Raw genomic sequence first — 115,343 nt, 5'->3', positions numbered from 1 at the left:
TTGCACGATATACATTTAAGAAAATAGTGGCGGAGCCGACGAGATTTGAACTCGCGACCTCTGGCTTGACAGGCCAGCGTTCTAACCAAGCTGAACTACGGCTCCGCAGGTAGAATTTCGGGTGGTGGGCGGTACAGGATTTGAACCTATGACATCCTGCTTGTAAGGCAGGCGCTCTCCCAGGCTGAGCTAACCGCCCACTTGTTACCGCTGTATTTCAGCCAATCAATACAGACGGTAATGAGGGGAAAATATATAACTGAATTTTAAGCATTTGTCCACACACACAACGTGTGATTTTACGATACTCGTGTAAATCCGTGCTTGATTCGACTATTCATAAAAAAAGGGGCGGAAAAGATTACCGCCCCTCGTGAAATTTATAGTTATTTGATTGTTTTTTAATTTACGTTGGCCCCGATCTCATCGCCCATAGGCATTGCAGGGGGTATCACAACATTTTTAATTACCGGCTCGTCGGACTCGATAGCCGCCTCGAGAACTTCATCCATATGATCTACGAGCTCTATCTTTATGTCCTTCAGGATGTTCTCACGGATGTCCTTCAGGTCCTTCTCGTTCTCCTGAGGAATAATCACGGTCTTCACCTTTCCTCTGTGGGCAGCTAGGATTTTCTCCTTGAGCCCTCCGATCGGAAGCACTCTTCCTCTGAGAGTTATCTCGCCGGTCATGGCGACATCGTGCTTAACAGGTTTCTTGACAAGCGCGGAAACGATAGCCGTCGAAATCGCTATACCAGCGGAAGGCCCGTCCTTGGGCGTGGCACCCTCGGGGACGTGAATATGAATGTCCACCTTCTGATGGAAGTTTCTCTCGAGCCCCAGCCTCTCGGCCCTTGACCTGACGTAGCTCATCGCCGCCTGTGTGGACTCCTGCATAACCTCGCCAAGTTTACCGGTAACCGTGAAGTTCCCTTTACCAGGCACTACCGATACCTCGATAGTTAGGAGCTCTCCGCCAACTTCGGTCCAGGCAAGCCCCGTGGACATACCTACCTGAGGCTTCTCCTCGATCTCACCGTATTTATACTTCGGAATGCCGAGGTATTTCTGGCTGGTTATCTGAGACGGGGTCAGCTTGACCACATGGTCGGATCCCTTTTTCACTATATCCCTTGCCGCTTTCCTGCAGAGGCTCGCAAGCTCGCGCTCGAGAGTCCTCACGCCCGCCTCCCTCGTGAAACGCCTTATGATTGTGTATATGGCGGCGTCAGAAAGCTTAAGGTTCTCGTCCTTAAGGCCGTGGGCTTCAAGCTGTTTGGGAATAAGGAATTTCTTCGCAATCTCGAGCTTCTCGTCTTCGGTGTACCCGGAAATACGAATGATTTCCATTCTATCCTGGAGCGCCCAGGGTATACTGTGCAGAACGTTCGCCGTGGTTATGAACATTACATTCGAGAGATCGTAATCGACCTCGATGTAGTGGTCATTGAAAGCGTTGTTCTGCTCCGGGTCGAGGGCCTCAAGCAATGCAGAAGCCGGGTCGCCCCTGAAGTCCATTCCCAGTTTATCTATTTCGTCCAGCAGGAACACCGGGTTGGCGGTTCCCGCCTTCCTGAGTCCCTGGATTATTTTTCCGGGAAGCGCGCCGATATACGTCCGGCGGTGTCCTCTGATCTCGGCCTCGTCCCTTACGCCGCCCAGCGATACCCTGACGAATTTCCTGCCCATGGAGCGCGCTATAGACTTCGCAAGCGATGTCTTACCCACTCCGGGGGGTCCTACGAAACAGAGTATCGGGCCCTTTATCTTGCTGGTAAGAGCCTGAACCGCAAGGTATTCGAGTATTCTCTCCTTGGGTTTTTCTAGACCGAAATGGTCTTCATCCAGTATCTTCTGCGCCTCGTCTATATCGATCCTGTCTTCTGTTACCTCTCCCTCCCAGGGAACCGAGAGAAGCCAGTCTATGTAGTTTCTGACTACAGTAGCCTCAGCCGACATAGGAGACATCTGTTTCAATTTTTTTATCTCTTTCTTTACCTTCTGCTCAGCCTCTTCAGGCATGTTTTTCTTCTTAAGCCTGTCTTCGAACTCCTGAATCTCCGATTTGAGGTCATCTTTCTCTCCGAGCTCTTTCTGAATGGCCCGCATCTGCTCGGTGAGATAGTACTCCTTCTGGGCCTTTTCCATTTGTTTCTTGACCCGTGATCTGATCTTCTTTTCTATCTGGAGTATCTCAACCTCGGCCTGGATCTTCTCGTAGAGTTTTTCCAGCCTCTCCGCGGGGTCAAGTGTTTCGAGAATTTCCTGTTTGTCCTCGAGCTTGAACCCGAGGTGGGACGAAATCGTATCCGACAGGCGTCCCGCTTCGTCGATCGAGGAAACTGTAACAAGCACCTCCGACGGTATCTTTTTATTAAGCTTCACATAGTTTTCAAAAGCTGTTATAAGAGTACGGATGAGGGCTTCGGTTTCTACGCCGACTTCGTCAGGCTCCGGTATCTGCTCTACCTCCACCATAAAATAAGACTTGTTCGGCAGGTAGTTGTGAATTTTTGCCCTTTTCTTCCCCTCTACCAGCACCTTCACGGTCCCGTCAGGGAGTCTCAGCATCTGTACTATCGTTCCTATCGTTCCTATTTCGTAAATGTCCGTTTCCTGAGGATCGTTGGTCTTCGCGTCCTTCTGAGCGACCAGGAAAATCTCCTTAGACTTCTTCATCGCCTCTTCCAGCGCCCGTATGGATTTTTCACGCCCCACAAAAAGCGGCGCGACCATATATGGGAAAATAACAACGTCTCTCAGTGGTAATAACGGTAATGTTTCCATTTGCCCCTTCCCTTCTTCGTTTTTAAAGAACATTGGCATTGTTCATCTCCTTAACTACCGGGATTCACATCCTATGTACCCAGACGGGCTTCTTCTTCGTAAATGAAAAGAGGATCTCCCGTTCCGTTTATCACTTCCTCCGTGATCACGCATCGTGTGAGTCCCTTTAGGGACGGAACCTCATATGATATCTCGAGCATTACGGTCTCGATAATCGCCCTCAGGCCTCTCGCCCCGGTCTTTCTCGCTATACCTTCGCGGGCTATTGCGGCAAGGGCTCCATCCGTAACCTCGAGATCCACTCCTTCGAGCTCCATCAGCTTCTGGAACTGCTTGATAATAGCGTTCTTGGGCTTCGTAAGAATCTCCACAAAAGATTCCTCACTGAGTTCTTCGAGCGTAGCCACGACCGGTATTCTGCCTACAAACTCCGGTATAAGACCGAACTGTATCTGATCCTCAGGCTGAACTTCTTTAAGAATCGCCCCGAGGTCTTTCTCGTTGACTTTGCCGAGATTCGCTTCAAACCCGATCGATTTCTCTCCAATTCTCTGCTTAATCAGGTCCTCAAGCCCGCAGAAAGCACCGCCGCAGATAAACAGAATGTTCGTAGTGTCTATCTGCAGAAACTCCTGCTGGGGATGTTTTCTTCCGCCCTTGGGCGGCACATTTGCCTTGGTTCCTTCCATTATTTTAAGTAGAGCCTGCTGTACACCTTCTCCGGAAACATCCCTTGTGATAGAAGGGCTGTCACCGGTTTTCCTCGCAAGCTTATCTATCTCATCTATATATATAATACCCTTTGAGGCCCTTTCAAGGTCGTAATCGGCGGCCTGGAGAAGACTTACTATCATATTCTCCACATCCTCTCCGACGTACCCCGCCTCCGTGTAGCATGTAGCGTCCACAATCGTGAACGGCACGTCCAGCAATTTGGCGAGTGTCTGCGCGAGAAGCGTCTTACCGCTTCCGGTAGGACCGATCATAAGGATATTACTCTTCTGAACCTCCACATCAGCGTTTCTTTTTCCACCGCTGTATGCGTTAAGCTCAACCCTTTTATAGTGGTTGTAAACCGCTACTGAAAGTATTTTTTTAGCCCTTATCTGCCCGATCACGTATTCGTCCAGAAATTTTTTGATCTGTGAGGGTGTGGGCAGGGTTGAATATCTTTTTTTGAGAACGCCTTCCTTGGCGTCCTCATCAGCTATAATCTCGTTACAGAGCTCTATACATTCGTTACATATGTATACTGTCGGCCCCGCTATTAGCTTCCTAACTTCCTTCTGGCTTTTTCCGCAGAAGGAACAGTAAAGTTTTCCCTCTTTAGCATCTCGTCTAGAAGTCACTTGGGCGCCTCCTCTCTCTTAGTAATTATAGCATCCACGAGCCCGTATTCTAAGGCATCATTTGGTCTCAGGAAAAAATCCCTCTCCGTGTCCTTAGCAATTCTGTCTATGGGCTGGTTAGTATGCTTGGCAAGAATACGGTTTAACTCCTCGCGAATCCTCAAAATTTCCTTTGCGTGAATTTCTATATCCGTAGCTTGCCCCTCCACTCCTCCAAGCACCTGATGGAGCATGACCCTGGCATGAGGAAGAGCGTATCTTTTCCCCTTGGCCCCTGCCGCGAGCAGGACTGCCGCCATACTGGCCGCTTGCCCCAGGCACATTGTAGCGATATCGCACTTTACGTACTGCATCGTATCGTAAATCGCGAGCCCCGCAGTCACGTGTCCGCCGGGCGAATTCACATACACATAAATGTCCTTCTCGGGGTTCTCCGACTCCAAAAAAAGCATCTGAGCAATCACCGTGTCCGCCACTGTATCGTTAATCGGGGAGCCGATAAAAACTATCCTGTCTTTGAGTAAACGGGAAAAAATGTCATATGCCCTCTCGCCTCTGCTGGTCTGTTCAATTACAATCGGTACATAGCTGGACATTATTCTTCAGTATACTGATTCTCCTCTTTATTGTCAACGTGATTTTCCGTTGCTGGAACCTCTTCAATTTCTGCATTTTCTATAATAAAATCAATGACTTTTTGCTCGGCGAGATTAGCTTCAAGCGCGTCCAGAAGGTTGTTCTGCTGGTAGATTTCCCGCACCTGTTCGGGGGGCACATTGTAGCTGGCGGCGATGGCAGAGAGGTTCTCGTTTACGTCCTCCTCAGTGACCGTGATTCCCTCTATTTTCGCAATTTCGCCAAGCACAATCGACGCTTTAACGTTTCTGAGCGCCTGCTCGCCGATCATCTTTTTTGTCCCATCGTCCATAGCTTCCGGAGGGAGACCCTGTTGCTGCATTCTCTGAGCGATATTGCGGGCGAGCCTTGCGGCTTCTTCCTTAACGAGGCTCTCGGGCGACTCAACCGTATTCCTCTCCACAATCAGATCGACAAGCTGCTGCCTCATCTTTCCTTGCCCCTGATCTTCCGACTGTTTTTTTAAATCCTCTTTTATCTGATCTTTGAGCGCTGCGACATCGTCCTTTCCAAGCTCCTTGGCAATCTCGTCGTTTAATTCGGGGATTATTCTCTCCGCAAGCTCGGCAAGCTTGAATTTAAAGCGCACGGTCTTTCCGGCCGCTTCCTTTATCTGAAAATCCTCACCATACGCGACATCAAACTCCTTCTCCTCCCCCTTCTTCATTCCAATTACGTTCTGCTCAAATTCCGGTATCACCTTTTCCTCGCCGATAACGAATTGAAGGCCTTCCCTTTTCAAATCCTTTACCGGCCCGCCGTCTAGAAATCCTTCGAAGTCAACGGTGGCAACGTCATCCTTTTCGGCCGATTTTTCCTCCTGATAAGGCTTTATTTCGGCCTTGTGCTCGAGAAAATGTTTTATCGTGTGCTCGACGTCCTCGTCGCTTACTTCACGAACTTCCTTTTTAAGAGGAAGATTCTTATATTCCGCAAGGTCGAACTCGGGAAGCACCTCGAAAACCGCGGAGTACTCAAAATCCTTGTCCGTAGTGAACTCTTCGGGAGGATTGATCTGGGGCCTCGTAATGGGGGCGGCCGATACCTCTTTCAATGCACTTTCGAGAGACCCTGTAACCAGCCTTGTCGCGACTTCGCTTAGTATTTCATTTTTATACGCTGACTCAATCACATTCGCGGGCGCCTTACCCGGACGGAAGCCCTTTATCTTCGCGCTCTTACTGATCTCGTTAAACACCTCGGCGCGGGCCTGCTTGACTTCATCCACGGGGATTACAACATCCACTTTCCTTTGCGTACCGCTTAAATTTTCCATGTTTACCTTCATATAACGGGTCCTCTCATATTCGCTAAATTTTTACAATATTCACAAGCTCTTATCTCTGAAATTAAAGTTTGAGAATTAAAGTTTGATAGTATACCAGACAATACAAGTCATGGACAGAATCGGGGGAACACCTTTTTCGATGAATTTTGTCAGGTTAAAGATTCCGGGCAGTGGACTTATTTGAATCCAGCTAACATTCAATCAGAATTTCAGGCAGTGACGCAAAGAAAGCCGGGTCTCAACTTTCCGTTAATAACCAATCATACTGAAGCCGGTAAATAGAATAAGCTGTGAAAGATTAATAACAGAGGGTCTTTGGGGAGAAGTACGGGCGCCTGATGCATGAATTCTTTTCACGGCGGACCCTAAATCAACCACACTTTAAGCAGCCGGCAATTCATGCTCACGGCATATTTTCATGCTCTCGCCTTCAGTAAGAGGCTCAAGCGTAAGCCCGCACTGATGCGTTTCCCCAAGTCCGTCACGTTTGAAATGGCGGCACGTATGGCAGACGCCGAACATTCTCGACCGGTTATTTCTCTGTAGCCTTACCAGAAGCTCCGTGAGTAAACGGGAAAGCTCTCCTCTTTCCCTGGTCTTTATCCCCCCGAGCGCGGCCACGAAGTCAGGCGGCGGAAAGCCGGTTTCGACAAAACGCTTTCCCCTGGCCGTCAACTCAAGGCGTACGACGCGCCTGTCTCTTTTGTCACTCTTCTTCCGTATATAGCCCTTTCGCTCAAGCACGCCCAGGCTCTGAGATGTAGTCCCTTTTGTGGCGCCCACGAAATCGGTCACACCGGCGGGAGTGTCACTGTAGCGGTTACAGATCGAAAGGTATCCGAGCATCTGAATATGGACCGGTTGCAGTCCGTCTATGATCCCTTGAGAGCGCTCCCCCGCCCTCAGGAGGTTTCCGAGCCTCTCAATCAAATAAGCGATTTTTACCCTGTCTTCCATATAATCATTGTATCGAATCGAAACCAGCTTGACAATGCCTTTTGAAAACCGGATAATATATATCGAGTCGATACTATAATTTATAAGGAGGTAGTAATCATGAGTAAAGCAACTTTCTATCACGCAGGATGCCCGGTGTGCGTTAGCGCCGAAAGGGGTCTTGCCGAGGCGCTTGACCCTGGAAAATACGAGGTCGAGAGCGTGCACCTCGGAGAGGAAAGAGATAGGATATCAGAAGCCGAAGCCGCCGGGGTAGAATCTGTGCCCGCCTTGGTCATAGACGGCCAGACTTTCCACATCAACTTCGGCGCGTCTATTGATGAGCTAAGGTAATCAACAGATTAAATGCCGGAATATAAGGGCCGCCGGGATAATCCGCGCGGCTCTTGCCCTTCAAACATTAATACTCTGCTACACGGCTAATAAGATCAGATACATTCCTTTAAATTAGAGAGTGAGATTTAGCTCATTCAAGATGAATTAAAGGGTGAGCATATGGTGCGAGAGGGGGGAGTCGAACCCCCACACGGTTAAGTACTGGATCCTAAATCCAGCGCGTCTGCCAATTCCGCCACTCTCGCAAGTGGTGGGCTGTGAGGGAATCGAACCCCCGGCCCGATGATTAAGAGTCATCTGCTCTACCTAGCTGAGCTAACAGCCCACTTAAAGGGTGTAATTACAATACCTGAATTTGAGTTTATATAGGAAATAACCGGCAAGCTTCCAGGCTCTCATTGTTGCTTGAAAAAGTTATTATAATTGCGATCTTCTCCAAAATCAACGCCCTCACTCTATACTTATCACTTTTGCGCGGTTTTTTCAGATGTACTGTATAGAGAGATGCTTTTAGCCAGCACCAAATCTGTTAGACTCACAACGAAATTGATTAAAGAAGCAATGCAGCATATACCTGTAATTTTCATTGCCCGGTTTTTCTATAGTACATTTCTAGACATTCGGAGAGAACTTTTATAGTATAATGATTGTAAACGTATTCTATGTAGCAGGGGTATAACCGAATGGCTGAAAACAATAAAGCTCAATCGAAAGCGTTATCGTTAGCTATTGATAACTATAGAGAAATATTCTACAAACTAAATATCATTGTACTCCTACATGACCGTGAAGGAAATATCTATGAAGTAAATGATAAATTCATTGAGGTATTCGGTTATTCTGCGAATGAAATAGATTCTTTAAACATCACCGCTCTACAAACCTCTGAAACACTTAACGCACACGGCAAAATAATTGAAGAGACATTGAAAAACGGCTCGACAAACTGTGAGCTCATCCTTAAGAAGAAAAACCGTGAGACCTTCCCCGCATGTGTTCACACTAAACTTCTCGAATTCGATGACGAGCGCCTGATACTGTGCGTCATAGACGATATTTCGGAGCTGAAAAAAGCTGAAACGGAGTTCTACGAAAACAAATTGTTTTTCGACTCCATCATAGAAAACATTGCCGACATGATTTTTTTGAAGGAGGCGGAAAATCTCCGTTTTGTCAGATTAAACAGGGCGGGCGAGGAACTGATCGGCTATACGAGCAACGATCTCCTCGGTAAAAATGATTACGATATCTTTCATAAAGAACAAGCCGATTTCTTTATGGCAAAGGACAGGGAAGTGCTTCGGTCAGGAAAAGTCCTTGAAATCGAGGAAGAGCCTATACACACAAAAGATAAAGGTCTGCGAATACTCCATACTAAGAAAATAGCTATAAAAGATGAGAACAACAAATCCAAATACCTTCTGGGCATTTCAGAAGACATAACCGGGAGAAAAGAACTGGAAGGAATAAAAAGGATTAGGGACCTCGCTTTCGAAACCATAACTAACGGCATCATAGTTACCGGCACAGATGAAGACGACTATCCAGTTAATAATTGCAATGCCGCCTTTTTGAAAATGACCGGCTATGCACGCGAAGAGGTTATCGGCAAAAACTGCCGGTTTCTTCAGGGAACCGACACAGATCAGGAAGCCCTTACGGAACTGAGAGCCGCTCTCGAAAAGGGGAAACCATTTAACGGCTTGCTCAGAAATTACAAAAAAGACGGAACGCTCTTCTGGAACGAACTTATAGTCGCTCCGGTCAGAGATGATTCCGGCTCTCTTACTCACTTTGTGGGGATTCTGAATGATATTACCGAGCGCAAAAAAGCGAAGGACGAGCTTAAAAAAACCTATAACGAGCTTGAAATCAAGATCGCGGAAAGAACCGCCGAACTCGTAGAGCTCAACAAAAAGCTTAAATCCGAAATCGAGGTACGTAAGAAAGCCGAAGACGCCCTGAGGTCGAACGTTGAGCAATTATCCAGAAAAAACCGTTATGAGGAAATTATAAGTACGGTTACAAGAATAGTTCACCAATCTCTAGACCTGAACGAAGTACTGGAGAATGCAGTGGATGTTATTAGTAAAAATGTTGAAAACGCCAGCGTTGTCATGACATATTTTGTGGAACATGACACCGCCGTTCTACAAACAAATAGGGGTCTGACCGAGGAGTATATTAGAAAAGCAGGCAGAATTCCCTTCGGCAAAGGAGCAGTCTGGCACACGATTCTGGAAGGAAAATGCAGATATGTTTCTAATATCGACGAAGATAAAATCATCGGTAATGCCGGAAGGACCCTTGGGCAGAAAAGTTATTTGGCCGTTCCGCTGATTTCATCGAATGAAACTGTAGGCGTGATTGCTATTGCATCCACCGAAGAAGATTCTTTTGATGATGAAGAAATCAGACTTTTAAAAATTGTTTCTAACCAGATTGAAACCGCCATCAATAATGCGAAACAGGCCGAGTCCCTCAAGGAGAATCTCGAACGGCTCTCTAGGAAAAACCGTTATGAGGAAATTGTATGTACGGTTACGCAGAGTGTAAACCAATCGACGGAATTACAGGAAGTTCTTGAAAACGCTGTCGAATCGATGTGCTCGAATATCGAGGTGGCGGACCATGTGTCAATTTATTTTGTCGAGGGCGAACATGCAGTCATGAAAGCTCACAGAGGATATCCCGAATGGTTCCTGGAAAGAATCATGAGAATACCGAAACCCGTGGGGTTTACCTGGGCTTGTATAAACGAGGACAAAGTAGTTCATTGCCCCGATGCGGAGAATGACAGTGTGATAGGCCCCGCCGGGAAAGAAGTCGGGACGAAGAGTTATGTAGCCATACCGCTTACGGCGCAAGGCAACACAATCGGATGCATTGATGTGCATTCATTAAACAAAAACGCGTTCGATAAGGACGATATCAATCTCCTGGAAGTCGTCGGAGAACAAATTGAAATTGCCATAAATAAAAGCAGGGACGCGGAAGCACTCAGAAATAGCGAGGAACGCTACCGCACATTGTATCAGGAAAACCCTTCTATGTATTTCACCATTAATGAAGATGGAAATGTTCTTTCCGTGAATAGGAATGGAGTAGAGAAGCTGGGCTACACCGAGGAGGAATTGATAGGGTGCTCAGTAGTCTCGGTATTTCACGAAGAAGACAAACCAAAAATAAAAGAGCAGCTCATTAATTGTTTTGAAAACCCCGACCAGATTTTCAGATGGAAGCTTCGCAAGGTCTGTAAGAACGGAAGCGTTATATGGGTTAACGAGCTTGCACGCTGCGTTATTGATGCAGGCGGGAGCAAAGTCGCTCTAGTAGCTTGTGAAGACGTCACAGAGCAAAAAAAAGCCGAAGATGACAAGCGCGAGGCGGAAGAACGGTACCGTACTATCGTTGAAAACACTTATAATCTGATCATCGAAACGGACATTCTGGGCAATATCTCATATGCCAATCCCCGCCATAAAGAACTATTAGGTTACGGGCCTGAAGAAATGATCGGAATGAATTGCCTGGATCTGGTTTACGAGGATGACCGTATGAATATTGCCGCCGCATTCCGGAGAGCCGCCTCCACAGGGGAAGCTATTCAAACAGCCCGCTACAGGTGCAAACGTAAAGACGGCAATTTACGCTGGCTTGAAAGTACCGGAAGAGCTTACCGGGATGCGAATGGGGAAATTCGAGGAGTTATATCCTCCCGAGACATAACCGAGCGCAAACTGGCGGAAGACAGGAGGAAAGAGGTGGAAGAAAGGTATCGAGCGCTCGTGGAAAACACATATGATTTAATAATCGAAATCAGTCCCGATTGCAAATTCCTATATGTCAGTCCAAATCATACAACAGCGTTAGGTTATGAGCAGGAAGAGCTCATAGGTAACAGTATTTTTGAGAATATCCACCCTGATGACACTCAGGAAGTTTTATCGAATTTCCGGAGAATAGCTTTAAACATAATAAACTCGCTGGGACTCAATGTTGACGATATTCTTACAGACAATAATTTTGCCAATGTCGATCACCAGAAAATCCGTGAATTATGGATAAAAGGCGAGAGAGCGATTGAAAAGTATCTGGAATCCGAGCACTCTCTCATTTACAGATATAAAACTAAAAACGGGAAGTGGGTATGGCTGGAGAGCACCGGCAGGCCGTTTTGGACCTCAAGCGGCGAACTGAGAATAGTCATTTCCTCCAGGGACGTAACCGAGCGTAAACTTTCTGAGGACAAGCTTCAGAAAGCCTTCTCGGAGATAGAACAATTAAAGAACCAGCTTGAGCAGGAAAATATATACCTCCAGGAGGAGGTAAAGTTACGATACCACTACGGAGAGATTTACGGTGAGAGCAAAGCCCTTAAATCGGCTCTCAGTCTTGCCGAGCAGGTCGCGAATACAGAGTCCACAGTACTTATTCTCGGTGAGACCGGGACCGGCAAAGAACTCCTGGCGCACGCTATTCACAATATGAGTCCGCGCAAAGGGCGCCCGATGGTAATGGTAAACTGCGCAACTCTCCCTGCGACCCTTGTGGAAACGGAGCTTTTCGGTCATGAAAAGGGGGCTTTTACCGGAGCTACCTACCGGCGTGCGGGGCGGTTCGAGGTAGCTGACGGATCAACTATTTTTCTCGATGAAGTCGGCGAGCTTCCCCTCGAGCTCCAGAGCAAGCTGCTGAGGGTATTGCAAACAGGTCAGTTCGAACGTATCGGCGGAAGCTCGACAATCAGCGTGGACGCGAGGGTCATCGCCGCCACTAACCGCGATATGCTACAGGCAGTCGAGGAGGGCAGCTTTAGGCAAGACCTGTATTACAGGCTTAATGTCTTTCCAATAAAACTCCCTCCGCTCAGGGAAAGAAAGGAGGATACCCAGATTCTGGTTAAGGCCTTTGTCAAGGAATTTTCAAACAAAATGGGCAAAAAAATCCACAAGATTCCCAAAAAAGTGATGAATTCACTGGTAAATTACAGGTGGCCGGGAAACGTGAGAGAACTGCGAAATGTCATAGAACGGGCTGTTATTATCACGAAGGACGACAAACTTAATATTGATCTGCCCAGCGTAGAGAGGCAGTCCGCTATTAAGGCAAAATCTCTGAATGAGCTGGAAAAAAATCACATCGTTGAAATTTTGAATACCACAAACTGGCGGATAAGAGGAAAAGCCGGAGCGGCCGAGCTACTGGGCTTGAAACCGACGACGCTTGAATCCAGAATGCGCAGACTGGGTATCGAGCGTTATAAGCTGGACTCTACAATATCTTCTTAGAATCTACTAAAATGATTCTTCCCATATACTTTAGTATATTAGCGGCTCCGGTCACGCAGCAATAAACAATCCCCAACCGAGCATGACCTAAACCTATTATGGAAGAAGCCGCGAAATTATCCAAATGAAAAAACGCCATCTGGCATGAGAACAGCTCATATGCCTCCTCTATTTCGTCAAGCGAGAGGCGGTGCGTGATGAGCTGCTTCGTATTAACCCTTGTGCTCTTCACCAGGTCCATCAGCCGCCTCACTTCATCTAGGTGAATATTCTACGTAAATAAGACACCGTAAATGCTAATAATTTTTGGCAAAAAACGGGTGATAGTTAGAAAATTGGTTGCAGACGGAAATTTTCAGCTATACTATAATGATAGGAATAAAGCTTGGGCCTGGGGGGGGAGACTCTCCATACCTCTTTAATCAAATCCTCCTTTAACGAGACATTTCAGGAGCTGATTAGTCCCCCCGGGCTCTTTAACTCCCCATTATACACTAATCCAATTTAAAATTTCAAGTCGGTACGTTGGACACCTGTTCATCCTGCGCTTTTCATGGATTTAAAGGAGAACAACTTAAAATTATTAACTGCAGACAGGGCGGCAAATAAAACATGATTCGACAATGCGGGATTAGCTGAAATGTACCAATTTCAGGTTGGTAAACCGTGGAATATTGCCAATCACCGATAAACGCAATACGCAGAAATTCGCTTACCCCTGGCTCGGAGCCTCTTCGGGCTTGACTATAACGAGCGTGTACTTATCGAGATCTATATATTTCTTCGCGGCGTTCTGCACGTCTTCTTTGGTGACCGCGTATATCTCTTCCGGGTATTTCTTGTACTCGTCCCAACCGATACCGTAAAGCTCGTCGAAGGTGATCTTCGCCGCCTGCGAGGAGTTCTGCTGAAGCCCTATCTCGAAGTTTCCCACAAGATAGTTCTGGGCTCTTTTCATCTCATCATCGGTCACGCCTTCATCAAGCACGACTTCGAGCTGTTCCTTTATCGCGCTTACCGCCTCCTGTTCCTTTTCAGGAGCGGTCCCTATATATACGCCGAAATATCCGGGTTCGAGTCCGGGAGTGTAGAAAGACGTAACTGTGTATGCGAGACTCTTTTTATCTCGTAATTCGATGAACAGCCTTCCGCCCTGACCCGAGAGTATCGTGTTCAGCACCTCGAATGCGTAATGATCCTTGCCTTTGAGCGTGGGAGCATGAAACCCCATTATAATGTGTGTCTGAGCCTTCTCAGGCTTTGTTTCCACCTTCTCCGTTATTTCTGACGGAGGGTTGACTTCCGGAATTTCAGGAGCGGGTGACCGGCCCCTTTTCAGAGTCCCGAATTTTTCTTTTACCGCCGTAAGCACCTCTTCTTCACCCACGTCCCCGACGACCGAAATGACCATGTTCTCAGGGCGGGCATATTTCCGGTAGAATTCACTCAGGTCGCTCCCGTCGAATTCGCTTACAGTCTCGACCGTGCCGAGCGTATCGTATTTGTAGGGGTGTTCGCTATACAGGGTGGCAAGAAACATGTTCACAGTTGTTCTGAGCAGGTTATCACCCTGTCTGTTAATCTCGGCAAGTATCTCTCTTCGCGCACGGTCGGTCTCCTGCGGGTCGAAGGAAGGGTTAAGGAGGACATCTGAAAAAATGTCCATCGCCTCATCGAAATTATCACTCAGGGATTCAACAGTAACGCCGAAGCTGTTTTTACCTGAAAAACCCTGTACCTCACCTGCTATGGATTCGATCTCCTGTGCTATCTGGGCGGCGCTTCTTGTTTTCGTTCCCCTTGTCAGCATGCGGGATACAAAGTTGGATACGCCGTTTGTCGAGTCTTCCTCATACCTCACACCTCCAAGAAACGCTGCTCTCGCTGCAAAGAGAGGGATATTCCTGTTCTCTTTTATGAGTACCGTAATACCGTTGTCGAGCACGAATTTTTTCACTTCCGCCTTTGAGGCCTGAGCAGGCTTTTTATCCTCACTCTCCGTATTATCCTCAGATACGGAATCGGCGGCCCCGCTACCGGCGTCGACAGGTATTATTTCCTCAACGAGTGTTCCGTCCGATGCGTCCGCCCCTGCCTCTACGGTCCCCTCTTTGCCCCACTCTTTTGCGGCTTCCTCGGAAGCGTGCGCGGCAGTGGTTTTGATATCGTCTTCAGTTACCGTCACCTGGCCCGTGGGCAGCAGAAAGCCCGCAGTAAGATTCTCATCAGTTAAGTACTTCTTAGCGACGCGCATCACGTCCTCAGCGGTTACATTGCGCACCTTGTCCAGGTATTCCTGCTCGTATCTGAAATCGTCGGTTTCAACCTCGAAGAATCCGAGCTTCTGCGCCTGCCCCTGCATCGTCTCTTTTGTGTAGATAGCGTCGCTTTGTATATTCACCTTTACTCTCGACAATTCAACATCGCTTACAGGCTCGTACTTGAGTCTATTAATCTCCTTTATTATCTCCTCAAGCGCTTCTTCAGATCGAGCCGGGTCAAGGCTTCCGCCCACAGCGAGTATTCCTTCTCTCTTGGGGGTAAAAGCGTAAGAATAAATATTGTTAGCAAGCCCTTTTTCCTCTTTAATATTCCTGAAAAGTCTCGAGCTCTCCCCGCCGCCCAAAATATTAGCCATTACGTCAACCGCCGGCGTATCCTCCCCCTTTGCGTTCATGATATGATAGGCGAATGAAAAATAGCCCTCCTGAAGCGGCTTATCTATGACGAATGTCCTCATCCCGCCCTGCTCCGGCTCTCCGGCGATATTGCATTCAGGCAGTTCTCTTCTTTTCAATTTTCCGAATGTCCCCGCTATCTTGGGCTCAATTGTCGCGGGGTCGAAGTCACCCACGACAACCAGTATCATGTTGTTGGGCGCATACCATTTGTGATAAAAATCCGTAACTCTCTTCCTGTCAAAGCTTCTTACGCTCTCAATGCTGCCAATAACAGGTCTCCCGTACGGGTGCTCGGAAAAAGCGGTAGAGAACATCATTTCACTGAGGTTCCTCCCGGGGGAATCCTTCCCCCGCCTTATCTCCTCTACTACGACTTCAAGCTCCTTTTCGAGCTCCGCGGGGTTGAATGCGGAGTTTTCCATGGCGTCTGAGAGAACGTCGAGCGCCGTGTCCAGGAACCTGCTCGCTATCACCACATAATAAACGGTCTCATCGAAGGAGGTAAAGGCGTTTATGTCGCCTCCGCTACTTTCTATTACTCTCGCTATCTCGCCCACATCCCTCTTGTCCGTGCCCTTGAAAACCATGTGCTCGTGCACGTGCGCGAGCCCGTACTCACCTTCGTTCTCGCATGCGCTTCCCGTCTCTACCCATACGTTTACGGCTACGACAGGGGAGGAATGGTTCTCCTCCAGAATTACGGTCATCCCGTTCTCAAGCTGGTACTTCGTTATGCCATTTGTCGTTTCTCTGACCGTACTTGCTTCGTTATCCATTTTTTTCTCCTCTCTGTTGCATGAAACTACAGTCAAGCCCAGGGAAATTATTAAAAGAGCGGCAATAAGCGCAGAACCGCTCCTGAATCCGGGGTATTTTTTCAGGCTTGCCGGGAGCACCCGGCTCATAAGAAATTTGATATTCGTCGTCAACCCTGTCTCCATGTCAGAAAATCCTCATTTGTGAATTTAATAGTCCTGTCCCGGAAATGGCAGAAATACTTTACCCGTAATAAGATAATGAGAATTATGCCCCGTTCAAGCAATTATCCTCAAAATTATGTAAATAGTATATCGGTCAAAAGGGGTTCGATTATTATAAATTTTCATCCGCTTTTTCCGGAATGTACCTCTTCCGAAACTTCGGACTCCTTCTTTAGTTGCCTGTACGCATAGTAAGCAAGCCCCGAGAGCGCATAGAGATAAACCAGAAAAATAAACATTATCTCAGGGTTTGTTATTATGGCAGCTATTATTATCGCGGCAACGACAAGCGCGTTGAAAGGACCTCCCAGCCTGACGGTGGGTCGTTTGGAATATCTTACATTGCTGACCATAAGGAGCCCTATTACCGGGGCTGCTATGAGATAAAACCACATTACCCTCGCATCCGGTTCTATGTTCAGAGAAGAAAGCAGCATAAGTGGGGATACCATAAGCCCCGCGGCCATCGGGCTCGGGAGCCCCGTAAAATTGAACCTTTCCACGTCCCCCGACTGAACATTAAAACGGGCCAGCCTGAGCGCGGCGCAAACAATGTAAAACAGCAATGCCATATGCCCCAACTTTCCAGCGTCAAGGAGCGTCCATACGTATATTAAAACTCCGGGAGCCACACCGAATGAAACGAGATCCGAGAGAGAATCATAGGAAAGGCCGAAATTGCTTTCGTGCTTGATAAACCTTGCAAGCTTTCCGTCAAGGGTATCAAAAAAGAAGGAGATTACGACAAACGCACCCGCCCACCAGAACTTTCGGAAAAGCCATTCAGGCGAAGCGCCGCCCGCTAATCCCTCCATGATCTGAAGCGAGGTCATTATGGATAAGAGTCCGAATGAAAGATTGCCAGTAGTGAAAATATTGGGCAGAACCGGCATCACCCTCTGTCTCCTGGATTTTTTTCTTCTCATTCCCTGCTCCCGTCAAGCCAAGCTATTACGCTCTCTCCCGCTTTCACTCTATCCCCCTGTCCCACTTCGAGAATAGAATCTTCGGGCAGATAAAGGTCCACCCTGGACCCGAACTTAATCATACCGTACCTTTCGCCTTTTTTAAATTTCATTTCGAGATCGGCATAGGACACTAATCTCCTTGCGAGGAATCCTGCGATCTGCGTCACTACGAGTTTTTCACCGTCCCCTGTCTCAATCAAAGTCGAAAGCCTTTCGTTGTCCTCGGACTTTCGCTTCATACCTTCCGAGAAAAGCCACTCGGGCATATTTGCTATGTTGAAGCTACCCGGCGAGTACTTGGTCCCGATGACCTTACCTCCGACAGGCATTCTGTTTATATGACAGTCATAGAGCGCAAGCGATATGCTTACCCTTCTCATCGGCTCCCCGAGGAAATCCCGCTCGTAGACCTCTTCTATCATTATCACCCTGCCGTCGGCGGGCGATACTACGGAGTCCTCCTCATCCGGAATTTTCCTGTCGGGGTCACGGAAGAAAAAGAGTGTTATGACGGTAAGAAGCGCGAATATAAATGAAAGTAAGGTGAAATCGAAGATAGCGGATGCCCACGCAAGGAAGGCAAGGATGCCCAGATAAATGAATCCCTCGGAAGCTATGGGAGACCGCTTTCGTTCCATCAATTTTTAGTCTTGTCGACCAGTTTCTTTTTAAAGAGGGAGCTCATCATCTGACGGAGCTGCCCGCCGATGTCCTCTATAGGGTGATCCTCTCCCTTCTTTAACAGCGCGTTGTAAACGGGACGGCCCGCTCTGTTCTCGAGAATCCATTCCCTTGCGAACTCCCCGTCCTGTATGGAGGCAAGTATCTTCTTCATTTCCTTCTTGGCGTCCTGGTCGACTACCCTGGGGCCCCTTGTGAGGTCCCCGTATTTGGCGGTGTCGCTTATCGAATAACGCATATTCGAAATGCCGCCCTCGTATATCAGGTCCACTATCAGCTTGACCTCATGGCAGCATTCAAAATACGCCATCTCGGGCGGATACCCGGCTTCGATCAAAGTTTCAAAACCGGCCATAATCAGCGCGGTTAGTCCTCCGCAGAGAACCGCCTGCTCTCCGAAGAGGTCGGTTTCAGTCTCATCCTTGAACGTAGTCTCGATAATTCCCGCGCGTCCTCCCCCGATGGCTCCAGCATACGCAAGCGCAATCTCCTTTGCCTCGCCCGTCGCGTCCTGGTGCACCGCCACAAGCATAGGCACTCCCCCGCCCTCCGCGTATTGACCCCTTACGGTGTGGCCCGGGGCTTTTGGGGCTACCATGAATACATCCACATTCGGCGGCGGGACGATCTGTCCGTAATGAATGTTGAACCCGTGGCTGAACGCCACAGCGTCGCCCGCGTCCAGGTTCTCTGAAATACCCTCGTTATATATAGCGGGCTGGCTCGTATCAGGGGCCAGTATCATAACGATGTCCGCCCATTTGGAGGCTTCATCAACCTCCATCGCCTTAAAGCCGGCCTCTTTTGCCTTCTCCCAGCTTCCGCTGCCCTTTCTGAGCCCCACAGCTACATCCATCCCGCTGTCTCTCAGGTTCTGAGCGTGTGCATGGCCCTGGCTTCCGTAACCTACTATTGCTATTTTTCTCTTTTTTAGTTTCTTCTGATTTATATCCTTATCGTAATAGACCTTCATTTCTCCTCTCCTCTCTTTTGAAGTTTTGTCTCGCGCTTCATCGCAACGGTCCCGGTGCGGGCAATCTCCTTAATACCCATCGGCTGAAGCAGCTCTATAAAGGCGGTGATTTTATCCTTGTCACCGGTAAGTTCGAATGTATAGGACTTAAGCCCTACGTCGACCACCTTCGCTCTGAATATATCGGCGGTCCTCAGTATCTCGGCTCTGTTGCCCTCTTTCGCTTCCACCCTGACGAGCACCATTTCCCTCTCTACCCGCACTTCATCAGAGAGATCGCTTACCTTTATAACGTTCACCATATTATTGAATCTTTTGATGATCTGCTGGATTATGAAATCGTCACCGCTCGTAACGAGAGTAATTCGGGATGTTTCAGGATCGAGAGTTTCCGCAACGTTAAGGCTCTCTATGTTGAAACCCCTTGCGCTGAACAGACCGGCTATGCGGGAAAGCACGCCTGACTCATTATCGACAAGAAGCGTAATTGTATGCCTCACTACTTATAAACCTCCGGTTATAATCGAGTAAAAGCCTTCATTATATAGGGGAATGAGACAATTGAGAACCCTAAAATATAAAAAAGTTCACTCAGTATACCCAATTTGTGAAATTAAGCTACATCCGAGGCGCCGAGAATCATTTCATTCATAGCACCCCCGGGGGCTATCATCGGGTACACGAGCTCCTCGCAATCGACGAATATCTCCATCAGAACGACGCCGTCGGTCGAAAGACCTTCCTTAAGCGTAGCCTCAAGGTCTTCGGGCCTCTTCGCTTTCAGCCCCTTCGCCCCGAAGGACTCAGCCAGCTTGACGAAATCGGGCAGGACTTCAAATTTCGAAGCGGAGTAGTTTCTGTCATAAAACATCGTCTGCCACTGCCTTACCATACCGTGATGGCCGTTATTGAGCAGCAAAATCTTGAGATCCATTTTGTTCTCAACAGCGGTCGCGAGTTCCTGGAAGTTCATCTGGAAGCTCCCGTCTCCACAGACGCTCACGACGAGCTTGTCGGGTCGAGCGAATTTGGCCCCCATCGCGGCGGGGAATCCGAATCCCATCGTTCCGAGACCGCCTGACGTAATATGGGTTCTCGGGTATTTGAACTTGTAGTACTGCGCTACCCACATCTGATGCTGTCCTACGTCGGATACGATTATGGCTTCCCCGTCCGTTATCTTGCTCAGAGTATCGATAACGTAGGATGTGAGTATCTTGTCGCCGTTCTGATTGTAGGTCAGCGGGTGTTTTTTCTGCCATTCCTTTATCTGGCCGAGCCATTCCTTGCGGTCCGTTTTAATCTTGGCGGGAAGTAGTTCCAGTATCTGCTTCAGGACTTCTTTGGCGTCTCCCACTATGGGGCAGTGAACCACTATGTTCTTGTCTATTGTGGCCGGGTCTATATCTATATGTACGATTTTCGCGTTCGGAGCGAACTTCTCGAAGTTTCCGCCCGTCGCGCGGTCATCGAACCTGGCTCCGATTGAGATAACGAGGTCAGAGTCGTGTACGGCCATGTTTGCGGCGTAAGACCCGTGCATTCCGAGCATGCTTATAAAGAGAGGATCGTCCGGGGGATAAGCTCCGAGCCCCATCAGAGTAGAAGTAACGGGAACCTGAAGCCTGTGGGCGAATTCTATCAGCTCCGGAGTGGCCTCTGACCAAATCAGGCCGCCGCCGCCGAATATTAGGGGCTTTTTGGCGGCAAGCATCATTTCAACGGCGCGTTTAATCTGACCGGGATGGCCCTTTTTAGGCGGCTTATATCCTCTCAGGCTTACCGATTCCGGGATTACCAGCTCATCCTCCCCAAGAAGCACGTCTTTGGGCATATCGACAAGAACAGGGCTGGGCCTCCCGGTGCCCGCAATGTAGAAGGCCTCTTTCATCGCGCGCGGAAGGTCTATAGTCCTCCTGACGAGATAGTTATGCTTCGTGCACGGCCTTGTAATACCTATGTGGTCCGCTTCCTGAAAGGCATCGCTGCCAAGATAGGGAAGCGGGACTTGCCCGGTAAATACGACGATGGGGGAGGAATCCATCTGAGCGGTCGCAATACCCGTAACGGTGTTTGTGGCTGCGGGTCCTGAAGTGCAAAGCACAACTCCGGGTTTCCCGGATGCCCTCGCGTAGCCGTCGGCCATGTGTGTCGCTCCCTGCTCATGTCTGGCAAGAACGTGTTTAATCCTGTCGGCGTACTTGGGCATTACGTCGTACACTTTAAGGACGTAGCCGCCCGGCAGCCCGAACACTACGTCGATGCCCTCGTGTATAAGAGTTTCAAAAAACATCTCGGCGCCAATCATTCTTGCCATTTTATATTTACCCCCGTTGATTCTGCACTGCCCGATCAGTGAAAACCGCGCGATGCTTTATATTTAGTTAATTTAATCTATTTGTGCTTTAATTCCGTTATCTTGGCTTCCATCTGATCCTTGAGCGAAAGCTTTATCTTTTTAAGCTTTCTCACCTCAACCTCATCGTCCAGAGTCAAAGAGCCCTTATTCTCCAAGCTTTTTACAACCTCGTCAAGCTCTCTGTGCTGGGAATAAATCCTCTTAAATTCCTCATCCCCCTCGAGAAGCTTCTCAATTATGTCCGATTCTGTCATGATATCTCCCCTTTGTGGATAATTCCGCATCAGATTTTCTCAAATAATGCGGCGCAAGACCGAATAAATCCTCCGTGAGTCCTTCTTCAAGTCTCCCCGACCCGTGAAGCGCAAGTGAAGACGCCCTCGGATAGTTCAAATACGGGGGACAGAAGTCGGCCAGCTCCCTTCCCCCCACCTGATTATCTTCCAGAAAATCTTTATAAAGTAAAGCGCCTTCCCCTATAAATATTGTTTTTTCCTTGATTATTTCCGTCAAACCCATGGGTGAATAAGCTCTGTCTTCGGCTATCCTTTCGATCCGTCCGTCATCCGATCTGAAAAGAGCCGCAAAATACTCTCCCTTCCTGGCATCTATAAGCGAACAGATCTGGTAGCGGGAAAAAGGGAGGTTCATCGCCAGAATCTCCAGAGAAGAGGCGCCTGTTACCGGTATTCCCAGCGAGTACGCAATTCCCTTGGCCGTGGAAATACCAACCCTAAGGGCCGTAAAAGAACCCGGACCCAGAGAGACCGCGACGCCGTCCAATTCCGACTTTGCCATTTTCAGCCCGGAGAGCAGCCAGTCGATCGAAGGAACCAGTTTCTCCGAATGGGAGGGACCCATATTGAAGTAAAACTCCCCCAGGATTTCTTCCCCGTTCGAAACCGCTATACTGCCCGAATAAGTGGAAGTCTCGATTGCCAGTATTCTCATATTTTATAAAAGAAGTATATCAGAGTCTATCGAATATTATTAGTGCGCCGGGATAGTATTTTTTAGTGAAACAGCCTGGATGAATTATTAAATAAACCCTGTACAACAAGTTAACCCGATGTTTGTTTGCCGTATTGTTCTTCGGTCACGAGTGAGGAGGAACCGGATGTGATTCCCTCGATCCTCATAGCAAGATCGTTTCGGTTTGTCGCCTGCCTCATAGCCTCATCGTAAGTAATTAAATTGTCCTTAAAAAGATTGTAAAGGCACTGATCGAAACTCTGCATACCATAGTGAAGGCTGCCTTCCTGAATCGCCTGTCTGATTTCATATGTCTTGGCAGGATCTGAAATGAGGTCCTTTATCCTCTCGGTCGCTATAAGTATCTCAGCCGCCGGCACACGTCCCTTGCCGTCAATCGTGGGTACGAGCCTCTGCGAAATAATCGCCTTAAGAACCTGAGCTAGCTGATACCTTACCTGATTATGCTGGTGCGGGGGGAATATCGTGAGCATACGGTTTATCGACTCCATCGCGTCCAGCGTGTGAAGCGTCGTAAGCACGAGGTGCCCCGTCTCCGCAGCCGAAAGACATATCTCCATTGTCTCCAGATCCCTCATCTCACCCACGAGTATTACATCCGGGTCCTCTCTGAGCGCGGCTCTCATCGCGTTAGCGAAGGACATAGTATCAATTCCTACCTCTCTCTGGTTCACATAACTCGTCTTATCCTGATGGGTGTATTCGAGCGGGTCCTCTACGGTGATTATGTGCCTGGGCTTATTCCTGTTTATATAGTCCACAACAGCCGCGAGCGTGGTGGATTTTCCGCTTCCAGTAGTTCCCGTGACTATTACGAGCCCGCGCTCCTCATTGGCAATCTTTTCCATCACGGAAGGGAGGTTAAGCGTTTCGAAATTAAGAATGTTGATAGGTATGGCCCTAATGGCAATCGAAACCGTCCCCCTCTGCTGAAACACGTTCACCCTGAACCTCGAGACACCGTCGATACTGTAGGCAAGGTCCATCTCATAAGATCCTTCGAACTTTTCACGCTGTCCCTCGTTCATCATCGAGTGCGCCATTTCCTTTACTTCGTCTGCCGACAGCCTCGGAGCACCCTTAACGGGCGCAAGCCGCCCCTCGACTCTCAGAAACGGGGGCCTTCCGGTCCCGATGTGTATATCAGAGGCCCCGAGCCTGACTGCGCCACGGAGGATCTCTTCGATGCTTACCGATGCCATTTACTTCTCCCCGGTCTTCTCTTCCTCTGCCCTTTCTTTCTTTGAATGACCGGTTTTCTCCAGGATTTCGCTCTTTAACTTATCCATTATTTCGGGATTTTCCTTGAGAAATGCCCTCGCGTTCTCCCGGCCCTGTCCGAGCCTCTCCCCTCCGTATGAAAACCATGTACCGCTTTTCTCCACTACGTTAAGTTTCGTTCCTATGTCTACCATCTCACCGGTCTGCGAGATACCGTTTCCGAACATAATATCGAACTCGGCGTCGCGGAATGGAGGGGATACCTTGTTCTTGACCACTTTCGCCCTCACCCTGTTTCCGGCAACCTCGTCTCCGTCTTTTATCGAACCTATACGCCTGACGTCTATCCTCACGGAAGAGTAAAATTTAAGCGCTGTTCCGCCGCTCGTAGTCTCGGGGTTCATGTACGGGAGAGTGCCGATCTTCATCCTCGTCTGATTGACGAAAATGACGAGTGTATTGGACCTGCCGACTGTGGCAGTGATTTTCCTCAGGGCCTGCGACATGAGTCTTGCCTGAAGCCCCACATGCGCGTCTCCCATCTCGCCCTCGATCTCAGCCCTCGGAGTGAGCGCGGCGACCGAGTCGAGCACTATGACGTCAACGGCGCCGGACCTGATAAGCGTATCCACAATCTCAAGCGCCTGTTCGCCGAAATCAGGCTGCGATATAAGCAGCTCGTCCACCTTTACTCCGAGCCTCTTGGCGTAATTCGGATCTAGAGCGTGCTCCGCGTCCACGAACGCGGCAATACCTCCCTGTTTATGGGCCTCCGCTATTACGTGGAGGGCAAGAGTGGTTTTTCCCGACGCCTCCGGTCCGTATATCTCCACTATACGCCCCTTGGGAAAACCCCCCACGCCGAGCGCTATATCTAGACCCAGGGAGCCTGAAGGGATTACCGAAAGCTGGGGCAGCGGTGTGCCCGCGCCGAGCCTCATAATAGACCCTTTGCCGTGCTGCTTCTCGATCGAAGATATAGCAAGCTCTATTGTTTTTTCTCTTTCCGATGCGTCCTGCGCGACTGTTTGTTTTGCCATAATATCTCCCAAATTATACATTATTTAATAAAATTTTCATAATAATCTGAAGGGCTTTTTCGGAGCTGATAAGCTTTATATCCTCGCGTGTTCCGTAAAATCGGAATTTCTCCGAAAAAGGAGAGCCCTGCTCGCCGTTATCAACACCTATAAACACCGTACCCACAGGTTTTTCGGCAGATCCCCCGCCCGGCCCTGCGATTCCCGACACCGCAACCCCTATATCCGAGCCCGCAAGATTTCTCACCCCCCGGGCCATCGCTTCCACAACGGGCGCGCTTACGGCTCCCTGCGCTTCGATCATATCCAGCGGCACTCCAAGCACTTTTTCCTTGGCTTCGTTACTGTAAGACACGATTCCTTCCAGAAAATAGTCCGAGCTTCCCGGGACATTCGTTACCCTGTGGGCGATAAGCCCTCCCGTGCACGATTCAGCCGTAGCGAGCGTTTTCCCGCTCTCCCTCAAGAGCTTTCCCACTACCTCCTCGAGCGTCTCGCCCCCGGTCGAGAAAATATACTCGCTCAAACGGCTTTTGATGTCGCTCATGAACTCCGACATTAAAGCGTCCGCATCCTGCTCCGTCTCTCCGTATGAGGACACACGCAGGTGTATTTCGGGGAAATGAGACCTGTATCCAAGCTTGACACCCTCCCTTTGAGCGCCTTCCAGCATACGGGCGACCTCCGATTCGGGTAGCCCGAATGTCTTTACAAGCTTCGACCTGAAGGGCTTTCTTTCGTTATCCCTCCGTAAAAGCTCGGGGATGACGTACTCCCCCATCATAGCGTAAAATTCTTTTGGAACTCCCGGGAGGAAATAAAACACCGTCCGCTCCGATTCAAAGCTGAAACCGGGCGCCGTGCCCCAGTGGTTTATGAGTACTTTAGAGCCTTTGGGCAAATAGGCCTGCTTCTTATTAGTCTCCGTGAGAGACCTCCCTCTCGACCCGAGTCTTTCCTCCATCGTTCTCAGGGTCCCATCGTTTAACTCAAGCGGCGCGCCGATAAGACGGGCCGCGACCTCGGCGGTGAGATCGTCCGGAGTAGGCCCCAACCCTCCCGTCACAATCACCGTATGGGCCCTCTTGCGCGCAATGCCTAACGCTTCTTCGATCCTGTCCCTGTCATCCCCTACGGTGGTATGATAGCCGATTTCAAAACCTAACGAGAAAAGAGAGTGACCCGCCCACGTGAAATTCCCGTCCCGCGTAAGGCCGCTCATCAATTCATCCCCTGTTGTAATGACTTCGATTATCATATTTCGTTTATTTCGATTTTGGAACTGATCGGATATCTAAGCCCTGAAAATGTCTTTCTTGAAACCGCTATCAGGCGTTTTTCAAACGCGCAGGAGGAAAGTTTAACACGAAAAGAAAAAAAGCGCTCACAGCAAATAAAGTATTATTATCTGAAGCACTATATTCGCGAATATTCCGGCCACGACATCGTCCATCACAACCCCCAGGCCTCCCGGCAGACGCTCCGCCTGCCTCGCTGGAGGCGGCTTTACCATATCGAAAAATCTGAACAGGAAAAAACCGATAATTATATTGGTCAGAGTGGGCGGAATGAGTATCATCGTGACAAGGTACCCGCATACCTCATCGGCTACTATCTGACCGGGATCCGCCTTTCCGTAAATTTTCTCGACTTCATCTGAAGCGCGGACGGAGATGATAATAACCACGACCGTTACGGCTATGTAGAAATAATACGGTATTCCCGATATCAGGTAGTAAAACGGTATGGCAGCGGCTGTCGCCCACGTGCCGGGAGCATATGGAAGAAGGCCTACATAAAAAAATGTCGCTATTAGTTTCGCGACCCCCTTATGCACCTACGAGAGCACCCCCTCTATCCTGAGGAGGTCCTTTTTGATTCCAATTCCTCCCGTATAACCGCCGAGCCCGTTTGACGCAAGCACCCTGTGGCACGGGATGACAATCGGCAGAGGATTCGCGCCTACCGCGTTACCGACCGCCCTTGCCGCGCCCGGCCTTCCCACACTCTCGGCAATCTCCCTGTAGGTAGTTACCTCCCCATAGGGAATATCGAGGAGCTTTTTCCAGACCGCTCTCTGAAAAGGTGTACCCTCGGGGACATCTATGCCGGTCTCGAACCTCGAAAGCTTCCCTTCGAAATACTGCGCAAGCTCTTTTGCCATTTTTTCGGCGGCCCCGCCTTCAACAACCCGGGTCCCGTTAAGGCTATCCCGAAAATCCCTGAAAGCCTTCTCGCCGAAGATAATTCTTGACACACAGTCTGCCCCGGCCACTACAAATACCTCGCCGACTCTGGTTAATACGGATGAGTAGTAAATCTGGCTCATGTATCCCTCCGGAATCATTTTTTACGCCGCTGGAGTATTATTGAGAGCAAGATGCGGCAATCAATATTCTGAAAGCTAGATTATAACCGCCCCGGAATCAGTTATAAAGATGTGTCCATGAGGGTTTGTCCAAACATCCATAAGTCCTTGAAATTCCCACTAAACTACGTAGAATCTCTACTGCAATTTTAAGACTTCATACCAGAAAAGGGGGAATCCGGCATGGTACAAGGGTTGGAAAATAACTGGGCACTGATATTGGGCGCGTCAAGCGGCTTCGGTGAAGCCGCGGCGATTGAGCTTGCGTCACACGGCATGAATATATTCGGGATACACCTCGACAGGAAATCAACCATGCCCAAGGTTGAAGAGATAAAAGAGAAAATAAAGCAGAAAGGAAGGGAGGCAAGTTTTTTCAACATCAACGCCGCGGATTCCGGGCAACGGGCCGAGACCCTGGACGAGATCGAGCAAATTCTGGATGAGCACGGGAGTCCTTCCGGAATAAAGGTGCTGATTCATTCTCTGGCTTTCGGCACGCTCAAGCCCTACATCGCCAAGGACGAAAAGCTGCGAGTATCCGATAAAAACATGGATATGACTCTTGACGTTATGGCGCACAGCCTGGTTTACTGGACTCAGGAAGTAGTGAGCAGGAAGATGATGGTCGAAGGCGGAAGGATATTCGCCATGACCAGCTCGGGCGGTCACAGGGTATGGCCTACCTACGGCCCCGTATCCGCTTCCAAAGCGGCTCTGGAGTCACACATACGCCAGCTCGCTGTGGAGCTCGCCAAATATAAGATCACGGCAAACGCGATACAGGCGGGTGTAACGGAGACCCCCGCCTTGAGCAAGATTCCCGGAAATGACAAGATAATAGAGCACGCTCTCGCGGCTAATCCCACGGGCAGACTCACCACTACGGAAGATGTTGCCCGGGCGATAGCAGCGCTCTCAGTCCCTGAGACACACTGGCTTACGGGAAACGTGATAAAAGTCGATGGAGGGGAGGACCTTATTTAGCGGGGTAAAACACCCGGGCATTCGTAATTGCCGCCGCTTTAAACCGATAGCTACTGTCAGCAAATGACATGGTGAATCGTTAATCATAACTGAGAACCACCCAAAGAGATAAAAGACATAAATATGAAAAAAGTAACGCTTTATAATACAATGACCCAGAAGAAGGAAGAGCTCGCCCCTTACGGCATGGACAAGATTAAGATGTATGTCTGCGGCCCTACGGTCTACGACTCGGCCCATCTGGGGCACGCCAGAGCGGCCGTCACATTCGACGTAATCGAACGGTTCCTTTCCCATATAGGCTATGAAGTTACATACGTCAGGAATTTCACCGATATTGACGACAAGATAATAAACAAGGCGAACGAAACGGGTGTCCCGGCGGAAGAGATTTCCGAAAGATATATACAGGAATACAGGGAAGACATGGCGTCCATAGGCGTCAGGAAACCTACGATCGAGCCCAAAGTAACAGATCACGTTCCCGAAATCATTGAGCTTATCGGAAAGATTATGGACAACGGCTACGCATATCAGTCAGGTGACGACGTCTTCTTTTCCGTAAAGAAGTTCAAGGGTTACGGAAAGCTTTCTAAAAGAGACCCGGACGACATGCTCGCCGGCACAAGGATAGACATAAACGAAAAGAAAGAAGACCCGCTCGATTTTGCGCTCTGGAAAGGGGCGAAGCCCGGGGAGCCCTTCTGGGAAAGCCCTTGGGGCAGGGGACGCCCCGGATGGCACATCGAATGCTCGACAATGAGCATGAAATACCTGGGCGAGAGCTTCGACATACACGGAGGAGGGAGGGATTTGATTTTCCCACACCACGAGAACGAGATCGCGCAGTCAGAAGCCGCGACAGGAAGCGAGTTCGCAAAGTACTGGATTCATAACGGCCTCATTCAGATAAACCGCGAAAAGATGTCCAAGTCCGTCGGCAACATATTGAACGTACGAGACGCCGTATCGATATGGAACAGGGAGGTAATAAGGCTCTTTTTCCTCTCGCACCACTATCTGAACCCCGCGGACTTTTCGGACACTACAATGGAAGAATCCGGCGCCGCGCTCGAAAGGCTCTACATTACTCTAAAGCGGGCAAGCGATCTCAGAAAGGAAGGAAGCGCCGATGATCCCGAGCTTGCCGGGGCGGTAACCCGGTTCAGGGAGAAATGGATTGAGACTATGTGCGACGACTTCAACACCGCCGACGCTATAGGCAACCTGTTCGAGCTTACGCGCGCCGTGAACAGGTCGATTGATTCACGAGGCTGGACACCGGCCCTGGGACATGCGCTTGAGGAAATCAGGCATTTCGGGGATGCGCTTGGAATACTCGAATACGAGCCCGCGGAATATCTGCAGGGCATAAAACTCGAGCAGAAATCAACCGGAATAACCGAAGAAGAAATCGAGGAGCTCGTCAGGGAAAGGGAGTTAGCGAGAAAAGAGAAGAACTGGGAGCGCGCCGATGAAATCAGGGACTCCCTGAGCGACCAGGGAATTACGCTTGAAGACAAGGCGGAAGGCACCATCTGGCGGGTTAAAAGTTAATTAACACTCCCCGCGATTAGATGAACCATACTCACCTGTAGGAGCACCCCCCGGTGCTATTAGTTTTAAATCTCGATGACTAGGTTTCATCATTTTTGTGTCTTAAGTTTTAACCTGTTATGCGAGAGCGTCCGGTTCTTTGAGACACTCAGGACCGTTTCCTTTTCCCAAGGAGGGAACTAAAAACAAAGACGAGACCCTGAATCAAGTTCAGGGTGACTGAAAATAGTTTCCGCCACTAACTCCATAGGCAAAAAACGGAAAGTATTCTATGTGTGTGTTAAACCGGAAGGAGGGGATTAATCCTGTAAGCTCAAATCCAGACGCCCATATACTCAAGGGCGCGTTTTACATTGGCGGGGGTCTGCGTCTCTCCCCTGCAGCTGTACCAGCATGCGGTACATTTTGTCTTATCGTAGAGATCGGGCCTGTACTCAGAGTAGTGGGCGGTAACGGGCATCTCCGAGCACCTTTTCAGGTGGCCGCTCGGCGTAACCTGTATATGGCTTATTCCGGCTGTACAGCCCGGAATGCCTCCCTCGGTGAAGTACTTCGGAATCTCACTCAGGTAATATTCGGTCGAAAGTATAGTTCCCTTCCACTCCCTTCTCAGACGTATCAATTCGTCCACGAGGTTTTGAACCTTCTGGATTTCTTCGGGCGGCACGAAATGTGTCTCGTTATTCGTCTTCATTACGGAGTAAGAGCTGAAGGAAATCGCCACGCCCCACTCTTTTGCTTTGTGGGCAAGCTCTGGAATATATTCGAGGTTGTCTTCCATTATGATCGTGTTGAGTGTTACCTGCCTCCTCGGGAATTTTCTTCCCAGCTCCGGAAGCAATTCGGAGAGATAGTCCCAGAGGCCCGGAATTCCTCTATACGTGTCGTGCATCTTGCCCGGAAAGTCGAGCGATATGGCTATCTGGTTAATGCCCGCGTCGAAAAGCTCCTGTGCCTTGTCCACAGTCAGAAGGTCTCCCTTCGTAACCATCGACGTGAAAATAAAGTAGGAGGACTCCTTCACCTGCCTCACAATATCCGGCAGGTCTTTTCTCAGCATGGGCTCCCCGCCCGTGATCACGACGACAAGCGGGTTAATGAGCTCGATAACGGGACGGTAGTCGTAGATTCGCTCCTCGTGCCTGGTCTGCCAGTAGTCGCAGAAGTCGCACTTCGCGTTGCAAAGTTTCGTTATTTCGAGGTTTACCAGCTTGGGGCGTCCGGTGAATCTGGTCTGAAGGTATTTAATTGCCCCTTTGAGGCTGTCCTGTGGAGTTATCATTCTAAAATTTATACATTACCAGGCCAATGTTTTCAAGAAAGCATTTAATTCCGAGATTATTCAGCTGCCAAAGACAATTCCCACGCCCGGATAATAATCCGGATTGAATCGGTTTCATCCTGTGATAATGTATTGACTTATGGGCGCCGATTTATTTTAATAACATAGAGCAGGCAGGCTCCGGCAGGCAGAGAGAGAATCAATGTCCAAAAAAACAGTAAGCAGGGAAATATATCAGTGCGATTATGTGGACGAGGAGGGAGAGCGTTGCGAAAGGGAAGGAGATAAAGAGGCCATTAAAACATGCGGTATCTGCCGGAAAGACCTCTGCATAGCGCACTACGAGCTCACGACCGTTACATTACAGGGCACTAGGGATCACTTCACCTACTATTTTTGCTTAAACCATACAGATGAGTTTATGGAAAACCTTATCAGTAAATTCGGGGACACGAGACCCGTACCCCAGACGGGTTATGGCGTAACGTTGAACTAGCGCTTAGGGAACAGGTGCTAACCACAAAGAATATTGACATATTTCACCGTATTTAGTTTAATAGAATAAAAATAATTCCCGTACTTATTTCAAGACACCCCGAATGTCGAAAAAAGAGATTCAACTAGAAGTATTCCAGTGCGATCACGAGGCTGAAGACGGCGAGCGTTGCGCCAATGAAGGCGACAGAGATTCCGTAAAAAGCTGCCATGTATGTCATAAAGACCTTTGCAAAGCACATTATCACATAACTACTGTCGTGTTCCTGAGAGCCGGGGGCCAATTCACTACGGGCCTTCTACAGGGAACGAGACTGCGCTTCCTCTACTACTTCTGCTCGCACCATTCGGATGAGTTTATGAACACTGTGATAGAAAAATTCGGAGAGGGCGAATATGTGCCCAATATAGGCGATGGCACCAGCCTGGTTTAATTGCAGTTCCAACGAACCGGAGTCGCGCCTCCCCTAAAACAATATTGACTAACCTTTATGAATTTAGTTTAATTGGTAGAGTTAGATAAAATATGAATCCGATATATAGTGCGAATGAAATTGTCCGGCGGCATCTAAATGTTCAATAAAGGGAGGCTGTGAATGTCTAAAAAAACAATAACAGTAGAAATGTACCAATGTGATTATGTACATGATGACGGCACCCGCTGCGAGAGTGAAGGAGAACGGCAAGGGATAAAATCATGCGCCCTTTGCCATAAAGACCTCTGCGGCAGGCATTACGAGCAAATCACCGTCTCCAGCCGCGGCGGAAGGGAGACACTCACTTATCATTTCTGCGACGTACACACACAGGAATTCATGAATACCCTTATTAACGCGTTCGGTGATACAAGACCCGTTTCCTACGGCGGAATGGCAAAGTAGCTACTCACGCACATAGTGCGATCCTACAATTTCTGCACAGAATCTGCACTCATAGACGACTTCTACGGAACCCCCTGCTTCTCAACCACTGTAGGAGCGGCATCCCTGCCGCGAACGCAGAATCTGCGCTCATATCCGATTTCTTCCTAGCTCCCCGGCCTGACCGGTCATCCTCTTCAGTTCCGTTCCTCCCGAATACGAACACATGTTATGTGCCTCTACAATTTCTACCAAACTCCTCCACATATAACCAGCATACACTCAAGCCCCCTCATCCTGAGCGCACACGAAGTGTGCAGTCGAGGGGTGACCCCCCTTCCTGCCTACTCCTCCGCACACCCACCACCCTGTCATTTCGAATGCATATGAGAAATCTCGTCTTTCGCCTTTTCCTTTCCCGACATTCACAGAATTGGCGTTAAAAAAATAGATTATAAAGGCGTAAAAAAATCTTTTAGGGTTGGGGGGGGGAATTAAAAGATTTTAGCCTTGGTAATTTATTTTTTAGCCATATTCTGTGCAGTCTTGATTTTTGCTTCTTTTTATCAAGAAAAAGAAGAAGTACGATTTATCTTTTTCCGTTACTCCCGAACACGAGCACATGTTATGTGCCGCTTCTGTGCCGTATGATCCATCCTCATTAGCCCGGCCCTCCCGAACACGAGCACATGTTATGTGCCTTCCTTTTTTACCCGCCCGAATCTCCCGCTCCTATACAAGCCCCCTTTAATTTGTTATTTTTTTACCAGCAATGATGAAAATAGGCACGCGTGAGATAGTAAGGGAAATTGACAGGAAGACGATTGAGGAATACCGCATACCGAGCCTGATTCTCATGGAGAACGCAGGGCGGGCGACGGCGGACGTCATTATCGAGGAGTTTCCGTACGCTGAGAGGGTTGCGGTGTTCGCGGGAGGCGGCAATAACGGCGGGGACGGTTTCGTTGTTGCGCGCCACCTTATGGGACAGGGAATCGACGTCACAGTATACGCCGCCTCGGACCCGAAGAAATACAGCGGCGACGCGCTAACTAACATGAGAGCCTTCAAAAACACTGGCGGCGAGGTTATAGAGCTCAAGAAAAGCGTCAGGAAATACAAACAGGCCGATTTGATAGTTGATGCGCTTTTCGGTACGGGGCTCGACAGAAAAGTCGAGGGATTTTATAAAAAGGTAATTGATTTTATAAATGCCCAATCCGTCCCCTGCGTAGCCGTTGACATACCTTCGGGCCTGGACGCGAACAAGGGCTTCCCGCTCGGCACAGCGGTAAAAGCCGACGTCACGGTAACATATGTGCTTCCGAAGATAGGGATGATAATATATCCCGGCCTCGACTATTCGGGTGAAATTTACGTAGCGGATATTACGACACCGAAGTTCCTCGAGGCTAATGTACCGTACGAGCTGATAACGGCAGAGTCGGTCGAGAATATTTTAACGACGCGGCACGCCGACAGCCATAAAGGCACTTACGGCCATGTCTTAATTCTCGCGGGCTCGCCCGGCAAATCGGGAGCGGCGACACTCGCTTCATCGGGGGCTTTGAGGGTAGGCACCGGTCTTGTCACGGTGGGGGTTCCCGAAAGTCTGAATCCAATCATGGAACAAAAGACGACCGAGGCCATGACCGAACCTGTTCCCGAGACCGGACTCGGGACCTTCGGAAGCGTTTCCCTCAAGAGAGTGAAGGAAATCATATCCAACAAAATAACCGCTCTGGCCATAGGGCCCGGGATTTCGACAACAGAAGAGACACGCGAATTCCTGTTCGAAATAATAAGAACGACCGACCTGCCTATGGTGATTGACGCCGACGGACTGACGCTCGTCGCGGAAGACATCTCCATACTGAAAAAAGCCAAAGCCCCGGTCGTGCTGACTCCACATCCCGGAGAAATGTCGAGGCTTACGGGGCTCAGCACGGAAGAAATACAGGCGGACAGGATCGGTGTGTCGCTCGACTTCTCAAAACGTCATAACGTCCACCTCGTTCTAAAAGGCGCGCGTACAGTTATATCCACACCGGGTGGACAAGCTTATATAAATACTACGGGCAACGCAGGCATGGCCTCGGGCGGTATGGGCGACGTGCTCACAGGCATCCTGGGCGGCTTCCTCGCTCAGCGCCTTAACACAGACGACGCCTGCAAGCTCGGGGTATTCGTCCACGGCCTGGCGGGAGATCTGGCAGCGGAGGAAAAAGGCCTGGCGGGCATTGTAGCCGGAGATCTGGCCGAAATTCTCCCCACAGCCCTGAGAGAGCTTCCTTACACGGATGATGAGCCGGTAATCCGAATTCGCTGACGATTCCTCTCAAATTCAAGTCAAATACGAAAATGGCATATACAGAGAGTGTTAAAATTCGGGTAACCGACAGGGATCAAACAATAAAACTCGGCGAAATTATTGGAAAATCGCTCGAACCCGGTAGTATTATAGCGCTCAAGGGCGATTTGGGCGCGGGCAAGACAGTGCTTGTAAAGGGCATCGCGAAGGGCCTTGAGATTGAAGACGAACCCGCGAGCCCCACTTTCGTGATAATGAATTCTTACGAGGGGGATATACCGCTTTACCATTTCGACCTGTACAGAATCTCCGATGCGGATGAGCTGCTCGGAATCGGATACGAGGAGTTTTTTTTCGGTAAAGGAGTCGCGGCTGTCGAGTGGGCGGACAGGATTGAAGAAATATTTCCTGAATATACTATATATATTGAGATAAAAATACCGGAAGATGGAAACAGTGGTCTTGAAACCGAGCGGGAAATTAATATAAAAGGTAAAAAAGAATGGGTCTTATCGTTCAAAAATACGGCGGAACAAGCGTTGCCAACCTCGACAAGATAAAATGGGTGGCAGAGCACGTTATAAGGACAAAGCAAAGGGGTAACGGCGTAGTTGTCGTAGTCTCCGCCATGGCGGGGGAGACGGACAGGCTGGTAAAAATATCTCTTCAGATAATGGACCCCCCTGATGAAAGGGAACTTGACGTCATCACATCGAGCGGCGAGCAGGTATCCTCGGGGCTTCTATCCATGACGGTTAAATCGCTCGGGCACGAGGCGCTGTCCTTTCAGGGACATCAGGTGAGGATAGTTACGGACAACGCCCACTCCAAGGCGAAGATAGTCAGAATCGACGCCGAGAAAATAAAAAAAGCGCTCGACGACCGTAAAATAGTTATCGTCGCCGGGTTTCAGGGGGTAGACGAGGAGGGAAATGTCACGACGTTAGGCAGAGGGGGCTCGGACCTCACGGCGGTCGCGCTCGCGGCCGCGCTTAACGCCGATTCCTGCGAGCTTTATAAGGACGATGTGGACGGCATATACACTACTGACCCCGGCGTTGTGCCCGGCGCAAGGAAGCTGGACAGGGTTTCCTACGAAGAGATGCTGGAGCTTGCGAGCCTAGGATCGAAGGTGCTTCAGGCGCGAGCAGTCGAGTTCGCTATGAAATTCGGAGTAAAGCTCAACGTCCGTCCGACGGCAAACCCCGATTCGGAAGGAACATGGGTAGTAGAGGAGGAAGATATGTCTCACATGGAAAACATACTTATATCGGGGGTATCGTACGATAAAAATCAGGCGAAGATCACAATCACTCAGGTTCCCGACAGCCCCGGAATCGCCGCGAAGATATTCACCCCTCTGAGCGAGAACGGAATAATCGTTGACATGATTGTTCAGAATGTGAGCATAGAGGGGCACACCGACATGACGTTCACCGTGCCGAGGACAGACTTTAAAAAATCGATTATACTTACGGAAAAGGTAGCAAAGAAGCTCCGAGCGAGGAATGTTCTGTCCGACGACAAGATTACCAAGGTGTCACTCGTCGGTGTTGGAATGAAGACCCACTCCGGAGTGGCTACGGAAATGTTTACCGCCCTTGCCAAAGAGGGAATCAATATTATGATGATTAGTACGTCCGAGATAAAGATTTCGTGCGTGATAGAGGAGAAGTACACGGAGCTTGCCGTGAGGACGCTTCACGACGCGTTTAAGCTCGGAGAGTCAAAATGAGCGAACATACGGTAAAGATATATGACGTGACACTGAGGGACGGGACCCAGGGGGAAAGCATATCGTTTTCGATCCACGACAAGCTGAGAATCGCTCAGAAGCTGGATGAGCTGGGCGTCCACTATATCGAGGGCGGCTGGCCGGGATCTAACGAACGTGACGAGGGTTTCTTCGATGAGGCCAAGAAGCTGAGATTGAGAAAGGCCAGAATAGCCGCTTTCGGAAGCACCCGCCGCGCCGGAAAGTCCTGCGAGGAGGACGGCAGCATTCAGGCGCTCCTCAAAGCCGAGACGCCTGCCGTAACAATAGTCGGCAAAAGCTGGGATTTTCACGTAAAGGAAGCGCTCAGGATACCGCTTAAGGAAAATATTCAGATAATCCATGACTCTGTTTCCTATCTAAAGAAGAGAGTTGACGAAGTATTTTTCGACGCCGAGCATTTCTTCGACGGTTTCAAGCACAATCCAAAACACGCGATCGATGCCATAAAGGCCGCGGAGGAGGCCGGGGCCGATGTCCTGGTACTCTGCGATACGAACGGCGGCACTCTCCCCTGGGAGATAGAAGGAATCGTAAGGGAAGTTAATTTAAGCCTCGACAACCCCAATCTCGGCATTCATACGCATAACGACGGGGAGGTAGGCGTCGCCAACACGCTCTACGCGGTAAGGGAAGGCGTAGGCCAAATACAGGGGACAATGAACGGATACGGAGAGAGGTGCGGCAACGCGAATCTCTGCTCGATAATCCCCAACCTCAAACTCAAGCTCGGAATTGATTGCCTCGACGAAGATGAGCTCAGGAGGCTATACGATGTGTCTCACTTTATACACGAGCTGACTAACCTGCCGCCGATCAAGCACAGGCCTTTCGTAGGTGAGAGCGCGTTTGCCCACAAGGGCGGGCTTCACGTAAGCGCAGTCATGAAGAAATCCGAGACATACGAGCACGTAAAGCCGGACGTAGTAGGCAACAGGAGAAGGGTCCTGATATCGGATCTTTCGGGCAGGAGCAATATTGTGTATAAGGCAAAGGAGCTTGGAATAGAGCTCGATTCCCACGACAAGCGTGTGAACAACATACTCAAAGAGCTAAAAAAACTCGAAAACGAAGGATACGAATTCGAGGGCGCGGACGCCTCGTTCGAGCTGCTCGTAAGGAAATCCCTCGGGGAGTACAGAAAGCCTTTTCATCTGAAGGGCATACGCACGATTACGGAAAAACGAAGCGACGACGAGGAGCCTATCACGGAGGCTACGCTTATAGTTCAGGTGGACGGCGTAACCGAGCACATGGCCGCTATCGGAAACGGGCCTGTTCACGCTATGGACCAGGGACTGAGAAAGGCCCTGGAAAAGTTCTATCCCAACCTAAAGAACATGAAGCTCAAGGACTACAGGGTGAGGGTGCTCTCTGCCCAGCACGGAACGGACGCAGTAGTAAGGGTTCTTATAGAATCGGGCGACGGCGAGAGCGACTGGAGCACCGTAGGGGTATCGCAGAATATAGTCGAAGCCAGCTGGAAGGCGCTTGTGGACAGCATAGACTACAAGATACTCAAAGACGAAGCCAAGCGCGCGGCAAAAGCCCGGGGCTGACAGGTCTTCCCGGACCGGAATTAGATTTTCCCAACCACATTAACGAATTATTATATTCAGCCTTTATTGAAAGCCATATAAACTCTGCGCTGCTACTGATTATAGACACTTTTACGACAGCTTCTGATAGTATAGGGCTCGCAGTTGTCGCGCATTGTCGAAGAAATGAGATTGCTTCGCCTACGGCTCGCAATGACACCCTCGCTCGTCATTACGAGGCTCCGAAGGGACCGCGGCAATCTCGTCTTTTGCCTTTTCGTTTTCTGACATTCACAGAATTGGCGTTAAGAATATAGATTATTAAGGCGTGAAAATCTTTTAGGGGCCGCGGTGGGATGAAAAGATTTTAGACTTAATAAGATATATTCAGCCATATTCTGTGTAGTCGATGATTTTTGCTTCTTTTTATCAAGAAAAAGAAGCAAAATAATCCGTCAAATAGATATCGTCATTGCGAGCGAAGTGAAACGAAGCGCGGCAATCTCAAGATAAAAAAAGAGATGGCCTCGTCACTCCATTTAGTTTTATCAGTCAAGACCACACAGGCTTGGGTATGTCAAACGCGAACAGCAGAATTATATACACGAGCCAGAAGGCAATAAGTCCCACCACGCAGACCCATATCGCGTTCCACGTGTTCTTGAAATCAAGAGCCTGTCTTACGGCGATTATCATCGCCACGAGAGTCCACACCCATACGACAAGAAATACAATAGGAGTCAAATAAGGAATGAGCGCGAATACTCGGAATATACCGGGGGCGCTTGCGAATCCCAGCACGCGAAGAATCTCTCCCCGGTCGGTCCTGGTCTCGGATTCAGGGAACAGTTTTGTACCGATTAGATATATAAGCATGGCCAGCAGAATCCACAGGACAAAACTCGTAATCGTACCGACTATCAGCCCCCTGTAGTCCCCCAGCTTATAGGTATATACCCCTCTTGCCAGACTCACCAGGAATACGACAAAGAGGGCCTGCCACATTGCGCTCCTGTCTTTCTCGACTTCTTCGTAGAGATCAATGTCGAGAAGCAGCGCTCTTATGATTCTGCTGATAAACACAGGGGCAAGTTACCTCCGCCACATGAAATAAGGAGTAAACACAATAATCCCTGGAGAACGATAAGTCAAAATAAAAACGCACAGCACGGCTTGTACGTACAGCGTTTCCCTGTGTCATCGACCTGATAAAGAGAAAATGACTGAAATAATTATTAATTAAGGCCCTACTTAAAATCTTTGGCTCTGAAATTGATTTTATGCGGCAGCCGGGGGCGCTACACCAAGCGCCGAAAAGATGACAGCGAATATTATAAAGTAAATAATAAACCCTATTAGAGTTACCGCTATGGCTCTCCACGTGCTTTTATAATCCAGCGCCTGCCTCACGGCGATTATCATAGCGACGAGCATCCATACGCTGGCCACTATTGAAATTATCGCTCCCAGGAACGGTATAAAAGCGAGGATACGTATTACGCCGGGCGAGCTCGCAAATCCGATTGTGCGCAGCATCTCTCCCATGTCCGACTTGGTTTGAGGCTCGGGGAGTAATTTAGTTCCTATAACGAAAGCCAGAAAAGCCCAGATGAACCATCCGATCAAGGCGCCGAGGGTTCCGAATATCAATCCCCTTATACCCAGGACGCCCAGCGTTCCGATACCGGCTGCAACACTCGAAATAACCACAACTGCCAGGGCCTGGCCCATCGCTCCCTTATCAGCTTCGACTTCCTCATACAAATTCACATCGAGTTTAGACGCTCTGATCATTCTATCGACTAAGCTTGCCATATTACTACCTCCTTTAAGAAATTCCGGCTATTCAGATAATAAAACCTCAGGCACGATTCGTCAAAGAAAATATTAAAGTTTTATTAGAGAGCCCTGCGGCGCGGTTTGATTACATTCCCAAGGAGACCGAGAAGCGGCATTATGCGTTCTCTAGTGCATTCTCCCATTAGAGCGATCTGAATCCAGTTCCGCTCCCGGAGATATACGCTACGCCAGTTAAGCAAAAAACCCGACCTTTCCAGCCTCAAACCCGTTTCGCTCGAATCGAGCCAGCCGGGAAGCTGTACCGTTATTAGGGAGGGGGATTCATGACCTTTTTTCGCTACAATCAGGAAACCCGTATCCCTGAGCCTTTCCCTCACCCACAAGGCTAATTCGCTAATCCGCGAATACCTTTCACCCGCGTTTAAATTCTCGAGCGCCCCTTTCAAGGCATAGAGCATGTTGGACGAGAAAGTAAAAGGGTTCGAACCCGAGTAAAGTCCCAGGTCCAGATAGCGTGGAAGCTTCCCGTACGCGGGCTCTATAGGGCTGTTGTGCAATACGAAAGAAATTCCCGGATAAGACCTGAGTCCCTTCCCGCTCACGCCTGTCGCCATGTGAACGCCGGACAGGTCAAGCGGCACCGTGCCGATAGAGCTTATGCAGTCAAGGCAAAGCTCCACTCCCCTCTTTATACATATTTCCTTAAGGATTCCCGCATCATTCAGCACGCCGGTGGAAGTCTCGGAGTGAACCGCCCAGAGCCACTTCGTGCCGGTATTACAGTCAAGCGTCCTCTCTATTTCCTCGTAGTCGAACGATTCCCCCCAGTCGGTTTCCACGGTCTTGAACGAAAGACCCCACCTAGAAGCATGGTCTATCAGCCTTTCCCCGAACTCCCCGTTTGAGAGAACGAGCCCCCTATCATTTTTGAGTGATAGCCGGGCCGCGACCGCGTCATTGGCCAGGGTGCCTGACCCCATTAATATTGAAGCAAAGCCGGCCCCGGCAAGCTCGCACAGAAGCCCCTTTACGCGGTTCAGGTCTTCGACGAATTTCCCCGACCGGTGAGAAACAGGAGTACCGTTCATTGCCGCTCTTGCGTGCGGGCTTATATCGACAGGCCCCGGAAGCATGCTTACAGGCTCCTTCGTTCCGGGCGCTGTTTCCTCCATACGGGAGAGCAGTTTCATCCTTTCCTTAATTCCGTAATAGTTTCCCGGAGTGAGGTACATGGGCTGATACATCGCACCCTCCCCGCCCACCCTCGGGCCGAACGGCTTGAACCCCAGGGTATGGTATAGCCTTTGCTGCGCCACATTTCCTGAAATAAGCGCGAGGTCATAGCTCTTCTCCTCGCAATACCGCGCAAGCACGTTGAAAAGCCCCAGTATCACTTTACGGTGACGGCGCTCCTTCCTGACCGAAAGAAGCCTGATCTCGCAAACGGACCGCGCATGAGGGAGATAGCTGTCAAGCCCGGGTATTTTCTGATCAAGCGAGAAAGGCCGTCTGTCCCTCACAGCGAGCATCCCTAAGAGGTGCCCCTCATCGAGGCAAATTATATAAGTATTCTCATCGTGAAATTTATCTACGAGCCTCTTTCTCTCATTCTCGGCGTGCTGGGGTATTTCCTCTACGAAAGTCTCGTAATTAAGCTCGTGTATCTGCTCGAATTCCCCTTCTTCCGTTGCTATCTTGAACTTGTAGCTTCCTGCCATAACCACCCATTTGCCTTAAAGCGTATAAATATTTTACAAAATATGACGTCAGCTAATCAAGGAACCTGTTTTTTATCCCAGGCCCCGGAACCATGCACTCGTCTTTCCTGCCGAACCACCTGTATCTGTTACGGGCTATGAAGTCGTAAACGGCATCCCTCAGCGGAGCAGGTATCACGATAAAGCCGTAGAGGAGTCCCCACAGACCGCCGAGCCGCCTGAGCGCCCTGAGCGCCGCGGTTGACCTCGTATATGCATTCTCCTCTTCGACCAGAACGAAAGTCTCCAGTCCTTCATCTTGAATGTTAAATTTCTCTATCAGACGGGCTCCGGCTTCCGACTGGAGCGGGGCAAACTTAAATACGCCGTCACGGTCGCGTTTTATGATAAAACTCACGGAGCCGCTGCATAGATTACAAACCCCATCAAAAAGTATTACAGGATGTTCACGCACAAATTTATCTGGCTATTGTTTCTGCTCGTTTTCACCGGCCGATTGAAGCACCGGCAGCACAACGTACCAGTTGCCCTTATTCTGGGCTATCGCGTCAATAGTCACGGGCCCCCTCCCCTTTTTTATCTCTTCCTTGCCGTCCTTTTGAATTTTTGCCTCGACGTCCCCGACAAGCACGAGAAAGTCCGTAGGCGGCGTTGGGAAATACATCTTTATTTGTCCGAAAGTCAGTGTTTGAGCGGCCGGGTCATAGTCCGGTATATCTTTTACAGACTGAACAACAAACTCATGGTTGGGAGGAACTTCCGTATTAACCCAGTTCTGAAGAGTTTCATCGAGCTTTTTCGGATTATTCGCCTCCATATACTTGACTACCTGAGGGTGAATTAACGACATAAGGTCGTTCTTGTTTTTGGCCTTGATTGCTGCAACCATTTTGTCCCCCAGGGCCTGAGGAGAGTCAGACACGCTCTGCGCGCGTGAAAATGCCGACGTTGTTATTAAAAGCCCGGCGGCCAGCACAATTATTGAAAAGATTTTTAGTCTCATGATTTTCAAAATATTCCTCCGTTACAAACGATTTCTAATTCTCCGAATATAGTATAAGTATCGGGCAATCATTGCCTGAGCTTTGAAAGAAGCCTGATAAATTCTATATACAGCCAGACAAGCGTGACGATCAGGCCAAACGCGCTGTACCATTCCATATACTTTGGCGCCCCATGCTCCGCCCCCTTCTCGATGAAGTCGAAGTCGAGCACGAGATTAAGGGCAGCTATCACTACGACAAACAGGCTGAACAATATGCCGATTGTCCCTCCAGTATGAATAAACGGAACGCCCACACCAAAAAAGCCGACGACTATCGAAACAAAGTAAACCAGGAATATAGCGCCTGTGGCGGCGACCACACCCATACGGAACTTTTCCGTCACCTTAATCAGGCCCGATCTGTACGCCACGAGGAGGGCAAACAATGTGCCGAACGTGAGCGCTACGGCCTGAAAAACTATCCCCTTGAACTGAGCCTCGGCATAGGCGGATATACCCCCTATTACGAGCCCTTCCAAAAGAGCGTATATGGGCGCGGTGTAAGGGGCCCACGTCTTCTTGAATATGGTAACCACGGCGAATATCAACCCGCCAAATAACCCGCCGATCATCCATACCCCTATGGTTTCAGCGCCTCCCTTGTAAAAGGAATCCCAGAGCCATACGGCCGGTACTATGACAAGGGCAAGGAGTATCAGCGTTTTGTTAATGGTTCCGTTTATCGTCATCCGCCCGGCGGCCTCGATACCGGGCTGATACTGCTCGAACGTCTTTTCTCCGAGGGCAGGGTTAGAGCTTTTAATCATTTAATAGACGCCTCCGATAAAGTTATATCAATACTAACTTATATAACTGGAAAGTATATCATTTCTTTGGGACTTACATCTATAATTGTGTCCCTGTAATTGAGGAATTTAAGACCCGAATCCGGTCAGAAAGGCGCACGCCCGGAAACGGATTTCCTGCTCCGGATTTCAAAATACAAAGACCGCCTGGCTGTAATATGGGGAGCATGTCGGGCACAATGTCACCGCCTGACTATGATTTAATAATTACTATTTACTGACGTAGAAAAAGAGTATTATCAGAGTGGGCCTTAATAGCTATGTCCGGAGCGCTGGGAAGAATAGGACTATTTGCTATCCGCAGGAGAAAAGCGACTGCATAAATATAAGGACAAGCTTATAGATAGTTTATAAAAAGGGGGTTTCGGCTCCCTTTTTTGTTTGATTTGAATAGCCTAGTTTCAATATTCGTTATTCCGATCTGAACAGTTTTTTATAAAAGGGGAGCAATACAGAAGACGAATCATCCGAATACGGTATGTAATCAAAGGGCTAAAGCATTCGATTCAGGTGGCTGACAATTATAGAGCCTCCCCTGCCGTGTGTCCCTCCTCTCAAGCCCGGCCTCTATTCCCTGAAGTATCTGCAGGTGGGATTTATTCAACCGGGGGGCAATCAATAAATCGTGCGGCGTATCGGTAAAAAATCTTTCAATGACCATATCGGGATCGAGCCTCTCCATAAAGCGGACTATGAAATCGACATATTCCTCGTATCCGAAGAGAGGGAAGGGATTTTCCCTGTACATCCTTTCAAGCGGCGTGTTTTTCACTATATGGAGGTTATGGACCTTGAGGCAGTCGATGCCCAGCGACGATACCTCGTCAGCCATCGCGAGCATTTCTTCCTCGGTCTCGGTGGGGAGGCCTGCTATTATATGAGCGCCCAGCTCAAACCCCCTTCCCCGCGACATGGCAATCGCGTCCATGACGGAGCGGTAATCGTGCCCTCTGTTCATGTACTGAAGCGACTTGTCGTAAATGGACTCTATCCCGTATTCAAGCGATACGTAGCACTCTTTCGCGAGCCGCTCGAACATCTCGACCTTTTCATCATCCACGCAGTCAGACCTCGTCCCGACGGCGATACCCACGACACCTTCATATTTAAGCGCCTCCCTGTACATCTCCTCCAGAGTCCGCGCATCCCCGTAGGTGTTTGTATAAGCCTGGAAATAGACGATGAATTTTTGGGCCTTGAATCTCCCTCGAAGATAGTCCATACCGCGTATGAGCTGGTCGTGCATGGAGTAGCGGGCGCGGGCGTAGGGAGGGACGAACGTATCGTTGTTGCAGTAAACACATCCGCCGCGCGCAAGGCTCCCGTCCCTGTTCGGGCAGGTAAAACCCATGTCGAGGGACACCTTGTTGACGCGGCCCCCAAACTTTTCCCTTAAATAGGTGTTGTAGTCGTTATAGCGCTTCTTCATGTTCTCCAGTTTGATATTATACCGATTATATCCGTCATGCTGAACCCAGTCGAAGGGTGTCATTTTAAACCCTTCGATAAAGTCAGGATAAACTTCATGTGGCAATCGTAAGATAAGAGAAGGATCGCCACGGCTGCATGCTCAGCCTCGCGATGACGGAAGAGAGAAAACATTTTCTGCGCGGGGAAGAGACGAAAACCAACTTTACAACATTAAGAAAGCTTTCTGGGGTATAGGGCCCGCACGCATGTCGGAAAGTCAGAAAAAACGAGATTGCTTCGTCACTTTGTTCCTCGCAATGACACCCCTCCCTCGTCATTGCGAGGCTCCGAAGGTGCTACGGCAATCTCGTCTTTTGCCTTTTCGTTTTCCGACATTACAGAATTGGCGTTAGGAAAATGGATTATTAAGACATGAAAAATCTTTTAGGGGCCGTGGTGGGATTAAAAGATTTTAGCCGTAATAATCTATTTTTAGCCATATTCTGTATAGTCTTGATTTTTGTTTCTTTTTATCAAGAAAAAGAAAATATAATATTCGTTTTTTCTTTATAAATACAAGCGTATTACGCGGCAATACTTACTTCCCTCATGTCATTGCGAACGGAGCGTATTAAGCGGAGCGCGGCAATCTCAAGATAAAAGAAGGATCGCCACGGCTGCATGCGCAGCCTCGCTATGACTAAATAGAGAAGACATTCCCCCCTCCTCACACAATCCCCGCAGACGGGCAGAGGTGGCTGACTGCGCACTCTCCGCACCGTGGCTTTCTGGCGAAGCAAACGGTCCTTCCGTGATCGCCGAGTGAGTTTGAAAAGAACGTCCATTTCTCCTCCGGAATCAGTTTCATGATGTCGAATTCTATTTTTGTCGGGTCGGAATTAGACGTGAGCTTGAGTCTCTTGGAGAGCCTCGAAATATGGGTGTCGACGATTATCCCCGGTACGCCGAACCAGTTCCCGAGCACGACGTTGGCGGTCTTTCTCCCGACTCCGGCGAGTTTGGTCAGCTCCTCCATGGAAGCGGGCACTTCCCCGCCGTGCTCCTCGACCAGCGCCTTAGAGCAGTTGATAATCGATTTCGCCTTTGCCCTGTAAAAACCGCAAGTGAAAATCTCGCTCTCAAGTAAGGAAGGGTCGGCATCGGCAAACTCTCTGGGCGACGGGTATTTCTTAAAAAGAGTTTTTGTAACCTCATTCACCCTTTTATCCGTGCACTGCGCCGAAAGAATGCAGCCGATCAGCAGCTCAAATGCGTTGTTGTAATTAAGGTGACACCGCGCCTCGGGATATTCCTCTTCGAGGATGGAGAGGATATGACGGGCCCTTTCACGTTTCGATTTCCGGCTTTCACGCCCCTTCCCCGCGTTCTTTTTATTCACCCCTTTTACCTCCGGAGTATAAAAAAAGGGGATATGCCCTGAGCACATCCCCTGATTCATGTTTATCTTTGTAAAATAGTTTTCGTTTGTCGGTAAGCTTAATCCTTACGGGCGGGTTCAAGCCCCTCTTTTCCTTCAAAGAAATCCGCGTTCTTCGCGGTGTATTCACTCCATTTTTCGGGCAGCTCGTCTTCATGGAAAATCGCGTCAACCGGGCACGGGTCAACACATGCGCCGCAATCTATACATTCTTCAGGGTGTATGAAGAGCTGGTTGTCTCCCTCGTATATGCAATCCACGGGGCACGCTTCTACGCAAGCTTTATCTTTAACATCGATGCACGGCTCCGCAATTATATATGTCATTCTGTAATACCTCCGAATATTTGTAATAGGTAATATACTTAATGCCCCGGAGACCCGCAAGGCATGTGGCCGGGAGTCGTTATTAAGACCCGGCGGCTACAAATTCTCCTGCTATTTATCGGTTAAACCGCTTCAGTTCTACTCGGTAGTCTTTTCTTCTTGAGCCCCTCCGCTGTTCTCCTGCTGAGCGGCTTCTCCCCCTGTTTGATCTGTAGCTGTATCCGCAGTCCCTTCATTCCCCGACGAATCAACCGCTTGACCGGCCTCGGAATCACTCGCAGCGCCCGTATCCGAAGCGCTTTCCGGAGCCGGTGCGGATTCGTCTGTTGCAGCTCCGACAGGCGAGTTTTGAAGAGCGTCACTCTCCTCGACAGAAACCGGAGCGGCGTCAACATCCTTTACGACCGATTTGCTTACGCCGCTTGCGGCAAAGTATCCGAGCGTGAGCGATGTGAGCATGAATAATACGGCAAGCCCCCTTGTAACCTTGGCAAGGAACGGTACGGCGCCGCTCGACCCGAAGACGGAGTCGCTCGTGCCCCCGCCGAATATCGACCCCAGGTCGCCGCTCTTGCCCGGCTGGAGCAGCACCACTATTATGAGCAGTAAGCTCACTAATATATGTATTAATTTTACGGAAGAAATTATTAGTTCCACTTTTTACTCTCCTGCTATCCGCACTATATTTGCCATCGCCCCGGCCTCGAGGCTTGCTCCCCCGACGAGGGCGCCGTCTATATCGGCTTCGGCGAGCAGTGCTTTTATATTATCCTCGTTAACGCTCCCGCCGTACACTATCCTTATGCGCCCGGCGTGATCACCCATAATATTACCTGTTACTTCACGAATTGTAGCGTGCACGTGTTGCGCTTCGTCAGGTGTGGCGTGCTGGCCGGTGCCGATTGCCCAAACAGGCTCATATGCTATAACGAAGCCCGCGGGGTCCTTGATTCGAAGCTCTTCTAAAGCCGATTTTACCTGGCTCCCCACAATCTTGATTGTTTTACCACCGTGCCTCTCTTCAAGACTCTCACCCACGCAGACAATAACATTTAACCCGCCCTTGAGCGAAGCTTCAATCTTCCGCCTGACCATCTCGTCCGTCTCATTAAGCACATTTCTCCTCTCGGAGTGGCCTATTATAACCCACGTGCATCCCGAATCGGCAAGCATACCGGGTGAAATCTCCCCTGTAAACGCTCCTTTCTCCTCCCAGAATACGTTCTGTGCGCCGAGCATAATGCCCGTCCCTTCGAGCGCCCCCGCTACAGCGCCGAGCGCAGTGTAGGGAGGGGCCAGTATAACATCCACCCTGTCAGCCGCGTCCCCTGCTTCTTCCGCGACACCGCGGGCAAGCGCCCCTGCCTCCTCCCTCATCATATTCATCTTCCAGTTGCCTGCGATGAGTGTTTTTCTCATTTTATCCTTTCTTCAATCGCCGTGATCGCGGGAATCGTACCGTTTATAATATAATCCATAGCGGCATCGCCGCCCCTGGATATGAAACTTATCCCGCCTTCATACCCTGCTTCCTCGACCGCCTTTACCGTGTCATCCCCCAGAATCGCGCTGAAAGCCTCGGACCCGGAAAGCGCTTCCGCCAGAGCGGCTGTTCCCTCTCCGAATACGGACTTTTCATAAACACCCAACGGCCCGTTCCAGAGTACCGTTCTAGCTCTGGATACGTTATTGGCAAACGACACGCGGGTGTCGGGACCTATGTCAACCGCCATTGATTCCTTCGGGATACTGACGCCGGAAATTATAAAGGAAGGGGAGTCATTGTTCAAATCTCCCCGGACGGTAACAAGGTCCTCCGGAATTATCAATTTGATATCTCGCGTGAAGGAGGAGGAAATCAGTTTTTTGGCGCTGTAAAGGGTCCGCTCGTCGATCTCGGACCTGCCGGTCTCCTTACCTATAATCCTGAGGAAGGAATTGGCTATCGCGCCCCCTACCAGAAATGATTCCACCCTGTCGAGGAGACTCTCCATGAGCTCTATTTTCCGGGAAGAGCTTTCTCCGCCGATTACCGCCGTAAACGGAGGGTCGGGGTCTTTAAAGCGGCTCAGATTATTAATCTCGTTTTTGAATCCGAGCCCCGCGCATACGGTATCGAAATATTCGGTTATGGCTGTAAGCGAGGCGCGCTCCTGGTTGGAAATCGAAAAAGCCTCATTCACATAAATATCCGCGATTTCGGAGAGCTTTTTAGCGTATTCCGGGCTGTTTGAGAGTTCCCCTTTGTGGAACTCAAGGTTTTCCAGAAGCATTACGCTTCCCGGAAGCATATCGCCCGAGATCTTCTTCACCACGTCCCCGACAGAATTTTCCGGGAAATATATCTCGCAGTCCAGAAACTCCGTGAGCTTTTTACCTACAGGCTCAAGCGAGTACTTGCGATTCAGCCTCCCTCCGGGACCGCTCAGATGAGACGCGATTATCACCCTGGCCTTCTCGCCCACCGCGTAATGAATTGTGGGGAGCGCGTGCAGGATTTTCGACACATCGGAGACTTTGCCCGAGCGTGTAATGGGGATGTCGAAATCTACCCTTATAAGGACCCTCTTCTCTCTAATATCTATTTCTTCTATTGACGGTATTGTCATGCAGCGCCGTGTTTATATCTGTTTATATAATCTCCGAGCCTCTTTATGCCTTCTTCGATGTCGCCTATCGAGGTCGCGTAGGAGAATCTCAGATAACTCTCTCCTCCCTCACCGAAGTCGATTCCGGGCGTAACCGCGACACGGGCTTTTTCCAGTATATCAAAGGCGAGCTTACGGGAATCCCGGCCCAGCTCTTCCGCATTTACGAATACGTAAAACGCCCCCTCAGGCTCTGTGTCGAGCCTGAAACCGAGCTCCCTCAACCCTTCGATCATCACCTTCCGCCTCCGGTCAAACTGCTCCACCATCCCGAACGCCTCCGACTTTCCCTTTCTTATAGCTGCCACGCCAGCCCTCTGAACAAACGGGTTGGGAGATATAAAGAGGTTCTGCTGAAGCTTTTGCACCGGGCGCACGAATTGCTCGGGCACAATAAAATAACCGAGCCTCCAGCCGGTCATCGAGTAGAGCTTGGAGAAGCCGTTTACGGCAATGGCGTTGTGCGTAAATTCGAATATTGTGCTCGCCTTCTCCCCGTAAACGAGCCCGTGATAGATTTCATCGGAAATAACCAGCACTCCGAGTGCCGCGATCTCTCCGATCACTTCCGGCCTGAGCACGGCGCCGGTCGGGTTCGCCGGGGAGTTTATCAATATCGCTTTTGTCCTCGGGGTAATCGCTTTTTTGAGCCTGCCGACGTCTATCTGGTACGCCTCTTCCTCATATATCCCGACGGTTCTGGGAACGCCCCCGGCTATTTTTATGATCTGCGGGTAACAGGCGTAATGGGGGTCGGTGATTATAACCTCGTCTCCCGCATCAAGCAACGAGAGCATTGAGAGAAAGAGAGCGGGCGAGCTGCCCATAGTGATTATGACCCTTCCGGGCGAGATATTAACACCATAAGTTTTCTCGTAATCATCTGAGACGGCCTCTCTCAACTCTCCCGTGCCGAGACTGTGCGTGTACCCCGTGTCCCCGTCTTTAATAGCGTTTATAGCTTCGCTGCGAATAACTTCGGGCGTTTGAAAATCGGGCTCCCCTACTTCGAAATGTACGATACTCTCACCCCGGGCTTCAAGCTCCTTTGCCCTTTCCAGAACCTCCATCACGTAAAAAGGGGATATCCCTTCCGACAGCTTCGACGGCATGGCGATTTATTCTATGTGTAAAGAGTGGGGTTGTCTAGAAGCCGCGGCAATCTCAAGATACAAGAAGAGATTGCTTCGCCTTCGGCTCGCAATGACGAGTGAGCGTGTCATTAAGAGCACTTCGATAAACTCAGGAGAGACTCCTCGCGGCAATCCCGTCTTTTGCCTTTTCGTTTTCCGACATTACAGAATTGGCGTGAAGAATATAGATTATTAAGACGTAAAAATCTTTTACGGGACGATTCCGAACAAGCAACGATTGCAAACGAGTGCGCAATCGGTCGCCTTAGGACGAAGGCAAAACTGGTAATAGGCACTAAATACCAAATAACGTCCTTAGTCCTGCTACACTAAACCAATATGCTAACTGCGGTAGTATTAAAAGATTTTAGACTTAATTAAGATATATTTAGCCACATTCTGTGCAGTCGGTGATTTTTGTTTCTTTTTATCAAGAAAAGGAAAATATCATTATCCACCGAATATGTGCTGGTCATCTCCCCCGCTTATCTCAACCATGTACAACTAATTTCCTCCCCATAAAAAGGGGGATCCGGGTGGGGGTGTCGTATCGAGCCCTTCGATAAACTCTGCGAAGCCAGTCTTGCCGTTTAATAAATTTCAGAAGGGAATAAAGCAGTTAGATGACAAATACGAAACAACTAAACTCAGACCGCCGCATACCTTTCCTCTTTACCAAAAGCCTTTTCGATCTTGCTCTTGAGAAGCTCGCGCTTCAGGCGGCTTAGCCTGTCTATGAAAAGAATTCCGTCAAGGTGGTCAATTTCGTGCTGGAAAACACGGGCGAGTAAATCCTCGGCCTCTATCTCAAGAAGCTCGCCCTCCCGGTTGTATCCCTCAAGCACGATTTTATTTTTTCTTTTTACATCGCTCACGAACCCCGGAATGCTGAGGCACCCCTCCTCCCCCGTAACCTCCCCCGAGGCTGATGTAATTTCAGGGTTTATTAGCTCTATAAGGCCAGGGCCTTCGTATTCGACTTCCTCTTCCCCTTCCCTATTCGCGGGAGTTATATCGACAACGATTATCCTCTTATCCACGCCCACCTGAGGGGCCGCGAGCCCCACACCCGGAGCGTCGTACATAGTCTCCGCCATATCGTCGAGGAGCCTCAGGATATCGTCGTCTATTTCCTCGACGACACCGCACTTCTTCCTCAGAAAAGGGTCGGGATATTTAAGTATATTTCTTACAGACATATGAAAAATGCTATCGGATAAGACATAATTGTCAATCTGCCAGGTCGGATAAAACGTATCACGCGGATATATTCACTCAGGCTTAAATAGATTGCGGGTATATCAAATCGGCTATTATCACTCTTCGCCGTTCAGCTTCCCTATCAGTTCACGGCTGGGTCTGAAATGAGGGAGCTTTTTCTCCGAGACAGTAACCTTCTCCCCCGTTCTTGGGTTTCTGCCCTCGTAAGAGCCGTAGCTCTTGGTAAAGAAGCTTCCGAAGCCTCTGATTTCGATTCTCCCTCCGTCTTCCAGCACTTCCGTCATATGCTCAATTATGGTATCCAGGATCTGCTCGGATTGGGAAGGTTGAAGATTAAATTTTTCGGCTAATTCCTTTTCTATATCTGAACGCTTCATAATAGAACTCCAGACCGCATTAGTCGCACCGTAACGCCCGCCCCTCAATCCAATTTAGATAATTATCAAGTGTTTGTCAAGTGTTACACTCAACATTTAATGAAATAAAGTTCCGTTCCGGTTTGCCGCCTGTAATCTAATAAACGCTACAGTTTTTATGCTTAATTAAGCCTTGATTTTCTTTTTAGCGCCGCTCTTGGCCCTGGCCTCCTTGCCGCCGACTTTCTCACCCACCTTTCCCTTCGCTTCGGGATGATGGTCGAGAAATACATTCAGGTGCATGTCTGAGTAAGAGCCCTTGGGATAGTATTTATCGTAGAATTCGACGTCGATGTTCATCGCCTGAAAAACCAGTCTCATGTACATCGGATCGACAAACGCAGGGAACCTTCCGTACGTGTCGTAGATGTAATTGGCAACGTCCTTGACAATCTGGATTGTCGTGTCGGTAGGCTTGGGCGCTCTCATAAGATGCTTGTCGGGCTCTGCATAGGGAAAGGGTTTCTCCGGTTTCCAGGCTTCGTTCTTGTGCTCGTGAAACGCGTCGATCGCCTCGTCCATATTCTTGTAATAAGGCGGGCAATAGCCCTCGAATATACCGTCCCTTCCCACAGGAATAGTGGTAGGCGGATCAAGTACGCCCTTTTTCGGCTGAATGAACCGGAATCCGAGCCCCTTGAACAAGTCCGGCGCAGCTCCCATAGCAAATCTGGGGATAAAACCGCTGAAGGTCCATCCGGCGAGGCCCAGAGCCTGAAGCGCGAGGCTCATGTTCTGGCAGATAAAAGCCTGCTCCACGTTAAGCCCTGTCAGAATCCTCACTTCGAGGTCAAATAGCGACATCTTGACGCTGTCCTTGAGCCTCCCCTTCTTTATCCATTTATCCACCCCCGCGGGCTTTCCGGTGAGGTCGTCGATAATAGTAAATCCGTACGAATGGCTGCAGTAGAGATGCAGCAGGTTTATGTATTCTTCGGTTACGTCCGTAACGGGTATGAAAACAGACGTTCCCGGTTTGTTAGTATTCCACTGGTTAAATTCGAAAAGTCCCGGCATACGATCCGGGAGGTCGGCTCTTCCGTCCTCGAGCTTAACCAGGCTCTCCCGGTAGAGCTCCAGCACCCGCTCTATCTTTTCTTCGCGGTCCATCTTGAAAAACATATCCAGTTCGTGACTCTTCGGAAGCATGTGTTTTACATCCACATGATACAGCCCCTCGTCATTCGTGAAGAACAGTTCCGTACCGTGATTGTTGCAGGCCGACGGCCAGGTGCGCCCCGTCCACTGGCAGAGAAGGTCAATACCGGTCTCGGGCGGGAGATCGGCGAGACAGAGCCCCGTAAGACCTGTTCCCGACCATACTAGAAGCGCCTCCTCCATCTCCTCAAGCGGTATCGGATCGTATTGGGATTCAAAGCCGAGCGTAGTATCCTCGAGCTTCATCCCCAGTCCGAACCTCCGGGAGCGGCGGTTGAATATAGAGTCGAAAAGCGGGTAGTTCAAAGCCTCCTCATACCTTTCGCTCAATTTGAATTTTCCGTCCCCTTTCCCGTTACCTTTACCATTCTTTGCCATAACTTCCTCCGACTTATATTTGTAACATTTATTGTGTCACCAACACCCATAGAGAATTTAAAATATGTTGACCGAAAATGCAAGGCATTTTTGCCCCTGCCGGGTATCCAGATTAACGCCGGAGGGTCAGCATGATTCACCGCTTTATAAAAGCGTGAGCTCTCTCCCGTCATCGCGAGTCCACGCTAGCGGCCGTGGCGATGCTGTCTTTTCCCTGTCATTGCGAGCGGAGCGTATTACGCGAGGCGCGGCAATCTCATAGAAGAGAGATTGCTTCGTTACTTCGTTTAGTTTCATTAACTATGACTCAAGGTATAAACACGTACACGGAATTAGCCAATGGCGTCCGGTTCCTCGTGTTCCTCGAAACCTTTCTCGCAATGACAGCGTTTTAGTAGTTTGCGACAGGCGGGACAGACCTGTACCCCGAAAGACTGTCGTAATGTCGGGAAGTATTTCCAATTAGTCATTCTGAATTTATTTCAGAATCTCGTCTTTCAAGCGTTTTCTTATTACATTGGTGCTTCCTAATTACTAATTTTTGTAAGTGATGTGCCGCCAAAACACTAAAAAAAATAGACCCTGAAACAAGTTCAGGGTGACGTTATTTGTTATGCTGAGGAGTTTTGTGGAAATCGTAGACACATATTGCGTGCATTAGGATAAAGAAAAAGTTTCCACCGACACCCTCTACCCCGGCGAACTTGGCGAAATGGCGGATTTGTACTCATTTTCCCCCTTAGAAAAAGGGAACGGTTCCGAATGAGTAACGAATTCGAGTATGCAAGGATTCGGACGTCTCGAAAGCTTATTTCTTCTGGCACTGCATATTTAAAACCAAATTCGAGAGGGGTTTAAGTTCAGATATATCTGTTCCAGCACTCCGAGATTGCCAAGTTCTGAAGGAGCCACGGCAATCTCATGATAGGAGTGATAATCCCACTCGTGTGTATTCGTAAAAAGCAGGTAAATGCTTGAGTATCAAAGCTGCGACTGTCAAATTGATTGCCCTGAGAGAAAAGCGGTCCCTGTCGGAGTCTCGGCTCCGCCCTCGGGCTCGAGCGTCAGCCTGAACTCATCTATATCCTCTCCGTATTCCCTGAGAGAGTCTATCTTCACAACGCTGTTGCCGTCACTGTCCGATTCAAATACGCCCACGCTCTTCGTATCCCCGTCGGCGACAACCCACCACTGATAGGTTTTTCCCGGAGGAGGTACGGGAAGATTAAGCGAATAAAAGAGCGCATCGTTCTCGTCCCTGTCCCATAGCACTCTGCCAGCCGCCTCCGTTTCGGGCTTCCTGCTCTCAAGAGCGATGAGCACTATATTAGGGTCCTCCATGAATTCGGTAATCTCTTCGAGGCTCGCGAGTTTTGTTTCCAGACTCCCAACCTCGCTTTCTTTGAGAGCCAGGAGATTGTTGAGAGTCTTTATCTCACCCTGCTGAACCGTAACGCGCTCGTTCAATTCACCTACCAGGGCGCGCTGATCATTTAGCGTTCCCCTCAGCGAAAGATTCCAGACTAAGAGGAATACTATTGCCGCGGCGGCAACCGCTCCCCCGAGACCGAACAGTAAGGGCTGAAGCTTCCCGAAAAAAGGAACCCGGCTTTTGGCCCTCTGCCCGGCGTGGGACTTTTTAATTTCCGCCAGCAGCTTTTTCCTGAGCTCCGGAGAGGGAAAAATACCCTTTGCCGCATAGGGCAGAAGCGAATTCACCTCTTCGTACTCTCTCAGAAGCTCCCTTCCCCTGGGTGTATCCAGAAGACTCTCCGCCTCTCTGAGCTCCTCTCCCTCCAGTACTCCAAGAGCATAAAGAGGGATAAGCTCATCCATTCTCGATTTATCCGTCATAGTCCGGGCAATCCAAAAAAATTCTTCGGGTAGATTGTATGCAAATTATATATAAAGCCGCCGTTTAATTAAATATACGCCTGGAGTTAACATTCGGTTTAAATCCACATTAATACTATAACCGCGTTATCATTATAGGTGCGGGCGAAATTTCAATAGCGTAAAAACGCCTGTATAATAAGATTTTCTATTTATAGTGGGCATAGTCAATATAACCCGATTTGATTAAATTAGAGCGGTTAACACAGGTGTGTGTGGAGACGGATGGCTGAACGCGCGCGGGACAGTGCAGAGAGAGAGCTTGCGGAGCTCATTACGAAAATCGCAAAGGAATGCGAGTCCGCTCTCGGAAAGCTCTATGACCTGACAATTTCACAGGTTTACGGGCTGGCCCTCAAGATCCTTTCAAGCACTCAGGAGGCGGATGAGGTCACACTCGACGTATTCAAACAGGTCTGGAACAGGGCTTTTGATTACTCGGCCGAGCGCGGCACTCCGTCGGCGTGGCTCATAACGCTCACCAGAAGCAGGGCAATCGACAAACTGAGATCGGAAGGGAGACGTAAAAGAATTCAGGATCCCCTTCCCGACGAGCTTACAGACAAGGTTTCATCGCCCGAGGAAAAGACCGAGATTAGAGAAAAACGCGAGCTCATCGAAAGCGCCCTTTCGGAGCTCACCCCGCAGCAGCGTGAGTCAATCGAGCTTGCCTATTTCCACGGCCTTACACAGACCGAGATTTCAGCGCGCATGAATGAGCCGCTCGGGACAGTGAAGAGCTGGATGCGGGCGGGGATGATGAAACTTAGGGAGATAATATCCCCTGAGGATCAGCCCGCATAATACATTCGGGAACAACTAAAGCGGAAGCCCGATTTTCCTGCCGATTGCCGCGTAGGCCGCGTAAAATGCGATCATCACCAAGGCAGAGACCGTCATGGAGAGCCAGAAGTTATAACCGTTTCTCAGCAGCCAGGGGAGTATGAGGAAAAAGAGCAGAGTCGGCAATACGAGCCAGAATATCGCTATCGACAGATCCGCTATGCTGCCCGAGTCCCCTGTGTCCACATAGAGCCATATCATGGCCAGAAGAGACGTGAGCGGCAGCGCCGCGAGCAGGGCCGCAAAAGTCGTGTGCCTCTTCCCAAGCTCCGAAATACCTACTATTACCAGTGCTGTTAAAATAGTTTTTACTGCGATATATAACATAACGCGCTCCTTTCCATCCTCTTTATTTCCTATTAAAATAATCCCTGTCTGCGCGGCTTACAAATATCACAGCTTGCCTGACGGTGAATAGCGCCGACAGTACGGAAAATGACAGATATTCAACTAGGCATGAAATTATAATGAAGCGTTCGAGACTTGGAAAATTCCTCATTCCCTCCGTCGTCGTTCACGTGATATTGATAGCGTTTATACTCGTTTATTTTGTGGATAGCGACGCGGGCAGGAAATCGGGATCTATAATCGTGGGCATTGTCGGCAGCGAAGACACCGGGAGCGCAAGGCCGAAACCCGAAAAATCCGAAACAGCCAAATTACAGGAGTCCGTTAAGAATAATGTGAAACAGACTGCCGTAAAACAAAAATCCCCTGGTGAGCCTGAAAAAAAAGAACTGACAACCGCGAAAGCCGTAGAGAGAAGCCCTTCCGCCGCAGTCAATCGAAATATACAAACCGGTGAGAAAAAACAGGCTCTTACAGATGAAGAGAATTCGGCTACGAGCGCGAATCAGGGGCCGGATAGAAATAAAGGACTTCAAACCGCCGGAAATGAAACAGCGGCGATCGAAAAAAAGGGGGAGTCAGGAGAAGCCGCTACAAATCCGGTCACAAGTGCCGGAGTCAAAAAATCCGCCCGGCCCGATTATAAAATAAATCCGGCGCCGAGGTATCCGGCAACAGCCCGCAGAAGGGGTTACGAAGGGGAAGTGCATTTGAGAGTCTATGTGCTGGAGAACGGCAGGGTCGGCAAAATCGAGCTTGCAAAACCCTCAGGCTATGAAGTGCTGGACGAAACGGCGCTCGAAGCGGTAAAAAGCTGGGTTTTCATCCCCGGCACGGAAGACGGAAGGGAGGTCGCGAGCTGGGTCACTGTACCTATCAGCTTCAGGCTCGATAAAGGGTGATCCTTAAAGGAGTAAGCGCCTTGATAGTTAAATCCTATCTTATCGACGACAGCCTGCATCTCAAAGAGGAATCCCCCGAACAAAAAATCGGCGAGAGGCTCGCTGACGGCAAGCCGCGCTGGATAGACATAGTTGATCCCGATAAAAGGGAGCTCAGGGAAATACTTTCCCCGCTTATTTCGGATGAATCGATTATCGAGGACTTCATACTTCGGGGCAGGAACCTGCCTTTGGCTCATACCGAAAATGAGCTCTATTTCGAATTCCCCAGAATTACGGAGGAAGCGACCTTTGAAATTGAGCATATTTCCTTCCTCTGCATGCGGAACCTACTCATCACAATTCATGCCGGGGAAATAGACCCTATAACGAAGCTGGCCAGTGACCTATGCAATAATTTCCACCTGCAAAGGGCGACAATCGCATCCCTTCTTTACCATATTATCGAGAATATGATGGAAACAAATTATTTTCTCTACATAAACCAGCGGGACAGTATCCACAATCTCGGCAAGAGCATAAATCTTGCGCCGGACGAGGTCGACCTCAAAAGCATACTCACACTAAAGAACAATATCGGGCGCCTTAGCGTGATGGCTGAAGATCAGCTTTACTGTCTTAACGCCATTCAAAAATTCGAGGGAGCGGCTTTCGACATAGGAAAGCAGCGCCGCAACTTTAAAAAGCTCGACGACGAAGCGCAGAACGAATTCAGGCTGCTCGGCAGGTATGAAAGCAGGCTTCAAAACATTCATCAGCACTACGACCTCACGCTTCAGGAGAGGACAAACAACAGGCTCAAAGTACTTACGATAATTGCGGCCATATTCCTGCCCCTGAACCTCATAGCGGGAATTTATGGAATGAACTTTCGATATATCCCCCTACTCCAGTGGCAATACTCTTATCACCTAACGCTCATACTTATGCTGGCGGTTTCGGCGGGAATGCTGTTTTTCTTCTACCGGAGCGGGTGGTTTAAATAGCCGTACTGCATAAACTGTTGCCACTTCTTGCGGGGCAATCGCCGCTCACTTCTTAAAACTCTACAGGGTGATTTTCTTTCCCGCCCGGTTTTTCAAATCAATAAACTGACGCTTTTTACACACAGGCACATAGACGCCTACTCTCAGGATGTGAAAGACCGGACCGGCCAAAATCCGAACTGATGTGAACAAACGAAGCGCAAAAGCTATAATCGGGAGCTAACCTGCAGTACAATTATAAACAGCATATATAGAAATTCGGAGGCTAGTACTGGAAGGAACATATGGATTTAGAACGCATGTTTTTGTCTAATAAAGTGCTCATACCTCTTGGGCTCGTTATACTGATCTCTCTGTCCCTCACTTTCTTCCCCCTGGTAGGGACCCTCGGGTTCGAATACTCCGTGGTTATGGGTTTCGTGCTGGCCTTTATATCCGTTTTTATCTCCGCCGAGCTAATCGACAGCGACTATAAGATCCAGAGGATGGGAAGGAGGCTTTCAGACAGAGTCTCGTCCATACTGACGATCAATATCATATTCCTCTTAGTGGTATTTCTCATAGGGCTCGGAAGCTCCCTTATAAAAGGCGACTGCTACAAAAAGGAGGGAGCGGCGTTCTTTCTCCTGATCCCGGTTGTAAGCGTGTTCTTTTCTTCCACACTCGGTCTCCTGACCGGGTTCATCTTCAGAGGAAGGGGGTTCTTCACAGGGGCACTCATAATTATCGGGACGATAATTTATTCCCTTTGGAAACTCTATAGCAATCCTTCGCTCTTCGTTTATAATCCGGTGTTCGGATTCTTCCCCGGACCCATTTACGACGAAGCTATACCTGTCACCCTCACACTGGTAGTGTACAGAATAATCACCGTCCTGTGGGGATTCCTCTTTCTCACGCTGCTGACAATTGCTAACGGCATGGTGTTCAGAAGAATAGGCGCATGGGGTTTCATCAAGCTCTTCATTTTCGCGGCGGCTCTGGTTATTTCCTACTCATACAAGCAGGAAATCGGCTTTACCTATTCCCGCGAATATATAACTGAGAGTATTCTCCCGGCTTCGGTCGAGACGGATAATTTCATTATCTACTACGACCCGGGAGCCACAAGAGATATAGACCTGATCGCCCGGGATCACGAATGGAGATACAAACAGCTATCCGAATTCCTCGATACGGACTCCTCGCAGAAGATACGCTCATACATTTATCCGGACTTCAAAACACGTAAGAACGTAGTCGGCGCCGGAGAAACTACAATCGCAAACCCTATACACAAGGAAATACATCTCGTTTACGATTTATTCCCCCACCCGGTGCTCAAGCACGAGCTTACTCACGTGATGTCCGCAGATTTCGGGAGCAAGTTCCTCAAGATAAGTCCCAAGATCGGTCTTCTCGAAGGGCTCGCCGTGGCGGCCGACTGGGACGGGGACGGCTACACGCGCCACCAATGGGCCAAGTTGCTAATTAAAAAAGGGGCGGCTCCGCAACTAAATAACATACTCGGATTCGGATTCTGGTACGCGCCTCCGGCTGTCGGCTACACACTAACGGGATCTTTCTCAAGATATCTCATCGACACTTACGGAATGGACAAATTTAAAACCGCTTACAGAACCGGGAATTTTTCGGTTTACGGCAAAGGGCTGGACGAGCTTATAACGGAATGGAAGGTTTTTCTCGAAGGAATCGAAACTCCTCTTCAAGCGGAAGCCATAGCGGAGGCCAGATTCAGCGAGCCGAGCATATTCGGCGCGACCTGCCCGAGACGCGTCGCGGCCCTCAAAACCGACGGGTACAGAAGCTTCAGTGACAGTAATTATCATCGCGCGCGCCTCCTGTTCGAAGAGGCTCTCTCCTATGACGCCGATGACCCCGTTCTTCTTAACGGGCTCGCATACTCTAATTACTATGAAGGTAATTACCCGGAAGCCGCGCGCGTTGCGAAACGTTCAGCCTCCATCTCGGAAGTGGACAAAACCATTTTGGAAAATCTCAGGGGCAACGCTCTCTGGCAGTCGGGAAAAACGAATGAGGCTCTTGTAATATTCAAGTCCATACGGGGAAACCCCCTGCCGGATGAAATCAAAAGGGAACTCGATATCAAAATATCTGCGATTGAGACCGGAGGAGAACCCGCGGGCAAATTACGGGAGTTCTTCTCCACGAGGGACAGGGTCTATCAGACCGTTTCTCTTGAAGAATCAGTAATGCTCTCACCCGACTATTCTCCCGCCTACTATCTCCTCGGCAGGATGTTATACAATAACGGGGAATACAAAAAGGCCGTCCCCTATCTGACACTGGCAAAATTTCTCGGCCTTCCCTCCGATGAATTGACCGGGGAGAATTCGAGGCTGCTCGGCATCTCTCTTTTTGCCGGAGAAAACTACGAAGGCTCCGCTGATATATTCCGGGAAATTACCGCATCTGACGGAAGCAGCGGTTCCAGGAACTATGCTCTTGATTTTATAGAAAGGGCTCGGTGGGCGAAAGAAAAGCGGTTGAAGTAATAATTTAATCCTATATAATCTATAGCTCCCTCAAATGCACAAGTACATCACCGCTATAACCATAACCGCTATAATCGTAGCGGCGGACCAGCTATCCAAGTGGCTCGTCGTCAGAAACATACCGCTTTACGGAAGAGTAGAGTTTCTGCCTTTTCTGGATTTAACTCACATCAGAAACCCGGGCGCCGCCTTCGGCATATTCCGGGATATGCCTGAAAGCATCAGGATTCCCCTGTTCGTGGTCGTGCTCATAACCGCGGTTATAGTGATCTTCTACTTCCTGTCCCAAACACAAAGCGGGGACAGACTCCTCGTGATCTCTTTGTCGCTTATTCTCGGCGGCGCGATAGGGAACTCGATAGACAGATTCAAGCTCAGATACGTAACGGATTTCATAGACTTCCACTGGTTCGGAAACCCTGCGCTCCACTGGCCGCCGTTTAACCTGGCTGACTCCGCTATTACTATCGGTGTTATACTGATACTTCTTGATACATTCATATTGAAACGGGGCGGGTAGCCATGTTCACCGGAATAATTGAGGACATAGGAAAAGTAAGGGGTATAAAGCGCAAGGCGAAAGAATCCGTCTTTAGCTTCGAAGTAAGCAAAATTAACCTGGCGGAAGTCGGGCTTGGAGACAGTATCTCAGTAAACGGGACGTGCCTCACCGTAACGTCCCTCGGGAAAAACAGCTTTACCGTGGACGCCTCTCATGAGACGCTCGCCAGGACAAATCTGGGAAGATTAAAGACCGGAAACAGAGTGAATCTCGAGCGCGCGCTTAAAGTCGGCGACAAGCTCGGGGGGCATATGGTGAACGGGCACGTGGACGGCGTGGGCAAGGTGAGCTCTATCCGAAAGCGCGGTGGCTCGGTAGAGTTCGGGTTCTCAGTACCCGGGGAGTTGTCGAAATACGTCGTGGAGAAAGGCTCAGTCGCGGTGGACGGCGTAAGCCTTACGGTAAACGCGGTTAACGGCAATGAATTTCTGGTAAACATAATCCCCTACACGCTTGAAGAGACGATCTTCGGCGAGCTTAAAATCGGAAGCCCGGTCAACATAGAATGCGATATAATCGGAAAGTATGTCGAGAAATTCGTGACGGGTCGCGAGAAAAAAAACAGTATTTATCAGTTTCCGGATGAATCCTGATAAGCGTAATCTTAAAAATATATTTTTAGTCGGCTTTATGGGCGCCGGTAAAACAACGGTCGGCAGGATTTTAGCTGAAGAAGTCGGTTACAGATACGTAGACGCCGACAATGTAATAGAAAAGCAGAGCGGGAAGAAAATTACCGAAATATTCTCCGAGCACGGAGAGGAATATTTCAGGGCGCTTGAATCGGAGGTTCTTGAAAATCTCTCAAATGGAGAGAGGCAGGTAATAGCCACGGGCGGAGGGATTGTCACGAGGGAGACTAACTGGGAGATAATGAACCGGGGAGGCATTACGATTTATCTGAAAGCCCCGATCGCCACCATCTGGGAAAGAATTAAAAACAGTAAATCCCGTCCCCTTCTCCGGGGGGAAGACCCGCTCGGGACCGCGGCGCTGCTGCTCCAAAAACGCGCACGGTTCTACGAGAGAGCAGACATAATAATAGACACCGAAAATCTCTCTCCGGATAGCGTTGCGCGGGAAATAGCCAAATTGCTTTAAATCTAGATTGGTGACTTACCTGGTCCTGTTTGTCGCCGCTAATAAAATTGTTTAAGATTTAGGAGCTATGCAAATGTCTTCCAATAGGCCCGGACCGAAAAGAAAATCTCAGGCGGCAACATCTCAGGAATGGATAGATATCTCTGTCCCGATCTCTGACGGCATGGTAAGCTGGCCGGGCGATCCCCCGGTCAGGGTTTACCGCCTTCACGACATGGACAAAGGGGATGACTGCAACGTATCCGAAGTTTCTATGACCGTTCACACAGCCACCCATATGGATGCCCCTTCCCACTTCACAAAGCTCAAAACCGGTATAGACAAGATGCCGTTGTCCGCGGTTGTGGGCAACGCGCGCGTGATTGAGGTAAACGACCCTGAATCCATAAAAGTCGCGGAGATACGCCCCCACCGTATACGCCGGGGGGAAAGAATTCTCTTTAAAACACGGAACTCAAAACGCAAATGGGATAAGAAACCTTTCGATGAAAAATTCGTGTACATTTCGACAGAGACGGCGGAATACCTGGTTGACCGAAAGGTACAGACCATAGGAGTCGATTACCTTTCGATCGGCGGATTCGAATCGAATATCAATGAAGTCCATCAAATAATACTCAAGGCACGCATCTGGGTCATAGAGGGCCTCGACCTTTCGCGGGTAGAACCCGGCAGGTATGAAATGATATGCCTTCCGATCAAGATCGAAAACTGCGAAGGCGCCCCGGCCAGGGCCCTTTTACGCTCAATCTGAAACCTATTCAAATTTTTACAATCCGAGCATGTATTAAGGTATCCTTCTTAGCTTATGTAAAACACGCTTGTCCAGGGGAGGTCAAATATGAACCAAGGCTCGCCGCTCGAATTCTATATCCAAAAATTCTCGGATTACGACCCCGTAATTTCGGCGCACGTCATAGAAACTATGGATATCGAGGAGAGTATAGAGGTATTCGAGAGTCTCCCGGTAGGTATCACGAAAACCATTTTCGAGAATTTGCAGAACGAATATGCCGCAAAGCTTCTGAGCAAGCTCCCTGACGGCAAAGCAGGAGAGATCGTACGCAGCATCGAGCCTCTTAAGGTATCGCTAATAGTCGGAATATGCACCCCTGAACTCAAAGACAAAATCGCGCGCAATCTTACAGATCACCAAAAAAAGGAGATCAGAGAGCTTCTCGAATACCCTAAAGACAGCGTAGGGCACATAATGAGCCCGAACTTCCTCGCGCTCAGGGACGATCTCAGAATTTCAGACGTGCTGAGCAAGATAAAACGCATGGCAGACCAGGATACCACACCCCTCTCTTATCTTTACGTAATAGACGAGCAGAACAGGCTCAAGGGAGTGTTAAGCATGAGGGACCTGATTATTCAGGAACCCCATAAGAAGCTCGGCGAGGTTATGATTAAAGACGTCTTTTACCTGAATGCGTTCATGGAGAACGAGGATGCGGCGAGCATCATTTCAAAGCACAAATTCTTCGCGGTCCCCGTAGTGGATAACACCCATAAGCTTGTGGGCATAGTGAACACGAATCAGTTCATGGGGGATATGCAGGAGGAATATTCGGCCGACATACAGACTATATTCGGCGTAGACAGCGACGAAAGGCCCTTTTCCGGCACCTTTTATTCGCTTAAAAAGAGACTCCCCTGGCTAAGCATAAACCTCGTTACGGCATTCCTGGCGGCGGCGGTGGTTGCGATGTTCGAGGACGTAATAGCCAGAATAACCGTTCTTGCAGCCTTCCTGCCGATAGTTGCCGGTCAGGGCGGCAACGGCGGCGCGCAGTCCCTTGCGGTAGTGATGAGAGGACTCGTTATGAGGGAGATTTCCAGGGGCGACTTCAAGAAGCTCCTCTGGAAAGAGGCAAGCCTCGGTCTTTACAACGGAATAATCATCGGTTTAATTACAGCGGCTATAGCTTATATATGGCAGGGTAATATGATACTCGGTCTGGTAATAGGGCTTGCCATGATTATTAACCTCATAGCGGCCGGCATTTCGGGTACTGTAATCCCGATAGCGCTGAAGTCCCTTGGACTTGACCCTGCCCAGTCATCGATGATCATATTGACAACGGTAACGGACATTATCGGGTTTGCGGCATTTCTGGGGCTGGCAACAATATTTTTCGGCCTTACACTCTGATACGGTCAGGAGCTGATGAAACAGAAGCAGGTAAAACTCGTAATAGGGAGAAGGGAAAAAGTCGACTTTCCCACGCTTAAATTATGTGACATGGACGCCAAGGTCGACACGGGCGCGTACACTTCCGCAATACACTGCGACAGCGTGAGAGCGGTGAGAAAAGACGGCCGGAGGTATGTAAGGTTCAGGCTGCTCGACCCATCACACCCCGCCTATGACGAAAAAGAGATAAGAAAGCCGCTTCTGGCGAGAAGAAGGATAAAAAACTCTTTCGGACAGACGGAATTCAGATATATAATAAAAACCAAAATTTCACTCTTCGGTCAGGACCATGACATAGAGCTATCTCTTTCCGACAGGTCGAAAATGGAATACCCGATACTTCTCGGTAGAAAATTTTTACATAAAAAGTTCGTTGTGGACGTCTCCAGGTTCAACCTTTCCAAGAAGAAAAAGATAATTCAGATTGAACGGGACAGCATTCCCCGGGCGCAAAATGCAGATGTGGCGCACAAAAAAAAGGCCGCCCTCAAAAAAAACAAAGCGGTTTAAGCGACGCAAACGAGCCGGCGAGCCGGTTTCTAGTAGCGCCCATGGAATTAGCCTAATCTTTCAAGCAGACGGTCCCCTACCCTGAGAGCGTTCGCCATCGCGGTGAGCGAAGGGTTTACAGCCCCTATGCTCGGGAAGAAGCTGGTATCGACAACATACAGGTTATCAAGCTCGTGAGCCTTGCAGTTTATATCGAGTACGGAACTAGCGGGGTCGGTCCCGAAACGGCAGGCACCCGACTGATGCGCCACGCCCCCGAGAGGAATATTCTTCCCCATGTAGAGATTGTTCGGGATCAGGTGCCTGTGGCACCCCGCCTTCTCCAGCATATCCCTAAGCTTCTCTCTCAGGAGTCTCGCAGGCTCCTGGTTGTTGAACGTGTAGCTAAGCACGATCTCTCCATTAGAGTTGAGCGTGATCCTGTTCTCGGGGTCGGGCAGGTCTTCTGTGGTAAGCCAGAAATCGACTGCGTGTCGGGCCATCGTGTCGAGCGTCATCCCCGGAACCAGAGAAGGCGCGTCATCCCTGAACATGGGGCCCTTCGACTTCCCTATCATCTGTATGTTGCCTACCGGATAATCGAATCCGTCCATACCGAAATAAAAATCGTTAATGCTTAATGTCTTCTGAAAGACAGTCGGATTTTCGCGTACGGATATAGCTACCACCGCCTGACTATTGTGGAACATGTAATTCCTGCCGACCTGATCGGATCCGTTCGCAAGGCCGTCAGGATGCTTATCGTTAGCCGAAAGAAGCAATATACGCGCCGAATTCGACGCGCCTGCCGACACGACCACTATGTTTCCTCTGTATATTTCTGTACCATTGTTCCGCCTTACAACGACTTCAGTCACTTCCCTTCCGGAAGCGGACGTGTTCAGTTTTACGACCTCGGCGTTCGTTACCAGCGTCACGTTCGGATGCGTTAACGCGGGCCTTACGCATACGACCTCGCTATCGGCCTTCGCGTGAACCAGACAAGGGTAACCGTCGCATGTATCGCACTTGATGCAGTCGCTCATATTGCGGTCCTCTTCATTCAGCAGTACCCCGGTCGGCGCGTGAAACGGGTGATAGCCTTCCCTTTCAAGACTCTCTGCAAGCTCCGCGATCCTGGCTTCGTGAGCGACAGGCGGATACGGGTAAGGCTCGCTCGCCCCAGGCTCGGTCGGGTCCTCGCCCCTAAGTCCGTGAACATGATAAATCTTCTCCGCCCTGGTGTAGTAAGGCTCAAGGTCCTCATAAGAGATAGGCCATGCGGGAGAGATCCCCCCGTGGTGGCGGACCTCGCCGAAGTCCTCTTTCCGCAGTCTGAATAAAGCGGCTCCGTACATTTTCGTAGCCCCTCCGACGAAATAATGCACGCCCGGCTGGAAAGCGTTACCGTCCTTGTCGTGCCACGGGTCCCGGCTTACGTAGCGGTTATCGAGGAATACCTTGTTAACATCCCAGTTTTCCTTTTCACGGGGCAGGAAATCCCCGCGCTCCAGAAGAAGAATGCTCTTGCCCGAAGGGGCCAGATGATACGCGAGAGTACCGCCCCCCGCGCCCGTGCCGATTATGATTACATCATAATGTTTATCAGTTGCCACGCTCACCTCCTTCGCCCTCAGACAGATTTTTGATTAAATGCATATAACCATCAAAATATAAACCCTATAGCAAGAAGTTTGCAAACACGGGGATTCAAAACCATCAATTAATACAAGTATTACAAGGCCATGATAAAAAACAACAAAGCAATCCGAATCGGCTCAACATGATGAAACGGGAATCAGGCTCAGACGTATAAAGCAAAACCAATAATGATGCGAGCGGGTAAACCCCGCCCGGCTTCTATAATTAAGCAACGACCTCGACTGCCTCCTCCATGAGCTCTTCGGGAAAACGCGCTACCCTGCCGTCTATAAACTGAACCCTGTAGGACTTTCCGTGCGGGAGATCGAAGAATTCTACAATTATACCTCTGAGCCCCTTCTCAAATCTGTCTCTTTTCCCTTCGATCGGCTGTGTTAATAGTATAGTCGATCCTTTCTTGTACATCAGGCACCTCGCGTCAGTGATTGTAGTCCGAGTGAGAATATATCAAACTTATTAGGTGTATTACAAATAATAGAGCTGTTTAAAATTTAGCCCCTGAGGCCGCCGCCCGTAAAATCCGGAATTAATCCGCTGTTTCAAACCCTCTGCGTTTTCATATCCTTTACATCAAACTTGAAATAGTTATATAATGTTCAAAGGGAGGTAGAGACAATGGCAGAATTCCTGGACAAGCTTAAAGGAAAAATCGACAAGGGTCTTAGTACAGTCAACGTAAAATCCAAAGAATTAATAGAGCGGCAGAAAATCAAACTGCACTTATCCGAGCTTGAAGCCGAAAAAAAGATGATTTTACAGGACTTGGGAAAACTGACGTACGGCTATTTTGAGGCATCCGGCGGCATAGATCTGATAATCCCGCACGGTTCATCCAAAGCCTCGCCAGCAGTCCCTGAATCCCTCGACAAATGGGAAGAATCCGTGCTGACGGTGCTTAAAAGAGTATCCGGTGGAGAGCTGGGAAATATCCTTTTCGAAGATACCCCTAAGCAGTTCAAGGTCACCGCGAAGGCGCTATACGACGAAGTGGAAAAACTTATCCCGAAATCCGAGAAAAAGGGACAGAATCTCCAGTGGCTCGGGAGGGTGTTGGGGAAATTCGGCTTAACCGCGAAAAAGGTCTCGAAAAGGATAGACGGGGACCGGGAAACCGTTTACGTTTTCGATAAACAGAAGACCGACTCCATACTATCGGGACTGCTCGAAGGCGGAGAAAAAACCGGCGCTACAGGCAAAAAAACCGACCGCGCCGCGGACACGGCCGGAATACTGACCAAGTGTAAAAAGATAAAAGAACTTGATTCCAAGATTGCAAAGCTTGAAACGCAGCTACAAAATATCGGTGAAAAAAGCTGATAGGATAATTATATTTTCCCGGCTGTAAAATTTATTATAATGCTTTACCTATAGCTCGTTCGATTTCCCCCTTAGGCACTGCCCCTATAACTTGCTCCACTGCCTGACCGCCCTTAAAGACGATGAGTGTCGGTATGCTTCTGATTCCGAATTTCATCGTAATCTGCTGATTTTCGTCAACGTTTAATTTGCCCACCTTCAGCTTACCCTCATAATCGGTTGAAATTTCTTCGACAATCGGCGCCAAAGCGCGGCAAGGGCCGCACCAGGGAGCCCAAAAATCAACGAGAACAGGAGTTTCGCTCTTTATTACTTCCGTATCAAAATTGGAGTCGCTTAACTCAATTATTCCGTCGCTGGCCATAAAATATCTCCTTATGTCTGATGTGAATATGTAAACGCTAGTATATCTGAATTCTCCGCCTTGTCACATACCGGGAGAAATCCATTCCCCACCTAAATTTCAATATTTTAGATTATTAGCCTGATGATTACTCTTCGATTTCAACCAGATTGTTTTGAAGAATGGTTCCCTTGGCAAACTCGAGCTCGGCGAGCGCGATGTTGTAACTGGTCACAGCCGTGATCTCTCTTACCCCGGCGTCAATCAGGTCCCTCTGTGCCTCGAGAACCTCGCGAGTAGTCCCTATTCCCACGTTAAGCCTCTCCTGCTCGTTATTTACTACCTCCTCGGCAAGGTCGATCGATACCTGAGCCGCCTTTATAGCCCTGAGACTGTTTTCGATCTGTCTTATCGCGCTCCTAACGTCGAGCGCAACGTCGTCCTTCGTTTTGCTCAGCTCTATAACACTCCTTGTAAGCTCAGCAGTCGCCTTCGTGTAATTTCCGCGGGCTGTCCTGTTAAAAATCGGGAAGCTGAATATCCCTAAAATCTGCCACGTGGTAAAATCCGCACCGAAGATTTGCCTGAACGCGTCCCCGGGGCTGTTGAACTGTGGCGGTATCGGTTCGGGCTCGTCGCCGAAGCTCAGGCGGTCCGGGTTCTCGTCACCCCCGAGCCCCTGGAGCTGAAGGCTGCCCTCTACGGCCAGTCTCGGAAGCCTCTGATTAGAATAGTATTTCTTCAGGGTCTCCTTATTGTCGATATTTAGCTTAGCCTGCTCTATCTCCGGGCGCTCCTCATAGGCAACTTCAAGCGACTCTTCCTCGCTGAACTCGTACTTTGTCGTAGTGGGCTCGTCTGTGGCGGCTATTTGCTGAGACAGGTCCATCGCCAGCAGGTTTTTAAGGTCATCCTCGGCTGCCTGAAGCGCGTTTTCCGCCCTGATCACGCTTACTTCCCTCGCGGCCACTTCCGACTCCGCCTGTGTTACAGCAACGGGCGGCAGCACACCGACATCTACCTGAATCTGGTTCCTGTTCCCGAGATCAATCGCAAGCTCGAGCGCCGTCCTTTCGAGCTCGAGATTTTTCTTGGCGGCGACAACCAGCCAGTAACGCCTCTCCACTTCTAGAACCACCTGCGAAATTGTGTTTTCAAGCTCCTTCTGTGAGATACGGTTAGTTCTCTTGGCGGTGATTATAAAGGTCCGGTTCACGTCCACGCCGAAGTTCCTGAGCAGCTCCTGGCCCAGACTGAAATTCACAAAGTTGAACCAGTTAGGGCTCAGATCCTCAAGAGGAGAATTTGTATCGGTCCGTGTAGTTGTAAAACCCAGGTTGTAGAAAGAACCCGTGGGCAGCTTTCCGTCTATCGCCGCTTCGGCCTCGAACTCCTTCTGACTTACAGTTCCCGACGGAATAAAAGTGCTGGTGGTGGGAAACGCGCTGTCGTTATAGAAAGAAACCACATTGAACAGCGGGTCGAATTCCCCTTGCTGAGTTTTTATCTCCCCTTCCGAGAATTCGACGTTCTTTTCCTGTATCTTTATGTCCCTGTTATTTTCAAGGGCGATCCTGACGGCATCCTGAAGTGTCAGATTGAGCACTCCCCCTGAGCCCGTCATAGAGATCAAAAGTAATAACAAAATCTTGGTCATTAATATCTCCTGCAAATAAACTCATATACGGGGATTTTTCTCAAATTTATCAGATAATATATATATTTGATTTATTCAGGCTATTCAAACAGTCACTTTAATCGGCGCGGCTAAAATTCTTGACACTCCTGACCGTAACTGGTAGCTTGTAAGTAACTACTTACTTACAGACTACAGGGATATATAAAAATGTCAACAGAAAAAGCGCTCGAAAAAGCTAATTTAACCTCAAAGGAAAAGATAAGCACCAGAGAAAAAATACTTGAAACGTCAATAAAACTTTTCGCGGAAAAAGGCTTCAATGGTACTACTACCAAAGAGATAGCGGAGATAGCCGACGTAAACGAAGCCCTCATATTCAGACACTTCTCGACTAAGAGAGAGCTTTACGGCGCGATTATCGAAAAGAAAATCGATGAAGAACCGGGTATTGAGCTTTCGCTCGAAACCCATAAAGACTCCAAAGACGACAACCTGGTGTTCACCGCTATAGCTACGCGCATGTTTGAGAAGTGCGGCAAGGACTCAAGCTTCATAAGACTCCTTCACTTCAGCGCTCTCGAGGGTCACGAGCTATCCGATATGTTCTTCGAAACCTATGTTGAATACGTAAATATGCTTCTCTGCGACTACATCGAAACCAGAATAGCCGACGGAGCATTTAAAAAGGTCGACCCGTTGTACGCTTCCCAGGCTTTTATAGGCATGATCGTCAACCACATAATCGTTCAGGAACTTTTCGGAGATAAAAAAAGGAATAATACCGATCAGAAGCGGCTTGTAGAAACATTCGTGAAAATTTTTCTAAACGGGATAAAATCATAGAATGCAGCGAGAAAACTATTATTCATTATACTTTTACTTTAATGTATATACTCAAAAAATTATTGCCGCACCGTAAGAATAAAAAAATTTTCAAATTCGAATTTCAAGGTGAGAAAGATATGACATCCCTAAATGCGGGTATATGTATATTAGCCATTACTGTCGCACTCAGCATTCTGCCGCTTAAGGAGGCAGAATCTCAGGCGCCCCCTCCCGCCCCTGTCGTTGTTGACAAGGTGGCGGAGGAAACCCTTCAAAAACCGGTGAACCTTGTCGGCGCGGTCGAACCCGACAAGAGAAGTCTGATAGCAAGCGAGATAGAAGGCATGGTTGAGAGTTTTCCCGTCGAACAAGGGCAGTACGTGGAGAAGGGAGAGCTAATAGCTCAGTTCAATACCCGCACAATAGAGATTCAGCTCAAGGAAGCCAGAGCAAGCAAGAGTGAAGCACAGGCCCGCTATCAGCTCGCACAGAAAAATCTCGCCCGGTTCGAGCAGCTTCAAACGAAGGGAGTCGCTTCCGTGCAGCAGTTTCAGGATGCGGAGACCGAAAAACAGGCCTGGGGAGCCCGCAGAGGACAGCTGCAGGCCCAGATTGAGAACCGTGAGTACGATCTTGAGAAATCCAGGATAACCGCTCCGTTCAGCGGATATGTAACAGCCGAGCACACGGAGGTCGGCGAGTGGGTCGATAAGGGAGGCCCCATAGTCGAGATGATCAATACGGACACGATGGATATAACTATCGATATGCCCGAGAGGTACGTAAGCAAAATAAACAAGGGACAGAGAGTCAGCGTCAATCTGGACGCCCTTCCGGAGATGAAAATCGAAGGGGAAGTAACTTCCATCGTGCCTCAGGCGGACAGGGAAGCCAGAACATTCCCGGTAAAGATAACTGTAAACAACGAAGACGGAGCAATAAAGAGCGGCATGGTTGCGAGGGTCTCTTTCCCGATTGGCGAGCCGTCCACGGTCAAGATGGTGCCAAAAGACGCAATCGTATCGCAAAATAACGCCAATTTCATATATGTAGTTAACGAGGGAGCCGTCCAGCCGCTGCCAGTCAGTACAGGTATGGCCTACGAAGACAGGATCGAGGTCATAGGACCGGTGCAAAAGGGTATGACCGTAGTGGTAAAGGGCAACGAAAGGCTTATGCCGAACCAGCCGGTGAAAATAGTTAACGATACCGGCGCTCCGCAGCAAGAAAAGATCAACTGAACCAAATCGGAAGGGAATTCTGGACGGCATGAAAAAACCATCCTTGCAAGGCCCATGAGAGCGCGGAAGCAGAGAGGAACTATATGAAATTAGTACAAACATCCATTAACAAACCTGTGAGCGTCGCCGTAGGGATAATTTTCGTTATTCTGTTCGGAGTCATATCGCTGTTCAGAATCCCCGTTCAGCTCACCCCCGATGTGGAAAAGCCCCGTATCACAGTGAGCACGTTCTGGCAGGGCGCGAGCCCCCAGGAGGTGGAGACCGAGATTGTCCGCGAGCAGGAGGATGAGCTCAAGGCGGTTGACAGCCTCGTGGAGATGACCAGCGAAAGCCAGGACTCGAGCGGGACGATAATACTCGAATTCGAAATAGGCACCGATATAGACTCCGCCATGGTGGACGTTTCCAACAAGCTCAATCAGGTCGAGGATTATCCGGACGAGGTTGAACAGCCGGTCATAAGCAGCACCGACGTACGCTCAAACGCTATGGCTTGGTTCATGCTCAAACCCAAAGAGGGGAACGACGTCGATATCTATTCCTACCACGATTTTGCGGAGGACTACATTAAACCGGCTTTCGAGCGCGTGCCCGGCGTGGGGTCCTCAAACGTATTCGGAGGTTATGAGCGTGAGATGCAGGTTATCGTAGATCCTAATGCGCTTGCGGCCAGAGGCATAACGCTTCTCGAGATGGCGGAGGCGGTTCAAAGAGAAAACGACAACTACAGCGCGGGAGACTTCGACGAAGGAAAGAGAAGGTATATCGTAAGAACCGTAGGAGAGTACCAATCCGCCGAGGACATAGAAAACGTCATAATAACGAGAAAAAACGGCGCCCCTGTTTACGTCAGGGACGTAGCCGATGTCAAGCTCGGTTACAAGGACGCCGAGTACGCTGTCAGACAAAACGGTGAGCCGGGGATAGCGATAAACGCCGTAAAAGAGGCCGGAGCCAATTCAATAACCGTGATGGAGGGTCTGCTCGAAGCGATGGACGGCCTCAATAAAGGAGAGCTTGAAAAACGAGACCTCAGGATGTTTAACGTTTACGAAGAGACGGGTTACATCATAAACGCCATCGATCTTGTAAAAAACAACCTGATCATAGGCGGCATACTGGCAATTCTGGTACTTCTGCTTTTTCTGAGGAGCGCGAGCAGCACCCTCATTGTAGCCACCGCTATTCCGATAAGCGTGGTGGGCACTTTCGTCGTAATGGCCTTTATGGGAAGAACTATAAACGTTATAAGCCTTGCGGGGATGGCTTTTGCGGTGGGTATGGTCGTCGACAACTCGATCGTCGTGCTTGAAAATATCTACCGTCATATGCAGATGGGCAAATCGCGCTTACGAGCGGCCTATGACGGTACTGTGGAAGTATGGGGAGCCGTGCTCGCAAGCACTCTTACAACAGCCGCAGTATTCATTCCGGTCATATTCATTCAGGATCAGGCGGGTCAGCTGTTCAGGGATATCGCGATAGCAATAAGCGTTTCCGTTATACTAAGTCTCCTGGTATCGATTACGGTAATTCCCGCAATCTCCGCAAAAATACTGAATATTGTTAAAGAAAGGCCCGGACATAACTTCTCTAACCTCTGGGGTATAGCGGACAGGGCGGGAAGATTCGCGGAGTCTATTGCGAATTTCGTCCGGGGCATACTCACCAACGGCGGCAGAAGAATAGCCGTAGTCTGCATTTTTACTTTCGGCGCTATAATCCTCAGCTGGCTCATGATGCCCAAGACTGAATACCTGCCGGAGGGTAACCGCAATCTCGTATTCGGAATACTCATCCCCCCTCCCGGATACAATATCGCCGAGTTTACCGCGATAGGGAAACAGATCGAGGCAGACATCCGTTTGTACTGGGAAGCCGAACCCGGCTCTCCCGAGGCGGCTAAGCTGAACGGCCCTCCGATAGAGCATTTCTTTTATGTGGCGAGGGGCAGACAGGCCTTCATGGGAGCGCGTGTGAAGGAGCCCGAAAAGATACGCGAGATTATGCCCGTGCTTCAGGCGTCATTGAGCAAGATACCGGGCATGATAGCCATTGTAAGCCAGTCGAGCATATTCCAGAGGGGAATAGGCGAGGGGCGCGCTATAAACGTTCAGCTAACCGGGCCCGAGCTTGAAAAACTGGTCGGTCTCGGGCAAAAGGTGTTCTTCGCGGCAATGCAGAATATCCCCGGCTCGCAGGTGCGTCCGATTCCGAGCCTCGACCTGGGAAACCCGGAGGTACAGGTCTTTCTGGACCGGGAGCGGGGCTCCGATGTGGGTATAACCAACCAGGGGCTCGGCTTCATGCTCAATACACTCGTGGACGGTGCGGTCGTAAGCGAGTATCAGATAAACGGAGACGAGATAGACCTCTCCTTACGCGGGGCGGACGAGTACGCAAGCAGGACCCAGGCGCTTGAAGACCTGATGATAAATACGGAAAGCGGAAAGATGGTTACTGTGGGCTCTGTTGCGAATGTTAACGTCACGACCGGTCCCGAACAGATAAACCATTACGAGCGTCAGAGAACGATAGCGATCTCTATTATCCCTCCTGAGCAGATGCCGCTTGAGACTGCGATAGAAATAATTAATAACGAAATACTCAAACCGCTAAAAGAGAGCGGGGAACTCAGCGGCTCCTACAATGCGATTCTTACAGGCACGGCAGACGATTTAACGGTAACGAGACAGGCGCTTCAGTGGAATTTCATGCTCGCGGGTGTAATAGCATTTCTACTTATGGCCTCCCTTTTCGAGAGCTTCGTATACCCCTTTGTGATTATGTTCAGTGTTCCGCTCGCGGCTTTCGGGGGATTCCTCGGGCTTTTCATACTGAACCTGTTTACATACATGCCGCTAAACGTCCTCACGATGCTGGGTTTTATTATCCTGATCGGTATAGTGGTGAACAACGCTATACTTATAGTCCATCAAGCCCTTAACAATATGCGTGACGAGGGTTTGGACCACGTGGACGCAATTGTAGAATCGGTGAGAACGCGTATCAGGCCTATATTCATGAGCACTACTACGAGTGTGTGCGGGATGCTCCCGCTTGTGCTCTCTCCCGGCTCGGGCTCGGAGTTCTACAGAGGCCTGGGCAGCGTGGTTGTCGGAGGACTCATGGTGTCCACAATATTCACTCTCATTCTGGTGCCCGCCGTCTTCAGCCTCGTGCTCGACCTCAGGCTGAGCTTCTCCAGGTGGTTCTCGAAACTCAGGGGAGGGATCGCAGACGCGGTCGAAACTAAATAATCTGACAAATACCCATAAGAACTGAAAAAGAGTGCTGGAATAATAACCTTTAAAAACCACTCTCGGACAAACCAGATATAAAAATGACTTTTCTCGACTGGATCCCCCTTTTGATCCTCCCATCAGCGTCTGTCTTTTTTTCGCGCCATCATCTGCCCGATTGGGCGTTCATGTTCGTACTTTCATTCTCCATATTTTTCGGATTTAAATGGCTTACGTACAGAAGGGCTTTGATAAAAGGGGCGGCCCCGGATATAAAAATTTCCCTCGGATACATCTTTGCCTGGGTGGGAATGGATGCGGTTTCATTTTTCAACAAACAGACTGAAATCCGTAGACCTTCGAAGGAAGAATGGATATCCGCGATTTTAAAAACGTTTCTCGGCGGCATAATCCTTTGGCTCTTACCGGGACAGTTCTACCCTCAGCATAAAATACTGGCGGGCTACATCGGGCTTGCCGGATTCATCATCATAATATTCTTCGGATTCTTTCATGTGATCTCCCTCGCATGGAGGCAAAACGGAATAAACACCCGCCCCCTGATGAATTCCCCTCTACTGGCAAGGTCCCTCTCCGATTTCTGGAGCAATAGATGGAATCTCGCGTTCCGCGATCTGGATCGGATATTTATCTTCAGGCCGGCAGTTAAACGGGCGGGATTTACCTCAGCGACAATCGCGGCTTTTCTGTTTTCGGGACTGCTCCATGACCTGGTGATCTCTCTTCCGGCAGAGACGGGATATGGACTTCCCACACTCTATTTCTTGATACAGGCAGGCGGCGTTCTTATTGAGAAATCCGGTTTCGGTAAAAGAGCCGGGCTTAACAGAGACTTAAAAGGATGGCTGTTTGCTGTATTATTTTTAGTTATTCCCGCGGTTTTACTCTTTCATCCCCCGGCTGTCGAAAATATAATAAACCCCTTTATGGAGACGGTAAGAGCCGTTTGAAGTAAATAGACACATGATCCGCCGCGCATGAGTGAAGGAAGAAGTCCATAGCAGGCAAAAAAATCCGGGGGTTTTGAACCATTCTTTATGGTAAAATTTATTGCCCGAAAAGGAGAATTGACAATGGATTATGAATCAGAGCTTAGAGCCGCACTGGAGGCTGTAAGAAAAGCATGCAGATTGTGCATAAAAGTACAGTCCTCCCTCTTCTCGGAGGACACGATTATGAAAAAGGATAAATCCCCCGTAACTGTGGCGGATTTCGGCGCGCAGGCGGTAATCTGCCACGAGCTAAAGAAAGCATTCCCCGACATACCCATTATGGCCGAAGAGGACTCCACGGAGCTCAGAACTGAAGAGGGTAAAGCCGTGACAGCGAGCATTCTGGAATACGCGGCATCAGTCTTCCCGGGAATAGACGAGGAGAGCCTCATAAAAGCCATAGATTGCGGCGACTACGAAGGCGGACCGGAAGGGCTCTTCTGGACACTCGACCCCATCGACGGAACCAAGGGTTTTTTAAGAGGGGAGCAGTATGCGGTTGCGCTTGCGTTGATAAATGCCGGAGAGGTGATGCTGGGAGTGCTCGGGTGCCCCAATCTTCCTCTGGATATCAAGAACCCCGAAGGCGAGAAAGGCTGCGTGCTGAGCGCGGTCAGGGACTCAGGCGCTTCATCGCGTCCGATCGAGCACAATACGCCTAAAGAAATAAACGTCTCCGACATTGTTGAGCCTAAAAACGCTCCATTCTGCGAGTCGGTAGAGTCATCCCATTCCTCCCACGAGGATTCCGGCCGCATAGCCGAAATTCTCGGCGTGAAGGCTCGTCCGATAAGAATCGACAGCCAGTGCAAGTATGCGGTTCTTGCCAGAGGGGACGCATCCATCTATCTAAGGCTCCCGACAAACAAGGACTACGAAGAAAAGATATGGGACCATGCAGCCGGTTCGATAATTGTCGAAGAAGCGGGCGGAATGGTTACGGATATAAACGGGAAATTCCTCGATTTTTCTCGCGGCAGAACCTTATCGAAAAACAGCGGAATAGTCGGCACGAACGGCTTGCTTCATGACGAGGTGATTGCAGCCGTCGCTCAGGCGCTGGATGCTAAATAGCACAAATAAAACATCTAGTTGCCGAAATAAATAGCGTAATTCGGGATATGATTATTCTTTGCCAAAGAGGGATAATCTCCGGATGGCCTTTAATTTTTCACTGCGGTCAATCTTTGCCCTTCTCAGCGCATCGTGAAGCAGGGAGATGGTATTTTCGTAAGTTTCACGGTCTACCGGGAAAGGCGTCCCGTCCTTCCCCCCGTGGGCGAACGAGAATCTTGCGGGGTCCCTGACACTGGCTCTCGTGCCGTATATCAGCTCCGATACTAGAGTAAGCGCGCGAAGCGTTTTCGGGCCCACGCCCTTTATGCCGAGAAGCTCCTCGAAGCTTCCGGGGCTCTCTTCATAGGTCTTAAGCATGATCTTCCGAAGATACTTGGGATTTATATCAACTGCTTTAACCCAATGCCGCTCGGGCATAACAAGGTTCGGAAGCCGCTCCATGTCCCTGAGCACGCTCCTGTCCGGCTGCCCCGCGATTTCGGTCACGGCGTCCCTCGTCCCGCTGCTCTCCCGCGCCGTAAGGTCGAGCGTCTCCGTTCTCTTGTCGCTGCATATAGCGGCGTGAGGCTCCTCCACGAAGCTGAGTAGTCCCTTGCCGAGCCAGTGGTAGCGGCGCGCTGAACGGATGGAGTCGTTAAAACCCTGCTGTACCACGCACCATTCCCTCTTATCGGTAAAAAAGAAGCTGTGATGGTAAAGCTGAAAGCCGTCCTGTACCGCGGAATTATCAACCTTTGCGGAAATTCTGCTCGCGTGAACAAGACCGTCCGGGTCTTGCGAGAGGCCCTCGCAGACGCGTGTTATTTGATCGGGGGTCTTCCTCGAGGCCCCGCCCTTTCCGCCTGCCGCGTATAATCCGAGCTCTCCTTCAAGGCCCTTTATCCCTTCCTTTACTGCGCCGCACGTAGTGGTGGTAACGCCGCTTGAGTGCCAGTCGAAGCCCAGCACGCATCCGAACGCCTGAAACCAGTAGGGATCGGAAAGACGCATCAATACCTCGCTCGGGCCGTACTCGGAAACTATATGACAGACTATCTCACGGGCGAGCCTCGTCATCCTGCTAAAGAGCCATGAAGGGGCTTTCCCGCCGTGAAGCGGAAGCTGTGCGTATCCGGTTCTCATAAGAAAAATAATAGCGTTTTGCCGGAGTGCGGTCAACGGGCTTTAGAGCGTGAGACGTGACGATACATCGTCAAGATAAGCCAGGTCGTCTTGAGAGAGCTTGAAACTCATCGAAGCCGCGTTATCGGCGGCATGCTCCACCCTCGTAGCGCCGGGGATAACAACTACCGTATCTCCGTGAAAATTTATGAGCCAGTTTAAGGCAATCTGGGACGGAGTTGCGTTATATTTCCCGCCCAGCTCTCCGAGTGCCTCGATGAGATGCGCAGAATTCTTGATATTGTCTCCGGTAAGCGAGCCGTATAGTCTCCTGAAAAATTTTCTCTCCCTGAGCAGCTCAGGGCGTTCGTGAAATTTTCCCGTCAGAAGCCCTCGCGCCAGCGGTGAATACGCGATTACGGTAACCCCCAGGTCCTTCGCCGCATCAAGCACTCCGTTTGTCTCTATTTTCCTATTGAAAAGGCTGTATTTCATCTGGTTTGATACCAGAGCGAGACCAAGACGTGAGAGCTCGAGGTGCGCTTTCCGCATCCTTTCAGCGGAATAATTGCTCACTCCGACGTACCTCACCTTCCCCGTCTCTACCAGACCCGCCATCTCCTTCATCTGAGAGCCTATGGAGGAAAGGGAAAATGGATTATGTATCTGGTGGAGGTCTATTAAATCGACGCTAAGAGACGAGAGCCGTTCCCCGACTGTGCGCTTAATAGAACCCGCGGTTCTCAGAAGCGGCCACCATTTTGTCGCGATAATGACCTCGTCTCTAGGAACATTTAACTCCCCGAGAGACCTTGCGAGCGCCCGCTCCGATTCCCCCCACCCGTAAAGCTCGGCCGTATCGAACCAGTTGACTCCGCCGTCGAGAGAAGCTTTCACTATCCCGTTTATGCCCTGTGCTCCAAGAGTAGGCCAAAGGAGCCCCGAAACTCCCCTGCCACGGCTAAACTGCAAGCAGCCGAGCCCCACAGGGGAGATGAACAGCTCCGACATCCCTAGTCTTCTAAGGGCGCTTGAGTCGTCTTTTTTCGGCAAGAGAACCCTCACTTTTAATAAAATGAATTATAAAATATAATAGCCCTATGAAGGACAAAAAACGAGTTATAGACCTTGCAATCACCACAGAGCCCGCGCCCGGCCCGGAGCATCAGCGGCTCGAAATAGAATACGAAAAACACCGGGATACCGCCGAGTATATGATGATGCGCTTTGAGTGCGGACGCGGCGACCTGCCCGGAGGGCTCGGATGGGCGAACGAGTATGTAACGCTCGGCACCCACGTGGGCACTCATATGGACGCCCCTTGGCACTACCACCCCGTCTCTCAGGGCGAGAAGGCCAGGACAATCGACGAAGTGCCGGTTGAGTGGTTTTACGGCGACGGCGTCGTAATAGATATGAGGCACAAAGAACCGGGCGAGCTTATAACGACAGGAGATCTAAAGGAAGCGCTCGGAAAGATCAACTATGTTATCAAGCCTCTGGATATTGTTCTGATTATGACCGGGGCCGACAAGCTATGGGGCACGAAGGAATACTGGACGACTTTCCCGGGACTTGGTAAAGAGTCCACACTGTGGCTTACTGAGCGAGGAGTCAAGGTCGTTGGCACTGATTCCGCTGGGTGGGACAGGCCGTTTTGGGCGATGGTCGAGGAGTTCAAGAAGACCGGGGATTCTAGCGTAATTTGGGGTGCGCATTTCGCCGGTATCGAAATGGAGTACTGTCAAATGGAGAAGCTGACTAACTTAGACCTTCTACCCCCGCACGGCTTTCAGGTGGTCTGCCCGCCCATCAAGATAAAAGACGCAAGCGCCGGGTGGGTGAGGCCGGTAGCTATTCTGGAAGGTTAGCCCTGAGTGACGATTCATTCCGGGATGCGAACACTACGGTCCAGTAAGTTTTGTTCTTTGAGTCCTTATTGTGAAAACAGGCCCCGCCTATCTCGGTGAAGCTTTCCCTCATTATAATTTCACAGTGGTCCGGGCTCCTGAGCCATGCGGCAACGACTTCCTCGGAAGATTCCCTTCCGGCGGAAATATTTTCTCCGACGGATGTCCATTCATAATCCAGCTTTCTCACCCTGTCGTCCACATGACCGCCGTCAGAGCCTTGATGACTTACAAAATCCCTGGTAGCCATGTCCACTGAATGACCGAGAGCAGCCCGAGCCAGCGTGGGATTCCATTTGACCCTTCCCGCTGGAGTATAGATTTTATATCCGCAGTTACGGCTTTGCGCCCTGGCCCGGTTTATGAGCGAAACCATTTTTCCCTTGATTACGTCGAACTCCTCGCAGCGGTAAGCGTCATTTGCGAGAACGTAAGAAATCTCGTTATTTTTTCCGCACCCCCACACGCCGAGAAGAAAAACCAGAGCCAGTTTTATTATTATCCTCGTCACCAAAATATATTATACTCTCCGGCTGCACTGTTACCATCTTTTTATTATGGGCCATGATGAATTTAACGCTCCGAATTGGAGTTTATGCTTAACACCATACGTACTGACGCACTTACAGCAAAAACACGATACATGAACCCAGATTAAAACGGTAGCGTAGAGGCCGTGATCGGGACGACCGGCGATATCGCGAAACTGAAGAATTCCCGACCGGTATGACAGAATATGCCGTTCTTAAACCGGGCATGAATAACCATTCAGCCACACTGAGGAGATGCACTTTTACCAGCCGGTTTTAAAAGTAAACATCAAGACTTCGGTCGTTACTTTTTTACCTTCAGCTGTCCTGTTTGCCCCAGTGCTTCTCGATAAACTGATCCCTGCCCGACCCGATCCGGTAGGTTTTATATGTCAATTTATCCTTCTTATAGAACATCTGATGGTACTCCTCAGCCGGATAAAATTCGCTAGCCTCGGTAATTTCGACTACCACCGGCTTGTGGAAGCGCCCGGATTTGTCGAGCTTTTCTTTGGATTCCTCCGCGGCCTTTTTCTGAGACTCGTTATGATAGAAGATCGCGGGCCTGTACTGCTTCCCCCTGTCCACAAACTGTCCCCCGGAATCAGTAGGGTCTATATTCATCCAGAAGACCTGAAGCAGCTCATCGTAGCTTATTGTATCTGGGTCATAGGTAATCTCTATGGACTCGGTATGACCTGTCTTTCCGTATGATACCTGCTTGTAGGTAGGATTTTTTTCTGGTCCCCCGGTGTATCCCACGGTAGTCTTTACGATACCGTCCAGCTTATCGTAAGGGGGCTGCATGCACCAGAAACAGCCGCCTGCGAATGTCGCCACTTCAACATTTTCATTACCCGTATGATTTTTATTGCCGGATTCCTCCGCCTGAAGCCAGACATATGAGCCCAAAGCCAAAATCGACACAATAATTATCAATAGTTTTCTCATAACTCCCTCCTTTCCCGCAGATGGTTCACGGAAAATAAGTGTTCAGTTGAATTTTTCCTGTTGTAGCTAATATACGTTCCCGGAAAAGAATCGGTTTTAGAAAAGATTAACTCAATACAGCGAAGCTGCATGAAAACTAATATTTTAGATAAAGATAAAATGTTCGGCCAGAAGTCACTCCTGCTCCATAGGAACCACCTTGCGGCTCCTCTTCCGGGCGTTGTAGACGAATAAGGCTTCGAGTACTATCCAGACTGAAAGCGCAAGCACTATTGCGGATAATACTAGCAGGAGAGCGTTATCCGAGAAAGATTTGAAGTTCCAGATCATTGAGGCAATGGTCATGAATATGAGAAATACCATAGGTATCAGAGTATAGATTACAGGCCTGCCCGTTTTCCAGAGATAAATCGTCGCCACAAGGAGCGTAAGGCCCGCCACGAGCTGGTTGGTCGCGCCGAAGAGCGGCCACAGCAAGAATCCCCCGGACCCGGGTCCCCTCCCGGGAGCCTCCGCCAGAAGCGCAAGCAGAAGGGCGGGTACCACTCCCAGAAACGCGCCCACATACCGGTTTCCGAGCGTTTTTATCTTGTAAGCCGAGCCGAGCTCCCCGATTATGAGCCTCTGAATCCTTGATGCGGTATCTAGCGAGGTGGCGGCAAAGCTGATTACTATTACGCTTATCATTGTGTCGGCGAATGCGTCCGGGATTTTGATCGCCTCGAGAAAAGTGGAAGCCCCGATCACAAAATTGCTTATGCCCCCTTGGGCCGCCATATCCCACGTTTCGTAGTGAGAGAGCCAATCCCCCTTTGTAATCCCCGCCGCTACGGCTAACGTGGCAATCATCGCGAGAGTTCCTTCTCCCAGCATCCCGCCGTATCCTATAAACCTCGCGTCGCTCATCCTGTTCAATTGCTTGGACGAAGTGCCGCTCGATACGAGTGCGTGGAACCCGCTTATGGCCCCGCACGCTATCGTAACGAAGATAAACGGAAATATCGGTACGCCTCCTTCGGCATGATGGTTATAGGCGGGAGCCTGCATTTGGGGATTCGCGACGAGAAGACCGACGAAGAGCAGGCCGAGGCCGAGAAAGAGCTGATGCCCGTTGATGTAATCACGAGGCTGAAGAAGCGTCCATACCGGCAGCACCGAGGCAATAAATGAATAGATAATGAGCAGGATAATCCAGGTTACGACTTGGCTCCCCATAACAGCGGGTATCTCGATCGGCACCATCGTTCCCACCCATATCATGACGTAAAGGGTGATCAACGCGAATATGGATGGCCAGAGAATCGGAACGCCCTTTTTATAGAAAAGAAATCCTATCGCCACTGCTACAAGAATCTGAAAGTTTACAGGCAGAACACTTGAAGGAAAATTAACGAAGAGACTCGCGATCGCATATGCAAAAACTGCAATTACAAAGAAAATGAGAAAATAGACAATGAGCAGAAAAAGCGTCCTCGCCCGTTGGTTGACCAGGGTTCCGGCAAGGTCACCTACAGACCTCCCCTTTTCCCTTACGGAGATGACGAGCGCGCTGAAATCCTGCACGGCGCCCATAAATATGGTCCCCAAAACGACCCATATAATAGCCGGCACCCATCCCCAGAATACCGCTATCGCAGGGCCGATTATAGGCGCTGCGCCCGCGATTGAGGCGAAGTGGTGGCCGAAAAGAACGTGTTTATTGGTCGGGACGTAATCAACTCCGTCATTTCTCAAATGGGCGGGTGTTACCTCATCGTCCGAAATACGGAAAATCTTCTGAGCAATAAATTTTGAATAATAGCGGTAACCTAGAAAATACAGAATTAAAACTAAGACTGCTATAAGAGCGGCGTTCACACGTAACCTCCATTCAGCTCAAGAGCCCCCATTTCTTCATCCTGTAACGGAGAACCTCCCGGGTAATTCCAAGCATATCGGCTGTTCTCGTCTGGTTCCAGTCGTTTAAATCCAAGGCCTTAGTTATAACCTTCTTTTCTATTTTGTAAAGAGAGGCGTCCTCGATTGGGACATCTATTATCATCTTTTCATCAGAGTTCTGAACCTGAAGGGTTTCCCCGTCTTCAAGCATTATATATTTCGGGTTTAGCACGCCGTTTTCACCGAGCAGTATCGCCCGTTCTATGGCACTCCTTAGTTCCCGGACATTTCCCGGCCAGTCGTAATTTGACAGAGTCGTCCTCACTTCTTCCGGAATCTCGGAAATATTCTTGTTCAAATCTGTATTGAAGTAGGAAACAAAATAGTCGGTGAGAAGCGGGAGATCCTCCTTCCTGTCTCTGAGAGCAGGCATCTCGAAGCTAATCACGTTTAACCTGTGATACAGGTCCTCCCGGAATTCGCCGTGTTTAACCAAAACCTTCAGGTCGCGGTTCGTAGCCGCTATCACGCAAAGGTCGACCTTTATATCCCTGGTTCCCCCGAGTCTTCTGAAAGACCTCTCCTCAACCGCCTTTACAAGCTTTGCCTGGAGCGCAAGACTCATGTCTCCTATCTCATCGAGAAACACAGTTCCGCCGTCAGCCTGCTCAAGTATTCCTTTCTTCAGCTTCTTCGCGTCCGTGAACGCTCCCGCTTCATGGCCGAACAACTCGCTTTCCAGCAGAGTTTCCGGAATCGCCGCACAGTTGATCTCGATGAACGGTCTCTGGCTTCTCGCACCGTTGTAGTGGAGCACCTTTGAAGCAAGCCCCTTTCCCGTCCCGCTCTCACCGGTAATCAAGATCGTACGCGGGTCACTCTCCGTAAGTTTCCTGAAAAGGCCGATTATTTCTTTTATTGAGGTGCTCTCCCCTATTAGGGAATCAAAACCGTACTTCTCCTGCGCTCTCATTGCAGCAGCGCTCAGACTGTTTTTCAGCATATTTGTCCTGAGGGCATTCCTGACCATTACTTTGAGCTTATCCAGTGGAAAGGGTTTCTCAATGAAGTCGTAAGCCCCCACTCTGATAGCGGTTACCGCAACTTCTACGCTTCCGTGGGCAGTCATCATTATGGTTGTCGGGGACTGTTCAAGGTTCGAGAAAATTCTCAGCACATTCAAGCCGTCCGTATCGGGCAGTTTCAGGTCCAGGAGAACAAGATCGGGATTCTCCCTTTTGGCTATCTCGATCCCTTCGCCACCCTCAAAAGAAGTAATTACAGAATACCCCTCCTGAGTAAGCGCCTTGCGCAGCTGCTTACAAAGAAGCCTTTCATCTTCGATTATTAGTATCAGTGAGCTCATTTAGTCCTTTATATAATATTATATTTCCACAAAAAACAGGTTTTTAATATATAGTGGTTTTTCATTAGAAAGCACTATACTTGAGTCTCGTTCTCCAGATTGTTGGGAATCTCCACAATAAACGTTGAGCCTTTCCCTACCCGGCTTGAAATACGAAGCACACCCCTGTGAGCCTCAATTATCCTGTTGGATATGGCAAGCCCGAGACCTGTGCCCGCCTCCTTGGTCGAATAAAACGGCTGAAGAATCTTTCCCATCTCCTCCTCTGAAAAACCGCATCCGGTATCTGAAACCACAATTTGCACAGAACTGTTACGGCCTTTTGTCATTACTTTCACTTCCCCGAAGCTCCCGGTTGCGTCAATTCCGTTTATAAGCAAATTTAAAACGACCTGTTCTATCTGCTCATGGTCCACATAAAAATGCTTATCGCACATGAGCTCTTTTTTTATCAATACTCCCTTTTCCTTCGCTTTCATACTAATCAGGGTAAGCGCCCGTTCCACTATATCATTCGGAGTGCATTCAATAAGCTGGAGACTCTTGGGGTGGCCCAGCTGAAAGAGTCCTTTAACTATACGCTCAAGCCTTGATATTTCCTGAAGTATATCCGACATTGTCTGCCTGTGCTCTTCATTTTTAGTCTCATCCCTCATAAGCTCGAGCGCAAGCCCGATACCGGAAAGGGGATTCCTCACTTCATGCGCCACACCTGTAGCGAGTTCGCCGATCGTAGCGAGCTTTTCGGATTTCACAAGCTCTTTGTGTTTTTCCTCAATCTCCCGTGTCGCCTGAGCTATTTCCGTTTCCAGACGCTCATTGAATCTCTTTGTCGTCTCGAGAAGCTTCAATATCTCCTCGTTCTTTTCCTGAAGCTCGCGGTTATTCCTGTCTATGTTATCCATCATATTATTGAAAGCTCTGACAAGGGTATTTATCTCACTGCTCGTTTTTATATCCCGGAGCCGCACGGAATAGTCCCCGGTACTCACCGATTCCGCCGCATTAAAAAGCTTCTGGACAGGTTTTGTAATCATCCGGGGGATAAACACCGTGAGCACAATGCCGAACAGGAGAGTGACGCCGACTACGGTAAAAATCATTACATATGAATACTGAATCTGCTTATCGGATATCCTTATCGACTCAAGCAGCATTTCGTTTGCGAATATGCCCTGCTTCCCCTCTTCCTTAGCCGAAAGGAGTCTTGACAATGTGTTATACCTGCCCGTTATATTAGAGGCAGTATTATCAAGATTGTATATGCTATATATAGATAAACCGCTTATTAGAATCATAAAAAAGAACATTAAAGCGTAGCCGAGCGTTATCTGCTTACTCAGGTTCAATTCCTATCTCCCCGTAATTTCCCTCATACAGTATTACTCTAGAAATTCTACCCGTTATTATTTCCAACTCATATCGGAATTTCCTTAAGCTGCACAGTATGTAATTACAGCCGGGTAAAATAAAATTTATAGAAACTACCTTAGATAAGGTTGGCGAGACTTGTCAGTGAAAGGATTAAATTCTGCGCGGATACTATCCGAGCGATTACACAGGAACCGCAGCATATCATTTAATTAAATAAATTCGAAACAGTATGAAAAAGCCTTTAGAAATGATCCTTCGGGGATTAAATAAATCTGATCAAACTCCGGCAAAAAAAGTCACTCAGTATAAAAAAATTAGTAGAAAGTTTCGCGGAATCTGGTAGATTTTAAGCGCGTAGGTGGTTATTTAAAATCCGTAAAATGAAAATAAAGCGTTTAAAACCGATTTACATGGGAATTCCAGCAATTCTCATCCTTTTGACCGGCTGTTACCCAAAGACCGAGGGATTAGACGAGCTTTATGAGAGGCAAGCTACTCTCGAAGCCAAAATAGACAAACTCTCCGAAGATCTGGAAAACGGGATGTCGAAAATAGACCGCAATATCGACAGGGTAGAAAGCAACCAGCTCAAGCTCGCTGCGGAAATTCAGAATATGCGGGAAAAAAACGTTACCTTGAAAAGAAAGATAGACAAGGTAGCGGGTAAGAAGACCAAACCCAAAAATCCTCCGGCGGCGGCCAAGCCCTCAAAAAACACTCCGGAAAATATTTATTCCAGAGCTGTGGCAAGCTATAACGATGGGAGGTTTGAGGACGCGATACTTGAATATCAAAAACTGATTGACGCTTACCCCAGAGACAAAAAGGTTCCCGAAGCCTACCTGAAGCAGGGGCTTGCGCTGATAAATCTGGGAAGGAAAAAAGAAGCCAGGTTTTTTCTCAATACGCTCATAGATAAATATCCGAACTCCCGCGAGGCCGAGACTGCAAGGGAGAAGCTGAAAACCATTTAACGAGATAGACGACGAAAAGTTCTCAAGTCTTTTTTGATTCAGAGGCTTTTCACAAACCGAACAACGTTAATTATCTATTAAATGTTTTGGCCGTATGATGCGCTATCATCAATTCTTCATTAGTCGGGATTACATAAACGGCGGGAGAATTTTCCGGTTTTGAAATTAGCACCTTACCACCGGCGTTTGTCTCCTCATCAATTTCAATGCCGAGCCACTTCAGGCCTCTACTGATACCGCCTCTTATGAAAGCGCTGTTTTCACCTATCCCTCCTGTAAAAACCAGAGCATCCAGCCCGCCTAATGCGCCTGCGAGGGAACCAACCTCACGGACGGACCTGTAAACGAAATACTCAACCGCCAGACGGGCGTCCGGTTCGACGCTTGACTCAAGCGCTTTCATATCGTTTGTGATTCCGGAAATTCCCAAAAGCCCGGAATTTCTGTAAAGAAGCTCCTCGACCTTATCGAGTTCATACCCTCTTTCACGCACCAGATAAAAAATCACCCCCGGATCTATGCTTCCGCTCCGTGTTCCCATAGGAAGACCGTCCACCGCGGTAAATCCCATTGTTGTCGCAACACTCCTGCCTCCTTCGATCGCGCACATACTTGCGCCGTTGCCCAGATGAGCCGCTATCAGGCGCCCGTCTGCAACAGCGGGAGCGACCTCACGCATCTTTTTAACAATATACTCGTAAGACAGGCCGTGAAATCCGTACCTGAGCACGCCGGATTCGAAAAATTCCCGGGGAAGACCGAACATTTGAGCCACCTTCGGCTGAGTGCGGTGAAAAGAGGTGTCGAAGCAGGCTACCTGAGGAATCTCCGGGTGTGCGCTCATCACAGCCCTTATTCCAGCCAGGTTGTATGGCTGGTGGAGCGGCGCGAGCTTTTCCAATTCCGCGAGCTTCGCCATAACGCCTACATCAATTATGGCCGGTGACCTAAATACCGCTCCTCCGTGAACTACCCGGTGGCCGACAGCGGTGAACCTCAAATCCGGAAGGTTAGATTCAATCCAGCCCTCGATCCATTTAACCGAGTCCTCATGGCCGGACACAGTTTCCAGGTCCAATTCTTTACCCTCGATGACTATGTCATTTCCATCTCTGAGCGTGAATTTCGGAGACGACCCGATATCCCCCACTTCCCCGCGGCAAACCGGGCTTACGGCTCCCGAATCGGATATTCCGTAGACCGCGAACTTTACACTCGAAGACCCCGAATTGATTACCAGTATCATTTCATTCAGACCGTTTTTTATTTAACTGCTGGAAGTCCTGTACGAATTTGCCATAAGCGCCGCCACTGCGCAGGAAGCAAGCTTTGTGCGCAGTGAATCCGCCCTGCTCGTGAGCACTATAGGAACCCGCGCCCCCAGAACTATACCGGCGGCCTCAGCCCGGGCCATGAAAGTAAGCTGCTTTGCGAGCATATTCCCCGCTTCGAGATCGGGAACTATTATGATATCCGGGTCACCCGCGACATCCGACCGAATCCCTTTCACTTCGGCCGCTTTCCTGCTTATAGCGTTGTCGAACGCCAGCGGCCCGTCCAGTAAAGCGCCCGTTATCTGTCCCCTGTCAGCCATTTTGCATAACGCCGCGGCCTCCAGCGTGGACTTGATGCCTGAAGTTACGGTTTCAATAGCAGATAGTATGGCGACCTTAGGCATTTCTATACCCAGGATATGAGCGAGGTCGATCGCGTTCTGACATATATCAACCTTCTCGTCCAGGCCGGGGTATATGTTAATAGCCGCGTCCGAGATTATGAGAGTCTTGTGATAGGTGGGGATATCCATTACGTAAGCATGGCTTACCCTCCGCTCCGTCCTGAGTCCGGTATCGCGCTTCACTACCTCCGTCATCAGCTCATCCGTATGAAGGCTTCCCTTCATGAGCGCCTCACAGTCGCCTTCCCTTACTAGCCTTACGGCTTCTGAGGCCGAGGCGTGGCTGTGGGGTGTACCCACTATTTCCAGTTGAGATATATCGAGGGAATATTCTTCGGCCACCTTCCTTATTCTCTCTTCCGGCCCCACCAGAACAGGGACGATAAGATCCTCCGCCAATCCAACAATAGCGGCTTTCAGCGATGATTCATCACAGGGATGACAGACGGCAGTAAGGGGAGATTTCAGCTCGCCGCACTTCTCAATAAAGTCCTGGTACTTATTATACGTTTTAACAATTATTTCAGGGCCCTCGGTACGCGGTATGGAAACCTTTTCGACAGGCGCCAAGACGGACGCGCTTCCCGTCATCACGGTCTCGCCGTCTTGATTCTGGCACAGGCAGTCGAACTCGACCACCCTCGTCCCGGGTTTTTTATCTTTGACCTTGATAGTCAAGATAATCGTATCCCCCAGCTTTAATGTCTCAATAAAATCGAGATGTTGTGAGACGTAAACCGTACCAGGCCCGGGAAGCTCCGAGCCCAGCAGTGTCGACGCCAAAAGACCGCTCCATATGCTCTGAGCCATGAGATTTCCCGAATTATATTTCGTCGCGAAACCCATGTTTAGATGACTAGGGTCGAGGTCCCCTGTCAAGGCGGCGAACTTTTCTATATCCGCCCTGGTCAGCGTCTTGGTGATGCTCGCGGTATCGCCTATCTTTATCTCGTCGAAAGTCTTGTTCTCAAGCATCAAGCCCGGCACACTATCCTCTCCCTGAATCCAACCTGTCAACATAGTAAACCGCCCATTATTATGCCTGATTTAAATTAAGCGGCGCATGTCTTTATCCGTTCATTCGGTTCTGGCCGCATAGCTAGAACCCTGGATTGAGCGATGAAAAAGTTAGCATGAACTTCAACTTCAAGGTGTAAAGCAGTTCGGGGGATTAAAAAATTCCGCCCCTCCCGAACAAAAATGATTATCGAAGAACTGCGATCAATCGAGCCCGATCCACGCGTCCTGCCACGCAAGCCCCGTCCCGGGCGCGTAGTACAGCTCGCTCTGGTTGCACCAGCCCGAATTGGGAAACGGCCTGCACTCGTAGCGGCTCCCGTCAGTCCCCAGTACCACAGTCCCGGCACTGTAAGTCCCGATACCGTCGGGGTAAACGAAATCCGCCTCCGCATCAGGGCCTGGGTCCGGTCCGGGTCCGGGAGCGCCGCAGTCGCATTCCCCGTTATCTCCATCTCCCCCGCCGTTGTCCATCATCTCTATATCCACCTGAAACGAGAACTCGAGGTCCGAAGAGACGTACACGTTATTGTCCTGAGAGCTTATAACAGGGTTTATAGCTCCGTCAGAATCCAGGACTCCGATACTGACGACAGAGGAGCCGGCATTCACCTCCTCCGCAAGATAAAACGGCCATTCGTTTGCGCCCGTCTGCCCCTGGGTAAGCTCAAGCGTATGAGACTCCACATCCCCCGACTGATCGTCGAACAGTCTGAAGGTGACCTTATCGCCGGGAGCCAGGTCCTGATGCGCCCTTAACTGACCGAGCGACCTCCACGTAACAGGAGTACCGCCTGTGAAACTCACATCCATACAGGTATAAAACGCCTCCGGGCTGTCGTCCCTCTGCCAGATACTATATATAACATGATTGCCTGTCTTCCCCTGAGGAAACGGGCAAGTCATCCTGTATCTGCCGTTTTCAAGGTTTACATCGTTTATGGTGCAGAAAGGCGAGTCTTCCAAATCCGACCATTTCAACGGGCTGAGCGGGTCATAGCCTTCTCTTGTGACGTAGAACTTGAAATATTCCGTGCTGTGGGGGGCTGTAGCGATAAAAACGAATTCGAAATCACCATCGCCGTCGGGCGCAATAGCGGTTGTATGCCAGTCATCCCTCGCAAGGTCCATACCCTTGAAGAGCTCCTTACCCGCACTACAAAGTTTTCCGTCCGGGATTATCTCGCGATGCATATCGTTCGCGTTCCCCTGATTGACCCCGTTCCAGTCATAGAGCGCCTGCTTGCCTCCCGCCTGCACAGCCGCTATACAAGCGTTGGATTTCGGGTTCTCGGGCCCTTCGAGGAAGCAGTTGTATATACGGCTAACAGGTGTTTCCATAGAGCCGTGACCCACAGCACGATCGCCAGTGCCGAACGAGAAAGCGACTATCAAGATCAGATAAACCACTCCTAAGCGCTTATGATTGTGCATTATTTACCCCCCGTCTATTTTTTACGATAATAACCAATTATTTCTTCGGGCAAAGCGGTTTTTTCTGATTCCTGTATTATGCGTTAATCCATGCACGATGCGTCAAATCGGCGAACGGGTCAAAAGTTTGAAGGAATAATGAATGGTTATAACAAGATGAACGGCGTTTTTAAATTAATACTTTAGGAGAGATCAGAAATTTATACACGCTTAAAAGTATGCCTGAAGCTGAGTTCTGAAAATATTCTCGTCTATGTCGTCCGACTCGGTGAAAGCGTTCCTTATAAATGAATAGCTGAGTTGTATCTTCCAGGCCTGGTTTTTAGATAGATAAAAGTTCAGCCCCGGCGTAAGCTCATATTCTCTATCAGGCGCGTCCCCGCCGGGCTCGGCGAATATGCCGGGGTTGGTGTCGTAATCCACGAACGCCCACCGCCCGGCGATTTCAATCGTTTTAGGAAGGAGAAACACCCCGCCCTGTACTCTGAATCCCTGGTCGTAAGCCGTATCCAAACCCCCTTCATCAGGACTTATCCATCTTCCGTCATATTCCGCTTCTACATTTAACATATAGAGTTTAAAATTCGCGTCCGCGGTTACCGAAACCACATCAGCAGTGGTTATGCCGAGCTGAGCAAACCTCGTTTCAATATCTCCGTTCGGGATCTTTTTATCAATATTTAGTCCGGGTATCCCGGCCAGAGCCCCTCCAAAAACAAAAACAGGCGTTCTTCCGCCGAAGTTGGGCGCAATGGCATAAGCCCCGCCCGAGGGAAACTCGTCGCCGCTGTATTCGAGCTCCCCGCCGTAGCCGAACTGCACCCTTCCCGCGTAAAGTAGATTGGAGTCCACGCTCGTCCCGTTTATTCCGTCTCCGTTAAATATGCCGGCGCCGTATGTAACGTAATTCCCCAGAACGCCGTTGAGCGTAGCCCCCCTGTCGCGGCCATAAGTAAACTCACTGTTGACTATGGACCTTTCGGGAAACTGAAGGCTGGCAGAGGAGGTTAGCTCCTCTCTGTTGAACGGCACCTTAAACTGACCGACTCTGGGAACGAATTTCGTGTAATATGCGACATCGAAATAAGCATCCAGCAATATCGGATCTTCTACCGTTTCTATCTGAACCGTATAGAGAAACCAGGGCCTGAACGCGTGTCCGTCCCATTTTATCCTCAGTCTTCTAACGTCAAAATTGGTCGCCGTATCCTCGCCGTCCGTATCGTCAACCGAAAGCTGAAACTGGCCGAAAATTCTCATCCTCATCATGAAGTTCCCGTCGTCCGATTCGAAAGTTAGCCCCTTCTTGTACTGTGCCCTGAGCTTGTCGTACCATGCGTCGCCGCTCTCCTCCTGCTTGACGACTACCTCTTTCACTTTCTCATCGTCAGCCGCTCTTCCCGCCTCAAGCCGCTCAATCTTCCTCTTAAGCTCCTCTATCTGCTCCCGGTTTTTCCGCTCGACCTCCTTGATCTGCTTCTTAAGCGCCTCTATCTGCTCACTGTCGGATTGAGCATTAGAATGTGTAGGGGAAAGTAGCAACGAAAACAAAATCAAAGCTGAAGCGAAATTTACTTTTGATATGTAAATCATTCTAACCATCCTCGCCTTGAATTATCCCTTCTTTTATCATTATTCGACACAAAATGCAATCCTTCCACCGAGGCGGCCAAGCCGCTAGCACATTACGACTTCGAGCTTATCCGCTGAAGCGCTTCCCGGCTCTCGGATACGAGCAATTCTATGAGCTCTGCCGCCGAGCACTTCCTGGACATTGCCGAGCCCTGTCCCGCCCAGAGGGACATGTACTCAGCGTCACCTTTCGATTTCGCCGCAGCCCTTAGTGGGGTCGTGAGACCTTGCTGGATCGGATAGGCAGGGATTTCATTCTCAAGCCCTTTGAATTCTTCTATAAAAGTATTTTTTATTCCTCTTGCATATTTACCGGTAAACACATTGGTTAAAACAGTGCTGGTATCGGTGGATTTCAGAAGAGCGTCCTGCCACGCGCTGTTAAGAGACGCCTCTTTACAGGATAGGAACGCGGTCCCCATCTGAACCGCCGAAGCCCCGAGCGCAAGAGCGGCCGCAATACCCCGGCCGTCCATTATTCCTCCCGAAGATATAACCGGCACTCCGACTTTATCCGCCAGCTGCGGCACGAGAGAGATACTGCCAATCATAGGCACTTCCCCGTCCATGCCGAAACTTGCCCGGTGTCCGCCCGCCTCGCTACCCTGAGCTATGACAGCGCTGCATCCCGCCTCTTCCAGTCGAACCCCCTCCTCGACAGAGGTGGCCGTACCGATAACGGCGACCTCACGTGCGAGTAGCTTCTCAATGTACTTCTCTTCCGGTATCCCGAATGTAAAGCTGAATACGGGGACCCGGTTTTCGAGTATCACCCGGAACTGGTCTTCGAAAGTGAACTTCAGGGACGGGAATTCATGCGGTACTTCGGCGCCGACTTTTTCAGACACGTTCCCCAGCTTCTTCATCACCTTTTCGGAGGGAACGATACTCGGGCTCTCTGCGGGGACGAACAGGTTTACGGCGAAGGGCTTTTCGGTGAACTCACGTATCTTCTTAATATCCGATTCGATATCCTCAGGAGACATATAGCCCGCGCCGAGTGAGCCGAGCGCCCCCGTGTTAGATACGGCGGCCACAAGCTCGGGCGTAGTCGGCCCGCCCGCCATAGGCGCCTGTAGTATTGGATGCTCTACCCCCAGAAAATCGCGAAGCTTATTTGTTTGGTCAGGCCAGAAGTCTTCTGACATAATGCCTCCGCAACTGATCGACAAGATATAGGGGTTCTATAATAAATTAAGAAAATCCGTCCAGCAACTAACTTATACTTTAGATGAGTAAAGTTTTAAAAAAGTTAATGTCAGAAGACTCATTTGGTGCTTTTATATAAAAGTGACGCATCAGATTTTTGTGATTCAACTTTTATCTTTTAGAAAACACTTCAATAGTTTTACTGTTAAATGCGGGTATATCGTCAGGGTTACGGCTTGTAACTAAATTACCGTCCACTACGACTTCCTCGTCCACCCATTCCGCACCCGCGTTTTTGAGATCAGTCTGTATGGAATGATAGGAGGTCATAGTTCTCCCTTTTACCACTCCTGAGTCAATCAAGGTCCACGGACCGTGGCATATGGCTGCTACCGGCTTATTGGAATCAAAAAAGGATTTAACAAAACTTAGAGCCTGCGGGTTTCGTCTGAGATTGTCCGGGTTCATCACTCCGCCCGGAAGCAGAAGAGCGTCATAATCCTCCGCACTCGCATAGGCGAGTTTCAAGTCCACCTCAAACTGATCCCCCCACTCATCATGATTCCAGCCCTTGACCTTTCCTTCCGCGGGAGAAATGATTTCAGTCTTTGCTCCCGCGTCTTCAAGAGCTTTTTTGGGTTCGGTCAATTCCACCTGCTCGAAGCCGTCCGCAACGAGTATAGCAATGCTTTTGCTCTGTAATGCCCCGCTCATGTTTCTTACCCCTTGCTTATAAAATTACCACTAATGTCTCAGACAGCGTCTGAGGTTAATCTAGTTTTTTCTCCAGGGAACGAATATGGTCATGTGCTTTTTTGACTTCGATATACTGGGTGTTTACTACCGAGCGCACATCGGCCGGCAAACCCTTCTCTAAGGCCTCATCATAATTCTTTAGCGCAACATCTTCGCCCTCTTCACATTCCGATATAATGGCACTCAAATCATTACTCGATACAGCCGACTTAATATTCATCCAACCCCTGTGAAGAGAACCGGCCACACTACCGGAGTCCTCAGGATCCCCTCCAAGACGGCTAACCTCCGCTTTAAGCTCGTTAGCAAACTTTGCGCGTTGCTGCGAATACTGATTGAATAATTGTTTATACTCACCGTTCTCTATATTTTCCGCTGCGGTTTGATAACCATTCTCACCGTCTTTACAGGTTTCGATCAACTCATTGAGCGTCGAAATTACTTCGTCATTATTCATAGCCATTGTTATATCTCCTTTTTACTTTTTAGATTTTTATCTCCCAAAAGTGCAATATTCATGCCATTGATATCAACAAGTGAAATTTGCAATATTAATAACAACTTGTGTATTGGGAGGCTTGTTATAAAAGCGATATATACATGAGATGTAAACTATTAAACTGTAAATATTGTATAAGTTTTTCCCTATTACCATGTCCAGTGGAACGATAGCGGAGTTCAGATGGTTCCGGACTAAGTCTTCATGGTCCTAATCGTTGAGATTCAGATTAATGTCTATCCTCTATAATCAGTGCTTCAATCTCCGTCGATCATGAAGTGGTCCGTCTTTCCGAGACCGATTACATCGACCATATCCCTGAGAGCATTGTAAAGCATAAGCACAACGGTAACCAAGAGTCCTCCAAGAAACGCTGACGTAATAAGCACAGTATAATATATGTAGGTAAACCATGAGCTGGGAACCTGATCAGTTTTCTCGAGCGGGACACAGTGTAAAATAAGAAATACAGTGGATACAATAAGCCCTGCAGTGTCCAGAAAAGCTATTTGCATAATACGTTTATAATGATCAGCTTTTAACTTGCTATCGCTGCTCGTACTTAAGCTGAGAAGGGTTAGCATTAATGCGAGAATTGTTGCGGTCGCCGTCATGACTGCCGATGATAAAAATCTGGTGGTGGGCAACAGGGCCTCCAGCAGCTTCAATGCTTCCCACCTGCTTGCGTGACCCACGAGAAGTATGCCGGTGATTCCTATGATAACGACAATAACGCCTCCGATGATTGCATTAGTTAAATCACTTGACCGCTTAGCGGACTCATCTTTAGACTCGTCTTTCTCTTTACTTTTATTATTTTCGGTTTCTTCACTCACCAGTCCTGCCTCCTTTTTGCATTTTTCTGTTATTCCTTTCGGATCATTCTATAAAATCTTTGGATAACGCATGATTCTGTGCTTCAGAAGTATCTTTAACTAATAGCACGTCAACTCCTTTATTCTCAATATTTTTCTTAATTTCCCTAACCGCGGCCGCCCGAGAGGGCTGTGAGATATCACGGATATAGATCGCATGAACACGACCGGGATGCTCAGTCACTACCTGTTCGTAAATCTCCGGATCTTTCTCCCCGCTGTCTCCGATCAAAATAAAATTAAGATTAGGATAGGTTTCAAGTATTCCGTTTATCGTATCTAGTTTGTGACTGTACGGGGATGAATTTACATATAATTTCTTATCTACGCCCCAATCTCTTAAAAATAACGGGCCTTTGGGGATCCCGTGCAGCTCCATGAAATCGACCAGCATGTCGTACAGGTTCCAGGGACCGTTGGATACATAAAAAATCGGATTATTGGAGGCTCCCTTTACACCATTAAATAGTGCGCGGTAAAATGACGCCACCCCGTCAAAAGGAAGGCGAGTGATGGAATTGGAAAGTAAGGTATGACGCAGCATCATTGCCAAATTCGAAACATCGGTTTTAATGACCGTATCATCGATATCACTAATCACTCCATACTCAGCTCTAAGTGGCGGCACAAAAACCTCGGCTTCGGTTTCCACGGCTTTCCCGTCAGTGCCTGACATGCTGACCAGCTTAAGCCGCACCTCATGCCATATCCTATCGGTTCTAAGCGGATTCACGGGCTCTAAGATAATATCGAAGTATCCCTCCTCATCAGTTGATACATCTTTTGCCTCACCCTGGAACTCAGCCCGAACCTTTGCGCCTGGAATCTCGTCGGATTCAAACCGTTTATACATCGATCTGAGGTTCCGCCATACGGAATCAGTTTTTGCCGCTTTGACAATTCCGCTATCTTCAAGCACTCTGCCAATTATATGAAAGCGGGCTTCGGTTCCGTATCCCCTATAAGCGTGGATTAAAACCGAGCTAGTTTTATCGTACTTCCGGATGTATTTATGTTTGAGCGAGTCAATGGAATCTTCCAGCAGATGAAGAGTGCGGGCAAAAAACTTTTTTATCTTATGTATCATCCAGTGCTGCGTAATTTCAGGTATCTAGCCAGGAATAAGCAATAAATACCGTAGAGTATCAGACCCCCGGCAACCGCGCCTAAAAGCCATGGCCCGTAGGATTGCTGTGCTAACTCCCGAAGCGCGTTTCCGTATCCCCCTACTTCACCGGTACTACTTTGCAAGCCGCTTTTTACTATTAAAAACCCTATTATACCGAAAATTATCGCCCGCGCCGCAATACCTGTCCTGCCAAACCGCACTATCCAGGTCCTCTCCGCTCCGCTCATCTTTTCAACCGCAAGCTTCTTCACAAAAGTAGCTTTATATGATCTGTAGAGGTAAAAGAGCCCTACGCAAATAATAATAGCTCCGATTAGCACAACGGCCGTTCGACCGTAGGGCTGCTCCATCAACCAGGCTGCACTCTGCTTTTTAGAAGTATCACTGTCTCCGCTCCCCGAGCCAATAACGAATTTGAAGCAAATGAATGCAAGTCCGGAATACGTCAGGGCGCTTAACACATATCCGATTCTCTGTATAACACTCTTCGCGCCACTATCATCATTTCCCGGGTTCAATACGGCCTGTATCAACCTCCACAGCACATAGGATATCAATCCAATTGTAATAATCAGCAGCAGTAATTCCCCCAGCGGCAGACTTGATAAATAATCCAACACCATTTCTTTACCGCCAACCTCGCCGCCTCCTCCGCGATATGCGGCTTGGAATACCAAAAAACCCAACAGACCGTACACTATTCCTTTTGCCGCGTATCCGATTCCGCCTACGATCTCAATCCAGAACTTCTTTAAAACCGGGGTGCTGTTCATCGGCACGACCTCGTTGTAGTTATTTAATTTTTATGCAGCAATCAAAAAATGCTTATTCTGTGAATAATTTTTTATGAGGAGGGGCTTTCGCGAATTGTTTAGCCTCTCTATTATTCAAACAAGTACGGCAAATATTGCTCGATAGAAGCAGCCGAAATCGGATTAAGTCGTAGATTATCCCTTCTCCAATTTAGCGCGCCAGACGACTATTTGCTAATTGTCCGGGACCTTTTCCGGAAATTATCAGATCGACTTGCAGCCGTATTTCCATATTTCTGTAGTGATATTAATTTCTATCCGTCAGTTTCCCACATATAAGTCCGGCTACAAGGGCTACTGCAACACTCATAAAAGGTCTTTCCGTTAACCTGTTTTCTATTGTATTAACGGCTCTCTTACTGCTGTGGCGTGTGCTATCCAAAGCAGAATTCAATTCGGTGATAAGATGAGCTGCCTCCGCCTGCAGTTTCGCTTTTGCGGCGGTAGTAACAGACGCCGTTTGATCTTTCCCTACATCTACAAGTTTTTTAGAGGTGCTGGCCAGATCTGTGCGCAGCTTTGCCACGTCTTCCCTCAGGGTTTCAATTTCTTTATTGAGATCACTTTTTTTGCTCATAATTTCTCCTCGTCTTCTTATTTAATTTCCAGAGCTCACCGAAACTTATACATCGGCAGCCCCTTTCTGATTAAAATAAGAAAGCCCGTATTAGCGGGCTTTCTTATAGACTGACCAAAACAAAGAGTGATAAAATTAGCTGCTATTACAATTTAAATACGTAATATGTTGGTATGTTTAGTCTTCCCATAAAACCTTGCCGTTTTCCAGTTTACCCTCTATTTCGTCTTCACTTTCAATGAAACTATACTGCTCGTTGTGGCTTCCTTCAGGTCTGCCGCCTATTACATAGTACCGAACGTCTAAATCCGGTCCTCTTAAAACCACACGGTCGGATATCCTCACCGTTTTTTGTATTTCCTCATCCGCGTCATCGCCTTTTTCAAGCTGCGCCAGCACAATATATCTATCCTTTACAAGATAAATTTTATCAATTTCGACATCGTAATTCGGAGAGGGGACCTCTACTTCAACTACAAGAGTTTTTTCGGTCTTATCGTTATCATCCCTCTTATCATCATCCTCTCCAACATTAACGTCATCAGTGTTGTCATAATCATCGTCCGTAACATTATCATCATCTATTTCATCATTATAGTCATCGATATCGTCGGCATCATTATCGCCGGGCATATCAATATCTATGTACGGTACTTGTACTTCTTCCTCTTCCATAACAACAATCACTTTAGGCACTTTAACCGTTCTTTTTGTAACCCCGACATCCACATCCGGCAGTTCGACATCGTAGTCAGGAAGCGTACCCTCATCAACATCTACATCCACGTCAGGCAGCTCGCCTTCTTCTTTTTTAACTACTTCATAGTCCGGCAGGTTTCCTGAATCCGCCTCAACATCTACATCCGGCAATTCACCTTCTTCCTCTTTCTCAATATTGCACCCAACCAACCCCATGGTGAACGCGAAAATCGAAAGAAGCATAAAAAACTTAATTTCCGACAATTTGCTATAACTCCTTTTAACCTTGTACATTTTTAAATCTGACCTCCTTGATCAATGTGTAATTTTAGAGCAGCGCTCTTTACACTTAAACAATGCAATCTCCATACCAATGAAGAAAATGTTGGCATTATTTATTCAATCACAGTTAGTTAGATAGATATTCCGAGATAGGGAGGATGAATGGGCTTACTTAATTGTTGAATATTCAACAGCATTCACTGTAGTCAGTTTATCAAGTTTATTGCCCCGAATAATTAAATTTTATGTTTAGCCAGATGTAAAAACCGGGATGCCAACGAAGGTCGTGAGAACTGACGACTATTCCGAGAAACTTACAAAAATACTGATGTGGGATAAGAAGGGAATTATTTAAGGTGATTCGCTGGCGGGTGCAGGAAGTAAATCATAGTAGCGAACTTGCGCCATCTGCAATTCTCTGAAAAAGTCTTTGAATTTATCTCCCCTGCTGTGTTAAAATTATTATATACATCATTGCAGGGGGTGATATAAATGAGGGAGGCAGATATAGATATCAGACTAATGGATTACTACCTTTCTGAATTGATTAACAATAACAAACTCCATGACGGTATAGACACTAAGGATAGTCCATCTACAGCATCCGGCCGTATGGAAGAAAAGCTCACCGATGACACGACAGACGCGCATTAGGTAAGACTTCTAACGAATTTACAAGCATGGATTTAGCTGCCGCGGATTTGAAATAATGGTAGCGGGGGGAGGATTTGAACCTCCGACCTTCGGGTTATGAGCCCGACGAGCTACCAAGCTGCTCCACCCCGCGTCTGAGTTAGGACAGATAAGCCTATTGGATATTCATAGCCCTGTCAAGTTTCCCTCATTAAGACGTTCAGGTTCCAGAATGTTTATTGACAAGTCAGCTTAATAAATATAGATTAAATTAGCACAAATGAGATTTCCCGAGGAGGAGAATAAAAGATGAGAAGGTTAAGTACATTTTTCGTCGCGGTTACGCTGATACTGTCGATTTCAGTACTGGCGGGGTGTGAAAATCAGGATAAAACACAGGAATTAAAACAGAATAAAACTGAGCTTGAGAAAGCCCAGATGGAACTCGAGCAGATTAAAAAGGACAGCACCCAGCTGGACAAATATATCGCCGACATGAAAACGGAGATAAACAATCTTAAGATAGAAAACCAGAAGCTAATAGCCGAATCAAAGAGACTTGAGGCAGAAATCATTGACCTCAGACTGGAGCTGGGTCAAATACCCGATGCCGACTCCAAAGAGGTGCTCGATAGAGATGTCTCGCCAACGAAGCAGCCTGGGAAAAACAGTACCGGTCAGGATGCCGATGCTTCCGAAGCGAGTCAGAAATAACGCAATTGACTAAACGAATTATCTCATGTACTTACAGCCTTCATATCCAGGATTCTATCAAGCCTGAAAGTACATCTTTCTTTTCTTAAATGACAAAAGGCGTGTATATACGTGCTCTGCCTGCTAAAACTAATTTCAAGAGGCTCAATTATCCTGGTTGTGGTTTCTTCTTTATAGGCCGACAGATATTTTATCTGCAGCTTCCCCCTCACTCTCAGCGCCTCCTCTATTTCTACAGGCAGTATTAGCTCCTTTCTATTCCGAGGCGCAACCGATTTGCCCTGTAATTTCAGGATGTCCTTTAGCCTCTTGAGCCTTATCCCCCTCCTGCCGAGGTCCATCAGGAAATACTCGAATATGTTCTTCGTGGTCCTGACATCCGCGAGCGCCCTGTGCTCGCTCTCCGCAGGAAGCCCGATATACTTGGCGATCTGCCCCAGGCTGTTGCTGGGAAAAGTGTAATACCTTCTGGCTATGCCGAGAGTATCTACCACGCTGTTTTCAGGAAGCGCGAGTCTCAGGTTTCCGAATTCCAGGTTCAGGAACTCGAGGTCGAATCTGGCGTTATGAGCCACAATTACGCTATCCGCGATAAAACCAGACAGGTCATTTGCGATTTCCCTGAAGAGCGGCGCGCGCCCCACCATCATATCCGTTATTCCATGCACGGATACGGCGCTCAGCGGTATTGTCCTGCCGGGGTTCACAAGCGTGGAAAATTCGTGTACCACGTGGCCGTTTACGGTCTTCAATGCCGCTATTTCGCATATTTTATCGCCCTGTAACGGGTCGAGGCCGGTTGTTTCCACATCGAGGAAAACAAACGGCACCTGGGAAGGGTTATCGGAATGCACTTCATACTCCTTACAAATTTAATAGTACCACGAGAGGGCTTAAAGATGAAAGAATAGAAAGAAATTGTCGAAAACAGGACTACCCTTGCCGGGGGTGTTCACGGAGAGGAAAGAGAGTCCAGTATTTCCCTGCCGCCTTTATCAAGTATGAGGTCCGCCAGCTTTTCTCCCAATAGGGCAGTATTATCAATCCCCCCGGAAAGCTTTTCCCTGACCATCACGCGCCCGTCCGGAGAGGCCAGTATTCCCGACATCGATACGGAGCCCCGGTCCACTCTGGCGTGGCACCCGGCAGGCACGTTACAGTCACCGGCCAGCTTCTTCAAAAAAGCCCTCTCCGATACCGCGGCGAGGGACGTCTCATGATGGTTTATTTTTGAGATAATACCGGCGCTCTTCGTGTCGTTTTCTCTACACTCTATAGCAATTATTCCCTGACCGGGTGCGGGAATCATTACATCCGGCGGGATTTTCTCGGTAATGTCACCGGCGAGACCCATCCGCTCGACACCCGCCGCCGCAAGGATAATCGCATCATATTCATCCCCTTCCTTGAGCTTTTTGAGTCTGGTATCAACGTTCCCTCTTATAGGAAGCACTCTTAGATCGGGGCGTAGAGCGAGTAGCTGCGCTGCCCTTCTCAGACTGCCTGTCCCCACTCCGGAGCCCTCCGGAAGCTCGTTGAGTTTTAGACCCCTTTTCGAGATGAGTACGTCCCTTGGGTCCTGCCTCTCGGCGACGGCGCCTATAGCAAGCCCTTCCGGCAGTATCGCGGGAAGGTCCTTCATACTGTGTACTGCTATATCTATCTTTTCCGAAAGAAGTGACTCCTCTATTTCCTTTACAAAAACGCCTTTACCGCCTATCTCCGAGAGAGGGGATTCGAGGTTTCTGTCACCGGTAGTTTTTATAATATAAATTTCAGGGTTTAAGGCCGGGAAGGAGTCCGATAAAAGATCTTTAATATAATTTGCCTGCCAGAGCGCAAGCGCGCTCCCCCTAGTTCCAATCCTGAATGGCCGCTTCATCTTCCTCCTCTTCCACAAGCAGAAGGATCTCGGTCTCGAGTTCGAAGAGCTTCTTGACTGAATCCACGTATAGCGCGCCGCGGGAGGTAGAAGCCTCCTTTTTCAGATTGGTTAGCGGGCCGTGGAGTATTTTGCCTATTATGCGCGATGCCATCAGCTCGATAACTTCCCTTTCCCTGTCCGAGTAATTCTCGAGTTTGGCTAGCGCCCTCTCAACTTCGCTTTCCTGTATTTGTTCGAACCTTTTCTTTAAATCCACTATTGCAGGTACTACTTTGAGGCTGTTTATCCAGGCTTGAAAGCTCTTTTCCACCTCTGAAACTATTTCCTGAGCCTTTTCAGCGCTTTCCCGCCTGTTCTTCATGTTCTCGTCGAGCACGTTCTTAAGATCGTCTATGTCGTACAGATATATATCGGTAAGCTCCTCCACACGCGGGTCAATATCGCGGGGAACGGCTATGTCTATCATAAACATAGGCTCGTTGTTCCTGAGTTTGAGCGCTTCCTTCACATGATGCGCCTTTATAATAAAATCGGGCGAACCTGTTGCCGCTATAACTATATCGACATCCTTCAGACTATAAAGAATCTCCTCGTATCTTATAGGCTTCGCATTCAGTTTTTCCGAGAGCGAGGAGGCGTTGTCAAGGCTTCTGCTGGCAATTATCAATTCTCCTATACCGGCTTTAATGAGATTCCTTGCGGCAAGCTCGCCCATTTCCCCGGACCCTATAAGCATTACAGTCCTGTGCGAGAGGTCATCGAATATCCTTTTGGCCAGCTCGACCGCCACATAGCTTATTGAAACTGCCCGTGAGCCTATGCCGGTTTCGGTTCTCACTTTCTTCGCTACGAAAAAGGCAGAGTGGCAGAGCCTGTTCAGTATAAGCCCCGCCGTACCCTTCATCGAAGCGATTTTATATGCCTCTTTAATCTGTCCGAGTATCTGAGGCTCCCCCACAACCATCGAATCAATACCCGAGGCAACCTTATAGAAATGCCTTACAGCCATGTGTCCCAAATGAAAATATAAGCTGGGTGAAAACGAGTCTTCGGGCACAGAATGAAACTCTGAAAGAAATTTTTTGATATTGCTGACGCAGATATCGGCATTTTCGGAAACAGCGTAAATTTCGACACGGTTACAGGTGGAAAGTATAAGGCACTCTTCGACGTGATCCCTGGAGAAGAGAGCCTCAAGAGCGGATTCAAATTCCTCCGCGGTGAATGAAAATCGTTCTCTAATCTCTACAGGGGCTGTTTTGTAACTTAGTCCAACGACTACGATGCGCTGCATCTATATCAATCCCGTAATAGAATGATCTTGGACTTAATTATATACTAAGTGGCAATTATTACCATCCCTCAATCTTAATTTCAACCTTATTTACCCCGATTTTCCTATGAAACTAAGAAATTCGCTTCTCGTCCTTTCATCCTTCTTAAACGCCCCCCGCATTGAGCTTGTCAGCATGCTTGCGTCCGCCTTCATAATACCCCTCATCGCCATGCACAAATGCTGCGCCTCGGCCACAACCGCCACGCCAAGAGGATCAAGCTCCTCCATGAGGAAATCGGCAATCTGAGCGGTCATTCTTTCCTGCACCTGAAGCCGTCTGGAAAAAACCTCTACTATCCTGGGGATTTTGCTGAGTCCGACTATCTTGCCGTTTGGTATATATCCAACGCTGCACCGACCGAAAAAGGGCAGCATATGATGCTCGCAAAGGCTGTAAAACTCTATGTCCTTAACAACAACCATCTCATCATACTTTATACTGAAGAGAGCTTCCCGAATTATCTCGTGAGGTGACGCCTTATAACCGGCTGTGAGTTCCTCAAACATTCTGGCCATTCTGTCCGGTGTCTCTTTAAGACCCTCCCGGTCGGGGTCTTCGCCTATCTGTTTAAGTATTTCCTTTACGGCTTTTTTTACACTCATACGGATAACTCCCCTCCTCAAAGTATTCAAAGTAACTGCTATCGGTTTCACTCACACGGATATGAATGAGCCTGCATCGCAGGCTGGGCTCCAAGCGTTCCCATATGTACCGGGCTATGTTCTCCCCGGTAGGCTGATGCTCCCGGAAGTAGGGCACTTCAATATCGAGCCGCTTGTAATCGAGTTTATCAAGCACGGGTATTACGGCGCGATCGAGCTCTCCGGGCGCTACGACCATGCCTGTGACGGGGTCAATATCACCCCCTATCTTTAGCTCGACATAGTAGTCGTGTCCATGCCCGTTAGGGTTGGAACAGGTATCGAAGATCTTCATGTTCTCCTCATCGGAAAGCCCTTTTAAGTAAAGCCTGTGCCCGGCGGAGAAACGGTATCTCTTTGTCAGGGAGACGAACTCTCTCACGGCTTCTCCCTCCAGTAGTCCACATACATGTCCGGAGTCTCGTAGAGCCTGATTCGGTAGAGCGAGCATTGCGGATTCTTCTTGATTCTGTCTTCAAAAATATCCCAAAGGACGCGGGCTATATTCTCCGTGGTAGGAATCAGCTCTTTAAAATGCGGATTATCCTCGTTTAAGTGCTTGTGGTCGAAATCCGCAAGCACATCCTTCATAATGGTCTTGAGTTCATAAAGGTTTATTATCATGCCGGTCTCCTCGTCAACTTCCCCCTCCACCGTGAGCTCCAGATTATAGTTATGGCCGTGCCCGTGGGGTCCGGCAGCCTTGCCGAATACCTCCCTGTTTTTCTCCTCGCTCCACTCTGCATTCCAGTAGCTGTGCGAGGCCGAGAATCCCATTTTTTTTGTGAGCAGCTTCCTGTATCCCATTTTCAGGCCCGTACTCCTCAAGACCGATTAGGATAGCATAGTTAATTAACGGCACCAACTTCCTATGCAGGGATGTGTGAGGTAACCTTTTAGATGCATGAGAAGTGCCGATTCCAGGAAAAGACTAGAGTCGATTATAGAGGGTCTTCAGCGAAAGAGATTTGAATTCCTCTTTCTGAGAGGCGCTTCACTTACGGCTCTTGCGTCAATATCGGCGCTAGGCGCAGTTTGCCTCCTTTCATTTATTAGTAGCAATTCGTATTATTACCTGGCTCTTAAGTTACTGGCGGTATCGATTTTCGCTCTTGCTTCATACAGATTCATTTTTATACCCCTTGTCAAAAAGAAAGATTCGGACGAAATTCTGCGCGAGCTTGACAACAGCTCGCCAGGTCTGGGTGAGGCCACGTTAAACGCTTCGGAGTTAAACGCCTCGGCAGGAGACAGAACAAGACTCAGAGGCACATCGGAATCCCTTGCTTCGGCCTATATCACGGAAGTTGCCGCGAAACTCGCCTCAGTGGACATATCCTCTATTTTCCCAGTAAGGAGTCTAAAGAGATACGCGCCCCCACTGATCGGTGCTGCAATCATTACGTCGACTCTCCTCATATTCGCTCCGCCGAACTTTTTATCCTACCTATTCAGTGCTGAAATCAATCCGTCAGCATCCCCCCGGGCACTCAAGCTAGCCGATATAGAGATAAAACTGACCTATCCCGGTTATACGGGGATGACGCCCGAGTCGATCAAAGGGAGCACAGGGGACATAAAAGCGCTCAAGGGAACGCGCGTCAGGTTTGAAGGAAAGCCCCTGGGACCGTTTAAAAGCGGCAGTCTGGTTACGGAAAGCGGCGCGTCATATCCCGTCAACAAAATTGACGGGAAAATATCGGCCGAATTCACAGTACTTGAGAGCGGGAGTTACGAAATAGTCGAAGCCGATGGGCGGAGAACGGATAAAATCAAGATAACCGTAGTTAACGACAAAGAACCCGCGGTAAGCATTACAAGCAGTCAAGGTAATGAGATTGATGCCGGCACGGACGGCAGGGTAGAAATTTTTTATGAATCCGAAGACGACTTCGGACTTTCAGAATTGAAGCTCACCTGGGAAACCGAAGCAGGCAGGCAAGGCAAATTGATAGGAAAGCCCGAAGAAGCGCCCCGGAGTTATAAGGACCTCTATACATTCGACCTGGCAGGCGTTGATCCAGGAAAGGGAGAAACCGTGAAGCTCCGCGTCGAAGCATACGATAACGATACGGTCTCGGGCCCGAAACCGGGCATTTCCAACGCTATAACCGTTAAGCTCACAGACGCCCGGCAAAAACACAGAGAGCTCATGAATTATACAGAGCTTTTAATGGAAGAGCTTATCGACCTCCTGGCGGACGAAATAGAAGTTTCGACCAGCTTCCCAAACTCGGTTTCAAGCCATGACGGAGAGAGCGGAAAAGGTTCCGCTCAAAAGCCGCTGTCACTCGATTCGCTGAACTTGGAGGAATTACTTGACACTCAGCACCGGCTCACTACAGCGATCGAAAACGCGTCGGTCATTTTGAACAAGGCTCTTCAAACCATGATGGATGATGACTATTCCGAATACGCCTTCTTCGTAGGGCTTTCCAACATGGACATGAGAATTGACCAACTGATAGAGCAAAGACGGGAACTGCTCGGTTCCTTCGCAACAGTGGATCTGCCGAGGCTCGGCAGGCTGATGCATAGGGAGATAACCGAGTTTGAGGATGACATTCTCTTTTTGGACTCGATGATAAAGGGCGAGAAGTTAAGAGATTCGCTTCTTTCCGGCAAAGAGATGCTGGACCGGTACGCGGAACTGTCCGAGCTGATGAAAGAACTGAATACGACTCAAGATGAAAATCTCAAAGCGGAGATTAGGCAAAAGCTCGATGAGCTGAGAAGACTTATGTCCGAGCTCGCTCAGAAGATGAGCGCGATGAGCGGCGAGATACAGGAGGGATTTCTCAACAGGGACGCCTTTAAATCAATGGACATGCAACAGAAGCTGAGCGAGATTATGGACCAGATCGAGAACGGCAACACAGAGCAGGCCATGCGGATGCTGTCCGAGCTTCAGGACAGCATGCGGAACATGATGGCTTCGCTCGAAAGCGGCCTCCAGTCATTCACCATGTCGTCGATGTCGGAGGATATGTCCAAAGTGAGCGAACTCCTTTCCAGAATCGAGGGACTTGAACGGGAGGAAGCCTCTCTCAAGGGCCGGACTGAAAATTTGAAGGAGACGTTTCTTGAGAACCCCGGCACGACGGGCGATAATATCCGCGCCTTCATCGATAAACAGAAGGTTAAGGTCGCGGAGATCAAAAAAAACCTGTCGCGAGCCAAATCGACAGTATCCGAACAGGACATGCGGGAAGATACCCCCGACGGATCCTACCTGCTCGATAACCTCATTAAAAAGACGGATGAGCTGAAGAACTGGCTTGACGCAATGGACATCAAAGAATCCCGGAAGATTGCCAGAAACCTCGAAGAGACCTCAAGAGGCCTCGTCGAACTCGGGGATGCCGGAGTCGGGAACTTAAGGAAAAGCCGGCGCGAAATAGCAAACTCCGCCGAACTTGCGGGGGAAATTCGTGAGGACCTCGACCGTTTCATACGCTCGGGAGAAAATGAGCCTCAGTCCGAGGAGATTGCCCGGAGGCAGGAAGATATAAGAGAGGAGACCGGGGAGTTGTCGGGCGATACCGAGAGCCTTGCGGGAGAAATTTTGCTCAGCCCCGGGATAGGCGAAAAAATAAGCGAGGCTGAGGGCCATATGGGCAAGGCGTCCGAGAGTCTGGACGGAAATGAATTATCGAAAGCGATATCGAATCAGGACGAAGCGATAAAATCGCTCCGTCAGGCCAGAGAGGAGGCCGAGGGGCTTCTGCAGGAAATGCAGGCCAGCGCGAGAGGCAGCGGCTCCCCCGTACCTATGATCATAGGACAAAAACAGCGCAGCAGCGGAACCCGGGGAGTTGATACGAGATACATGGAGATACCCGCTGCCCGGGAATCCGAGATAGGGAAGGAGTTTAAGGAGAGAATACTTGAAGCAATGAAGGGCGGCTCCCCCGAGGGCTACAGCGAACTTAACAGGAAATACTACGACAGGATAATAAAATGATTTCGAGAATATTCTTAATCAAATTACTGATAATTCTTCTGATGCCGATTACGGTTTCGGTTGCGGCTGTGAAGAAAGGGTCACCCGACCTCCCCTCTTTACTTCTGAACGCTGAGAACGATATAAAAAAATGGAAGGTGGCCGAGGCCTCCGGTAAAGCGGACGAGGCGCTTGCGGATGCGGCGACTGAAGAGGAAAAGCTCCAGGCATATTACGTCAAGTCCATAGTGGAATTCTACAAGGGAGATTACGCGAAGGCCGGTGAATTTGCCCAGAAGGTACTGAGCACGGCCACTGATGAAGACAGGGAAAAAAGTTTCGTTAATTTTATAGCCAGGGCTTCTGAAAAGAGTCCCCGGTTCTCGGAGGTAAAATCCGAGCACTTCATAATCAGATACGCACACCCGAAGGATTTCATAATTGCGGATTACGGAAAGGATGTACTCGAAAAATCCCGCTTCGAGATTGGACTCGATCTGGAGACATATCCCGCGGAACCGGTAATTGTGGAAATATATCCCGATCTGGAAAGCTTCACCCTGGCATCCACACTCCCTCCTGAGAACGTGGAGACCACGGGCGTGGTAGGTATATGCAAATTCAACCGTATAATGGTCCTCTCTCCGAGGCTGCTGCCGAGGGGTTATCCGTGGGCAGACACCCTTGCGCACGAATACACCCACTATCTCGTTTTTCTCAAGAGCGAGAACACGGTGCCCGTATGGCTCCATGAGGGAATCGCGAAGTTTCAGGAGGAGAGATGGAGAGAGAAGAAAAGAGACGTTCTCAGTCCTTTCTATGAAACTATACTTGCCGAGGCCCTGAAAAAAGACGAACTCGTGCCTGTAGAGAAGATGCACCCGTCGCTGGCCATGCTCGACAGCGCGCGGGAGGCGCAACTGGCGTTCGCCCAAGCGGGTACCAATATCAGCTACCTCGTGGAAAGATGGGGCAACGAGGGTCTGGTGAATCTGCTTGAGTCCATGAAAGAAAGCGATGATTTTAAAGTCGCTTTACAAAAAGTAACCGGAATGGAATTCGCCGACTATTACGCGTCCTGGAAAGCCGACCTTGAAGGCAAGGGGCTTAGCGAAAAAATTCCCGGCGTTAAAGTAAAGGGCGTCAGGATAAGAGACAACAACGAGGAATCTTCAGACGGAAGCGAAGATCTCGTAGATATCGACAACCGCAAGGCGCGGGATCACGCCAGGCTCGGAGACCTGCTCAGGACGAGGGGAAGACTCCGCTCGGCCTCGTACGAGTACGAAAAAGCGCTCGGTTATGACCCGGGCTCGCCCCTTATATCCACAAGGCTCGCGTCCGCCCTCCACGGCTCGGGTGAGCCGGACAAGGCGCTCGGGATATTGACGCCCCTTCTGAATTTTTATCCCGACCAGATACAAATCCACATGATCCTCGGAAGAATATACCTGGAAAAGGAAAATATAAAGAAGGCGGAAGATTCTTATATGAAAGCAATCAGCATTAACCCCTTCGACCCGGAAATACACAGTGTTCTCGCGTCTATTTATGAGAAAGAAGGACGTACGGAAGACGCTCTCAGAGCAAGAAAGGCACTCAATATACTTTTAAGCGAGGAACCGCAGCATGAACAGTGAATTCGAAAATAGAGAAGACGTGGAGGCGGTAAAAGAGCTTTCCGCAATCAGAAGCGAAATAGTAAAGGAAATAGGAAAGGTAATAGTCGGGCAGGAAAAGGTAATCGAGCTCCTCCTCATATCACTCATGTCCTCAGGCCACTCGCTTTTCGTCGGAGTCCCCGGGCTTGCGAAGACTCTTCTTGTAAGCACCCTGTCCGAAGTCCTGAATCTCAAATTCAACAGGGTCCAGTTCACGCCCGATCTTATGCCTTCCGACATCACAGGCTCGGAAGTCCTGGAAAAGGACCCGGACACTGAAAAACGGTTTTTCAGATTCATACACGGCCCCATATTCTGCAATATTCTCCTTGCGGACGAGATAAACAGGGCATCCCCCAAAACCCAGGCGGCGCTGCTTCAGGCTATGCAGGAGAAGAAAGTGACCGTTGGCGGTGAGACCTACCCCATAGCTTTTCCCTTCCTGGTATTCGCGACCCAGAACCCCATAGAGCAGGAGGGCACGTATCCCCTTCCGGAGGCCGAGCTGGACAGGTTTATGTTTCAGATAGATGTTGCCTACCCGAGCTATGAAGAAGAGGTCGAGATAGTAAAAACCACGACAGGCACATATAATCCGGAGCTGAGAAAAATACTGGACTCTCAGAAAATACTCGAATACCAGCAGCTGGTGCACCGGGTGCCCGTTTCGGACACGGTGGCCGCCTACGCCGTAAGGGTCGCCAGGGCTACCAGACCCGACGACCCGGCAACGCCCGAATCGGTCAGGCAGGGAGTCTCGTGGGGCGTCGGGCCCAGGGCCTCTCAGTACCTGATTCTCGGAAGCAAGGCCCGTGCGGTCCTTCAGGGAAGATTCACGCCCTCCACCGAGGACGTAAAGGCAATAGCCCCCGCCGTGCTCAAACACAGAGTAGTACTGAACTTCCGCGCCGAAGCGGAAGGGGTGAGGCAGGACGATATTATTCAGGAGATTCTGGATAAGACAGACCCTCGCGAGAATCCTCGTCTTCAAGTTTAATCACGACTGCGGTACTGGGAAACTTTGACTCGAGCAGCGCCTGCACCGAAGGCTCCATCTTGGAAAGGAATGGCTTCGGGTAAATCCCCATAACGAACATCATTATGGCAATCGGAAGAAGCACGAATATCTCTCTCGCGTTTATATCCTTGAGCACCTTGTTCGCGGCCTTGTCAAGCGGCCCGAACATGACTTTTTGATATGCCCATAGCATGTAAACCGCGCCCAGTATGATCCCGGTCGCCCCGAGAGCCGCGTAAATATAGTTGAACTCGAAAGCCCCGAGCAGTATGAGGAATTCACCCACGAACCCGTTTAGGAGCGGAAGCCCGATAGAGGAGAGTGTTGCTAGCATGAAAAACGCCGCGAAAATGGGCATCACCTTCGCTATACCGCCGAACTCGGCGATCTTCTTCGTATGCCGCCTCTCGTATATCATTCCCACGATGAGGAAGAGCGCCCCTGTGGACAGACCGTGGTTAACCATCTGATAGATGCCGCCCTGGACACCCTGTATGTTGAGCACGAATACTCCCAGCATCACCATACCGAGGTGGCTCACGCTCGAGTAAGCGACGAGCTTCTTGAGGTCTTTCTGGGCGAACGCCACGAAGGCGCCGTAAATAATTCCGATAATCGCTATAGCTATCAGCACTGGCAGATACTTCTCCGTAGCCTGCGGGAAGAAAGGCATTAAAAAACGTACAAAACCGTACGTCCCCATCTTAAGCAGCACTCCCGCGAGAATTACGCTCCCTGCGGTAGGGGCCTCCACGTGCGCGTCCGGAAGCCACGTATGGAACGGGAACATCGGCACCTTGATCGCGAACGCGAGGAAAAACGCAAGGAACGCCAGCCCCTGCGGGCTAAATATGCCCGAGAACGGAATACTCAGCTTATAGAAATCAAGGACGTCCATCGAGGGCGCGCCGAACTGCTGGACATGAAGAAAAAATAGGTAAAAGATCGCTATAAGCATGAGCGCGCTTCCGAAAGCGGTGTAGAGGAAAAATTTAACCGCAGCGTATATCCTTCTCTCCGTACCCCAGATGCCGATTATGAAGTACATCGGTATCAGCACGGCTTCCCAGAATACAAAGAACAGGATCATATCGAGCGCTACGAACGTCCCGATAAGCGCTGTCTCCAGAAGGAGCATCAGTATCAGAAACTCCCTTACGCCCTTATGTATGGAACGCCAGGAGCTCAATATAGTGATGGGCATCATGAAAGTCGTAAGCAGCACTAAAAGCAGGCTTATCCCGTCAACCCCGACGTGATAGCTCACGCCCAGGCTCTCTATCCAGGGGATTTTCGTCACGAACTGCATCCCGGCGAACCCGGACTCGAATGATGTGAATAGAGGGATCGAAAGCAGGAATACTATAGTCGATACGATAAGCGCGCCGATCTTCATCGGCTCTTCCGAGTCTTTGTAAAAGTAGGAAAGGAGAACGACGAGCGGAATCCCTATCAGAGGGGAAAATATAATCAGTGACAGATTGCCGCCCAGCATCGATTCCATTTAAGATTGATTCCTCAGATAGAAAGTGTAGAAGTCAAAAATAACGGGACTAAATATACTTGAGGGATAGGATGTTTCAAGAATGAAAGACCACGTATGGAGAATTATCCGCGTGGCTCAAAGACTCCGTGCTCCGCCTTTACAGATTGCGGACATACGTCCATACCGATTTTATGAAAACCTGCCGTATTTACCAACAAACTCTTCGACTTCGGATTCCGTTGCAATATCTCCCCGGCGGGCGGCTTCCACCCCTTTCTCAATATGGGCGAGCTGCCACTCGAGAAGTCCAACTTCATGCTCGAGGCGTTTTTGCTTATCTATCACTGTTGTAAAAGTAACCTTGTTTGAACTTTGTGGCATACTAAGCTCCTGTATGTTCTCTGATAACATACTATCTCAGAATATATTATTTTGCAGATTTTCTAAAGAGTGAGCCCACGTTGACTTCTAACTCAGCTCACCCACACTCCCCGCATACGCCGTGCAGGTACAACTGTGTTGAATCGACTCTCATATTACCGAGGGGGGATTTGTCGTTGTCGATGTCATAGTTGAAGTCTTTCAGATAGAGATCAACGACCTTGCCGCACTCATTACAGACGAAGTGATGGTGTTCGTCGAGGTTAGTGTCGTACTTCACCGAAGCCCCGCCCAGGTCCAGATGCGTAAGCAAGCCCGCGTCAACCATCTGCTCCATATTCCTGTAAACGGTAGCGGGCGAGAGCATGGGGTACTGAACCTTGGCCTTCGTATATATCTCGTCCACGGTCATATGGCGGTTCGACTCCGCGAGGATATTGAATATAACCATCCTCTGGGGAGTAAGCTTGAGTCCCTTTTCTCTTGACTTCGAAAGGAATTTTTCCAGCTTTAAGGCGCTCTCATTCATATATAAATATGATACCACCAGGTAAGACCCTTGTAAATGCAACATTATTCTAAATAGGACTTATTATCAATTAATATTTTTTATCAGTCTATAGCGTTCAATATCTAGCTAAAAAAGGCGGGCTGACGTTTAATTGTGCTGAATGTAAGTAACAGACGAAAAGACGGCCCGAATGCCGAAGGGTTTGACATCTCATAGGCACGGGTGTTAAATTGATGGCCGGTTCACGCAAGAGAGAGACCGGGGAAAATCTCCGGCGATTACCGTCGGCTCTCCTCATTCGGTATAATAAATAATTAACCAGTGCCAATTCGTATGTACGGGTGCTTAATAAAAACAGGGAGCGATAAATTATGGGTATGAAAAAGATAATCACTATAAAAAAGGATGCGCCTGAAGGTACAGGCGATAAAAACGTTTCATTCAAGAAATTCGACAAATCCGATAAAGAACACAAGAATGTTCAGCTCACTGAAGAGAACATCTACGAGGCGCTTAAGACGGTTTACGATCCGGAGATACCGGTCAGCATTGTTGACCTCGGGCTTATTTATGATGTGAAAATTTCTTCGGGTAATAACGTCAACATCAAAATGTCGCTTACCACGCCGGGATGCGGGATGGGAGCGATGATCGCGAACCAGGCGGAAACGGCGGTAAGGGACATAGGCGCGAACAACGTCCTCGTGGAAGTAGTCTGGGATCCGCCATGGAACCCGGATATGATTTCCGATGAAGCCAAAGAGAAGCTGGGCATCACCTAGATAAGGAGACCTGATACAACATGGAGCTTAACCCTGACGGTATCCGGAACGTGCTCAAGAATGTAAAGTACCCCGGATTCACAAGAGATATAGTATCATTCGGCATAGTAAAAGACATAAAAATTGAAGGTAACAACGTTCAGGTTTCGCTGATTCTTCCCAAACCCGACAAAAAACTTGAATCCGAAATAAGCGATTCGGTAAGGAACAGCATACTGGAGACCCCGGGCGTCGATAACGTGGACGTGCGTATATCCGCGAGACAGCCGAAAGCCGCTGCGGGACAGGGACAGGCCAAGGCCGCCCCTTCTCCGAAGC

General features: G+C 49.2%; 105 protein-coding genes, 5 tRNA genes and 1 pseudogene (1 of these 111 running past the window's edge). 36 read left to right on the top strand and 75 right to left on the bottom strand.

The window, feature by feature from the left end; translation table 11 throughout:
- Window positions 1-27 precede the first annotated feature (27 nt).
- The 7 genes from RIG61_11415 to RIG61_11385 form a co-directional block, all read right to left on the bottom strand.
- Window positions 28-105, bottom strand: a tRNA-Asp gene (locus tag RIG61_11415).
- Between the two features lie 17 nt (window positions 106-122).
- Window positions 123-199 (bottom strand) — tRNA-Val (locus RIG61_11410).
- Between the two features lie 202 nt (window positions 200-401).
- Complete coding sequence (gene lon / locus RIG61_11405; GenBank protein MEQ9619764.1) at window positions 402-2,822, bottom strand: endopeptidase La; 2,421 nt, start codon at window positions 2,820-2,822, stop codon at window positions 402-404.
- A 38-nt stretch (window positions 2,823-2,860) separates the two neighbouring features.
- Window positions 2,861-4,138, bottom strand: coding sequence for an ATP-dependent Clp protease ATP-binding subunit ClpX (gene clpX / locus RIG61_11400; protein MEQ9619763.1), 1,278 nt, complete (start codon window positions 4,136-4,138; stop codon window positions 2,861-2,863).
- Window positions 4,135-4,734 carry an ATP-dependent Clp endopeptidase proteolytic subunit ClpP gene (gene clpP / locus RIG61_11395; protein ID MEQ9619762.1) on the bottom strand — a complete coding sequence of 200 codons (600 nt, stop codon included), beginning with the start codon at window positions 4,732-4,734 and terminating at the stop codon, window positions 4,135-4,137. The genes clpX and clpP overlap by 4 nt, the downstream gene beginning before the upstream one ends.
- Window positions 4,734-6,062 (bottom strand): trigger factor, encoded by a 1,329-nt coding sequence (gene tig / locus RIG61_11390; protein MEQ9619761.1) that lies wholly within the window; start codon window positions 6,060-6,062, stop codon window positions 4,734-4,736. Before tig ends, clpP begins: the two co-directional genes overlap by 1 nt.
- A gap of 381 nt (window positions 6,063-6,443) precedes the next feature.
- The gene (locus RIG61_11385; protein ID MEQ9619760.1) at window positions 6,444-7,019 is read right to left on the bottom strand and encodes a MarR family winged helix-turn-helix transcriptional regulator; all 576 of its coding nucleotides are present in this window, start codon (window positions 7,017-7,019) and stop codon (window positions 6,444-6,446) included.
- Between the two features lie 96 nt (window positions 7,020-7,115).
- On the opposite strand from RIG61_11385, the gene RIG61_11380 reads away from it, so the two are divergent.
- The gene (locus RIG61_11380) at window positions 7,116-7,352 is read left to right on the top strand and encodes a thioredoxin family protein (protein ID MEQ9619759.1); all 237 of its coding nucleotides are present in this window, start codon (window positions 7,116-7,118) and stop codon (window positions 7,350-7,352) included.
- Between the two features lie 163 nt (window positions 7,353-7,515).
- On the opposite strand, the gene RIG61_11375 is transcribed toward RIG61_11380, so the two are convergent.
- Together RIG61_11375 and RIG61_11370 are read right to left on the bottom strand one after the other, a co-directional pair.
- Window positions 7,516-7,600, bottom strand: a tRNA-Leu gene (locus RIG61_11375).
- A gap of 3 nt (window positions 7,601-7,603) precedes the next feature.
- A tRNA-Lys gene (locus RIG61_11370) sits at window positions 7,604-7,680 on the bottom strand.
- A gap of 358 nt (window positions 7,681-8,038) precedes the next feature.
- On the opposite strand from RIG61_11370, the gene RIG61_11365 reads away from it, so the two are divergent.
- Window positions 8,039-12,646 carry a PAS domain S-box protein gene (locus tag RIG61_11365; protein ID MEQ9619758.1) on the top strand — a complete coding sequence of 1,536 codons (4,608 nt, stop codon included), beginning with the start codon at window positions 8,039-8,041 and terminating at the stop codon, window positions 12,644-12,646.
- On the opposite strand, the gene RIG61_11360 is transcribed toward RIG61_11365, so the two are convergent.
- The 14 genes from RIG61_11360 to RIG61_11295 form a co-directional block, all read right to left on the bottom strand.
- Window positions 12,630-12,887 (bottom strand): hypothetical protein, encoded by a 258-nt coding sequence (locus RIG61_11360; protein ID MEQ9619757.1) that lies wholly within the window; start codon window positions 12,885-12,887, stop codon window positions 12,630-12,632. The genes RIG61_11365 and RIG61_11360 overlap by 17 nt on opposite strands.
- A 471-nt stretch (window positions 12,888-13,358) precedes the next feature.
- Entirely contained in the window at window positions 13,359-16,268 is a 2,910-nt protein-coding gene (locus RIG61_11355) for a pitrilysin family protein (GenBank protein ID MEQ9619756.1), read from the bottom strand.
- 161 nt (window positions 16,269-16,429) lie between these two features.
- A complete protein-coding gene (gene pssA / locus RIG61_11350; protein MEQ9619755.1) occupies window positions 16,430-17,233 on the bottom strand; it encodes a CDP-diacylglycerol--serine O-phosphatidyltransferase in 804 nt (267 codons plus the stop codon).
- Window positions 17,230-17,913: a phosphatidylserine decarboxylase gene (locus tag RIG61_11345; GenBank protein ID MEQ9619754.1), complete on the bottom strand. Its 684-nt coding sequence runs from the start codon at window positions 17,911-17,913 to the stop codon at window positions 17,230-17,232. The genes pssA and RIG61_11345 overlap by 4 nt, the downstream gene beginning before the upstream one ends.
- Window positions 17,913-18,929 carry a ketol-acid reductoisomerase gene (gene ilvC / locus RIG61_11340; protein ID MEQ9619753.1) on the bottom strand — a complete coding sequence of 339 codons (1,017 nt, stop codon included), beginning with the start codon at window positions 18,927-18,929 and terminating at the stop codon, window positions 17,913-17,915. The genes RIG61_11345 and ilvC overlap by 1 nt, the downstream gene beginning before the upstream one ends.
- Window positions 18,926-19,429 carry an acetolactate synthase small subunit gene (ilvN, locus tag RIG61_11335; protein ID MEQ9619752.1) on the bottom strand — a complete coding sequence of 168 codons (504 nt, stop codon included), beginning with the start codon at window positions 19,427-19,429 and terminating at the stop codon, window positions 18,926-18,928. The genes ilvC and ilvN overlap by 4 nt, the downstream gene beginning before the upstream one ends.
- 113 nt (window positions 19,430-19,542) lie before the next feature.
- Window positions 19,543-21,246 carry a biosynthetic-type acetolactate synthase large subunit gene (gene ilvB, locus RIG61_11330; GenBank protein MEQ9619751.1) on the bottom strand — a complete coding sequence of 568 codons (1,704 nt, stop codon included), beginning with the start codon at window positions 21,244-21,246 and terminating at the stop codon, window positions 19,543-19,545.
- Window positions 21,247-21,323: 77 nt separating this feature from the next.
- Window positions 21,324-21,542, bottom strand: coding sequence for a DUF465 domain-containing protein (locus tag RIG61_11325; GenBank protein MEQ9619750.1), 219 nt, complete (start codon window positions 21,540-21,542; stop codon window positions 21,324-21,326).
- Window positions 21,520-22,239 carry a tRNA (adenosine(37)-N6)-threonylcarbamoyltransferase complex dimerization subunit type 1 TsaB gene (tsaB, locus tag RIG61_11320; GenBank protein MEQ9619749.1) on the bottom strand — a complete coding sequence of 240 codons (720 nt, stop codon included), beginning with the start codon at window positions 22,237-22,239 and terminating at the stop codon, window positions 21,520-21,522. Before tsaB ends, RIG61_11325 begins: the two co-directional genes overlap by 23 nt.
- A gap of 110 nt (window positions 22,240-22,349) precedes the next feature.
- Window positions 22,350-23,483, bottom strand: a complete 1,134-nt coding sequence (locus tag RIG61_11315) for a type IV pilus twitching motility protein PilT (protein MEQ9619748.1) — start codon at window positions 23,481-23,483, stop codon at window positions 22,350-22,352.
- On the bottom strand, window positions 23,484-24,542 hold the full coding sequence (recA, locus tag RIG61_11310; GenBank protein ID MEQ9619747.1) for a recombinase RecA: 1,059 nt from the start codon (window positions 24,540-24,542) through the stop codon (window positions 23,484-23,486).
- Window positions 24,543-24,555: 13 nt separating this feature from the next.
- Window positions 24,556-25,800 carry a competence/damage-inducible protein A gene (locus RIG61_11305; GenBank protein MEQ9619746.1) on the bottom strand — a complete coding sequence of 415 codons (1,245 nt, stop codon included), beginning with the start codon at window positions 25,798-25,800 and terminating at the stop codon, window positions 24,556-24,558.
- Between the two features lie 126 nt (window positions 25,801-25,926).
- Window positions 25,927-26,379: a phosphatidylglycerophosphatase A gene (locus RIG61_11300; GenBank protein ID MEQ9619745.1), complete on the bottom strand. Its 453-nt coding sequence runs from the start codon at window positions 26,377-26,379 to the stop codon at window positions 25,927-25,929.
- Window positions 26,380-26,871, bottom strand: coding sequence for a methylated-DNA--[protein]-cysteine S-methyltransferase (locus RIG61_11295; protein ID MEQ9619744.1), 492 nt, complete (start codon window positions 26,869-26,871; stop codon window positions 26,380-26,382). It abuts the gene before it with no gap.
- Window positions 26,872-27,093: 222 nt separating this feature from the next.
- Here RIG61_11295 and RIG61_11290 point away from each other — a divergent pair, with 222 nt between their 5' ends.
- Complete coding sequence (locus RIG61_11290) at window positions 27,094-27,897, top strand: SDR family oxidoreductase (GenBank protein MEQ9619743.1); 804 nt, start codon at window positions 27,094-27,096, stop codon at window positions 27,895-27,897.
- 123 nt (window positions 27,898-28,020) lie between these two features.
- The gene (cysS, locus tag RIG61_11285) at window positions 28,021-29,454 is read left to right on the top strand and encodes a cysteine--tRNA ligase (protein ID MEQ9619742.1); all 1,434 of its coding nucleotides are present in this window, start codon (window positions 28,021-28,023) and stop codon (window positions 29,452-29,454) included.
- 313 nt (window positions 29,455-29,767) lie between these two features.
- Here the strand turns inward: cysS and RIG61_11280 are convergent, their stop codons facing one another.
- Window positions 29,768-30,736, bottom strand: coding sequence for a radical SAM protein (locus RIG61_11280; protein ID MEQ9619741.1), 969 nt, complete (start codon window positions 30,734-30,736; stop codon window positions 29,768-29,770).
- A gap of 202 nt (window positions 30,737-30,938) precedes the next feature.
- Here RIG61_11280 and RIG61_11275 point away from each other — a divergent pair, with 202 nt between their 5' ends.
- The 7 genes from RIG61_11275 to cimA all read left to right on the top strand — a co-directional run bounded on the left by RIG61_11275 (window position 30,939) and on the right by cimA (window position 37,735).
- Complete coding sequence (locus RIG61_11275) at window positions 30,939-31,232, top strand: hypothetical protein (protein ID MEQ9619740.1); 294 nt, start codon at window positions 30,939-30,941, stop codon at window positions 31,230-31,232.
- Window positions 31,233-31,335: 103 nt separating this feature from the next.
- On the top strand, window positions 31,336-31,665 hold the full coding sequence (locus RIG61_11270; protein ID MEQ9619739.1) for a hypothetical protein: 330 nt from the start codon (window positions 31,336-31,338) through the stop codon (window positions 31,663-31,665).
- A gap of 162 nt (window positions 31,666-31,827) precedes the next feature.
- Window positions 31,828-32,112, top strand: a complete 285-nt coding sequence (locus tag RIG61_11265) for a hypothetical protein (protein ID MEQ9619738.1) — start codon at window positions 31,828-31,830, stop codon at window positions 32,110-32,112.
- A gap of 754 nt (window positions 32,113-32,866) precedes the next feature.
- Window positions 32,867-34,420, top strand: coding sequence for an NAD(P)H-hydrate dehydratase (locus RIG61_11260; GenBank protein MEQ9619737.1), 1,554 nt, complete (start codon window positions 32,867-32,869; stop codon window positions 34,418-34,420).
- A 32-nt stretch (window positions 34,421-34,452) separates the two neighbouring features.
- Window positions 34,453-34,962 carry a tRNA (adenosine(37)-N6)-threonylcarbamoyltransferase complex ATPase subunit type 1 TsaE gene (tsaE, locus tag RIG61_11255; protein MEQ9619736.1) on the top strand — a complete coding sequence of 170 codons (510 nt, stop codon included), beginning with the start codon at window positions 34,453-34,455 and terminating at the stop codon, window positions 34,960-34,962.
- Window positions 34,905-36,137 (top strand): aspartate kinase, encoded by a 1,233-nt coding sequence (locus tag RIG61_11250; protein ID MEQ9619735.1) that lies wholly within the window; start codon window positions 34,905-34,907, stop codon window positions 36,135-36,137. The genes tsaE and RIG61_11250 overlap by 58 nt, the downstream gene beginning before the upstream one ends.
- Complete coding sequence (gene cimA, locus RIG61_11245; GenBank protein MEQ9619734.1) at window positions 36,134-37,735, top strand: citramalate synthase; 1,602 nt, start codon at window positions 36,134-36,136, stop codon at window positions 37,733-37,735. Before RIG61_11250 ends, cimA begins: the two co-directional genes overlap by 4 nt.
- A 531-nt stretch (window positions 37,736-38,266) precedes the next feature.
- Here the strand turns inward: cimA and RIG61_11240 are convergent.
- From RIG61_11240 to RIG61_11160, 17 genes and pseudogenes are all read right to left on the bottom strand, one after another.
- The gene (locus RIG61_11240; GenBank protein MEQ9619733.1) at window positions 38,267-38,797 is read right to left on the bottom strand and encodes a YIP1 family protein; all 531 of its coding nucleotides are present in this window, start codon (window positions 38,795-38,797) and stop codon (window positions 38,267-38,269) included.
- A 195-nt stretch (window positions 38,798-38,992) separates the two neighbouring features.
- Entirely contained in the window at window positions 38,993-39,529 is a 537-nt protein-coding gene (locus RIG61_11235; GenBank protein MEQ9619732.1) for a YIP1 family protein, read from the bottom strand.
- An 83-nt stretch (window positions 39,530-39,612) separates the two neighbouring features.
- A complete protein-coding gene (locus RIG61_11230) occupies window positions 39,613-41,232 on the bottom strand; it encodes a GNAT family N-acetyltransferase (GenBank protein MEQ9619731.1) in 1,620 nt (539 codons plus the stop codon).
- A 52-nt stretch (window positions 41,233-41,284) separates the two neighbouring features.
- Window positions 41,285-41,686 carry a thiol-disulfide oxidoreductase DCC family protein gene (locus RIG61_11225; protein MEQ9619730.1) on the bottom strand — a complete coding sequence of 134 codons (402 nt, stop codon included), beginning with the start codon at window positions 41,684-41,686 and terminating at the stop codon, window positions 41,285-41,287.
- 12 nt (window positions 41,687-41,698) lie between these two features.
- Window positions 41,699-42,244, bottom strand: coding sequence for a hypothetical protein (locus RIG61_11220; protein ID MEQ9619729.1), 546 nt, complete (start codon window positions 42,242-42,244; stop codon window positions 41,699-41,701).
- Between the two features lie 59 nt (window positions 42,245-42,303).
- Complete coding sequence (locus RIG61_11215; GenBank protein MEQ9619728.1) at window positions 42,304-43,044, bottom strand: Bax inhibitor-1/YccA family protein; 741 nt, start codon at window positions 43,042-43,044, stop codon at window positions 42,304-42,306.
- A gap of 523 nt (window positions 43,045-43,567) precedes the next feature.
- Complete coding sequence (locus RIG61_11210) at window positions 43,568-44,575, bottom strand: TIGR01212 family radical SAM protein (protein ID MEQ9619727.1); 1,008 nt, start codon at window positions 44,573-44,575, stop codon at window positions 43,568-43,570.
- Between the two features lie 645 nt (window positions 44,576-45,220).
- A complete protein-coding gene (nth, locus tag RIG61_11205; GenBank protein ID MEQ9619726.1) occupies window positions 45,221-45,892 on the bottom strand; it encodes an endonuclease III in 672 nt (223 codons plus the stop codon).
- Between the two features lie 137 nt (window positions 45,893-46,029).
- Window positions 46,030-46,257, bottom strand: a pseudogene (locus RIG61_11200) (ferredoxin family protein).
- A 138-nt stretch (window positions 46,258-46,395) separates the two neighbouring features.
- Window positions 46,396-46,914 (bottom strand): preprotein translocase subunit SecG, encoded by a 519-nt coding sequence (gene secG, locus RIG61_11195; GenBank protein MEQ9619725.1) that lies wholly within the window; start codon window positions 46,912-46,914, stop codon window positions 46,396-46,398.
- Window positions 46,915-46,917: 3 nt separating this feature from the next.
- Window positions 46,918-47,676: a triose-phosphate isomerase gene (gene tpiA, locus RIG61_11190; protein MEQ9619724.1), complete on the bottom strand. Its 759-nt coding sequence runs from the start codon at window positions 47,674-47,676 to the stop codon at window positions 46,918-46,920.
- The gene (pgk, locus tag RIG61_11185; protein ID MEQ9619723.1) at window positions 47,673-48,866 is read right to left on the bottom strand and encodes a phosphoglycerate kinase; all 1,194 of its coding nucleotides are present in this window, start codon (window positions 48,864-48,866) and stop codon (window positions 47,673-47,675) included. Before pgk ends, tpiA begins: the two co-directional genes overlap by 4 nt.
- A complete protein-coding gene (locus RIG61_11180) occupies window positions 48,863-50,017 on the bottom strand; it encodes a pyridoxal phosphate-dependent aminotransferase (protein MEQ9619722.1) in 1,155 nt (384 codons plus the stop codon). The genes pgk and RIG61_11180 overlap by 4 nt, the downstream gene beginning before the upstream one ends.
- A 668-nt stretch (window positions 50,018-50,685) precedes the next feature.
- Complete coding sequence (def, locus tag RIG61_11175) at window positions 50,686-51,237, bottom strand: peptide deformylase (GenBank protein ID MEQ9619721.1); 552 nt, start codon at window positions 51,235-51,237, stop codon at window positions 50,686-50,688.
- Window positions 51,238-51,354: 117 nt separating this feature from the next.
- Window positions 51,355-51,636, bottom strand: coding sequence for an HU family DNA-binding protein (locus RIG61_11170; protein MEQ9619720.1), 282 nt, complete (start codon window positions 51,634-51,636; stop codon window positions 51,355-51,357).
- Between the two features lie 165 nt (window positions 51,637-51,801).
- A complete protein-coding gene (locus tag RIG61_11165) occupies window positions 51,802-53,211 on the bottom strand; it encodes a hypothetical protein (protein MEQ9619719.1) in 1,410 nt (469 codons plus the stop codon).
- 996 nt (window positions 53,212-54,207) lie between these two features.
- Window positions 54,208-55,065 carry an anti-sigma factor gene (locus tag RIG61_11160; GenBank protein ID MEQ9619718.1) on the bottom strand — a complete coding sequence of 286 codons (858 nt, stop codon included), beginning with the start codon at window positions 55,063-55,065 and terminating at the stop codon, window positions 54,208-54,210.
- 264 nt (window positions 55,066-55,329) lie between these two features.
- Between RIG61_11160 and RIG61_11155 the strand changes: the two genes are divergently transcribed.
- A complete protein-coding gene (locus RIG61_11155) occupies window positions 55,330-55,908 on the top strand; it encodes a sigma-70 family RNA polymerase sigma factor (protein ID MEQ9619717.1) in 579 nt (192 codons plus the stop codon).
- Between the two features lie 15 nt (window positions 55,909-55,923).
- Here RIG61_11155 and RIG61_11150 read toward each other — a convergent pair whose 3' ends face one another.
- Window positions 55,924-56,274, bottom strand: a complete 351-nt coding sequence (locus RIG61_11150) for a DUF3147 family protein (GenBank protein ID MEQ9619716.1) — start codon at window positions 56,272-56,274, stop codon at window positions 55,924-55,926.
- A 140-nt stretch (window positions 56,275-56,414) separates the two neighbouring features.
- Between RIG61_11150 and RIG61_11145 the strand changes: the two genes are divergently transcribed.
- The 9 genes from RIG61_11145 (at window position 56,415) to RIG61_11105 (ending at window position 65,069) form a co-directional block, all read left to right on the top strand.
- Window positions 56,415-57,197: an energy transducer TonB gene (locus RIG61_11145; GenBank protein ID MEQ9619715.1), complete on the top strand. Its 783-nt coding sequence runs from the start codon at window positions 56,415-56,417 to the stop codon at window positions 57,195-57,197.
- A 20-nt stretch (window positions 57,198-57,217) separates the two neighbouring features.
- On the top strand, window positions 57,218-58,183 hold the full coding sequence (locus tag RIG61_11140; GenBank protein ID MEQ9619714.1) for a magnesium transporter CorA family protein: 966 nt from the start codon (window positions 57,218-57,220) through the stop codon (window positions 58,181-58,183).
- Between the two features lie 284 nt (window positions 58,184-58,467).
- The gene (locus tag RIG61_11135; protein MEQ9619713.1) at window positions 58,468-60,699 is read left to right on the top strand and encodes a hypothetical protein; all 2,232 of its coding nucleotides are present in this window, start codon (window positions 58,468-58,470) and stop codon (window positions 60,697-60,699) included.
- A gap of 34 nt (window positions 60,700-60,733) precedes the next feature.
- Window positions 60,734-61,219, top strand: a complete 486-nt coding sequence (gene lspA / locus RIG61_11130) for a signal peptidase II (GenBank protein ID MEQ9619712.1) — start codon at window positions 60,734-60,736, stop codon at window positions 61,217-61,219.
- A gap of 2 nt (window positions 61,220-61,221) precedes the next feature.
- A complete protein-coding gene (locus RIG61_11125) occupies window positions 61,222-61,854 on the top strand; it encodes a riboflavin synthase (GenBank protein ID MEQ9619711.1) in 633 nt (210 codons plus the stop codon).
- Complete coding sequence (locus RIG61_11120; protein MEQ9619710.1) at window positions 61,844-62,362, top strand: shikimate kinase; 519 nt, start codon at window positions 61,844-61,846, stop codon at window positions 62,360-62,362. The genes RIG61_11125 and RIG61_11120 overlap by 11 nt, the downstream gene beginning before the upstream one ends.
- Before the next feature lie 73 nt (window positions 62,363-62,435).
- Window positions 62,436-63,116, top strand: a complete 681-nt coding sequence (locus RIG61_11115; GenBank protein ID MEQ9619709.1) for a cyclase family protein — start codon at window positions 62,436-62,438, stop codon at window positions 63,114-63,116.
- 87 nt (window positions 63,117-63,203) lie between these two features.
- The gene (gene mgtE / locus RIG61_11110; GenBank protein MEQ9619708.1) at window positions 63,204-64,517 is read left to right on the top strand and encodes a magnesium transporter; all 1,314 of its coding nucleotides are present in this window, start codon (window positions 63,204-63,206) and stop codon (window positions 64,515-64,517) included.
- A 15-nt stretch (window positions 64,518-64,532) separates the two neighbouring features.
- Window positions 64,533-65,069, top strand: a complete 537-nt coding sequence (locus RIG61_11105) for a RimK/LysX family protein (protein MEQ9619707.1) — start codon at window positions 64,533-64,535, stop codon at window positions 65,067-65,069.
- 47 nt (window positions 65,070-65,116) lie between these two features.
- Here RIG61_11105 and RIG61_11100 read toward each other — a convergent pair whose 3' ends face one another.
- Entirely contained in the window at window positions 65,117-66,664 is a 1,548-nt protein-coding gene (locus RIG61_11100; GenBank protein ID MEQ9619706.1) for a GMC family oxidoreductase, read from the bottom strand.
- A 250-nt stretch (window positions 66,665-66,914) separates the two neighbouring features.
- On the bottom strand, window positions 66,915-67,115 hold the full coding sequence (locus RIG61_11095) for a hypothetical protein (protein MEQ9619705.1): 201 nt from the start codon (window positions 67,113-67,115) through the stop codon (window positions 66,915-66,917).
- Window positions 67,116-67,325: 210 nt separating this feature from the next.
- Between RIG61_11095 and RIG61_11090 the strand changes: the two genes are divergently transcribed.
- Window positions 67,326-68,027, top strand: a complete 702-nt coding sequence (locus tag RIG61_11090) for a hypothetical protein (protein MEQ9619704.1) — start codon at window positions 67,326-67,328, stop codon at window positions 68,025-68,027.
- Between the two features lie 34 nt (window positions 68,028-68,061).
- On the opposite strand, the gene trxA is transcribed toward RIG61_11090, so the two are convergent.
- Window positions 68,062-68,391 carry a thioredoxin gene (gene trxA, locus RIG61_11085; GenBank protein ID MEQ9619703.1) on the bottom strand — a complete coding sequence of 110 codons (330 nt, stop codon included), beginning with the start codon at window positions 68,389-68,391 and terminating at the stop codon, window positions 68,062-68,064.
- Window positions 68,392-68,518: 127 nt separating this feature from the next.
- Window positions 68,519-70,027, bottom strand: a complete 1,509-nt coding sequence (locus tag RIG61_11080; protein ID MEQ9619702.1) for a TolC family protein — start codon at window positions 70,025-70,027, stop codon at window positions 68,519-68,521.
- 189 nt (window positions 70,028-70,216) lie between these two features.
- Between RIG61_11080 and RIG61_11075 the strand changes: the two genes are divergently transcribed.
- The 5 genes from RIG61_11075 to RIG61_11055 all read left to right on the top strand — a co-directional run bounded on the left by RIG61_11075 (window position 70,217) and on the right by RIG61_11055 (window position 77,407).
- Window positions 70,217-70,852 (top strand): TetR/AcrR family transcriptional regulator, encoded by a 636-nt coding sequence (locus RIG61_11075; protein MEQ9619701.1) that lies wholly within the window; start codon window positions 70,217-70,219, stop codon window positions 70,850-70,852.
- 119 nt (window positions 70,853-70,971) lie between these two features.
- A complete protein-coding gene (locus tag RIG61_11070; protein ID MEQ9619700.1) occupies window positions 70,972-72,075 on the top strand; it encodes an efflux RND transporter periplasmic adaptor subunit in 1,104 nt (367 codons plus the stop codon).
- A gap of 83 nt (window positions 72,076-72,158) precedes the next feature.
- The gene (locus RIG61_11065) at window positions 72,159-75,338 is read left to right on the top strand and encodes an efflux RND transporter permease subunit (GenBank protein MEQ9619699.1); all 3,180 of its coding nucleotides are present in this window, start codon (window positions 72,159-72,161) and stop codon (window positions 75,336-75,338) included.
- 83 nt (window positions 75,339-75,421) lie between these two features.
- Entirely contained in the window at window positions 75,422-76,291 is an 870-nt protein-coding gene (locus tag RIG61_11060; GenBank protein ID MEQ9619698.1) for an MBOAT family protein, read from the top strand.
- Between the two features lie 123 nt (window positions 76,292-76,414).
- Window positions 76,415-77,407: a 3'(2'),5'-bisphosphate nucleotidase gene (locus RIG61_11055; protein MEQ9619697.1), complete on the top strand. Its 993-nt coding sequence runs from the start codon at window positions 76,415-76,417 to the stop codon at window positions 77,405-77,407.
- A gap of 51 nt (window positions 77,408-77,458) precedes the next feature.
- Here the strand turns inward: RIG61_11055 and RIG61_11050 are convergent, their stop codons facing one another.
- Both RIG61_11050 and RIG61_11045 read right to left on the bottom strand, forming a co-directional pair.
- Entirely contained in the window at window positions 77,459-78,532 is a 1,074-nt protein-coding gene (locus tag RIG61_11050) for a DUF763 domain-containing protein (GenBank protein MEQ9619696.1), read from the bottom strand.
- A gap of 42 nt (window positions 78,533-78,574) precedes the next feature.
- A complete protein-coding gene (locus RIG61_11045; GenBank protein MEQ9619695.1) occupies window positions 78,575-79,564 on the bottom strand; it encodes an aldo/keto reductase in 990 nt (329 codons plus the stop codon).
- 47 nt (window positions 79,565-79,611) lie between these two features.
- Here RIG61_11045 and RIG61_11040 point away from each other — a divergent pair, with 47 nt between their 5' ends.
- Window positions 79,612-80,382: a cyclase family protein gene (locus RIG61_11040; GenBank protein MEQ9619694.1), complete on the top strand. Its 771-nt coding sequence runs from the start codon at window positions 79,612-79,614 to the stop codon at window positions 80,380-80,382.
- Here the strand turns inward: RIG61_11040 and RIG61_11035 are convergent.
- The 5 genes from RIG61_11035 to RIG61_11015 form a co-directional block, all read right to left on the bottom strand.
- On the bottom strand, window positions 80,366-80,932 hold the full coding sequence (locus tag RIG61_11035; GenBank protein MEQ9619693.1) for a CAP domain-containing protein: 567 nt from the start codon (window positions 80,930-80,932) through the stop codon (window positions 80,366-80,368). The two genes, RIG61_11040 and RIG61_11035, sit on opposite strands and share 17 nt — an antisense overlap.
- 337 nt (window positions 80,933-81,269) lie before the next feature.
- Entirely contained in the window at window positions 81,270-81,902 is a 633-nt protein-coding gene (msrA, locus tag RIG61_11030) for a peptide-methionine (S)-S-oxide reductase MsrA (protein ID MEQ9619692.1), read from the bottom strand.
- Window positions 81,903-82,076: 174 nt separating this feature from the next.
- The gene (locus RIG61_11025; GenBank protein ID MEQ9619691.1) at window positions 82,077-83,759 is read right to left on the bottom strand and encodes a carbon starvation protein A; all 1,683 of its coding nucleotides are present in this window, start codon (window positions 83,757-83,759) and stop codon (window positions 82,077-82,079) included.
- A 13-nt stretch (window positions 83,760-83,772) separates the two neighbouring features.
- The gene (locus RIG61_11020) at window positions 83,773-85,146 is read right to left on the bottom strand and encodes a sigma-54 dependent transcriptional regulator (GenBank protein ID MEQ9619690.1); all 1,374 of its coding nucleotides are present in this window, start codon (window positions 85,144-85,146) and stop codon (window positions 83,773-83,775) included.
- Window positions 85,147-85,220: 74 nt separating this feature from the next.
- A complete protein-coding gene (locus RIG61_11015; GenBank protein ID MEQ9619689.1) occupies window positions 85,221-86,495 on the bottom strand; it encodes an ATP-binding protein in 1,275 nt (424 codons plus the stop codon).
- A 435-nt stretch (window positions 86,496-86,930) separates the two neighbouring features.
- Between RIG61_11015 and RIG61_11010 the strand changes: the two genes are divergently transcribed.
- Window positions 86,931-87,494, top strand: coding sequence for a tetratricopeptide repeat protein (locus tag RIG61_11010; protein MEQ9619688.1), 564 nt, complete (start codon window positions 86,931-86,933; stop codon window positions 87,492-87,494).
- Window positions 87,495-87,564: 70 nt separating this feature from the next.
- Here the strand turns inward: RIG61_11010 and RIG61_11005 are convergent, their stop codons facing one another.
- From RIG61_11005 to RIG61_10950, 12 genes are all read right to left on the bottom strand, one after another.
- Window positions 87,565-88,740: an acetate/propionate family kinase gene (locus tag RIG61_11005; protein MEQ9619687.1), complete on the bottom strand. Its 1,176-nt coding sequence runs from the start codon at window positions 88,738-88,740 to the stop codon at window positions 87,565-87,567.
- Window positions 88,741-88,761: 21 nt separating this feature from the next.
- Complete coding sequence (locus tag RIG61_11000) at window positions 88,762-90,192, bottom strand: bifunctional enoyl-CoA hydratase/phosphate acetyltransferase (GenBank protein MEQ9619686.1); 1,431 nt, start codon at window positions 90,190-90,192, stop codon at window positions 88,762-88,764.
- Window positions 90,193-90,393: 201 nt separating this feature from the next.
- Entirely contained in the window at window positions 90,394-91,530 is a 1,137-nt protein-coding gene (locus RIG61_10995) for a lytic polysaccharide monooxygenase (protein MEQ9619685.1), read from the bottom strand.
- A 303-nt stretch (window positions 91,531-91,833) separates the two neighbouring features.
- Complete coding sequence (locus RIG61_10990) at window positions 91,834-93,216, bottom strand: porin (protein MEQ9619684.1); 1,383 nt, start codon at window positions 93,214-93,216, stop codon at window positions 91,834-91,836.
- Window positions 93,217-93,308: 92 nt separating this feature from the next.
- Window positions 93,309-94,403: a nitronate monooxygenase gene (locus RIG61_10985; protein MEQ9619683.1), complete on the bottom strand. Its 1,095-nt coding sequence runs from the start codon at window positions 94,401-94,403 to the stop codon at window positions 93,309-93,311.
- 172 nt (window positions 94,404-94,575) lie between these two features.
- Window positions 94,576-95,118, bottom strand: a complete 543-nt coding sequence (locus tag RIG61_10980; GenBank protein ID MEQ9619682.1) for a type 1 glutamine amidotransferase domain-containing protein — start codon at window positions 95,116-95,118, stop codon at window positions 94,576-94,578.
- A 55-nt stretch (window positions 95,119-95,173) separates the two neighbouring features.
- Window positions 95,174-95,617, bottom strand: coding sequence for a PA2169 family four-helix-bundle protein (locus RIG61_10975; protein MEQ9619681.1), 444 nt, complete (start codon window positions 95,615-95,617; stop codon window positions 95,174-95,176).
- A 299-nt stretch (window positions 95,618-95,916) separates the two neighbouring features.
- Window positions 95,917-96,495 carry a hypothetical protein gene (locus tag RIG61_10970; protein ID MEQ9619680.1) on the bottom strand — a complete coding sequence of 193 codons (579 nt, stop codon included), beginning with the start codon at window positions 96,493-96,495 and terminating at the stop codon, window positions 95,917-95,919.
- A gap of 43 nt (window positions 96,496-96,538) precedes the next feature.
- Window positions 96,539-97,621 (bottom strand): DUF2183 domain-containing protein, encoded by a 1,083-nt coding sequence (locus RIG61_10965; protein ID MEQ9619679.1) that lies wholly within the window; start codon window positions 97,619-97,621, stop codon window positions 96,539-96,541.
- Entirely contained in the window at window positions 97,618-98,436 is an 819-nt protein-coding gene (locus RIG61_10960) for a DUF1206 domain-containing protein (GenBank protein ID MEQ9619678.1), read from the bottom strand. The genes RIG61_10965 and RIG61_10960 overlap by 4 nt, the downstream gene beginning before the upstream one ends.
- Before the next feature lie 286 nt (window positions 98,437-98,722).
- A complete protein-coding gene (locus tag RIG61_10955; protein ID MEQ9619677.1) occupies window positions 98,723-99,052 on the bottom strand; it encodes a hypothetical protein in 330 nt (109 codons plus the stop codon).
- A 177-nt stretch (window positions 99,053-99,229) separates the two neighbouring features.
- Window positions 99,230-100,015, bottom strand: a complete 786-nt coding sequence (locus RIG61_10950; protein ID MEQ9619676.1) for a hypothetical protein — start codon at window positions 100,013-100,015, stop codon at window positions 99,230-99,232.
- Window positions 100,016-100,525: 510 nt separating this feature from the next.
- Here RIG61_10950 and RIG61_10945 point away from each other — a divergent pair.
- Complete coding sequence (locus RIG61_10945) at window positions 100,526-100,687, top strand: hypothetical protein (GenBank protein MEQ9619675.1); 162 nt, start codon at window positions 100,526-100,528, stop codon at window positions 100,685-100,687.
- Window positions 100,688-100,743: 56 nt separating this feature from the next.
- Here RIG61_10945 and RIG61_10940 read toward each other — a convergent pair.
- Window positions 100,744-100,820, bottom strand: a tRNA-Met gene (locus RIG61_10940).
- Window positions 100,821-100,975: 155 nt separating this feature from the next.
- On the opposite strand from RIG61_10940, the gene RIG61_10935 reads away from it, so the two are divergent.
- Entirely contained in the window at window positions 100,976-101,380 is a 405-nt protein-coding gene (locus RIG61_10935; protein ID MEQ9619674.1) for a hypothetical protein, read from the top strand.
- A 23-nt stretch (window positions 101,381-101,403) separates the two neighbouring features.
- Here RIG61_10935 and RIG61_10930 read toward each other — a convergent pair whose 3' ends face one another.
- The 6 genes from RIG61_10930 to RIG61_10905 all read right to left on the bottom strand — a co-directional run bounded on the left by RIG61_10930 (window position 101,404) and on the right by RIG61_10905 (window position 106,050).
- Window positions 101,404-102,234 carry an exonuclease domain-containing protein gene (locus RIG61_10930; GenBank protein MEQ9619673.1) on the bottom strand — a complete coding sequence of 277 codons (831 nt, stop codon included), beginning with the start codon at window positions 102,232-102,234 and terminating at the stop codon, window positions 101,404-101,406.
- A 98-nt stretch (window positions 102,235-102,332) separates the two neighbouring features.
- The gene (hemC, locus tag RIG61_10925) at window positions 102,333-103,262 is read right to left on the bottom strand and encodes a hydroxymethylbilane synthase (GenBank protein ID MEQ9619672.1); all 930 of its coding nucleotides are present in this window, start codon (window positions 103,260-103,262) and stop codon (window positions 102,333-102,335) included.
- Window positions 103,234-104,559: a glutamyl-tRNA reductase gene (gene hemA / locus RIG61_10920; protein MEQ9619671.1), complete on the bottom strand. Its 1,326-nt coding sequence runs from the start codon at window positions 104,557-104,559 to the stop codon at window positions 103,234-103,236. Before hemA ends, hemC begins: the two co-directional genes overlap by 29 nt.
- A 90-nt stretch (window positions 104,560-104,649) precedes the next feature.
- Window positions 104,650-105,204, bottom strand: a complete 555-nt coding sequence (gene folE, locus RIG61_10915; GenBank protein MEQ9619670.1) for a GTP cyclohydrolase I FolE — start codon at window positions 105,202-105,204, stop codon at window positions 104,650-104,652.
- Window positions 105,170-105,625 carry a 6-carboxytetrahydropterin synthase gene (locus RIG61_10910; GenBank protein ID MEQ9619669.1) on the bottom strand — a complete coding sequence of 152 codons (456 nt, stop codon included), beginning with the start codon at window positions 105,623-105,625 and terminating at the stop codon, window positions 105,170-105,172. The genes folE and RIG61_10910 overlap by 35 nt, the downstream gene beginning before the upstream one ends.
- Window positions 105,622-106,050 carry a 6-carboxytetrahydropterin synthase gene (locus RIG61_10905; protein MEQ9619668.1) on the bottom strand — a complete coding sequence of 143 codons (429 nt, stop codon included), beginning with the start codon at window positions 106,048-106,050 and terminating at the stop codon, window positions 105,622-105,624. The genes RIG61_10910 and RIG61_10905 overlap by 4 nt, the downstream gene beginning before the upstream one ends.
- 97 nt (window positions 106,051-106,147) lie before the next feature.
- Between RIG61_10905 and RIG61_10900 the strand changes: the two genes are divergently transcribed.
- From RIG61_10900 to RIG61_10890, 3 genes are read left to right on the top strand one after another with little or no spacing between them, the layout of a single operon-like run.
- Window positions 106,148-109,207, top strand: coding sequence for a DUF4175 family protein (locus RIG61_10900; GenBank protein MEQ9619667.1), 3,060 nt, complete (start codon window positions 106,148-106,150; stop codon window positions 109,205-109,207).
- Window positions 109,204-110,826, top strand: coding sequence for a tetratricopeptide repeat protein (locus tag RIG61_10895; protein MEQ9619666.1), 1,623 nt, complete (start codon window positions 109,204-109,206; stop codon window positions 110,824-110,826). Before RIG61_10900 ends, RIG61_10895 begins: the two co-directional genes overlap by 4 nt.
- Window positions 110,816-111,844 (top strand): MoxR family ATPase, encoded by a 1,029-nt coding sequence (locus tag RIG61_10890; protein ID MEQ9619665.1) that lies wholly within the window; start codon window positions 110,816-110,818, stop codon window positions 111,842-111,844. Before RIG61_10895 ends, RIG61_10890 begins: the two co-directional genes overlap by 11 nt.
- Here RIG61_10890 and RIG61_10885 read toward each other — a convergent pair.
- The 3 genes from RIG61_10885 to RIG61_10875 all read right to left on the bottom strand — a co-directional run bounded on the left by RIG61_10885 (window position 111,786) and on the right by RIG61_10875 (window position 114,261).
- Entirely contained in the window at window positions 111,786-113,369 is a 1,584-nt protein-coding gene (locus tag RIG61_10885) for an NADH-quinone oxidoreductase subunit M (GenBank protein MEQ9619664.1), read from the bottom strand. The genes RIG61_10890 and RIG61_10885 overlap by 59 nt on opposite strands.
- 171 nt (window positions 113,370-113,540) lie before the next feature.
- A complete protein-coding gene (locus RIG61_10880) occupies window positions 113,541-113,732 on the bottom strand; it encodes a hypothetical protein (GenBank protein MEQ9619663.1) in 192 nt (63 codons plus the stop codon).
- 97 nt (window positions 113,733-113,829) lie between these two features.
- A complete protein-coding gene (locus RIG61_10875; GenBank protein ID MEQ9619662.1) occupies window positions 113,830-114,261 on the bottom strand; it encodes a Fur family transcriptional regulator in 432 nt (143 codons plus the stop codon).
- A 359-nt stretch (window positions 114,262-114,620) separates the two neighbouring features.
- Between RIG61_10875 and RIG61_10870 the strand changes: the two genes are divergently transcribed.
- Both RIG61_10870 and RIG61_10865 read left to right on the top strand, forming a co-directional pair.
- A complete protein-coding gene (locus tag RIG61_10870; GenBank protein MEQ9619661.1) occupies window positions 114,621-115,025 on the top strand; it encodes a metal-sulfur cluster assembly factor in 405 nt (134 codons plus the stop codon).
- A 20-nt stretch (window positions 115,026-115,045) separates the two neighbouring features.
- Window positions 115,046-115,343: the 5' end (the start) of an Mrp/NBP35 family ATP-binding protein gene (locus tag RIG61_10865; GenBank protein MEQ9619660.1), read on the top strand. 764 nt of this gene lie beyond the right edge of the window; only the first 298 of its 1,062 coding nucleotides appear in the window; the start codon lies at window positions 115,046-115,048; its stop codon lies beyond the right edge, outside the window.

The sequence above is a fragment of the Deltaproteobacteria bacterium genome (genome assembly GCA_040223695.1).
Classification (GTDB): domain Bacteria; phylum Desulfobacterota_D; class UBA1144; order Nemesobacterales; family UBA2774; genus JAVKFU01.
Note: the sequence above shows the minus strand (reverse complement) of the source record. Positions and strands in the feature narration are given on the sequence as shown.

Excerpts from the sequence above, each read along its gene's own strand:
- RIG61_11105 (MEQ9619707.1), top strand. The coding sequence starts at position 64,533 with ATGAAACAGAAGCAGGTAAAACTCGTAATAGGGAGAAGGGAAAAAGTC.
- RIG61_10900 (MEQ9619667.1), top strand. The coding sequence starts at position 106,148 with ATGAGAAGTGCCGATTCCAGGAAAAGACTAGAGTCGATTATAGAGGGT.
- RIG61_11115 (MEQ9619709.1), top strand. The coding sequence starts at position 62,436 with ATGTCTTCCAATAGGCCCGGACCGAAAAGAAAATCTCAGGCGGCAACA.
- cysS (MEQ9619742.1), top strand. The coding sequence starts at position 28,021 with ATGAAAAAAGTAACGCTTTATAATACAATGACCCAGAAGAAGGAAGAG.
- RIG61_11160 (MEQ9619718.1), bottom strand. The coding sequence starts at position 55,065 with ATGACGGATAAATCGAGAATGGATGAGCTTATCCCTCTTTATGCTCTT.
- RIG61_11075 (MEQ9619701.1), top strand. The coding sequence starts at position 70,217 with ATGTCAACAGAAAAAGCGCTCGAAAAAGCTAATTTAACCTCAAAGGAA.
- RIG61_10945 (MEQ9619675.1), top strand. The coding sequence starts at position 100,526 with ATGAGGGAGGCAGATATAGATATCAGACTAATGGATTACTACCTTTCT.
- RIG61_10880 (MEQ9619663.1), bottom strand. The coding sequence starts at position 113,732 with ATGCCACAAAGTTCAAACAAGGTTACTTTTACAACAGTGATAGATAAG.
- RIG61_11050 (MEQ9619696.1), bottom strand. The coding sequence starts at position 78,532 with ATGAGAACCGGATACGCACAGCTTCCGCTTCACGGCGGGAAAGCCCCT.
- RIG61_10895 (MEQ9619666.1), top strand. The coding sequence starts at position 109,204 with ATGATTTCGAGAATATTCTTAATCAAATTACTGATAATTCTTCTGATG.
- RIG61_11250 (MEQ9619735.1), top strand. The coding sequence starts at position 34,905 with ATGGGTCTTATCGTTCAAAAATACGGCGGAACAAGCGTTGCCAACCTC.
- tig (MEQ9619761.1), bottom strand. The coding sequence starts at position 6,062 with ATGAAGGTAAACATGGAAAATTTAAGCGGTACGCAAAGGAAAGTGGAT.
- RIG61_11270 (MEQ9619739.1), top strand. The coding sequence starts at position 31,336 with ATGTCGAAAAAAGAGATTCAACTAGAAGTATTCCAGTGCGATCACGAG.
- lon (MEQ9619764.1), bottom strand. The coding sequence starts at position 2,822 with ATGTTCTTTAAAAACGAAGAAGGGAAGGGGCAAATGGAAACATTACCG.
- RIG61_11210 (MEQ9619727.1), bottom strand. The coding sequence starts at position 44,575 with ATGACACCCTTCGACTGGGTTCAGCATGACGGATATAATCGGTATAAT.
- pssA (MEQ9619755.1), bottom strand. The coding sequence starts at position 17,233 with ATGAGAAGAAAAAAATCCAGGAGACAGAGGGTGATGCCGGTTCTGCCC.
- tsaE (MEQ9619736.1), top strand. The coding sequence starts at position 34,453 with ATGGCATATACAGAGAGTGTTAAAATTCGGGTAACCGACAGGGATCAA.
- clpP (MEQ9619762.1), bottom strand. The coding sequence starts at position 4,734 with ATGTCCAGCTATGTACCGATTGTAATTGAACAGACCAGCAGAGGCGAG.
- RIG61_11345 (MEQ9619754.1), bottom strand. The coding sequence starts at position 17,913 with ATGGAACGAAAGCGGTCTCCCATAGCTTCCGAGGGATTCATTTATCTG.
- RIG61_11120 (MEQ9619710.1), top strand. The coding sequence starts at position 61,844 with ATGAATCCTGATAAGCGTAATCTTAAAAATATATTTTTAGTCGGCTTT.
- hemC (MEQ9619672.1), bottom strand. The coding sequence starts at position 103,262 with ATGAAGCGGCCATTCAGGATTGGAACTAGGGGGAGCGCGCTTGCGCTC.
- ilvB (MEQ9619751.1), bottom strand. The coding sequence starts at position 21,246 with ATGGCAAGAATGATTGGCGCCGAGATGTTTTTTGAAACTCTTATACAC.
- cimA (MEQ9619734.1), top strand. The coding sequence starts at position 36,134 with ATGAGCGAACATACGGTAAAGATATATGACGTGACACTGAGGGACGGG.
- RIG61_11040 (MEQ9619694.1), top strand. The coding sequence starts at position 79,612 with ATGAAGGACAAAAAACGAGTTATAGACCTTGCAATCACCACAGAGCCC.
- RIG61_10955 (MEQ9619677.1), bottom strand. The coding sequence starts at position 99,052 with ATGAGCAAAAAAAGTGATCTCAATAAAGAAATTGAAACCCTGAGGGAA.
- def (MEQ9619721.1), bottom strand. The coding sequence starts at position 51,237 with ATGTCTGTAAGAAATATACTTAAATATCCCGACCCTTTTCTGAGGAAG.
- trxA (MEQ9619703.1), bottom strand. The coding sequence starts at position 68,391 with ATGGCCAGCGACGGAATAATTGAGTTAAGCGACTCCAATTTTGATACG.
- RIG61_10965 (MEQ9619679.1), bottom strand. The coding sequence starts at position 97,621 with ATGATACATAAGATAAAAAAGTTTTTTGCCCGCACTCTTCATCTGCTG.
- RIG61_11055 (MEQ9619697.1), top strand. The coding sequence starts at position 76,415 with ATGGATTATGAATCAGAGCTTAGAGCCGCACTGGAGGCTGTAAGAAAA.
- RIG61_11265 (MEQ9619738.1), top strand. The coding sequence starts at position 31,828 with ATGTCTAAAAAAACAATAACAGTAGAAATGTACCAATGTGATTATGTA.
- RIG61_11135 (MEQ9619713.1), top strand. The coding sequence starts at position 58,468 with ATGGATTTAGAACGCATGTTTTTGTCTAATAAAGTGCTCATACCTCTT.
- RIG61_11315 (MEQ9619748.1), bottom strand. The coding sequence starts at position 23,483 with ATGGCATCGGTAAGCATCGAAGAGATCCTCCGTGGCGCAGTCAGGCTC.
- mgtE (MEQ9619708.1), top strand. The coding sequence starts at position 63,204 with ATGAACCAAGGCTCGCCGCTCGAATTCTATATCCAAAAATTCTCGGAT.
- RIG61_11150 (MEQ9619716.1), bottom strand. The coding sequence starts at position 56,274 with ATGTTATATATCGCAGTAAAAACTATTTTAACAGCACTGGTAATAGTA.
- RIG61_10990 (MEQ9619684.1), bottom strand. The coding sequence starts at position 93,216 with ATGATTTACATATCAAAAGTAAATTTCGCTTCAGCTTTGATTTTGTTT.
- RIG61_11260 (MEQ9619737.1), top strand. The coding sequence starts at position 32,867 with ATGAAAATAGGCACGCGTGAGATAGTAAGGGAAATTGACAGGAAGACG.
- msrA (MEQ9619692.1), bottom strand. The coding sequence starts at position 81,902 with ATGAGAAAACTATTGATAATTATTGTGTCGATTTTGGCTTTGGGCTCA.
- ilvC (MEQ9619753.1), bottom strand. The coding sequence starts at position 18,929 with ATGAAGGTCTATTACGATAAGGATATAAATCAGAAGAAACTAAAAAAG.
- RIG61_11010 (MEQ9619688.1), top strand. The coding sequence starts at position 86,931 with ATGGGAATTCCAGCAATTCTCATCCTTTTGACCGGCTGTTACCCAAAG.
- RIG61_11080 (MEQ9619702.1), bottom strand. The coding sequence starts at position 70,027 with ATGACCAAGATTTTGTTATTACTTTTGATCTCTATGACGGGCTCAGGG.
- RIG61_11020 (MEQ9619690.1), bottom strand. The coding sequence starts at position 85,146 with ATGAGCTCACTGATACTAATAATCGAAGATGAAAGGCTTCTTTGTAAG.
- RIG61_11215 (MEQ9619728.1), bottom strand. The coding sequence starts at position 43,044 with ATGATTAAAAGCTCTAACCCTGCCCTCGGAGAAAAGACGTTCGAGCAG.
- RIG61_11165 (MEQ9619719.1), bottom strand. The coding sequence starts at position 53,211 with ATGGCAAAGAATGGTAAAGGTAACGGGAAAGGGGACGGAAAATTCAAA.
- lspA (MEQ9619712.1), top strand. The coding sequence starts at position 60,734 with ATGCACAAGTACATCACCGCTATAACCATAACCGCTATAATCGTAGCG.
- RIG61_11145 (MEQ9619715.1), top strand. The coding sequence starts at position 56,415 with ATGAAGCGTTCGAGACTTGGAAAATTCCTCATTCCCTCCGTCGTCGTT.
- RIG61_10975 (MEQ9619681.1), bottom strand. The coding sequence starts at position 95,617 with ATGAATAATGACGAAGTAATTTCGACGCTCAATGAGTTGATCGAAACC.
- folE (MEQ9619670.1), bottom strand. The coding sequence starts at position 105,204 with ATGAGTGTAAAAAAAGCCGTAAAGGAAATACTTAAACAGATAGGCGAA.
- tpiA (MEQ9619724.1), bottom strand. The coding sequence starts at position 47,676 with ATGAGAAAAACACTCATCGCAGGCAACTGGAAGATGAATATGATGAGG.
- RIG61_11280 (MEQ9619741.1), bottom strand. The coding sequence starts at position 30,736 with ATGATAACTCCACAGGACAGCCTCAAAGGGGCAATTAAATACCTTCAG.
- RIG61_11290 (MEQ9619743.1), top strand. The coding sequence starts at position 27,094 with ATGGTACAAGGGTTGGAAAATAACTGGGCACTGATATTGGGCGCGTCA.
- RIG61_10890 (MEQ9619665.1), top strand. The coding sequence starts at position 110,816 with ATGAACAGTGAATTCGAAAATAGAGAAGACGTGGAGGCGGTAAAAGAG.
- RIG61_11360 (MEQ9619757.1), bottom strand. The coding sequence starts at position 12,887 with ATGGACCTGGTGAAGAGCACAAGGGTTAATACGAAGCAGCTCATCACG.
- RIG61_10870 (MEQ9619661.1), top strand. The coding sequence starts at position 114,621 with ATGAAAAAGATAATCACTATAAAAAAGGATGCGCCTGAAGGTACAGGC.
- RIG61_11235 (MEQ9619732.1), bottom strand. The coding sequence starts at position 39,529 with ATGGCAAGCTTAGTCGATAGAATGATCAGAGCGTCTAAACTCGATGTG.
- RIG61_11365 (MEQ9619758.1), top strand. The coding sequence starts at position 8,039 with ATGGCTGAAAACAATAAAGCTCAATCGAAAGCGTTATCGTTAGCTATT.
- tsaB (MEQ9619749.1), bottom strand. The coding sequence starts at position 22,239 with ATGAGAATACTGGCAATCGAGACTTCCACTTATTCGGGCAGTATAGCG.
- RIG61_11385 (MEQ9619760.1), bottom strand. The coding sequence starts at position 7,019 with ATGGAAGACAGGGTAAAAATCGCTTATTTGATTGAGAGGCTCGGAAAC.
- RIG61_11170 (MEQ9619720.1), bottom strand. The coding sequence starts at position 51,636 with ATGAAGCGTTCAGATATAGAAAAGGAATTAGCCGAAAAATTTAATCTT.
- RIG61_11070 (MEQ9619700.1), top strand. The coding sequence starts at position 70,972 with ATGACATCCCTAAATGCGGGTATATGTATATTAGCCATTACTGTCGCA.
- RIG61_10885 (MEQ9619664.1), bottom strand. The coding sequence starts at position 113,369 with ATGGAATCGATGCTGGGCGGCAATCTGTCACTGATTATATTTTCCCCT.
- RIG61_10905 (MEQ9619668.1), bottom strand. The coding sequence starts at position 106,050 with ATGGGATACAGGAAGCTGCTCACAAAAAAAATGGGATTCTCGGCCTCG.
- RIG61_11325 (MEQ9619750.1), bottom strand. The coding sequence starts at position 21,542 with ATGACAGAATCGGACATAATTGAGAAGCTTCTCGAGGGGGATGAGGAA.
- RIG61_11065 (MEQ9619699.1), top strand. The coding sequence starts at position 72,159 with ATGAAATTAGTACAAACATCCATTAACAAACCTGTGAGCGTCGCCGTA.
- RIG61_11095 (MEQ9619705.1), bottom strand. The coding sequence starts at position 67,115 with ATGTACAAGAAAGGATCGACTATACTATTAACACAGCCGATCGAAGGG.
- recA (MEQ9619747.1), bottom strand. The coding sequence starts at position 24,542 with ATGGCAAAACAAACAGTCGCGCAGGACGCATCGGAAAGAGAAAAAACA.
- pgk (MEQ9619723.1), bottom strand. The coding sequence starts at position 48,866 with ATGACAATACCGTCAATAGAAGAAATAGATATTAGAGAGAAGAGGGTC.
- RIG61_10875 (MEQ9619662.1), bottom strand. The coding sequence starts at position 114,261 with ATGAATGAGAGCGCCTTAAAGCTGGAAAAATTCCTTTCGAAGTCAAGA.
- RIG61_11305 (MEQ9619746.1), bottom strand. The coding sequence starts at position 25,800 with ATGATAATCGAAGTCATTACAACAGGGGATGAATTGATGAGCGGCCTT.
- RIG61_11125 (MEQ9619711.1), top strand. The coding sequence starts at position 61,222 with ATGTTCACCGGAATAATTGAGGACATAGGAAAAGTAAGGGGTATAAAG.
- RIG61_11230 (MEQ9619731.1), bottom strand. The coding sequence starts at position 41,232 with ATGGCAGGAAGCTACAAGTTCAAGATAGCAACGGAAGAAGGGGAATTC.
- RIG61_10960 (MEQ9619678.1), bottom strand. The coding sequence starts at position 98,436 with ATGAACAGCACCCCGGTTTTAAAGAAGTTCTGGATTGAGATCGTAGGC.
- RIG61_11155 (MEQ9619717.1), top strand. The coding sequence starts at position 55,330 with ATGGCTGAACGCGCGCGGGACAGTGCAGAGAGAGAGCTTGCGGAGCTC.
- RIG61_11275 (MEQ9619740.1), top strand. The coding sequence starts at position 30,939 with ATGTCCAAAAAAACAGTAAGCAGGGAAATATATCAGTGCGATTATGTG.
- RIG61_10995 (MEQ9619685.1), bottom strand. The coding sequence starts at position 91,530 with ATGGAAACACCTGTTAGCCGTATATACAACTGCTTCCTCGAAGGGCCC.
- RIG61_11295 (MEQ9619744.1), bottom strand. The coding sequence starts at position 26,871 with ATGAGCCAGATTTACTACTCATCCGTATTAACCAGAGTCGGCGAGGTA.
- RIG61_10980 (MEQ9619682.1), bottom strand. The coding sequence starts at position 95,118 with ATGAGCGGGGCATTACAGAGCAAAAGCATTGCTATACTCGTTGCGGAC.
- hemA (MEQ9619671.1), bottom strand. The coding sequence starts at position 104,559 with ATGCAGCGCATCGTAGTCGTTGGACTAAGTTACAAAACAGCCCCTGTA.
- RIG61_11090 (MEQ9619704.1), top strand. The coding sequence starts at position 67,326 with ATGGCAGAATTCCTGGACAAGCTTAAAGGAAAAATCGACAAGGGTCTT.
- RIG61_11355 (MEQ9619756.1), bottom strand. The coding sequence starts at position 16,268 with ATGGAGACAGGGTTGACGACGAATATCAAATTTCTTATGAGCCGGGTG.
- RIG61_11000 (MEQ9619686.1), bottom strand. The coding sequence starts at position 90,192 with ATGTTGACAGGTTGGATTCAGGGAGAGGATAGTGTGCCGGGCTTGATG.
- RIG61_10985 (MEQ9619683.1), bottom strand. The coding sequence starts at position 94,403 with ATGTCAGAAGACTTCTGGCCTGACCAAACAAATAAGCTTCGCGATTTT.
- RIG61_11060 (MEQ9619698.1), top strand. The coding sequence starts at position 75,422 with ATGACTTTTCTCGACTGGATCCCCCTTTTGATCCTCCCATCAGCGTCT.
- RIG61_11180 (MEQ9619722.1), bottom strand. The coding sequence starts at position 50,017 with ATGCCGTCGAAGCTGTCGGAAGGGATATCCCCTTTTTACGTGATGGAG.
- RIG61_11005 (MEQ9619687.1), bottom strand. The coding sequence starts at position 88,740 with ATGATACTGGTAATCAATTCGGGGTCTTCGAGTGTAAAGTTCGCGGTC.
- RIG61_10935 (MEQ9619674.1), top strand. The coding sequence starts at position 100,976 with ATGAGAAGGTTAAGTACATTTTTCGTCGCGGTTACGCTGATACTGTCG.